Origin of the sequence: Halopseudomonas oceani (genome assembly GCF_963677335.1) — a bacterium.
GTDB lineage: Bacteria > Pseudomonadota > Gammaproteobacteria > Pseudomonadales > Pseudomonadaceae > Halopseudomonas > Halopseudomonas oceani.
This window is the reverse complement of record NZ_OY781932.1, coordinates 3,857,031-3,969,953: the sequence shown is the minus strand read 5'-3', so window position 1 is coordinate 3,969,953 and position 112,923 is coordinate 3,857,031. Positions and strand designations below refer to the sequence as shown.

General features: G+C 61.0%; 101 protein-coding genes, 3 tRNA genes and 1 riboswitch (2 of these 105 running past the window's edge). Of the genes, 48 read left to right on the top strand and 56 right to left on the bottom strand.

Going from position 1 to position 112,923, the window contains the following annotated elements; translation table 11 throughout:
• Nucleotides 1–991, bottom strand: partial view of a marine proteobacterial sortase target protein gene (locus ACKPCU_RS18365; protein ID WP_321348916.1) — the 5' portion only. It extends 986 nt beyond the left edge of the window; only the first 991 of its 1,977 coding nucleotides appear in the window; its start codon is at nt 989–991; its stop codon lies off the left edge, out of view.
• A 136-nt stretch (nt 992–1,127) separates the two neighbouring features.
• Here ACKPCU_RS18365 and mgtE point away from each other — a divergent pair, with 136 nt between their 5' ends.
• Complete coding sequence (mgtE, locus tag ACKPCU_RS18360; protein ID WP_104738798.1) at nt 1,128–2,750, top strand: magnesium transporter; 1,623 nt, start codon at nt 1,128–1,130, stop codon at nt 2,748–2,750.
• Between the two features lie 14 nt (nt 2,751–2,764).
• Here the strand turns inward: mgtE and ACKPCU_RS18355 are convergent, their stop codons facing one another.
• A complete protein-coding gene (locus ACKPCU_RS18355) occupies nt 2,765–3,175 on the bottom strand; it encodes a PH domain-containing protein (RefSeq protein WP_104738799.1) in 411 nt (136 codons plus the stop codon).
• Nucleotides 3,176–3,352: 177 nt separating this feature from the next.
• On the opposite strand from ACKPCU_RS18355, the gene ACKPCU_RS18350 reads away from it, so the two are divergent.
• From ACKPCU_RS18350 to trkA, 5 genes are all read left to right on the top strand, one after another.
• Nucleotides 3,353–3,841: a MarR family winged helix-turn-helix transcriptional regulator gene (locus tag ACKPCU_RS18350; protein WP_104738800.1), complete on the top strand. Its 489-nt coding sequence runs from the start codon at nt 3,353–3,355 to the stop codon at nt 3,839–3,841.
• The gene (locus tag ACKPCU_RS18345) at nt 3,838–4,902 is read left to right on the top strand and encodes an HlyD family secretion protein (RefSeq protein WP_104738801.1); all 1,065 of its coding nucleotides are present in this window, start codon (nt 3,838–3,840) and stop codon (nt 4,900–4,902) included. Before ACKPCU_RS18350 ends, ACKPCU_RS18345 begins: the two co-directional genes overlap by 4 nt.
• 7 nt (nt 4,903–4,909) lie before the next feature.
• Nucleotides 4,910–5,965 carry a DUF2955 domain-containing protein gene (locus tag ACKPCU_RS18340; protein ID WP_321348912.1) on the top strand — a complete coding sequence of 352 codons (1,056 nt, stop codon included), beginning with the start codon at nt 4,910–4,912 and terminating at the stop codon, nt 5,963–5,965.
• A 63-nt stretch (nt 5,966–6,028) separates the two neighbouring features.
• Nucleotides 6,029–7,477, top strand: a complete 1,449-nt coding sequence (locus tag ACKPCU_RS18335) for a TrkH family potassium uptake protein (protein ID WP_104738803.1) — start codon at nt 6,029–6,031, stop codon at nt 7,475–7,477.
• A gap of 27 nt (nt 7,478–7,504) precedes the next feature.
• Nucleotides 7,505–8,893, top strand: coding sequence for a Trk system potassium transporter TrkA (trkA, locus tag ACKPCU_RS18330; RefSeq protein WP_104738846.1), 1,389 nt, complete (start codon nt 7,505–7,507; stop codon nt 8,891–8,893).
• A gap of 65 nt (nt 8,894–8,958) precedes the next feature.
• Here the strand turns inward: trkA and ACKPCU_RS18325 are convergent, their stop codons facing one another.
• Both ACKPCU_RS18325 and ACKPCU_RS18320 read right to left on the bottom strand, forming a co-directional pair.
• On the bottom strand, nt 8,959–9,474 hold the full coding sequence (locus tag ACKPCU_RS18325; RefSeq protein WP_321348909.1) for a glycine cleavage system transcriptional repressor: 516 nt from the start codon (nt 9,472–9,474) through the stop codon (nt 8,959–8,961).
• A gap of 27 nt (nt 9,475–9,501) precedes the next feature.
• Entirely contained in the window at nt 9,502–10,383 is an 882-nt protein-coding gene (locus tag ACKPCU_RS18320) for an HDOD domain-containing protein (protein WP_104738805.1), read from the bottom strand.
• A gap of 117 nt (nt 10,384–10,500) precedes the next feature.
• Between ACKPCU_RS18320 and ACKPCU_RS18315 the strand changes: the two genes are divergently transcribed.
• Nucleotides 10,501–11,694, top strand: a complete 1,194-nt coding sequence (locus tag ACKPCU_RS18315; protein WP_321348905.1) for a class I SAM-dependent rRNA methyltransferase — start codon at nt 10,501–10,503, stop codon at nt 11,692–11,694.
• A 179-nt stretch (nt 11,695–11,873) separates the two neighbouring features.
• On the opposite strand, the gene ACKPCU_RS18310 is transcribed toward ACKPCU_RS18315, so the two are convergent.
• Nucleotides 11,874–12,527, bottom strand: a complete 654-nt coding sequence (locus tag ACKPCU_RS18310) for a histidinol-phosphatase (RefSeq protein WP_321348903.1) — start codon at nt 12,525–12,527, stop codon at nt 11,874–11,876.
• A gap of 156 nt (nt 12,528–12,683) precedes the next feature.
• Between ACKPCU_RS18310 and rppH the strand changes: the two genes are divergently transcribed.
• Nucleotides 12,684–13,172: an RNA pyrophosphohydrolase gene (gene rppH / locus ACKPCU_RS18305; RefSeq protein ID WP_104738847.1), complete on the top strand. Its 489-nt coding sequence runs from the start codon at nt 12,684–12,686 to the stop codon at nt 13,170–13,172.
• A 2-nt stretch (nt 13,173–13,174) separates the two neighbouring features.
• Nucleotides 13,175–15,442 (top strand): phosphoenolpyruvate--protein phosphotransferase, encoded by a 2,268-nt coding sequence (gene ptsP, locus ACKPCU_RS18300; protein ID WP_321348901.1) that lies wholly within the window; start codon nt 13,175–13,177, stop codon nt 15,440–15,442.
• Nucleotides 15,443–15,446: 4 nt separating this feature from the next.
• Here the strand turns inward: ptsP and ACKPCU_RS18295 are convergent, their stop codons facing one another.
• Entirely contained in the window at nt 15,447–16,202 is a 756-nt protein-coding gene (locus tag ACKPCU_RS18295) for an NRDE family protein (protein ID WP_321348898.1), read from the bottom strand.
• A gap of 104 nt (nt 16,203–16,306) precedes the next feature.
• On the opposite strand from ACKPCU_RS18295, the gene ACKPCU_RS18290 reads away from it, so the two are divergent.
• From ACKPCU_RS18290 to ACKPCU_RS18275, 4 genes are read left to right on the top strand one after another with little or no spacing between them, the layout of a single operon-like run.
• A complete protein-coding gene (locus ACKPCU_RS18290) occupies nt 16,307–17,089 on the top strand; it encodes a sulfite exporter TauE/SafE family protein (protein ID WP_104738810.1) in 783 nt (260 codons plus the stop codon).
• A 9-nt stretch (nt 17,090–17,098) separates the two neighbouring features.
• Nucleotides 17,099–17,893 carry a prolipoprotein diacylglyceryl transferase gene (gene lgt, locus ACKPCU_RS18285; RefSeq protein ID WP_104738811.1) on the top strand — a complete coding sequence of 265 codons (795 nt, stop codon included), beginning with the start codon at nt 17,099–17,101 and terminating at the stop codon, nt 17,891–17,893.
• Nucleotides 17,890–18,684 carry a thymidylate synthase gene (locus ACKPCU_RS18280; RefSeq protein WP_321348895.1) on the top strand — a complete coding sequence of 265 codons (795 nt, stop codon included), beginning with the start codon at nt 17,890–17,892 and terminating at the stop codon, nt 18,682–18,684. The genes lgt and ACKPCU_RS18280 overlap by 4 nt, the downstream gene beginning before the upstream one ends.
• The gene (locus ACKPCU_RS18275; protein ID WP_321348893.1) at nt 18,681–19,193 is read left to right on the top strand and encodes a dihydrofolate reductase; all 513 of its coding nucleotides are present in this window, start codon (nt 18,681–18,683) and stop codon (nt 19,191–19,193) included. Before ACKPCU_RS18280 ends, ACKPCU_RS18275 begins: the two co-directional genes overlap by 4 nt.
• 3 nt (nt 19,194–19,196) lie before the next feature.
• Here the strand turns inward: ACKPCU_RS18275 and ACKPCU_RS18270 are convergent, their stop codons facing one another.
• From ACKPCU_RS18270 to ACKPCU_RS18245, 6 genes are all read right to left on the bottom strand, one after another.
• Nucleotides 19,197–20,873, bottom strand: a complete 1,677-nt coding sequence (locus tag ACKPCU_RS18270) for a putative bifunctional diguanylate cyclase/phosphodiesterase (protein ID WP_321348891.1) — start codon at nt 20,871–20,873, stop codon at nt 19,197–19,199.
• 231 nt (nt 20,874–21,104) lie between these two features.
• The gene (gene ilvD, locus ACKPCU_RS18265) at nt 21,105–22,943 is read right to left on the bottom strand and encodes a dihydroxy-acid dehydratase (protein ID WP_321348889.1); all 1,839 of its coding nucleotides are present in this window, start codon (nt 22,941–22,943) and stop codon (nt 21,105–21,107) included.
• A gap of 448 nt (nt 22,944–23,391) precedes the next feature.
• Nucleotides 23,392–24,675: an amino-acid N-acetyltransferase gene (argA, locus tag ACKPCU_RS18260; protein WP_321348887.1), complete on the bottom strand. Its 1,284-nt coding sequence runs from the start codon at nt 24,673–24,675 to the stop codon at nt 23,392–23,394.
• Nucleotides 24,676–24,738: 63 nt separating this feature from the next.
• Nucleotides 24,739–25,887, bottom strand: coding sequence for an acetylornithine deacetylase (gene argE / locus ACKPCU_RS18255; RefSeq protein ID WP_104738818.1), 1,149 nt, complete (start codon nt 25,885–25,887; stop codon nt 24,739–24,741).
• An 86-nt stretch (nt 25,888–25,973) separates the two neighbouring features.
• Complete coding sequence (locus tag ACKPCU_RS18250; RefSeq protein ID WP_321348884.1) at nt 25,974–27,233, bottom strand: inorganic phosphate transporter; 1,260 nt, start codon at nt 27,231–27,233, stop codon at nt 25,974–25,976.
• A 91-nt stretch (nt 27,234–27,324) separates the two neighbouring features.
• A complete protein-coding gene (locus ACKPCU_RS18245) occupies nt 27,325–28,002 on the bottom strand; it encodes a TIGR00153 family protein (RefSeq protein WP_321348882.1) in 678 nt (225 codons plus the stop codon).
• 127 nt (nt 28,003–28,129) lie between these two features.
• Here ACKPCU_RS18245 and ACKPCU_RS18240 point away from each other — a divergent pair, with 127 nt between their 5' ends.
• From ACKPCU_RS18240 to ACKPCU_RS18230, 3 genes are all read left to right on the top strand, one after another.
• A complete protein-coding gene (locus tag ACKPCU_RS18240; RefSeq protein WP_321348880.1) occupies nt 28,130–29,533 on the top strand; it encodes a CYTH domain-containing protein in 1,404 nt (467 codons plus the stop codon).
• Nucleotides 29,534–29,605: 72 nt separating this feature from the next.
• The gene (gene tfpB, locus ACKPCU_RS18235; protein ID WP_321348878.1) at nt 29,606–31,405 is read left to right on the top strand and encodes a type IV pilus assembly ATPase TfpB; all 1,800 of its coding nucleotides are present in this window, start codon (nt 29,606–29,608) and stop codon (nt 31,403–31,405) included.
• A 191-nt stretch (nt 31,406–31,596) separates the two neighbouring features.
• A complete protein-coding gene (locus ACKPCU_RS18230) occupies nt 31,597–32,439 on the top strand; it encodes a 23S rRNA (adenine(2030)-N(6))-methyltransferase RlmJ (RefSeq protein ID WP_321348876.1) in 843 nt (280 codons plus the stop codon).
• Nucleotides 32,440–32,508: 69 nt separating this feature from the next.
• Here ACKPCU_RS18230 and ACKPCU_RS18225 read toward each other — a convergent pair whose 3' ends face one another.
• Nucleotides 32,509–33,687 (bottom strand): saccharopine dehydrogenase family protein, encoded by a 1,179-nt coding sequence (locus tag ACKPCU_RS18225; protein ID WP_321348874.1) that lies wholly within the window; start codon nt 33,685–33,687, stop codon nt 32,509–32,511.
• 298 nt (nt 33,688–33,985) lie between these two features.
• On the opposite strand from ACKPCU_RS18225, the gene ACKPCU_RS18220 reads away from it, so the two are divergent.
• The 4 genes from ACKPCU_RS18220 to ACKPCU_RS18205 are packed head-to-tail and all read left to right on the top strand — an operon-like array spanning nt 33,986 to nt 36,156.
• Nucleotides 33,986–34,276: a hypothetical protein gene (locus ACKPCU_RS18220; protein WP_104738825.1), complete on the top strand. Its 291-nt coding sequence runs from the start codon at nt 33,986–33,988 to the stop codon at nt 34,274–34,276.
• Nucleotides 34,273–34,761 (top strand): hypothetical protein, encoded by a 489-nt coding sequence (locus ACKPCU_RS18215; protein ID WP_321348865.1) that lies wholly within the window; start codon nt 34,273–34,275, stop codon nt 34,759–34,761. Before ACKPCU_RS18220 ends, ACKPCU_RS18215 begins: the two co-directional genes overlap by 4 nt.
• A complete protein-coding gene (locus ACKPCU_RS18210; RefSeq protein ID WP_321348863.1) occupies nt 34,730–35,002 on the top strand; it encodes a hypothetical protein in 273 nt (90 codons plus the stop codon). Before ACKPCU_RS18215 ends, ACKPCU_RS18210 begins: the two co-directional genes overlap by 32 nt.
• A complete protein-coding gene (locus ACKPCU_RS18205) occupies nt 34,999–36,156 on the top strand; it encodes an AI-2E family transporter (protein ID WP_321348861.1) in 1,158 nt (385 codons plus the stop codon). Before ACKPCU_RS18210 ends, ACKPCU_RS18205 begins: the two co-directional genes overlap by 4 nt.
• A 3-nt stretch (nt 36,157–36,159) precedes the next feature.
• Here the strand turns inward: ACKPCU_RS18205 and ACKPCU_RS18200 are convergent, their stop codons facing one another.
• The gene (locus ACKPCU_RS18200) at nt 36,160–37,026 is read right to left on the bottom strand and encodes a DMT family transporter (protein ID WP_321348859.1); all 867 of its coding nucleotides are present in this window, start codon (nt 37,024–37,026) and stop codon (nt 36,160–36,162) included.
• A gap of 96 nt (nt 37,027–37,122) precedes the next feature.
• A complete protein-coding gene (locus ACKPCU_RS18195) occupies nt 37,123–37,869 on the bottom strand; it encodes a helix-turn-helix transcriptional regulator (RefSeq protein WP_321348858.1) in 747 nt (248 codons plus the stop codon).
• A 127-nt stretch (nt 37,870–37,996) separates the two neighbouring features.
• Here ACKPCU_RS18195 and ACKPCU_RS18190 point away from each other — a divergent pair, with 127 nt between their 5' ends.
• Complete coding sequence (locus tag ACKPCU_RS18190; protein WP_321348855.1) at nt 37,997–39,505, top strand: HDOD domain-containing protein; 1,509 nt, start codon at nt 37,997–37,999, stop codon at nt 39,503–39,505.
• Nucleotides 39,506–39,514: 9 nt separating this feature from the next.
• Here the strand turns inward: ACKPCU_RS18190 and msrA are convergent, their stop codons facing one another.
• Both msrA and nudE read right to left on the bottom strand, forming a co-directional pair.
• Entirely contained in the window at nt 39,515–40,162 is a 648-nt protein-coding gene (gene msrA / locus ACKPCU_RS18185) for a peptide-methionine (S)-S-oxide reductase MsrA (RefSeq protein WP_104738830.1), read from the bottom strand.
• A 10-nt stretch (nt 40,163–40,172) separates the two neighbouring features.
• Nucleotides 40,173–40,739 carry an ADP compounds hydrolase NudE gene (nudE, locus tag ACKPCU_RS18180; RefSeq protein WP_104738831.1) on the bottom strand — a complete coding sequence of 189 codons (567 nt, stop codon included), beginning with the start codon at nt 40,737–40,739 and terminating at the stop codon, nt 40,173–40,175.
• 242 nt (nt 40,740–40,981) lie between these two features.
• Here nudE and yrfG point away from each other — a divergent pair, with 242 nt between their 5' ends.
• Nucleotides 40,982–41,656 carry a GMP/IMP nucleotidase gene (yrfG, locus tag ACKPCU_RS18175; protein WP_321348852.1) on the top strand — a complete coding sequence of 225 codons (675 nt, stop codon included), beginning with the start codon at nt 40,982–40,984 and terminating at the stop codon, nt 41,654–41,656.
• Nucleotides 41,657–41,880: 224 nt separating this feature from the next.
• Here the strand turns inward: yrfG and rimK are convergent, their stop codons facing one another.
• Nucleotides 41,881–42,786, bottom strand: coding sequence for a 30S ribosomal protein S6--L-glutamate ligase (rimK, locus tag ACKPCU_RS18170; protein WP_104738833.1), 906 nt, complete (start codon nt 42,784–42,786; stop codon nt 41,881–41,883).
• A 54-nt stretch (nt 42,787–42,840) separates the two neighbouring features.
• Nucleotides 42,841–43,302 carry a retropepsin-like aspartic endopeptidase RimB gene (gene rimB / locus ACKPCU_RS18165; protein WP_321348850.1) on the bottom strand — a complete coding sequence of 154 codons (462 nt, stop codon included), beginning with the start codon at nt 43,300–43,302 and terminating at the stop codon, nt 42,841–42,843.
• Between the two features lie 102 nt (nt 43,303–43,404).
• Between rimB and ACKPCU_RS18160 the strand changes: the two genes are divergently transcribed.
• The 6 genes from ACKPCU_RS18160 to ACKPCU_RS18135 all read left to right on the top strand — a co-directional run bounded on the left by ACKPCU_RS18160 (nt 43,405) and on the right by ACKPCU_RS18135 (nt 47,032).
• Nucleotides 43,405–43,812 (top strand): RNA-binding S4 domain-containing protein, encoded by a 408-nt coding sequence (locus tag ACKPCU_RS18160; RefSeq protein WP_321348849.1) that lies wholly within the window; start codon nt 43,405–43,407, stop codon nt 43,810–43,812.
• A 32-nt stretch (nt 43,813–43,844) separates the two neighbouring features.
• On the top strand, nt 43,845–44,726 hold the full coding sequence (gene hslO / locus ACKPCU_RS18155) for an Hsp33 family molecular chaperone HslO (RefSeq protein ID WP_321348848.1): 882 nt from the start codon (nt 43,845–43,847) through the stop codon (nt 44,724–44,726).
• Between the two features lie 176 nt (nt 44,727–44,902).
• Complete coding sequence (locus ACKPCU_RS18150; protein ID WP_321348846.1) at nt 44,903–46,450, top strand: phosphoenolpyruvate carboxykinase; 1,548 nt, start codon at nt 44,903–44,905, stop codon at nt 46,448–46,450.
• A gap of 325 nt (nt 46,451–46,775) precedes the next feature.
• Nucleotides 46,776–46,851: transfer RNA gene (locus ACKPCU_RS18145), tRNA-Asn, on the top strand.
• 13 nt (nt 46,852–46,864) lie between these two features.
• Nucleotides 46,865–46,941, top strand: a tRNA-Pro gene (locus ACKPCU_RS18140).
• Between the two features lie 15 nt (nt 46,942–46,956).
• A tRNA-Lys gene (locus tag ACKPCU_RS18135) sits at nt 46,957–47,032 on the top strand.
• 513 nt (nt 47,033–47,545) lie between these two features.
• On the opposite strand, the gene ACKPCU_RS18130 is transcribed toward ACKPCU_RS18135, so the two are convergent.
• Together ACKPCU_RS18130 and ACKPCU_RS18125 are read right to left on the bottom strand one after the other, a co-directional pair.
• On the bottom strand, nt 47,546–48,871 hold the full coding sequence (locus tag ACKPCU_RS18130; protein WP_321348844.1) for an NAD(P)/FAD-dependent oxidoreductase: 1,326 nt from the start codon (nt 48,869–48,871) through the stop codon (nt 47,546–47,548).
• 104 nt (nt 48,872–48,975) lie between these two features.
• Nucleotides 48,976–49,152, bottom strand: coding sequence for a DUF3094 family protein (locus ACKPCU_RS18125; protein ID WP_104738939.1), 177 nt, complete (start codon nt 49,150–49,152; stop codon nt 48,976–48,978).
• Between the two features lie 147 nt (nt 49,153–49,299).
• On the opposite strand from ACKPCU_RS18125, the gene ACKPCU_RS18120 reads away from it, so the two are divergent.
• Both ACKPCU_RS18120 and ACKPCU_RS18115 read left to right on the top strand, forming a co-directional pair.
• Complete coding sequence (locus ACKPCU_RS18120) at nt 49,300–49,983, top strand: energy-coupling factor ABC transporter permease (protein ID WP_321348841.1); 684 nt, start codon at nt 49,300–49,302, stop codon at nt 49,981–49,983.
• 62 nt (nt 49,984–50,045) lie between these two features.
• Nucleotides 50,046–50,261, top strand: a complete 216-nt coding sequence (locus tag ACKPCU_RS18115; protein WP_104738937.1) for a hypothetical protein — start codon at nt 50,046–50,048, stop codon at nt 50,259–50,261.
• A gap of 74 nt (nt 50,262–50,335) precedes the next feature.
• Here ACKPCU_RS18115 and ACKPCU_RS18110 read toward each other — a convergent pair whose 3' ends face one another.
• Nucleotides 50,336–51,037, bottom strand: coding sequence for an SIMPL domain-containing protein (locus ACKPCU_RS18110; protein WP_104738936.1), 702 nt, complete (start codon nt 51,035–51,037; stop codon nt 50,336–50,338).
• 151 nt (nt 51,038–51,188) lie between these two features.
• Between ACKPCU_RS18110 and ACKPCU_RS18105 the strand changes: the two genes are divergently transcribed.
• Together ACKPCU_RS18105 and ACKPCU_RS18100 are read left to right on the top strand one after the other, a co-directional pair.
• A complete protein-coding gene (locus ACKPCU_RS18105) occupies nt 51,189–52,457 on the top strand; it encodes an ATP-binding protein (protein WP_104738935.1) in 1,269 nt (422 codons plus the stop codon).
• The gene (locus ACKPCU_RS18100; RefSeq protein WP_104738934.1) at nt 52,457–53,011 is read left to right on the top strand and encodes a response regulator transcription factor; all 555 of its coding nucleotides are present in this window, start codon (nt 52,457–52,459) and stop codon (nt 53,009–53,011) included. The genes ACKPCU_RS18105 and ACKPCU_RS18100 overlap by 1 nt, the downstream gene beginning before the upstream one ends.
• A 172-nt stretch (nt 53,012–53,183) precedes the next feature.
• Here ACKPCU_RS18100 and ACKPCU_RS18095 read toward each other — a convergent pair whose 3' ends face one another.
• On the bottom strand, nt 53,184–54,047 hold the full coding sequence (locus tag ACKPCU_RS18095) for a Tim44 domain-containing protein (RefSeq protein WP_321348835.1): 864 nt from the start codon (nt 54,045–54,047) through the stop codon (nt 53,184–53,186).
• Nucleotides 54,048–54,157: 110 nt separating this feature from the next.
• Between ACKPCU_RS18095 and ACKPCU_RS18090 the strand changes: the two genes are divergently transcribed.
• Nucleotides 54,158–55,189 (top strand): Leu/Phe/Val dehydrogenase, encoded by a 1,032-nt coding sequence (locus ACKPCU_RS18090; RefSeq protein ID WP_104738932.1) that lies wholly within the window; start codon nt 54,158–54,160, stop codon nt 55,187–55,189.
• Here ACKPCU_RS18090 and ACKPCU_RS18085 read toward each other — a convergent pair whose 3' ends face one another.
• From ACKPCU_RS18085 to ACKPCU_RS18070, 4 genes are all read right to left on the bottom strand, one after another.
• Entirely contained in the window at nt 55,190–56,008 is an 819-nt protein-coding gene (locus tag ACKPCU_RS18085; protein WP_321348832.1) for an SDR family oxidoreductase, read from the bottom strand.
• Between the two features lie 12 nt (nt 56,009–56,020).
• Nucleotides 56,021–56,491 carry a multidrug transporter gene (locus ACKPCU_RS18080; protein ID WP_321348830.1) on the bottom strand — a complete coding sequence of 157 codons (471 nt, stop codon included), beginning with the start codon at nt 56,489–56,491 and terminating at the stop codon, nt 56,021–56,023.
• 31 nt (nt 56,492–56,522) lie between these two features.
• A complete protein-coding gene (locus ACKPCU_RS18075; RefSeq protein WP_321348828.1) occupies nt 56,523–57,323 on the bottom strand; it encodes a TatD family hydrolase in 801 nt (266 codons plus the stop codon).
• 232 nt (nt 57,324–57,555) lie between these two features.
• Nucleotides 57,556–59,142, bottom strand: a complete 1,587-nt coding sequence (locus tag ACKPCU_RS18070; RefSeq protein WP_321348826.1) for a peptide chain release factor 3 — start codon at nt 59,140–59,142, stop codon at nt 57,556–57,558.
• Between the two features lie 186 nt (nt 59,143–59,328).
• Between ACKPCU_RS18070 and ACKPCU_RS18065 the strand changes: the two genes are divergently transcribed.
• Entirely contained in the window at nt 59,329–60,156 is an 828-nt protein-coding gene (locus ACKPCU_RS18065; protein ID WP_321348825.1) for a helix-turn-helix transcriptional regulator, read from the top strand.
• Here the strand turns inward: ACKPCU_RS18065 and ACKPCU_RS18060 are convergent.
• From ACKPCU_RS18060 to ACKPCU_RS18020, 9 genes are all read right to left on the bottom strand, one after another.
• Nucleotides 60,153–61,178, bottom strand: coding sequence for an asparaginase (locus tag ACKPCU_RS18060; protein WP_321348824.1), 1,026 nt, complete (start codon nt 61,176–61,178; stop codon nt 60,153–60,155). The two genes, ACKPCU_RS18065 and ACKPCU_RS18060, sit on opposite strands and share 4 nt — an antisense overlap.
• Nucleotides 61,175–62,578 carry an aspartate ammonia-lyase gene (locus tag ACKPCU_RS18055; protein ID WP_321348822.1) on the bottom strand — a complete coding sequence of 468 codons (1,404 nt, stop codon included), beginning with the start codon at nt 62,576–62,578 and terminating at the stop codon, nt 61,175–61,177. Before ACKPCU_RS18055 ends, ACKPCU_RS18060 begins: the two co-directional genes overlap by 4 nt.
• Before the next feature lie 54 nt (nt 62,579–62,632).
• A complete protein-coding gene (locus tag ACKPCU_RS18050; RefSeq protein WP_321348820.1) occupies nt 62,633–64,063 on the bottom strand; it encodes an alanine/glycine:cation symporter family protein in 1,431 nt (476 codons plus the stop codon).
• Nucleotides 64,064–64,214: 151 nt separating this feature from the next.
• Entirely contained in the window at nt 64,215–67,829 is a 3,615-nt protein-coding gene (uca, locus tag ACKPCU_RS18045; RefSeq protein WP_321348818.1) for an urea carboxylase, read from the bottom strand.
• An 89-nt stretch (nt 67,830–67,918) separates the two neighbouring features.
• On the bottom strand, nt 67,919–68,557 hold the full coding sequence (locus tag ACKPCU_RS18040; protein ID WP_321348817.1) for an urea amidolyase associated protein UAAP2: 639 nt from the start codon (nt 68,555–68,557) through the stop codon (nt 67,919–67,921).
• 11 nt (nt 68,558–68,568) lie between these two features.
• Nucleotides 68,569–69,285, bottom strand: coding sequence for an urea amidolyase associated protein UAAP1 (locus ACKPCU_RS18035; RefSeq protein ID WP_321348816.1), 717 nt, complete (start codon nt 69,283–69,285; stop codon nt 68,569–68,571).
• A gap of 26 nt (nt 69,286–69,311) precedes the next feature.
• The gene (locus tag ACKPCU_RS18030; protein WP_321348815.1) at nt 69,312–70,094 is read right to left on the bottom strand and encodes an ABC transporter ATP-binding protein; all 783 of its coding nucleotides are present in this window, start codon (nt 70,092–70,094) and stop codon (nt 69,312–69,314) included.
• Complete coding sequence (locus tag ACKPCU_RS18025; protein ID WP_321348813.1) at nt 70,094–70,912, bottom strand: ABC transporter permease; 819 nt, start codon at nt 70,910–70,912, stop codon at nt 70,094–70,096. Before ACKPCU_RS18025 ends, ACKPCU_RS18030 begins: the two co-directional genes overlap by 1 nt.
• Before the next feature lie 46 nt (nt 70,913–70,958).
• A complete protein-coding gene (locus ACKPCU_RS18020; RefSeq protein ID WP_321348811.1) occupies nt 70,959–72,002 on the bottom strand; it encodes a putative urea ABC transporter substrate-binding protein in 1,044 nt (347 codons plus the stop codon).
• 53 nt (nt 72,003–72,055) lie between these two features.
• Nucleotides 72,056–72,156: riboswitch (guanidine-I (ykkC/yxkD leader) on the bottom strand.
• Between the two features lie 517 nt (nt 72,157–72,673).
• Between ACKPCU_RS18020 and ACKPCU_RS18015 the strand changes: the two genes are divergently transcribed.
• From ACKPCU_RS18015 to ACKPCU_RS18000, 4 genes are read left to right on the top strand one after another with little or no spacing between them, the layout of a single operon-like run.
• Nucleotides 72,674–73,894 carry an alginate export family protein gene (locus tag ACKPCU_RS18015; protein WP_321348809.1) on the top strand — a complete coding sequence of 407 codons (1,221 nt, stop codon included), beginning with the start codon at nt 72,674–72,676 and terminating at the stop codon, nt 73,892–73,894.
• Nucleotides 73,895–73,936: 42 nt separating this feature from the next.
• Nucleotides 73,937–75,319: a CmpA/NrtA family ABC transporter substrate-binding protein gene (locus tag ACKPCU_RS18010; RefSeq protein WP_321348808.1), complete on the top strand. Its 1,383-nt coding sequence runs from the start codon at nt 73,937–73,939 to the stop codon at nt 75,317–75,319.
• 60 nt (nt 75,320–75,379) lie between these two features.
• A complete protein-coding gene (locus tag ACKPCU_RS18005) occupies nt 75,380–76,399 on the top strand; it encodes an ABC transporter permease (protein WP_321348806.1) in 1,020 nt (339 codons plus the stop codon).
• A gap of 33 nt (nt 76,400–76,432) precedes the next feature.
• Entirely contained in the window at nt 76,433–77,284 is an 852-nt protein-coding gene (locus ACKPCU_RS18000) for an ABC transporter ATP-binding protein (protein WP_321351892.1), read from the top strand.
• A gap of 51 nt (nt 77,285–77,335) precedes the next feature.
• On the opposite strand, the gene ACKPCU_RS17995 is transcribed toward ACKPCU_RS18000, so the two are convergent.
• The 7 genes from ACKPCU_RS17995 to ACKPCU_RS17965 form a co-directional block, all read right to left on the bottom strand.
• Entirely contained in the window at nt 77,336–78,451 is a 1,116-nt protein-coding gene (locus ACKPCU_RS17995) for an alpha-hydroxy acid oxidase (RefSeq protein WP_321348805.1), read from the bottom strand.
• A 13-nt stretch (nt 78,452–78,464) separates the two neighbouring features.
• Nucleotides 78,465–79,148: a Fe2+-dependent dioxygenase gene (locus ACKPCU_RS17990; protein WP_321348803.1), complete on the bottom strand. Its 684-nt coding sequence runs from the start codon at nt 79,146–79,148 to the stop codon at nt 78,465–78,467.
• 72 nt (nt 79,149–79,220) lie between these two features.
• Nucleotides 79,221–81,467, bottom strand: coding sequence for a TonB-dependent receptor (locus ACKPCU_RS17985; RefSeq protein WP_321348801.1), 2,247 nt, complete (start codon nt 81,465–81,467; stop codon nt 79,221–79,223).
• A 145-nt stretch (nt 81,468–81,612) separates the two neighbouring features.
• Entirely contained in the window at nt 81,613–82,362 is a 750-nt protein-coding gene (locus ACKPCU_RS17980; RefSeq protein WP_104738913.1) for an energy transducer TonB, read from the bottom strand.
• Nucleotides 82,359–82,787 carry an ExbD/TolR family protein gene (locus ACKPCU_RS17975; protein ID WP_321348799.1) on the bottom strand — a complete coding sequence of 143 codons (429 nt, stop codon included), beginning with the start codon at nt 82,785–82,787 and terminating at the stop codon, nt 82,359–82,361. The genes ACKPCU_RS17980 and ACKPCU_RS17975 overlap by 4 nt, the downstream gene beginning before the upstream one ends.
• A complete protein-coding gene (locus ACKPCU_RS17970; RefSeq protein ID WP_321348797.1) occupies nt 82,784–83,179 on the bottom strand; it encodes an ExbD/TolR family protein in 396 nt (131 codons plus the stop codon). The genes ACKPCU_RS17975 and ACKPCU_RS17970 overlap by 4 nt, the downstream gene beginning before the upstream one ends.
• Entirely contained in the window at nt 83,169–84,005 is an 837-nt protein-coding gene (locus ACKPCU_RS17965; protein ID WP_211287148.1) for a MotA/TolQ/ExbB proton channel family protein, read from the bottom strand. The genes ACKPCU_RS17970 and ACKPCU_RS17965 overlap by 11 nt, the downstream gene beginning before the upstream one ends.
• A gap of 489 nt (nt 84,006–84,494) precedes the next feature.
• On the opposite strand from ACKPCU_RS17965, the gene ACKPCU_RS17960 reads away from it, so the two are divergent.
• The 3 genes from ACKPCU_RS17960 (at nt 84,495) to ACKPCU_RS17950 (ending at nt 87,389) form a co-directional block, all read left to right on the top strand.
• On the top strand, nt 84,495–85,658 hold the full coding sequence (locus ACKPCU_RS17960; RefSeq protein ID WP_321348794.1) for a type III PLP-dependent enzyme: 1,164 nt from the start codon (nt 84,495–84,497) through the stop codon (nt 85,656–85,658).
• Between the two features lie 196 nt (nt 85,659–85,854).
• The gene (locus ACKPCU_RS17955; RefSeq protein WP_321348792.1) at nt 85,855–86,604 is read left to right on the top strand and encodes a hypothetical protein; all 750 of its coding nucleotides are present in this window, start codon (nt 85,855–85,857) and stop codon (nt 86,602–86,604) included.
• Nucleotides 86,605–86,813: 209 nt separating this feature from the next.
• Entirely contained in the window at nt 86,814–87,389 is a 576-nt protein-coding gene (locus tag ACKPCU_RS17950; RefSeq protein ID WP_321348790.1) for a GIY-YIG nuclease family protein, read from the top strand.
• A gap of 110 nt (nt 87,390–87,499) precedes the next feature.
• Here the strand turns inward: ACKPCU_RS17950 and ACKPCU_RS17945 are convergent, their stop codons facing one another.
• From ACKPCU_RS17945 to ACKPCU_RS17895, 11 genes are all read right to left on the bottom strand, one after another.
• Nucleotides 87,500–88,405 (bottom strand): SDR family oxidoreductase, encoded by a 906-nt coding sequence (locus ACKPCU_RS17945; protein ID WP_104738908.1) that lies wholly within the window; start codon nt 88,403–88,405, stop codon nt 87,500–87,502.
• Nucleotides 88,406–88,532: 127 nt separating this feature from the next.
• Nucleotides 88,533–89,885, bottom strand: coding sequence for a sigma-54-dependent transcriptional regulator (locus tag ACKPCU_RS17940; RefSeq protein ID WP_321348787.1), 1,353 nt, complete (start codon nt 89,883–89,885; stop codon nt 88,533–88,535).
• A gap of 23 nt (nt 89,886–89,908) precedes the next feature.
• On the bottom strand, nt 89,909–91,726 hold the full coding sequence (locus tag ACKPCU_RS17935; RefSeq protein WP_321348785.1) for a sensor histidine kinase: 1,818 nt from the start codon (nt 91,724–91,726) through the stop codon (nt 89,909–89,911).
• 59 nt (nt 91,727–91,785) lie between these two features.
• Complete coding sequence (locus ACKPCU_RS17930) at nt 91,786–93,972, bottom strand: TRAP transporter permease (RefSeq protein ID WP_321348783.1); 2,187 nt, start codon at nt 93,970–93,972, stop codon at nt 91,786–91,788.
• A gap of 66 nt (nt 93,973–94,038) precedes the next feature.
• A complete protein-coding gene (locus tag ACKPCU_RS17925) occupies nt 94,039–95,022 on the bottom strand; it encodes a TAXI family TRAP transporter solute-binding subunit (RefSeq protein ID WP_104738904.1) in 984 nt (327 codons plus the stop codon).
• 220 nt (nt 95,023–95,242) lie between these two features.
• On the bottom strand, nt 95,243–95,938 hold the full coding sequence (urtE, locus tag ACKPCU_RS17920) for an urea ABC transporter ATP-binding subunit UrtE (RefSeq protein WP_321348780.1): 696 nt from the start codon (nt 95,936–95,938) through the stop codon (nt 95,243–95,245).
• A 2-nt stretch (nt 95,939–95,940) separates the two neighbouring features.
• A complete protein-coding gene (gene urtD / locus ACKPCU_RS17915; protein WP_321348779.1) occupies nt 95,941–96,777 on the bottom strand; it encodes an urea ABC transporter ATP-binding protein UrtD in 837 nt (278 codons plus the stop codon).
• Nucleotides 96,774–97,886, bottom strand: a complete 1,113-nt coding sequence (gene urtC, locus ACKPCU_RS17910) for an urea ABC transporter permease subunit UrtC (protein ID WP_407651773.1) — start codon at nt 97,884–97,886, stop codon at nt 96,774–96,776. Before urtC ends, urtD begins: the two co-directional genes overlap by 4 nt.
• A 29-nt stretch (nt 97,887–97,915) precedes the next feature.
• The gene (urtB, locus tag ACKPCU_RS17905) at nt 97,916–99,568 is read right to left on the bottom strand and encodes an urea ABC transporter permease subunit UrtB (RefSeq protein ID WP_321348778.1); all 1,653 of its coding nucleotides are present in this window, start codon (nt 99,566–99,568) and stop codon (nt 97,916–97,918) included.
• A gap of 102 nt (nt 99,569–99,670) precedes the next feature.
• Nucleotides 99,671–100,969: an urea ABC transporter substrate-binding protein gene (urtA, locus tag ACKPCU_RS17900; RefSeq protein WP_104738901.1), complete on the bottom strand. Its 1,299-nt coding sequence runs from the start codon at nt 100,967–100,969 to the stop codon at nt 99,671–99,673.
• 365 nt (nt 100,970–101,334) lie between these two features.
• A complete protein-coding gene (locus ACKPCU_RS17895) occupies nt 101,335–102,516 on the bottom strand; it encodes an acetyl-CoA C-acyltransferase (protein WP_321348776.1) in 1,182 nt (393 codons plus the stop codon).
• Between the two features lie 222 nt (nt 102,517–102,738).
• Between ACKPCU_RS17895 and ACKPCU_RS17890 the strand changes: the two genes are divergently transcribed.
• Both ACKPCU_RS17890 and ACKPCU_RS17885 read left to right on the top strand, forming a co-directional pair.
• Nucleotides 102,739–104,424: a fatty acid--CoA ligase gene (locus tag ACKPCU_RS17890; RefSeq protein ID WP_321348774.1), complete on the top strand. Its 1,686-nt coding sequence runs from the start codon at nt 102,739–102,741 to the stop codon at nt 104,422–104,424.
• A 438-nt stretch (nt 104,425–104,862) separates the two neighbouring features.
• A complete protein-coding gene (locus tag ACKPCU_RS17885) occupies nt 104,863–106,224 on the top strand; it encodes a DUF1329 domain-containing protein (RefSeq protein ID WP_321348773.1) in 1,362 nt (453 codons plus the stop codon).
• Between the two features lie 67 nt (nt 106,225–106,291).
• Here ACKPCU_RS17885 and ACKPCU_RS17880 read toward each other — a convergent pair whose 3' ends face one another.
• Nucleotides 106,292–106,636: a ketosteroid isomerase-related protein gene (locus ACKPCU_RS17880; protein WP_407651864.1), complete on the bottom strand. Its 345-nt coding sequence runs from the start codon at nt 106,634–106,636 to the stop codon at nt 106,292–106,294.
• Nucleotides 106,637–106,790: 154 nt separating this feature from the next.
• Here ACKPCU_RS17880 and ACKPCU_RS17875 point away from each other — a divergent pair, with 154 nt between their 5' ends.
• Together ACKPCU_RS17875 and ACKPCU_RS17870 are read left to right on the top strand one after the other, a co-directional pair.
• A complete protein-coding gene (locus tag ACKPCU_RS17875) occupies nt 106,791–107,378 on the top strand; it encodes a GNAT family N-acetyltransferase (RefSeq protein WP_321348771.1) in 588 nt (195 codons plus the stop codon).
• Nucleotides 107,378–108,262, top strand: coding sequence for a carbon-nitrogen hydrolase family protein (locus tag ACKPCU_RS17870; RefSeq protein WP_321348769.1), 885 nt, complete (start codon nt 107,378–107,380; stop codon nt 108,260–108,262). Before ACKPCU_RS17875 ends, ACKPCU_RS17870 begins: the two co-directional genes overlap by 1 nt.
• Here the strand turns inward: ACKPCU_RS17870 and ACKPCU_RS17865 are convergent.
• Complete coding sequence (locus ACKPCU_RS17865; protein ID WP_321348767.1) at nt 108,259–109,605, bottom strand: aminotransferase-like domain-containing protein; 1,347 nt, start codon at nt 109,603–109,605, stop codon at nt 108,259–108,261. The two genes, ACKPCU_RS17870 and ACKPCU_RS17865, sit on opposite strands and share 4 nt — an antisense overlap.
• Before the next feature lie 89 nt (nt 109,606–109,694).
• Here ACKPCU_RS17865 and ACKPCU_RS17860 point away from each other — a divergent pair, with 89 nt between their 5' ends.
• The 3 genes from ACKPCU_RS17860 to ACKPCU_RS17850 form a co-directional block, all read left to right on the top strand.
• Nucleotides 109,695–110,291 (top strand): DJ-1/PfpI family protein, encoded by a 597-nt coding sequence (locus ACKPCU_RS17860; RefSeq protein ID WP_321348765.1) that lies wholly within the window; start codon nt 109,695–109,697, stop codon nt 110,289–110,291.
• 69 nt (nt 110,292–110,360) lie between these two features.
• Nucleotides 110,361–110,729, top strand: coding sequence for a GFA family protein (locus ACKPCU_RS17855; RefSeq protein ID WP_104738893.1), 369 nt, complete (start codon nt 110,361–110,363; stop codon nt 110,727–110,729).
• Nucleotides 110,730–111,143: 414 nt separating this feature from the next.
• A protein-coding gene (locus tag ACKPCU_RS17850; RefSeq protein ID WP_321348763.1) for a putative bifunctional diguanylate cyclase/phosphodiesterase crosses the window boundary here: on the top strand, nt 111,144–112,923 show its 5' portion. 497 nt of this gene lie beyond the right edge of the window; the window shows 1,780 of its 2,277 coding nt (coding positions 1–1,780); its start codon is at nt 111,144–111,146; the stop codon falls past the right edge of the window.

Genomic DNA, 112,923 nt, shown 5'->3' with positions numbered 1-112,923 from the left:
GGCTGTCACGTGCCTGGCGGATGCGTTCGCCCTGCATCGAGCCTGACGTGTCGAGAATCAGAAAGACCTCACGCGGCTGGCGCTGCTGACTGACCGGGGCAGCGGCGGGAGAGAGCATCATCAGTGCGTAGTGGTCCTCGCCTACCTGCTCGGTGAAGACCGCCACCTGATTGCCTGCTTCGCTCGGCAGTTGCCAGTTGAGAACAAAGTCGCGATCCATAACCACCGGATTTTCCAGCAGTTGAACGCGGTAGCGGCGGCCGTCAAAGTGGCTGCTGATGGCGTGGCTGGGGCTGCTCAGGCTGTGTAGTGCAAAGCCGCTATCGAGGGTGATCTGGATGTCGGCCTGATGGGATGGACCGTCGCGCCACAGGCTGCCAGCAATGGGGCCTTCCGGACTGGCAGAGCTGCCGCGTGGTGTGTGCTGTTGGCCATCGACCGGCTGCGGGCGGGCGTTGTAGCGCGGCGTCATGGTCAGCGGCAGACGCAGGCTGTAACGTCCGGCGTCCGGTTGCAGCAGTTCGGTGTAGCTGAGGATGACGCTGATGGTTTCGCCCGCGCCGATGTTGGCGACCGACGTACTGAACAGATTGGGGCGCTGCTGTTCGACCAGGCCGCTGCGTTGGCCGTTGTCACGCGCCTGCTGGTAGGTCTTGCGGGCTTGCTCGCGCTCCTGGATCTGGCCGTTGATCCGGCGCTCCCCGATTTCCAGCGTCATGGCGTGGATGGCGGCGCTTTCGCTGGTCGGCAGCACATAGCGGCCTTCGGCAAAGGCGCCACCGGGGTTGCTGAAGGATTGGCGAATCTGTACTTCGGCCACCGGGCCGCTGATCTGCACTTGCATGTCGGTGTTCAGCAGCAGCGCTGGCTGCCAGCTGCCGTCATCGGAGCGCAGCAGGAACATGCCTGTCTCAGGACTGTCTGTAGATGCTTGAACGGCGTTGCTTAACAGGCTGGCACACAGCAGCAGCCAGGCGATTGCGGTTTTCATGTCGGGTCTCCCTGATGGACTATGCCGGCAGTGTGGCGACCCTGTTTGTGCTGATTATGTGGTTTGTGTGTGGTTTGGGACGTCTCTCAACGGTACATTGTTCAACGAGTTCAACGTTGCTGGAGCATTCCTGCCTATGACTGACACTGACAGCCAGACCACCCGCACCGAGCTGGACGCCATTATCGAGGCGTTGCACCGGGACAAGCGCAAGCGGGTGCGCAAGCTGTTGCGTGGCATGCATGTGGGTAAGGTGGCCAGTCTCCTGGAGGCGCTTGATGGGCCGCAGCGTATGGCGCTCTGGCAACACATCGATGATGACCGTGAAGAGCAGGTGCTTAAGCATCTGACGCCGCTGTTGGGTGCTCAACTGCGCCGTGAGCCGGACACCTCCGACCTGACCGACGAGGAAGAGGAAGGCGAAGGCGCCACTACCCAGATTGCCCGGGTCCGTGATGCGCTGGAAGCGGGCAAGTTCAAACGCGTCGGCAAGGCCTTTCGGCAGATGCACCCGGCCAAGGCGGCGGGCCTGCTTGAGGCCCTGCCACCTGCCGAGCGGACTACGGTCTGGGAAATGCTCGATGCCGAGCGTGCAGGCAAGGTGCTGGTTCACCTGCATGACGAGGTCCGCGCCCGCCTGGCGCTGGAGATGGACGAGGACGAGCTGGTTGCTGCCGCCCGCAAGCTCGATCTTGATGACCTGGTTGACCTGATTCAGGCGCTGCCAAGTGACAGCGGTCGCCAGCTGCTGCAGGCGATGGACGTACGCAAGCGGCAGCAGTTGATGTCGATGCTGTCCTACCCGGAGGACTCTGCCGGCGGTCTGATGAACACCGACCAGATATCGGTGCGGGTCGATGTCCGGGTGGGCTCTGTGCTGCGCTACCTGCGGTTGCTCGAAGACCTGCCGGACCATACCGACAAGGTGATGGTGGTCGACCGTAAGAACCGCTATCAGGGGGTGCTGCGACTCAGTCGCCTGCTGACCAGCTCGCCAGAGGTGCTGGTCAGCGACGTGATGGATGGTGATTTCCAGCCGCTCGATGTGATGCTCCCCAGCCACGAAGTAGCGCGTCGCTTCGAGGATCTGGATATTCTGTCAGCCGCGGTGGTTGATGAAGACGGCCTGTTGCTTGGCCGCATCACCGTCGACGATGTGGTCGATCTGATTCGGGAAGACTCCGAACGCACCATGATGAGCATGGCCGGTCTTGACGACGAAGCCGACATGTTTGCGCCAGTGCTGACCAGCAGTCGGCGCCGGGCGGTGTGGCTGGGTATCAACCTGGTCACCGCTTTTCTGGCGGCCTGGGTTATCGGCCTGTTTCAGGGCACGCTGGAGCAACTGGTGGCGTTGGCGGTGCTCATGCCGATTGTCGCCAGCATGGGCGGTATTGCCGGTAGCCAGACCCTGACGCTGGTGGTGCGCGGCATGGCGCTCGGTCAGGTAGAGGGTGGTAACGCGCGGCTGCTGCTCAGCAAGGAGATCGGCATCGCCTGCCTCAATGGTGTGCTCTGGGCGCTGGTGGTGGCGGCGCTGGCGGTGGCCTGGTTCGGGAACTGGCAGCTCGGTGCGGTGATTGCGGCGGCGATCCTACTCAACCTGCTCTGTGCAGCGGTGTCGGGGCTGGCCATTCCGCTTTTGCTGCGTCGCTTTGGCGTCGATCCGGCGCTGGCCGGCAGCGTCATCCTGACCACGGTGACCGACGTGGTGGGCTTTCTGGCCTTCCTTGGTCTGGCGACGCTGTTTCTGCTCTGAGTCTGAGGTGGCGATCAGTCGATCGGGTTGCTGACGCTCTCGATCTCGCGTTTGACGTACATCGGATCGTCAATGTTGCGAAACTTCACATCGCTGATGCCACGGCCGGTCAGCTTGACCGTGCCGTAGCCGAACATCCGTCCCCAGACGCTTTGCTCAATTTCCACTGTCTCAATGGAGCTGAGCTTCATTTCCTCGGTGTGCCGGCTGATGATGCCGGTTTTCAAGATAACCCGCTTGTTAGTGACGCCCTGTTCAATGGAGCGCAGCCGGAAGTACTCATACAGCGCAATCAGCCAGGTCAGGCCCAGGCTGACTAAGCCCAGGACCAGCCAGCAGTACATGGGTACCTTGGCGAACCAGTGCAGCTGAAAGATCTTGTGAATGACCTCGCCGCTGGACAGCGACTCCTCAATGTATGACATGACCTCATTTCCTCTGAACGGTTGCAGCTGGGCACTCTAGCGAATTCGCTGCGGCTGGGACAGTGTTGCCCGATGCCCAGTTCCGGTTCGGTGTGCTGAATTGAATATGTAGCTTGCTAAATAAATCTATCGGAGTAGACTTTATGGTTAGCAGGCTAACTATATTCGAGGTTATCCATGAATCAGGATCAAGCGGCTTTGGCGTTGCACGAAACGTTGAAGCCTTCCATGGGCGCAGCGATGGGGCGAGTGCATCGGCTCTGGCGCGCCGCAATCAATCAGGCAGTCGGTGAGCTGGGTATTACCGAGGCGCGCTGGAGCGTGATGCTACACCTGGTCAAGGTGGGCGAGGGCTGCACCCAGCAGGTGCTGGCGGACGAACTGGCGATCGAGATGCCGTCGTTGACGCGGACGCTGAATCAGTTGCAGGAGCAGGGGCTGATAGAGCGGCGCCGCGACCCCAGTGACCGCCGCGTTCACGCTCTATGGTTTACCCCGGCTGGGCATCAGCGGGTCGCGGATATGCGAGTGCATGTGGAGCAAGTGCGCAAGAAAATCTACGCGGGCTTGAGCGACGCCCAGTTGGACGCCTTTGCTGAAGTGCTGCTGGGTATGGAAGCCAACGTCCGAGCCTTGCTCGCAGGCGAGCAGGAGGTGTCTGAATGACACCGGATCAGGTTTTTGCGCGTTGGGTGCGCGCGTCGCTATTGCTGTTTGCAGTGGTGTTTTGCTACTTCCTGGCGGCGGATCTGTGGATGCCGCTGACGCCCCAGTCGCGGGTCATTCATCCGGTTATCCGTGTGGCACCGCAGGTTTCAGGTCAGGTCGTCGATGTTGCCGTCGTGGACAACCAGCATGTCACTGCCGGTGATCTGCTCTTCAGGATTGATTCTCGCCCTTATGAACTCGCGCTTCAGCAAGCACAGCTGGCGCTGGAGGCTGCCGAGCGAGATAACGCCGGCATTGATGCTTCAATCGCCGCAGCGCGGGCGCAGGTACGTGCTGCCGAGGTACGCAGCGCCGAGTTGGGGCGTGAGCGCGACCGCATGCAGGCACTGCTCACCAGCCACAACGTCTCGCGGCAAAGTTACGATCAGATTCTCGCCAGCCAGCAGGCGGCTCAGGCAGAGGTGACGAGCCTGCGGGCGCAGGTGCAGCAGCTGGAAGTGCAGCGTGGTGATGGTGATCAGGACAACCTTCGTTTGCGTCAGGCACGCAATGCGCTTGAGCAGGCAAGGCTGAACCTCAGCTACACCGAGGTGCGGGCCGAGAGCGATGGTGTGGTATCCAACCTGCAGGTTCGTCCCGGCACCTACGCCGTTGCCGGTAACTCGCTGGCGGCGCTGGTTGCGGATGATGCCGATGTAGTGGCAGATTTCCGCGAGAAGTCGCTGGTGCATATGGATATCGGCGAGCCAGCGGCGGTGGTCTTCGATGCCATGCCGGGGCGGGTATTCCGCGCTCACCTTGCCGGCATCGCCGCAGGTACCCAGCAGGGCCAGCTGTTACCTGATGGTTCGCTGGCAGCGCCGGAAACCTCTGACCGCTGGGTACGTGACGCCCAGCGCCAGCGAGTTCATCTGACGCTGGACGAAGAGCCCGGACTGCTGTCGACATTCCCCACTGGCGCACGCGCCACGGTGCAGTTGTTCCCGGTGGGCGGGCCTGCTCACTGGCTGGGTAGCCTGCAGATTCGCCTGATCAGCCTGATGCACTACATCTACTGAGGCCGTCATGAAACCCATTCTGCTGACCAGCAAGCGGCACCTCGACAGTAACGACGTGCGCCAGTGTCTGCGTATTGCCTTTGGCGGCATGCTCGGTTTCTTGCTGTGCAAGCTGATGGGCTGGAACTACGGTGCGTTCTTCGTGGTGCAGCCAATTTTGCTGCTGGGATTGGTGCCGGTCATCAATGCGCATCTGTTGCGGCAGTTCATTGCCAATATGCTGGTTGTAACCTTGGCGGTATTGGTGGTGCAGGGGATGTTCGGTGACAAGCCGGTGCCGATGACGCTGTTGGTGATGGGCATGTTTGCAGCGTTGTTTGCTCAGATGAGCCGTGGTCCCAACTTCTTGTTTGGTGCCATGTCGGTCGTCAACATGTCGATGCAACTGCATTTTGCCAGTTATCCGCAGTCCGATATTGGCGACATTGTGGCCAGTAATATCGTATCGGTGTTCAGCACCCTGTTCATTGCCTTGTTGATGCAGGTGGTGTTTCCCGATGTTGACCCGCGCAAGCCCCGTCCGGCGTTGAACAAGTCGGCCAGCACCCGGCGCCATGAGGTCATTTTGGCCACCATAGTGGCGACCCTGTCGTATATCGTGTTTCAGGTATTCAACCTGCAGAGTGGACTGTCGGCGCAGGTGGCGAGCATTCTGGTGCTGTTTCCCTTGAACTGGCGCGGCGCCGGGCCGGCTGGCTGGAACCGGGCGCTGGGGACGCTGGTAGGCTGCAACCTGGGACTGGTCGTTCAACTGGTGTTGCTGGATCACTTCGACGTGCTGCCATTTGTGGCTGCGGGGCTCTGGGTCTGCCTGATGTTGTTCGCCCGTGTCCATATGCTGGAGGGCGGTTCCGGTGCGGGCTTTGCTGCACTGACCACTATGGCAATCCTGTTTGGTCAATACCTGACACCGCGGCAAGACTTGTTCTACAGTGATTTGTACCGGTTCTGGTCGCTGTCACTGTCAGTGCTGCTGTCATTATCGGCGATCTATCTGTTGCACCTGTTGCTCGACCGTTTTGCAGCTACCCGCTGGGCTCCGCCGACGCCGGTTTCGGTTTGACCGTAGTGTCTGGGCTGGTCGGCGGGTATCATGTGCCGACCTTCCTGGCTGGGGAATTCCTGCATGTTGCGGTTTTTGCGTCCGGTGCTGTTCGTTTGCGGCATCCTGGTACTGATCATGGCCGGTCTGATGCTCAGCGTCGCGGTTTTCGCCTGGTGGCGTCAGGACCCGGAAATGCAGGTTTTCCTGACGTCATTTGCCATTACGCTGGCCTGCGGTCTGTTGCTGGTGCTGGGGTGCCGTGATCGGGGGTTTCATCTGGTTTCGCGCCAGCTGTATCTGCTCACCAGTCTCAGTTGGGTGCTGCTTTCACTGTTCGGCGCACTGCCACTGTTCTTCAGCCACTTTCAGCTCAGTGCCGAAGACGCCGTGTTCGAAGCGGTGTCTGGCATTACCACCACCGGGTCTACCATCCTCAGCGGTATCGAGAACCTGGCACCGAGCTTGCTACTCTGGCGCTCGCTGCTGCAATGGATCGGCGGTTTGGGCGTGATCGGCATGGCGGTATCCATCCTGCCGTTTCTGCGTGTTGGTGGTATGCGCCTGTTCCATACCGAGTCTTCCGACTGGTCGGACAAGTCGATCCCGCGGGTGCAGTCGCTGGCCCGCATGCTGGTCGCGACCTACCTGGGGCTGACGATCAGTTGTGTGTTTAGCTATTGGCTGGCCGGCATGAATCTGTTCGACGCGGTCAACCATGCCATGGCGACCGTTTCCACTGGCGGCTTTGCTACCGATGACCGCTCCATGGGGCGGTTCCCGCTGGAGGTGCTGTGGGTGTCGATTCTGTTCATGACGCTCAGCGCGTTGCCGTTTACCTTGCTGATCGCCTTTTTTCGACGTCCCTCACTGCATGTGCTCAACAACCAGCAGGTGATCGGCTTTCTCTGCATCATCGGCGCGGTATCGCTGCTGCTGACTGCTGACCTGATTGATCTGCATGTCGCAGAGCCCTTCGTGGCCTTTACCCAGGCCACCTTCAACCTGGTGTCGGTGATTACCACCACCGGCTTTGCGTCGGCCGACTACACCCAGTGGGGGACCTTCAGTATTGCCCTGTTCTTTGTGGTGATGTTCATTGGCGGTTGCTCCGGTTCCACCAGTGGCGGCATGAAGGTGTTTCGTTTCCAGCTCAGCTACCTGTTCCTGCGGAGCCAGATCAACAAGCTGATCCACCCCAACGGGGTGTTTGTTACCCAGTACAACGGCAGACCGGTGCAGGATGACATTATCCTCTCGGCCGTGGCCTTCTCCTTTCTGTTTTTCATGACGCTGGCTGTGGTAACGCTGTTGCTGGCGCTGATGGGCCTGGACTTGCTGACCAGTCTGACTGCAGCAGCGACAGCGTTGACCAACGTAGGGCCGGGGCTGGGCGATATCATCGGGCCGGCCGGTAATTTTGCTACCCTGCCGGTGCCAGCGAAGTGGCTACTGTCGTTCGCGATGCTGATGGGGCGGCTGGAGCTGCTGACGTTGATGGTGCTCTTTACGCCGGTGTTCTGGCGTGGCTAACGTACGATTGAAAGGGGAAGGTGCATGATGCGCATCATCGTGCTGGGCGCCGGCCAGGTTGGTCGTAGTCTGGTGGAACAGTTGGTCGGCGAGAAAAACCACATTACGGTGGTGGACCGCGACCCTGAACGTTTGCAGCTTCTGCAGGAAATGCACGGCGCCCATGGGATAAAGACGATCTGCGCCCACGGAGCTCATCCGGTCACTCTGTCCAAGGCCGGCGCCGAGGATGCCGACATGCTGGTGGCAGTGACCAATAGTGATGAGGTCAACATGATCGCCTGTCAGGTCGCCCAGTCACTGTTCAATGTGCCGAACAAGATTGCCCGGGTCCGAGAGCAGGGATATCTAACTCAGAACCGGGCCTTGTTTGCCAAGAGTGCGGTGCCGGTCGACGTGCTGATCAACCCTGAGGCGCTGGTAACTCAGCACCTGAAAAAACTGATCCGCTACCCGGGGGCCCTGCAAGTAATCAATTTCGCCGACGGTCTGGCGCAGCTGGTAGCCGTGCGTGCCTCCAATGGTGGTGCGCTGGTGGGGCAGCGTATTTCCAAGCTGCGCGAGCGTTTGCCAGCGGTGGAAATCAGGGTGGCGGCGATCTTTCGCAAGAACCATGCGGTCATCCCCGATGGGGATACTCTGATTCAGGATGGGGATGAGGTTTTCTTCGTCGCCGCCAGGCCAGATATCCGGTTGGTCCTCAACGAGCTGCGGCGGCGGGAAAAACCCTACAAGCGGATCGTTATTGCCGGTGGTGGCAATATCGGTGCGCGGCTGGCCAGCGTGCTGGAAGATGACTATCGGGTGAAGATCATCGAGCAGGATATGGGGCGTTGCCAGTACCTGTCGCAAAACCTGCGCCGTGCAACTGTCCTCAATGGCAGCGCGTCAGATCGTGAGCTGTTGCTGGAGGAGAGCATTGAGTCGGCGGATGTCTATCTGGCGCTGACGAATGACGATGAAGCCAACATCATGTCGTCAATGCTGGCCAAGCGGATGGGCGCCCGCACGGTGATTACCCTGATCAGCAATCCGGCCTACGCCGACCTGGTGCAGGGTGGCAGTATCGATATCGCCATCTCGCCACAACAGGCCACCATCGGTGCTTTGCTGACCCATGTGCGGCGCGGTGACGTGGTTGCGGTACACTCGCTGCGTCGCGGTACGGCTGAGGCGATGGAAGCGATTGCCCATGGTGATCCACAGAGTTCGCAGGTAGTGGGCAAGCGGATAGACGAGTTGCCGTTGCCGCCAGGGGCTATGGTCGGGGCGCTGGTGCGCGGTGAGGATGTCATGATCGCCCACGATAGTACTCAGATTGAAGAAGGTGACCACGTTATTGTCATCGTGCCCGACAAGCACGATATGCAGGCGATTGAGCGGTTGTTTCAGGTCGGCCTTACTTTCCTGCTTTAGCCGATGTTGCACCTCAGCGGTCATCGCCCGCCAAACGGCAGGCGATGGGAGGCTAGCCTTGGCGCCTAGTCTGCGTCCCGCAGCTCGAGCATCAGGTCGTCGGTGAGGTTTTCCAGCGCATCGCGCAGCGCATCCAGATCGGTCTGCGGATAGACGCCGAGGCGGGCTTCGGCCTTGAACAGCAGATCGGCGCTCATCGGCGCAGGCGCGCACTCGGTTTCCAGTGACTCTACGTTGACGCCGTGAATGGCCAGTACGCGAGAGACTTCGTGCACAATCCCGGCACGGTCGTTGGCAACCAGACTCAGCTGCAGGGTGCGCTGTTGAGGCTCTTCTGCCTGCCCGCTGATGGCGACCTGGACATTGATGCCCTGAGCGCTGAGGCCTTCCAGGTCAATGCGCAGCGCTTCCAGCTGATCATTTGCCACGTCGACGCGCAAGATCCCGGCGAACTGTCCTGCCATGCGCGCCATCCGACTTTCCAGCCAGTTGCCGCCATGCCGATTGATGGTCTGCGCCAAGCTTTCTACCAGGCCGGGTTTGTCGGCGGAGATGACGGTGATTACGAGCGGGGTGGTCATGCGATGTCTCCTCAGGTCAGGCGGTGATCAGCCTTGATAATAGTTACCGCCGGTGGCGGTCATTTCCTGGCAGTTCGCTTCCAGGTTTTCGAAGTCGTATTCGGACAGGCCAACGTATTCGAGAATGGCTGAGCCGACGGTGTTCCACTCGTGGTCAACCGGATGATTGCCCAGCACACGGTAGGCCTGGCAGATATGCTCTGCCATTTTCAGGATGGCCAGCAGGTTCTTCTGTACCGGATCGTTGCCCAGCGGGGAAAGGAACACCTGCTCGGTGTTGTGGTGGCTGGCGATGGCGTCGCACAGGTGGCGCGGCAGCAGCCAGGATTTGGCGGTGTAGTAGCCGATCACCGCGTGGTTGGTGTTCATTCGATCGTTTTCCACATCGACCAGGCGTACCTGATCCTGTGCGTAGGATTCTTCCATCACTTCGATGTAGTAGGGGAAGCGACTGAGCATTAGCGGGATGCCGCAGTTGTGAAACAGGCCGAGGGCATAGGCCTCGTCCGGCTCGACACAGCCGATACGCTTGGCCAGCGTCATGCAGGTCATGGCTACGTCCTGCGCGCTGTCCCAGAAGCGGTTCAGGTTGACGATATTCTCATCGGTCAGCTCGCCACGAATGGACTGGGCGTTGACGATATTGACCACGCGGCTCACGCCGAGCAGGCTGACCGCTTGTTGAATCGAGCTGATACGGTTGGCCAGGCCAAAGAACGGGGAGTTGACTACTTTCAGCAAACTGCCCGAAAGCCCCGGATCCTGGCTGATCAATCTGGCGATGACCTTCGGATCCGGGTCTGGCATCAGTTGCTCCATCTGCAGGTCGACCATGATCTGCGGCTGCGGTGGTACGCTGATGCCTTGCAGGGCGTTACTGATCTGCTGGTCGGTGAGCTCCGATGTCATGGCCTGGGTCCACTGATGAGTTGAACTACCGAGTTTAGCCGGAGACTGGGGCGCTTGGCACCCTGTATAATGGCCCGCTGCCTACATTCTTTCCTTGCCTGCTTCAGGAGCCCCCTCATGTCTTTGCCCAGCCTGCGACTCAACGCCAATGCCGACCGGCGTATTCGGGGAGGCCACCTTTGGGTCTTCAGTAATGAGGTGGATACCGCGCTGACGCCGCTGACGGCCTTTGAGCCGGGGCAGCAGGCACAGCTGGAAGCTGCGGGTGGCAAACCCCTCGGGCTGGTCTGTGTCAGCCCCAACAACCTGATCTGTGCGCGCCTGTTCAGTCGCGACACCCGTCACCCGCTGGACAAGTCTCTGCTGGTGCATCGCTTCAAGGTGGCCCTGAGCCTGCGTGAGCGGCTGTTCGACAAGCCGTTCTATCGTCTGGTTTACGGCGAGTCGGATTTTCTGCCGGGGCTGGTGATCGACCGTTTTGGCGACTACTTCGTAGTGCAGATCGCCAACCCCGGTATGGAGCAGGTGCGCGGCGACATCGTTGATGCGCTGGTGCAGGTGTTCAAACCGCAGGCTGTGCTGTTCAAGAACGACAGTGGCGCGCGCAAGCTGGAAGGGCTGGAGTCCTACGTTGAGGATGCGTTCGGCGAGATGCCCGAACTGGTCGCCCTGGAAGAGAACGGCGTGCGTTTTGAAGCCCCGGTGCGCGAGGGGCAGAAAACCGGCTGGTTCTACGATCACCGCGCCAACCGCGCGCGTCTTGCGCCTTATGTCGCGGGCAAGCGGGTGCTGGATTTGTACAGCTATGTCGGCGGCTGGGGCGTTCAGGCAGCCGCCTTCGGAGCCAGTGAAGTCATGTGCGTTGACAGCTCTGCTCCGGCGCTGGACCGGGTGGAAGCTAACGCAGAGCTCAATGGCGTGGCGGAAAAGATGCTGGTGGTAGAGGGCGATGTGATGGCCGCGCTGAAGGAACTGAAGAGCGCCGGCGAGCGCTTCGACGTGGTGATTGCCGATCCGCCGGCCTTTATCAAGAAACGCAAGGATATTCGCAACGGCGAAGCCGCGTATCGTCGTCTCAACGAGCAGGCCATGCGGCTGCTGAACAAGGACGGGATTCTGGTTTCGGCATCCTGCTCCATGCACCTGGAAGAGGATCGTCTGCGTGATGCCCTGCTGGGTGCCAGCCGCCACCTGGACCGCAACCTGATCATCACCGAACGAGGCTTCCAGGGCGTGGACCATCCTCTGCACCCGGCGATTCCGGAGACCGGTTATATCAAGGCTTTGTTTTGTCGGGTGACGCCGGCCTGACGCCGGCTTCATACCGGCGAGCGGCAAGCCGCAAGCTTCAAGCTGCAAGCTGCAAGAAAAAACCGCGCGGAGTTGAATCGCGCGGTTTTTTTATGCTGACTTTAGCCGCAGCTCCTTATTTAAACCCTTGTGAATCTCGCTGCAGGTGCGAATCTGGTTTTGCTTCCAGCTGCTGCGCGTCAGCGCAGACTGATGACCGGCCAGCCCTGGGCTTCGGCGTGGGCGCGCAGGGTGTCATCCGGGTCTACCGCGACGGGATGGTCGACCATGCTCAGCAGCGGCAGGTCATTGTGCGAGTCGCTGTAGAAGTGACTGCCTTCCAGGGTGCGATTATTTTCCAGCAGCCAGCGCTCCAGTCGGGTGACCTTGCCGTCGCGGAAGCAGGGAATGTCGGCGGTGCGTCCTGTGTAGCGCCCGTCAGTCTTCTCGCACTCGGTCGCCAGCAGAATGTCGACGCCCAGGTGGCGGGCTATCGGGCCGGTGATGAAGCGGTTGGTGGCGGTGATGATCATCAAGGTGTCGCCGGCCTGACGGTGGCGCTCGATCAGTGTCTGCGCCTTGGGTAGCACGATGGGCAGGATCTTCTCTTGCATGAACTGCCGGTGCCACGCATCGAGCTGCTCTGTCGGGTGCTCGCCGAGTAGTTGCAGGCAGAAGTTCAGGTAAATCTGAATGTCCAGCCGTCCGGCCAGATAGTCGTTGAAGAACTGATCGTTGCGTGCCTTGTACTCGTCCGGATCGACGATCCGATGGGCAACGATGAACTCGCCCCAGGCGTGGTCGCTGTCCCCGCCAAGCAGGGTATTGTCGAGGTCAAAAATGGCGAGTGACACGGGTGTTCTCCTGAGTCGGTTGGCGGCCCGCTAGAATAATCGAGTCCGTCGGTAAATGCCCGTAATCACTGACATCAATCGGTGGCATATCCGTAATTGCTGCTACGCCGTGCTTTGTGGAACAATGCGGTGATAATTGAATAAGGGATAGTGGCTGTGATTGACCCCGATGGTTTCAGACCCAACGTCGGCATCATCCTGACCAATGAGTTGGGGCAGGTGCTTTGGGCAAGGCGCATCGGCCAGGATTCGTGGCAATTCCCGCAGGGCGGCATTCAGCGTCATGAAAGCCCCGAGCAGGCGCTTTACCGCGAGTTGCATGAAGAGGTTGGTCTGCTGCCTGATGATGTCGAAATTCTTGCCTGCACCCGTGGCTGGCTCCGCTATCGTTTGCCGCAACGCCTGATCCGCAGCCATTCGCAGCCGGTCTGTGTCGGGCAAAAACAGAAGTGGTTTTTGCTCAGACTAAAGGCCGAGGATCAGCGGGTTTGCATGACCTGTAGCGCAAAACCGGAATTCGACGGCTGGCGCTGGGTCAGTTACTGGTATCCTCTGGGTCAGGTTGTCCCATTCAAACGCGATGTCTATCGGCGTGCCATGAAGGAACTTGCGCCGAGACTGCTCTCTAGCCTGCCGGGTAGTTGAATATGCTCAATACGCTGCGCCGCATCGTTCAGGAGGTCAACTCTGCCAGAGATCTGGCAGCGGCTCTGGACATCATAGTGCAGCGTGTGCGCGAGGCTATGGGCACCGAGGTCTGCTCGGTATACCTGCTCAACCCCGATATCGGTCGCTACGTGCTGATGGCGACCGAGGGTCTCAACAAGGATGCCGTCGGCGCGGTCACGCTGGGCACCAGCGAGGGTTTGATCGGCTACGTTGGTACCCGAGAGGAACCGGTCAACCTCGAAGACGCGGCGTCTCACCCCCGTTTCCGTTACTTTGCCGAAACCGGTGAAGAGCGCTATGCCTCCTTCCTGGGTGTGCCGATCATCCACCATCGCCGGGTGATGGGGGTGCTGGTGGTGCAACAGAAGGAGCGTCGCCAGTTTGATGAGGGCGAAGAGGCCTTCCTGGTCACCATGAGTGCGCAACTGGCGGGCGTTATTGCCCACGCCGAGGCGACAGGCGCGATTGGCGGCCTCGGGTGGGGTGGTGAGGTGGTACAGGATACCCGGTTCGACGGGGTCGCTGGTGCGCCGGGTGTGGCCATCGGACATGCAGTGGTGATTTTGCCACCGGCAGACCTGAAATCGGTTCCCGACAAGCAAATCCAGGACGTTGAGGCGGAAATCGCCTTGTTCCGCCGCGCGAAACACAGCGTGCGGGTCGACATGCAGCAACTGTCGAGCAAGCTCTCGACCCAGCTGCGGCCGGAAGAGCTGGCGCTGTTTGATGTTTATCTGATGATGCTGAACGACACTGCGCTGGGCAACGAGGTGATCAACATCATCCGGACTGGGCAGTGGGCGCAGGGGGCTCTGCGCGAAGTCGTCAGTTCGCATGTCACCCGTTTCGAGTTGATGGATGACCCCTATCTGCGTGAGCGTGCAGCGGACGTCAAAGACATCGGTCGGCGCATTTTGGCCTATCTGCAGGAGGTTGGCCGACAGGAACTGGTGTTCCCGGATGACACCATTCTGGTCAGCGAAGAGCTGTCGCCGGTAATGCTTGGCCAGGTGCCGAAAGAGAAGCTGGTCGGGCTGGTGTCGGTGCTTGGCTCGGGTAGCTCGCACGTGGCCATCCTGGCTCGGGCGATGGGTATTCCGACCGTGATGGGTGCGCTTGACCTGCCCTATACCCGCATCGATGGCATGGAATTGATCATCGACGGTAACCGCGGTGAGGTCTATTCCAACCCGTCGCCGGAGCTGCATCGCCAGTACCTGGATCTGGTGCGCGAAGAGCGCGAGCTGGTGCAGGGGCTGGAGAAGCTGCGCGACGTGCCCTGCGTGACGCTCGACGGTCATCGGATGCCGCTGCTGGTGAATACCGGTCTGCAGGCAGATGTGGCCCGTTCGCTGGATCGCGGCGCCGAGGGGGTTGGGCTGTATCGTACTGAAGTGCCGTTCATGATCCAGGATCGCTTCCCCAGCGAGAAGGAGCAGCAGGCGATCTATCGCGAGCAGTTGGAGGCTTTCCATCCCCTGCCGGTCACCATGCGCTCGCTCGATATTGGTGGCGACAAGGCGCTGACCTATTTCCCGATCAAGGAAGACAACCCGTTCCTCGGCTGGCGCGGCATCCGCGTGACCCTTGACCACCCGGAGATTTTCCTGGTGCAGACGCGGGCCATGCTGAAAGCCAGTCAGGGCCTGAATAATTTGCGCATCATGCTGCCGATGGTGAGCAGCGTATTTGAGGTTGAAGAAGCTCAGCATCTGATCCATCGGGCCTACAGCGAGGTCCGGGATGAGGGGGTCGATGTGCCCATGCCGCCGGTCGGGGTGATGATCGAGGTGCCTGCGGCGGTTTACCAGGCGCGTGAACTGATTCAACTGGTCGACTTTTTGTCGGTCGGTACCAACGACCTGACCCAGTATCTGCTGGCGGTCGATCGCAACAACCCGCGTGTTGCGGACCTTTACCACTCGCTGCATCCAGCGGTGCTGCAGGCCTTGATCAAGGTCGCCACGGCCTGTCGCGAGGCCGGCAAGCCAATGAGTGTCTGTGGTGAAATGGCTGGCGACCCGGCCGCCGCGGTGCTGCTAATGGCGATGGGCTGTGACGCACTGTCAATGAACTCGACCAACTTGCCCAAGGTCAAGTGGCTGTTGCGTCAGATCAAACTGTCCGACGCCAAGGCTTTGCTGGATGAGGTGATCGAGCTGGACAACCCGCATCTGGTGCTCAGCACCCTGCATCTGGCGCTGCGCGGCATGGGCCTGGGCAAGGTGCTGTCGCAGCCACGCTGAGTTGTCAGCGCCATTCCCTGCTGGTTTCTCCCTGTGCTTCCCCGAGTGGTCCAAAACGGCGCTCCGTCAGCCGGATAACGCCGTCTGCCTGCAGCCGCAGTACGCTGCTGGCGCGAGTACCGTACTCCGGGATGCCGACGATGAAGGCCGCCGACAGCATTCGCTCCCACTCAAGGCTGATACCGGTGCTGGGCAGTTGCTCATCGGCGTAGAGCTGGTCATTGGCCAGCAGTGAAAATAGGGTTTGGTCATCTGCCTTCAGGTTCTGGGCCAGATCGTTGCGCAGGCATTGCGTTTTCGGCCATGGGCTGTCCAGGTCAGCATTGGAAAGGCCGTAGATACCGGGCTCGAGTTGGCGCGGCTGACCCTGCTGGCTATTGAGGAACCACAGTTGTTCGCGGTCACCAACCAGGAGGTTGAAGCCCGAGTACTGGTCCAGCGTGCTGTGCAGCTCGTGTAAAAACGCGGCTGGTGAGAGGTTGCCCAGCAGGTAATCCAATGGTAGCTGGCCGCGTGACCTTGGCGCTTTGGCGGCGCCCGGTGAGCGGATGTTGGTGACGGCCGCGAAGCGACCGTCGCGGGTAACCCCGAGCCAGGTGCCGCCGGCTTCCAGATCCTTGCCTGCCAGCAGGTCGGGATGCCCCTCTGCGTGCCAGTCTGTCAGCGCCCGAGTGGGGCGGTGATGGAATTCGTCGCGGTTACCGATCAGCAGCAGGGGTTGCTGCGGGGATTGCTGCCAGGCAAAGGCGATCAGACACATCAAGCTGCTCCTCGGGAAGATGGCAGCAGTGTAACCTGTGTGTCGGAGTGGCGCGATCCGCGATAGACTAACCGATTTGCGGCGATCCGCTTTCGGGGGGTGTTGTGGAGTTCGTGATCTATCTGGTGCTGGGCGGTTTTGCCGGTACGCTGGCTGGCCTGTTCGGCGTTGGCGGCGGCATGATCATCGTGCCGGTGCTGGTCTACAGCTTCGCCCTGCAGGGCTTTGCGCCCGATGTGCTGACCCATATGGCAGTCGGCACCTCACTGGCGACTATCGTCTTTACCTCGATCAATGCGATTCGCGCACATCACGCCAAGGGAGCCGTGCGCTGGCATCTGTTTGTCTGGCTGACGGTCGGCATTGTGCTCGGGACCGTGCTGGGCGCGCTGACTGCAGCGCAGATCAGCGGCCCCATGCTGCAGAAGATCATTGGTGTCTTTGCCATTCTGGTTGCGATTCAGATGGCCTTCAAGCTGCAGCCCAAAGCATCGTTGGCGGAGCCGGGCAAACCGGCGCTGGGTGTTGCTGGTGGTGTCATTGGCTGGGCATCCGCGATCTTTGGTATCGGTGGTGGGTCGCTGACGGTGCCGTTTTTGGTCTGGCGCAGTGTGCCGATGCAGCAGGCGGTGGCGACCTCGTCAGCCTGTGGTCTGCCAATTGCGCTGGCAGGCGCTGCGTCGTTCATTTTTACCGGCTGGGATGAAACCGGACTGCCTTCCTGGAGTCTGGGATATGTGTATTTGCCGGCGCTGATCGGTATTGCCGCGACCAGCATGCTGTTTGCGGGCTTCGGTGCGCGACTGGCGCACCGGTTGTCGCAGGACCTGCTCAAACGCCTGTTTGCCCTGCTGCTGCTTTGTGTTGGAATCAACTTTCTAGTCTAGGGATCTCGCATGTTGACCTACCCGCAGATTGACCCGGTAGCGCTGGCTATCGGTCCGCTGAAGATTCACTGGTACGGTTTGATGTACCTGATTGGTATCGGCGGCGCCTGGTGGCTCGCACGTCGACGCCTGGCTGCTTTTGATCCGACCTGGAGCAAGGAAACCCTGTCGGATCTGGTGTTTTGGGTCGCGCTCGGGGTGATCGCCGGTGGCCGGCTGGGTTATGTGCTGTTCTACGATCTGGCCGCTTACATTCGCGACCCGCTGCTGATACTGGAGATCTGGAAGGGTGGCATGTCCTTCCACGGTGGACTGCTCGGCGTGCTGATTGCCCTGCTGTGGTTTTCCCGCAAGCACAACAAGCGCTTCTTCGAATTGGTTGATTTTGTCGCGCCGCTGGTGCCGATTGGACTGGGGGCGGGCCGTATTGGCAACTTCATCAATGCCGAGCTGTGGGGCAAACCGACCGATCTGCCCTGGGCCATGATCTTTCCGACCGATCCGGACCAACTGGCGCGTCATCCGTCGCAGCTGTATCAGTTTGCGCTCGAAGGTGTCGCGCTTTTTACCATTCTCTGGTTCTATTCGCGCAAGCCGCGGCCGACCATGGCGGTCAGCGGCCTGTTTGCCATCTGTTATGGCTGCTTCCGCTTCGCCGTTGAATTTGTCCGCGTGCCGGACCAGCAGCTGGGCTACCTGGCTTTCGGTTGGCTGACCATGGGTCAGCTACTCTGTATTCCCATGATTCTACTGGGCGCCCTGCTGATGGGGCTGGCCTACCGGCGTGAGGGGCGCACCGCATGAAACAGTATCTTGACCTGATGCGCCATGTGCGCGAGAACGGCACCTTCAAGAGTGATCGTACCGGCACAGGCACCTACAGCGTGTTCGGCCACCAGATGCGTTTTGATCTGACCGAAGGGTTTCCGCTGGTCACGACCAAGAAGTGCCATCTCAAATCGATCGTCCACGAATTGCTGTGGTTCCTGCAGGGCGATACCAATATTCGCTACCTCAAGGAAAACGGCGTCTCGATTTGGGACGAGTGGGCGGACGAGAACGGCGACCTGGGGCCGGTTTACGGCTACCAGTGGCGCAGCTGGCCGGCACCGAATGGCGAGTCCATCGATCAGATCAGCAAGCTGATTGCTATGATCAAGAGCAATCCGGATTCGCGTCGGCTGATTGTCTCGGCATGGAATCCGGCGCTGGTGGATCAGATGGCGCTGCCGCCCTGTCATGCGCTGTTCCAGTTTTACGTTGCCGACGGCAAGCTGAGCTGTCAGCTCTATCAGCGTTCGGCCGATATCTTCCTCGGTGTGCCATTTAACATTGCCAGTTATGCGCTGCTGACGTTGATGGTGGCGCAGGTCTGTGACCTGCAGCCGGGCGAGTTCATCTGGACTGGCGGCGACTGCCACTTGTATGCCAACCATATCGAACAGACCGACCTGCAGCTGAGCCGTGAGCCTCTGCCGTTGCCGACCATGAAGCTCAACCCCGAGGTGACTGATCTGTTCGCCTTCCGCTTCGAAGACTTCGAGCTGGTGGGCTATCAGGCTCATCCGCACATCAAGGCGCCGGTGGCCGTATGAGTGACATCAAGGTCGCGCTGATCGCGGCAATGGCGCGCAACCGGGTGATCGGTCTTGATAACGGCATGCCCTGGCATTTGCCTGAGGACCTGCGCTATTTCAAGGCGACCACGCTGGGCAAACCGATCATCATGGGGCGCAAGACCTTTGAGTCGCTCGGTCGACCGTTACCGGGGCGCACCAATATTGTTGTCAGTCGTCAGGCGGGTCTGCAGCTGACTGGGGCCGAAGTGTTTGGTTCTATTGAAGCTGCGCTGGGTTTTGCCCGTCAGCAGGCGACTACTGTTGGTGTGGACGAGGTGATGGTGATTGGCGGCGAGACCCTGTATCGCCAGTGTATGCAGGGGGCAGATCGTCTGTATCTGACGCGCATCGATGCCACGCCCGAGGGCGATGCCTGGTTTCCGGAGTTTGATGATGCCGACTGGGTTCTGGTCAGCGAGCGCCAGGTTGCTGCGGGCGAAGGATATCCGGCGCACGTCTATCAGGTGCTTGAACGTCGCCCTTAAGGGTCAGTTCAGGGAGGTGTTCTCCAACTGCCCGATCAGCTCTTCCAGTGGTCGGGGCATGCCGATCCAGTAGCCTTGCAGCAGGTTACCGCCCCAGCCAGTGAGTCGCTCCGCCGTGCGGGCGTCCTCGACGTAATTGACGGCCACCTGCTTGTCCATGCCGCGGGACAGGGTAATCAGATTTTGCAGGTAGGCATCCTGTTCCGGGACCCCGGTTTCATTCAGCGACCGGCAGTCCACTTTCACGCCTTTGATCGGCAGGCGGCTCAGGTAGCCGAGCGCGCCGTATTCCGAGCCAAAATGGTCCAGCCAGATTTCCACGCCCAGCTCATGCAGTGCATTGCACAGTGCTGTCGCCTGGCTGGCATGTTTGAGCAACGCGTCTTCGCGTAGCTCAAGCTGGATCATATGCGGCGGAACCTTGCTGCGCAGCAGCAACTGGCGCAACTGATCGACGAAGCGTGGTTGCTTGAGCTCACGGTCGCTCAGGTTGATCGACAGGCGACACTGAATGCCGGCATCAAGCCACTGTTTTACTGCCCGCAGGGCTTGATCAATGACCCAATGACCCATAGGCAGGATCAGACCGCTGTGTTCTGCCAGCTTGAGGAACGCGTCCGGCGTCAGCAGGCCGAGCTGCGGATGCTGCCAGCGCAGCAGCGCTTCCCAGGCAACGGTGTCGCCGTGATTGGTGTCGACGATGGGTTGATAGTGCAGTCGAAATTGCCCTTCCAGCAGGCCATGCCGCAGGCCCTGCTCGATATCGAGGTTGTGTCGTGTTTCGGCGTCGTGCTGGGGATTAAAGAAGGCATAGCCGTTACGCCCGTTCGCTTTGGCGCGATAGAGCGCTTGGTCGGCGTGCTGAAGTAGCTCTGCGGCCGAGGCGCCGTGCTCTGGAAAGGTCGCAATGCCAACGCTGGCGGAGACCAGCAGGTGGTGGCCGCTGAGGGTGATGGGCTCACTCAGGGCATGAATGATTTTGCTGGCAATCAGGGCGGCATCGTTTGGATCGTGCAGGTCATTGAGCAGGGCAACGAATTCGTCACCACCGATCCGGGTAATCAGGTCGTCCTGGCGCATGGTGCGGCGCAGGCGGTTGGCAATCACCGCCAGTAACAGGTCTCCCAGGCCGTGGCCGAAGCTGTCATTGATCTGCTTGAAGTAGTCCAGGTCGATATAGAGCAGGGCGAAGCCGGTAGGGCTCCGTTGGCCGCGCAGGATCATACGGTCCAGCTCTGCCTCGAGCAGGGCGCGGTTGCCCAGCCCGGTCAGCGGGTCCTGCCGTGCCATCTGCTGCAGTTTTTCTCCGCTGCTACGCCGGCGCTCTGCGTTGATCAGAGCGCGCTTGAGAATGTCCGGATTAAGTGTGTCGCGTGGCAGGATATCGTCTGCGCCGTTGTCGATGGCGGTACCATCGCGCTCGGCACTGTCGTCGTCACTGATCAGCAGCAGCAACGTGTTGGCGCTGGCGCGGCGGGCGTCCTGCAACAGGTCTGGCTCATTAGGTAGCAGGCAGGCGTCATAGCTTTTTGAACCAAGACGGGTAGCGGTATCACGAAGACTGGTGCAGATATCGACATCGAGTGGGCCGGCCAAAGGCGCACGACAGAGTTCGAGCAGTTGCTCGCGCTTTGCCGCGTTGGTTTCAACCAACAATATTTTGCGTGCTGCGCGTTCCATGAGTGCGGGCCCAGTCAGCTGGCGTTATTCGTCCGTGCACGGTTTTATATAACCCGTATGTTAACGCCGTCACGCTTTGGGAGCCCATCCAAGAGTGGCAAACAGCGCAAAATCTCCGACGGGCGGTATGGCTAAATGCCTTCTATGCCGGGATGTCGTCTTTAATTGTTAGTCTTTGTTTGGTATGGCGGGAAGTTGGCGCGGGTTTTGGCCCGCGCGCTTCGGGAGATGTCAACCGTCGAGCAGCGCTTTGTTGCGTACACCGCCCTTGTCGGCGCTGGTCGCTAGCAGTGCGTAGGCCTTCAGCGCCGTGCTGACTTTACGGGGGCGAGGTGCGGCAGGCTTCCAGCCTTTGGCGTCCTGCGCGGCGCGGCGGCTTGCCAGCTCTTCGTCCGAGACCAGCAGGTTGATGCTGCGGTTGGGGATGTCGATCAGTACCTTGTCGCCATCCTGCACAAGGCCGATAGCACCGCCGGCGGCCGCTTCCGGTGAGGCGTGGCCGATGGACAGACCACTAGTGCCGCCAGAGAAGCGACCGTCGGTCAATAGCGCACAGTCCTTACCCAAGCCCTTGGACTTCAGGTAGCTGGTCGGGTAGAGCATTTCCTGCATGCCCGGGCCACCTTTCGGACCTTCGTAACGAATGATCACGATGTCACCAGCCTTGACCTCGTCGTTCAGAATGCCTTTGACGGCAGTGTCCTGACTTTCAAAGATCTTGGCGTTGCCCTCGAATACATGGATGGATTCGTCGACCCCGGCGGTCTTCACCACGCAGCCATCAAGTGCGATGTTGCCGTACAGCACGGCGAGGCCGCCTTCCTGCGAGTAGGCGTGCTCAACGCTGCGGATACAGCCTTCAGCGCGGTCATAATCCAGCGTGTCCCAGCGCGTGCTCTGGCTGAACGCGGTCTGGGTCGGGATGCCCGCCGGGCCAGCCCGGAAGAAGGTGCGGACTGCTTCATCGCTGGTCTGGGTGATGTCCCACTGAGCGATAGCATCAGCCATGCTGCGGCTGTGGACGGTGCTGACATCGGTATGCAGCAGGCCGCCGCGAGCCAGTTCGCCAAGAATGGAGAAGATGCCACCGGCGCGGTGCACGTCTTCCATATGGTATTTCTGGATATTCGGCGCGACTTTGCACAGCTGCGGCACCTTGCGGGAGAGGCGGTCAATGTCGCGCAAATCGAAGTCGATCTCCGCTTCCTGGGCCGCAGCCAACAGGTGCAGGATGGTGTTGGTCGAGCCGCCCATGGCGATGTCCAGCGTCATGGCGTTTTCGAACGCCTTGAAGTTGGCGACATTGCGCGGCAGAACAGATTCGTCGCCTTCGGCGTAGTAGCGCTGGCACAGCTCGACAGCCAGACGGCCAGCACGCAGGAACAGCTGCTCGCGGTCGCTGTGGGTTGCCAGCGTCGAGCCGTTGCCCGGCAGCGACAGGCCCAGCGCCTCAGTCAGGCAGTTCATCGAGTTGGCGGTGAACATGCCGGAGCAGCTGCCGCAGGTTGGGCAGGCGCTGCGCTCGTATTCCTCAACCTTCTCGTCTGAGCAGCTGTCGTCGGCGGCAACCACCATGGCATCGACCAGATCGAGGCCGTGGCTGGCCAGTTTGGTCTTGCCGGCTTCCATCGGGCCGCCGGAAACAAACACTACCGGGATATTCAGGCGCAGGGCCGCCATCAGCATGCCGGGGGTGATCTTGTCGCAGTTGGAGATACAGACGATGGCGTCGGCGCAGTGGGCGTTGACCATGTATTCAACCGAGTCGGCAATGATTTCGCGACTGGGCAGTGAATAGAGCATGCCGTCGTGGCCCATGGCGATGCCGTCGTCCACCGCGATGGTATTGAATTCCTTGGCTACGCCGCCGGCCTTCTCGATTTCGCGGGCGACCAGTTGGCCCAGGTCCTTCAGGTGAACGTGGCCCGGCACGAACTGGGTGAAGGAGTTGGCGATGGCGATGATCGGCTTCTTGAAGTCTTCGTCCTTCATGCCGGTAGCGCGCCACAGGGCGCGTGCGCCGGCCATGTTGCGGCCGAAGGTGGACGTTTTCGAGCGGTAATCAGGCATGACGGAAGTCTCGTGGTGTAGTGCAGTTGCGCAAGCATACCAATTCATTGGGCGGCATGCAGCCGTGTCACCGCCGCAGACCGGTAGTCTGGGTTAGTTACAGAGGATTTGAGCGCGATGTTGTATTGATATTGGTGCGCGTCGTTGCCGCCTGTTGCAGGTCATGACGCGGTAATAGACGAAGATTTACTCACAAGGTGATCGGCTTCAATAATGCTTACGCGGCTTTGATGACGGCGGTGGGTACCGATGGCGGCTTTGCCTGTAATGCCAGTGTGCAGGCGGCCTAGTGTTGTTAGGGATGCCAGCGGTGCGGCCGCTGTCTCGTTCGGTGTTCCGCGACCTGCATCGTTGTGATTACTGGACGCCAGAAGTCTAGCGTTACCTGCCGGCACCCGGACGGGTGTCGGCAGGCACGAACCTTCTCGAACTCCGGTCGCCAAGTGGGTCAGAGCTTTTTCTCAAACACCTTCGAGTTGCGCTGGAAGTTGTACAGCTCTGCCCGCTTGGCCGGCAACCGTTCGACACTGCTGGGTTCGAAACCGCGTTCGCGGAACCAGTGGGCAGTGCGAGTGGTGAGGACGAACAGGGTGTCGATTTTCAGACTGCGAGCCTGGGACTCAATGTGCTGCAACAGCTGGTCGCCGCGGCCACCCTGGCGATAGGCCGGGTCGATAGCGACGCAGGCCAGCTCCGCTGCGCTGGAGCCTTCCAGCGGGTAGAGCGCGGCGCAGCCGATGATGCGGCCGTCGCGCTCGATCAGCGTGAACTGGCTGATTTCGGTTTCCAGCACCTCCCGTGAGCGGCGTACCAGAATGCCGGCCTCTTCCAGCGGACGCAGCAGTTCCAGCAGTCCGCCGACGTCGTCGATGCCGGCGCCCCGAATTTGCTCGAATGCTTCCTGGCTGACCAGCGTGCCACCGCCGTCACGGGTAAACAGCTCGGTCAGCAGTGCGCCGTCTTCGGCAAAACTGACAATATGGCTGCGCCGCAGGCCTGCGTTGCAGGCCTTGCAGGCCGCCTGCAGCAGGGTGCCTGGCTGGCTGTTGCCGAGCTTTGCCAGCAGCGGTGCGGCGCGGGTAGGTTTGAGCTCGCGCAACAGCTCTCCGTGTTCGTCGCGGATGCCAGTGTCTTCGCCAAACAGGATCAGTTTGTCTGCACCCAGAGCGACGGCCACGCTGGTGGCAACATCCTCGCAGGCAAGATTGAAGGCTTCGCCGGTCGGTGAGTAGCCGAGGCTGGAGAGCAGCACGATGTCTTGCTCATCCAGGTGGCGGGTGATGGCCTTACGATCAACCCTGCGTACCTCGCCGGTGTGGTGAAAGTCGACGCCGTCTACGACGCCAATGGGTTTGGCGGTAACCAGGTTGCCACTGACAACCCGTAACCGGGTCCCCGATTGTTGGGCACACAGACGGGCTTCAATCGCAATGCGCAGACTGCCAACGGCGTCGATCACGCAGCCGAGGGTGTCGATATCGGTTACCCGTAGGTCGTTGTGGTACTGCGAATGTATGCCTCGACTGGCAAGCCGTTCCTCGATCTGCGGGCGTGAGCCGTGGACCAGCACCAGACGTACCCCCAGGCTGCTGAGCAGCATGATGTCATGGATGATGTTATTGAAGTTGGCGTTGACCATGGCCTCGCCAGGCAGCATCAGTACGAAGGTGCAATCCCGGTGCTGGTTGATGTATGGCGTCGAGTGGCGGAACCAGTTGACGTAGTCGAGCATGCGCGGTGTTCCAGAAAAAAGAGTTATTAAAGGGGGTTGCGGTCGGGGCTTCAAGCCGCCGTATTACTGCAGACAGAAACGTCGAATCAGCCCCTGCAGGACGTCGATGGTTGGTTGCAGTCGGTCCAGAGCGAGAAATTCGTCTGGCTGGTGCGCCTGATCGATATCGCCAGGCCCCAGAATCAGTGTCTGCATCCCGAGCTGGTTGAGGTATGGCCCCTCGGTGGCAAAGGCAACGGCCGCAGCGCTTTGCCCTGTCAGCTCTTCGCAGGCGCGCACAATCGGTGAGTCGGCTGGGGTCTCGAACGCGGGGACGCCCGGGAACAGTGGCTGGTAATCGATCTGCACCTGGTGTTCGGCGGCGATGGGCCGCAATCGTTCACGGATGGCGGCGCGCAGTTCGTCGCTGTTCATGCCGGGCAGTGGGCGGATGTCGAACTCCAGCGCACACTTGGCGCAGATCCGGTTCGGATTGTCGCCGCCGTGGATGCAGCCGAGATTCAGTGTCGGTGTCGGTACGCCGAACAGCGGATTGCTCCAGCGTTTTTGCCAGTCTCCGCGAAGCTGCAGCAGGTCGCCGATTACCGCGTGCATCGCCTCCATGGCATTGTGACCCAGGCTTGGATCGGACGAGTGTCCGGCCTGACCGATGATATCAATGCGCTCCATCATGATGCCCTTGTGCAGCCTGATCGGTCGCATGCCGGTGGGTTCGCCGATGATGGCATGACGGGCCTGGGTCAAGTCGGCCGCGACCAGTGCCCGCGCGCCGCTCATGGAGCTTTCTTCGTCAGCAGTAGCCAGAACGATCAGAGGCTGTTTGAACGGCTGGTCAAGATAGTTGCGCACGGCCTCGATGACTAGCGGGAAGAAGCCCTTCATGTCACAGCTGCCGAGACCATACCAGCGGTTGTCCGCTTCAGTCAGCGCGAAGGGATCGTGCTGCCAGCGCTCCGGGTTGCAGGGCACTGTATCGGTATGGCCTGCCATGACCAGGCCACCGGGGCCGCTGCCGAAACTGGCGATCAGGTTGGCCTTGCCGGGCTGGTCGGCAATCGGGAGGATTCGGCAATCAAAGCCGAGGTCGCTCAGCCAACTGGCCAGTAGCTCCACCACAGGTAGGTTGCTCTGGTCCAGGTTTGGCTGGGTGCAGCTGATAGAAGGGAGCCTCAGCAGGGCGTCGAACTGATCCTTCAGTGGCGGCAGGGGCATTGGCAACTCCGATTGAGGCGGGCGCTCTGCCTGTCAGAACCCCCGACGCACGTGTTTTTTCAGCTTACGCCGCCAGTGGCCGATAGTCAGCTGAAAATCCCGGAGAGAATAAAGAAATAGATGATCGAAAGGATGGCGCCTGCCGGCAGGGTGACGACCCAGGAGCTGAAGATGGTACCGATGACGCGCAGGTTCAGGGCTCCGATGCCACGTGCCAGACCAACCCCGAGTACCGCGCCGACCAGAGTGTGGGTGGTGGAGATTGGCAGGCCGATGCTGGAGGCGCCGACCACTGTGGTCGCAGTGGCCAGTTCGGCGGCAAAGCCGCGGCTCGGCGTTAGCTCGGTGATGTGTTTGCCGATAGTGGCAATCACGCGATAACCATAGGTGGCCAGGCCGACCACGATACCAATGGCACCCAGCAGCAGCACCCAGCCTGGGACCAGCGATTTGCTCGCCACTTCGCCGCCCGAGTGCAGCACACCGACGATGGCAGCCAGCGGGCCGATCGCGTTGGCGACGTCGTTAGAGCCGTGGGCAAAGGCCATGGCGCAGGCGGTGAAGATCATTAGCACCGCAAACACCTTCTCAACGCTGGCGAAGTGAAAGGTCTTGTCGGCTTTCGGGTCAGCCTTGATGCGGCTCAGCAGGGTAACGCCGAGGCTGGCCACCAGAATGCCTGCGATCAGCGACAGACCGAGGCTTTCCCAGCCGTTGAGGTTCAACCCGATATGCTTTAGCCCCTTGGTCAGGGTCAGAATGGTTACCACGAAGCCGACCGCGAACATGTAGAACGGGACGTAGCGTTTGGCGTTGGCAAACGGGTCTTCAGTGTCGAGGATCAGGCGATGAACGCTGATGAAAATCATGAAGGCAACGATGCCGGACAGCAGTGGTGAGATGATCCAGCTGGCGACGATCGGGGTGACGCCTTCCCAATGCACGGCTTCCATCGAGACGCCAACGGCGCCGAAACCAATGACGGCACCAATGATCGAGTGGGTGGTTGAGACCGGCCAGCCCTTGATCGAGGCAACCAGCAGCCAGGTGCCGGCGGCGAGCAGCGACGCCAGCATGCCAAACACCATCTGGTCAGGGCTGATTGCGTCGGCGTCGATGATGCCGCTACGAATGGTCTGGGTGACTGAGCCGCCGGCCAGATAGGCACCAAGAAACTCGAAAACGATGGCGATGATGATCGCTTGCTTGATGGTCAGGGCGCGGGAGCCGACCGAGGTGCCCATGGCATTGGCAACATCGTTGGCGCCGACACCCCAGGCCATGAAAAAGCCGAATAGGCAGGCAAGAATCAGCAGGATGGTGCCGTACTCTGCAATCAGGGTCATATCTCTAATACTCTAAAACGTGTGCATGGGCTGGCGGCTTTCTGCGTCGGCGGAAAGTCCGTCATGGTGCTGTTGGCCGTTCGGTCGCTTCCTAGCGAGCCATCAGCAGTTCCAGGCGGTTGCCGACGCGCTGTGCACGGTCGGCGACATCACCAATCCATTCAATGATCTGGTACAGGAACATCACATCGACCGGCGGCCAGTCCTTCTCCAGCTTGAACAGCTCGGAGCGCAGGCCAATCTGCATGTTGTCGGTATCGTGTTCGATGCGGTCCAGCTCTTCGATCAGGCGTTCGACCAGCGTGACCTCGCGGCCAGCGAAGCCGGTTTCAAGCAGCTCATCTAGCTCGTTCATAGCCTTCAGTGCTTGCGCCGCGGCGTCGATTGAACGCTGCACAAATTCGCGGAAGGCGGGGAACAGGGTGGGTGGGATAACCATGCGGCGGCCAAGCATCAGGCCCGCGATATCCTTGGCGCGGTTGGCAACTTTGTCCTGTACACTGAGCAGCTCCAGCAGGTCAGAGCGCGGCACCGGCAGGAATAGGCTTTTGGGCAAGTGAACGCGGACGTCTTTCTTCAGCTTGTCAGCTTCGCGTTCAAGCTGAGCAACCTGCTGCTGCAGGCGCTCTGCTTCGGTCCAGTCCTCGGCCTGCAGTGCGTCGATAAAAGGCAGCAACTGACTGGTGCATTCGTGCGCCTTGGCAATGTGCTGCTGCATGGGGCCGATCGGTGATCTACCGAACAGTGTGAGGAACGGATTGTTTGGCATGACGCCTCCCGCTGGAATTGAGGCCGCAAAGTATAGGTGCTGAGCCTGCGGTCGTCACCAAATTGAAAACAATTGAACACTTTTCACCGGTGGCTGCGGTTGCCGCCGGTGCTGTCGAGAATGTCACATGGTCAAAGAAACTGAAATCAAGCTGCGCGCCAGTGCCGAGGTGCTGAAAGTGCTGCGCGCCCATCCGTTGCTTAACGAGCGTCGGCAGGGTGAATGGCAGAGCGGTCCCCTTTATAACCAGTACTACGACACTGCCGATCGGGATCTGGCTGGCGCCCGGGTGGCGTTGCGACTGCGTCGTGATGGCGATACCTATATCCAGACGTTGAAAAGCCGCGGGCAGAGTGTTGCTGGCCTGTCGGAGCGCAACGAATGGGATTGGTATCTGAAGAGCGACGCACTGGATCTGTCGCTGCTGGATGACAATTGCTGGCCTGCGGAGCTGGCCGAACTCGACAAGCAGACCCTGCAGCCGGTCTTTACCACCGACTTTCAGCGCACCCGCGCATTGCTGCGCTGGGAGCGTGAGGGGGAAATTGTAGAAGTCGAGGCCGCGCTGGATGAGGGTGAGGTGCGTACCGACAGTGGTAGCGAGCCGATCAGCGAGCTCGAACTGGAAGTCCGCCAGGGGCCGGCAGTTGCGCTGTTGGAGTTGGCGCATACGCTGACACAGGAACTGCCGTTGATGCCGTGTGACATCAGCAAGGCCGAGCGTGGCTATCGATTGTTTGATGCGCGCAGCTTTAATCTGCGCCTGGATCAGCCACAGTGGCAAGCCGATACGCCGGTCGACGAGGTCATTGCCGAGCTGGTCAGTCAGTTGCTGGGCCGCGTACAGCGTTTGGCTGAACAGTATCGCTATGCCCATCAGTGGAAGCTGTTTCGCGAGCTGACCGGTGCGCTGGCGCAGCTGCGCTCCGCCTTCGCAGTGTTTGATCTGGCCTTGCCGCGCTCTGCTGCCAGCCCCTTCGTTGGGCCGTTGGACACCTTGCTGGCGGCTTTCCAGCCACTGGTGCTGGCGGGCTGGGCCGATGACGTCGAAGGTGAAGCCGCACGCCGCGCAGCGGAAGCTGAGTTTGATCGTCAGCTTGAGCAGCCGGGCTGGGGCGCATTGTTCGTCGAACTGGCGCTCTGGCTGCAGCAGCGGCGCTGGACGCAAAATCGTCCACCGCGCGGCGATCGGGTGGCCAACCTGACCCTGGAGCGCTGGTTGCTGGCCGCCACCGGCAAGGAAATTCAGGAATTGCGCGTGCCGCATAATAACGACTCCGAGCATATGGTCAGTGAGTGGCTGGATCAACTGCCCCGCCTGGGGCGGCTGCACATGCTGCTGGCCCAGTTTCGTCAGTGGCTTGAGGTGTCCGAACCGGATCGGTTGTTTGGTGAGTTGAACAAGCTGCAGGCGTTGCTGGAACAGTACCCGCAGATTGATGCTGAACAGCGCGAGCCGCTGTTGGCTGCGCTGCGCAAGCAGGGTGTGCGGGTGCGCCGGTTGAACGCCTGGCGTGAACTGAACAGCTGAGCAGATCGCAACGAGGCGGCTGCCGGATCGCAGCCGTGACACAAAAGAACGGATGGGGCAGGGGAGCAGGATATGAAAAGGTTGGCGGATCTGGCGATTCCGGGGAGTGATCGGCCGCTGGACCTGGGCGATTTTCTTACCACGCTGGTGGCACAGGGGCGTATCAGTCAGGACAGCGCCGACCACCTGGTTACGCTGCGGCGAGCGGCCGTAGGTGATACCGCCAAGTTGCATCCGCTGGAATTTATCGCCGGTCAGAACGTTGATGACCTGGGGCGACCCGGGAAAAAACTGGATCTGGACAGTCTCAGCCGCTGGCTGGCCAGCGAGAGCGACCAGCCCTGGTACCGGATCGACCCGTTGAAGATCAACGTCTCTGCGGTGACGCCACTGATGTCTTTTGCCTTTGCCCAGCGCCATCGAATTCTGGCTGTGGAGGTGAATGATCGCGAGGTGACGATCGCCAGCGCTCAACCCTTTGTTCAGGGCTGGGAAGATAACCTACGGCACGTGCTCAAGCGCGAGATCCGTCGGGTCATCGCCAATCCGGAGGATCTGCAGCGTTATTCGGTGGAGTTCTATCGGCTGGCACGCTCGGTATCCGGCGCCAACGCAACAGATCAAAAGGCCAGCGGCGTCGGCAACTTCGAGCAGCTACTTAACCTTGGTAGCATGAGTCAGGAGCCGGATGCCAATGATGCCCATGTGGTCAACATCGTCGACTGGCTGTTCCAGTACGCCTTCGAGCAGCGTGCCAGCGATATTCATATCGAGCCGCGGCGCGAGTCCGGCTGCGTGCGTCTGCGCATCGACGGCGTGCTGCACACCGTTTATCAATTTCCGATTCAGGTCACCATGGCGGTGGTTAGCCGGTTGAAAACCCTTGGCCGGATGAATGTGGCCGAGAAGCGCAAGCCGCAGGACGGCCGGATCAAGACCCGGGCGCCGAAGGGCAATGAAGTCGAGCTGCGGCTCTCGACCCTGCCGACCGCCTTTGGCGAAAAAATGGTGATGCGGATCTTTGACCCGGATGTGCTGCTGCGCAGCTTCGATCAGTTGGGGTTTTCCACTGAGGACCAGCGTCGTTGGCAGCAGATGGTCAGTCAACCCAACGGCATTGTGCTGGTCACCGGGCCAACCGGCTCCGGCAAGACCACTACGCTGTATACCACCCTCAAACAGCTGGCCACCCCGCAGGTGAATGTCTGCACTATCGAAGACCCAATCGAGATGGTTGAAGACAGCTTCAACCAGATGCAGGTGCAGCACAACATCGACCTCAACTTTGCCAGCGGTGTGCGCGCGCTGATGCGTCAGGACCCGGACATCATCATGGTTGGCGAGATTCGTGACCTGGAAACCGCCGAGATGGCGATTCAGGCCGCCCTCACCGGGCACCTGGTGTTGTCGACCCTGCATACCAACGATGCACCCAGCGCAGTCAGTCGGCTGATTGAGTTGGGCGTTGCGCCCTATCTGATCAAGGCTACGGTCCTGGGGGTGATGGCCCAGCGTCTGGTGCGGACTCTCTGTCCGCACTGCAAGGCACCGACGCAGGTGGACGAGGAGGCCTGGGTTGATCTGACTCGGCCGTGGAATGCGCCGTTGCCAACCCAGGCGCAGCATGCTGCGGGCTGCCTGGAATGCCGGGAAACCGGCTACCGCGGTCGTGCGGGTGTGTACGAGCTGATGATGCTGAGCGATGGCATCAAGGCGCTGATTCACAAGGATACCGACGTCGCGCAGCTGCGCCGTCAAGCCTACAAGGAAGGGATGCACAGCTTGCGCTTGTCGGGCGCGCAGAAGGTTGGCGCCGGGCTGACCACGATCGAAGAAGTTTTGCGAGTGACGCCGAACAGCCAGCAAGGGTGAGAGTGTCGCCCACTTTCAGGCTTGATCAGTCGACCGCCTCCTTGACCTCTGCAGGTCGCGTTGACGCTGACCCTCCGCTTGAATGGATCCTGTGCGCGACTGGTTGCTGCCGGGGAGCCCTTGCCGGCACCCCGCCGAGCGATGCCTGCTAGAATGCGCGCTTTCGCTCACGTATCTCCGCGGGACCGCCCATGAACTACCGCCACAGTTATCACGCCGGCAACCACGCCGATGTCCTCAAACATGCGCTGCTGCGTCGTCTGCTGGTGTTGATGCAGCGCAAGGACACGCCGCTGTGCTGCCTTGACAGTCACGCCGGCACTGCACTGTATGACCTACAGGGAGAGGCGGCGGGCAAGACCGGCGAGTATGTTGACGGCATTGGCCGGCTCTGGCAGCGGGACGATCTGCCGCTGTGGCTGGCCGACTACCGTGACGCGGTCGCCCGTCACAACCCGGACGGTGCGCTGCGCTGGTATCCGGGGTCGCCGCAGATCATGGCCGAATTGCTGCGCGAGCAGGACCGGATGATTGTCAGCGAGCTGCACCCGGAGGACGCTGAAACCCTGCGTGAACACTTTGCTGGTCAGCCGGATGTGGCGGTGCATCAGCGCAACGGGTACGAGCTGTCGAAGGCATTCTTGCCTGTGCCGGAGAAGCGTGCGCTCTGGTTGCTGGACCCGCCGTTTGAGAAAACCGACGACCTGGAGCGTTGCGTAGCCGGTGTCGCGCAGGCGATCAGCCGCATGCGCCAGACCGTGATTGCGATCTGGTATCCGATCAAGGATCAGCGTCTGCTCAAGGACTTTTATCAGGGCATCGCTGACAGCGGCGCGCCCAAGGCGTTGCGAGTTGAGCTGAATGTGCGTCCGGTCGACAACCAGTTGGGTCTGAACGGTTCCGGCATGATGCTGATCAATCCGCCGTGGCCGATCTGGGAGGAGCTGGAGCAGGTGCTGCCCTGGTTGAGTCAGGAGTTGGCCCAGTCGGGTAGCGGGAGCTGGCGGATGGATTGGCTCGCCGGGGCGCCCTGAGAGCAGCACGCACTGGGCCGATTTGGTGTAAGGGCGCGGCATACCGCGCCCGCCTGGAGTACCGCGTGATCAAGGCTCCAGCTTGAAGGTCAGGCCAGCGTGTTCCTGCAGGCGTTTGATCAGTTTGTCGCCCATCGCCGGCGCGGTGGTCCAGATACCGCCCTGGGTGTCGGTGGCGTCGCGCACCAGACAGATCGCGCTTTCGGCGATCATGCGCGAGGTTGAGCCGTAGCCCGGGTCACGCTTGCCGGCAACGCTGGCTTTCAGGCTCCGGCCGTCGGTAGCTTCGCCGATAAACAGCACATCGTAGAAGCCGGTTTCGCGCTCTTCCTTGCTCGGGCCTTCGCCCGGCTTTGGCGCATCATCGCTGGCCAGTGACTTGTCGCCGGCAACCGTGTTGGCGATGGCTTCGCCCTGTTCGCCGGGGCCGGTCAGCAGCATTTCGTCGTAGACGAAGTCTTCGCCGTAGGCGTGCCCCAGCAGCGCATTGGAGCGATGGACGTTACGGGTGTTGATAGCAGCCATGATGAACGGGGCTGCCCAGCTGCCCAGTGATTCGTCGTACTCGGGCTTCATAGCCGGGGGCTGCGCCGGGCCAGTGAAGCCGGGTGTCAGGGCAAACGGGTTGGCCAGCAGTTTGAATATCTCTGGGTTGGCCTTGGCCGCTGCCATGGTCGCCTTCAGGCTGGCTGCGGTGCCGCCGGAGAAGGTGCCCTTCATCTTGCGTACCCGACCCTTGACGCGCGGCAGCGCACAGCCGAGTTGCTCCTTCGCGGCCTGTTGCAGGAAGTAGACCCCCAGATCGAAGGGGATGGAGTCGAACCCGCAGGAGAAGACGATGCGTGCGCCGCTCTGTTTCGCGGTCTCACCGTGGGCGTCGATCATCTGCCGCATCCAGGCCGGCTCGCCGCACAGGTCCACGTAGTCGGTGCCGGTTTCGGCGCAGATGCGCACCAGTTCCGGGCCGTAGAGCTGGTAGGGGCCGACGGTGGTGAGAACGACTTTGGTACGCTCAACCATGGCCTGCAGGCTGGCGAGGTCGCTGGTATCGGCCACCACCAACGGAGTGCTGGCCGGGGCGCCGATTTCATCGCGTACGGCTTCCAGCTTGCTTTGGCTGCGGCCGGCCATGGCCCAGCGCAGCTGGCTGTCGTTGCCGTATTCCTGGCACAGGTATTCGGCTACCAGGCGACCGGTATAACCGGTAGCACCGTAAACGATGATGTCGAACTCGCGGGTGCTGCTCATAGGGTACTCCTCTTTGTTTGAAAGGCTGGGAGGCAGTCAGTCTGAACTTGCCCGCTCAGCGCAAGTCCCACTTCTGAGAGCGGGCGATGTCGATGGTGGCAGTCAGTCTGGCACAGATCGGTCGCTCGTCTAGCGCCGTTGGTGTTAAGCCTCGCCTGCGCGGCAAGTGGAGTAAATGCCCAGACGCGGGTTTCGGCGCAGCGAATGACGGCGAATAAATCTTGCCGATGACGCGCATGTCGTCGCCGCCTATAGTAGGTGGGTTAATTGGCATACCAGATAGATCAAGGAGATCAAGATGGCAGCAGAAAAGACCACAGGTAAAGAGGCGGAACTGGCCGCCAGCAAGGCAGCTGTCGGCGAAGCTTACGAGAAGCTGCTGGAGGCGCGGAACCATTTCACGGCGGCCGCGCAGGCGGCAGGTATGGATGTTAAGCACGACGCGCTGGAGCAACTGCTCAAGGGGCGCGAGAAGGCCGAGGCGTTGGGCGATCAGGCTTCAAGCTATATGCGTGAAAAGCCGTTGGCCACGTTGGGTGTTGCCTTCGCTGCAGGCTTTGTTCTGGCGCAGCTGTTTTCGCGCAAATGAGTGAGCAGGCAGAGCCCCTATCGTCAAAGTCCGAGGGGCGGTCGGCGGAGCCCGGAGCGGATACGCCCGAGGTCTCCGCCGACGCGATTAAAGCGGTCGAGGAGCTGATCGATCATACTGCGGCCTGGCTAAGGCAGATTCTGGCGGCTGGTGGTGAAGTGGCGACCATGTTGCGACTTGAGCTGCAGCTGACCTTGGGCGACGCACGCCGAATACTGCTGTTGGGGCTGTTGCTGGTGCCACTGATGCTGTTCGCTTGGGTGGTGTTCAGCCTGCTGGCTGGCTGGTTGATCTGGCAGGCTGCCGGCTCGGTCGCGGCAGCGCTGGGCGGGGTGCTGGTGTTGCATGGTGCCTGCATCGCTGTGCTGGTGCGGCAGCTGCGGGTCTATCAGCAGTCGCTGGGCTTTCGTCGCACCAAGGCGCACGTCAAACGTCTTATGCAGGGAGCAAATGATGAGTCGTCGTCAACTGATGGCAGAGATTGATCAGCTGGATCACCAGTTGAATCTACGAATCGAAATTGTGCAGCTGGGCGGCGCCCTGGTGCGGCATCAGCTCGCTCAATTGCCCCCCGTTGTTCTGGTTGGCAGCGGTGCACTCGCCGGTGCATTGACCCAGCGGCTTGGTGCGAGCCGGACCTGGGGAATGGGGCTGACCGGGGTGCGGCTGCTGCCACTGGTGCAAAATGTCTTTCAAGTGGCGCGCGGTCTGTGGAGTCCGCTGTGACTGAGGCGCCGGAGCAGACTGAGCAGGAGCGCATGCCCGCGGTGCGCCGCTCACCCACCCAGCAGGCGCTGGTCTGGCTGTTGGCATTAGCCTGTTTGTATACCCTCTATTTTGCCCAGACGCTGGTGTTGCCTGTTGTTGTCGCGGCATTGTTCGCGCTGTTGCTGAGCCCGCTGGTCGCGGTGTTCAAGCGCTTTCATGTACCTCGCACACTGTCGGCGTTGCTGTTGCTGACTGCTATCGGCGTGCCATTTACGCTGCTGGGCTCGCAGCTCGCCGAACCGGCGGAGAAGTGGGTGAAGCGCCTGCCTGAACTGTCTGCCCAGTTATCTAATGAGCTGGATGCCTTCGGCCGCAAGCTGAGCCCGGCAGATGCGTCGTCGAGTGTGGAGGCTGAGCCAGAGAAGGGCTTCAAGTTGTTTGGCTGGTTTCGTGAGGAAGCACCTGCACCGGCAATGGCGTCATCGGCGAGCAGTGATACGGGATTGTCGGACCGGGTGATGCAGGGCGGCATGGAAGTGATGGTCAAGGCGCTTGGGGCAACCCCGGCGGTGCTGGCGCAGTTTTTCACCTTTCTGGTGCTGGTGCTATTCATGCTGATCTTCGGCCCTTCGCTCTACAGCACCTTTATTCAGGTGTTTCCGCAGGTACGTGACAAGCAGGCAGCAACTGACCTGCTGGAGCAGGTGCAACGGGAGTTGTCGCGCTACATTCTGACTGTCAGCCTGATCAATACGCTGCTGGGCACCGTGACCGGTCTGGTTTTGCACCTGATGGGCGTGGAGGATGCGCTTCTTTGGGGGGTCATGGTCGGCTTGCTGAACTTCGCTCCCTACGTTGGTCCCATCATCGGCATGCTGGTGCTGTGTCTGGCGGGTATGGTGCAATACGGCCCCGTCATCGATGCGCTGCTGCCGGCGCTGGTGTTCTTTGGCATCAACCTGGTCGAGGCGCAGTTCGTTACTCCAACGGTACTGGGCCAGCGCATGCGGCTGCATCCGCTGGTACTGATGTTGTGGCTGATCCTGTGGGGCTGGTTATGGGGTGTGGTCGGTGTGCTGATAGCCGTGCCGTTGCTGGTTTGCCTGAAGCTGGCGGCTGATCGCATGCATTTGCTGCAGCATTGGGTGAAGCTGATCGAAAGTCCTATTTGACCCTCAGGCAGGTGTTGGTGCGCGGCGTACCATCAAGACTGCACTGATGATCAACAGCCCGCCGATCAGCATGCGCAGGGTCGGCTGTTCGGCGAACAGCCACCACGCAATCAGAATGCCGTAGACCGGCTCCAGTGCGAAGAATAGCGACGCAGTGCGAGCGTTCAGTACACGCAGGCTGGAGACGAACAGCACCTGCGCCAACCCGGTACAGAACACACCCAGCAAGCCAATCCACAGCCAGTCCAGAGCTGGCATCTGCACCAGTGCCAGTGTGCCGGTGGGGATCACCAGTAGCGATACCACCAGGTTCTGCCAGCAGGCAATCTGCACTGGATGCAGGTGGCCGCTGGTCAGGCGGTTGCCGACGGAAACGGCGGCAAAGCAGAAGCCGGACAGGACTGCCCACAGCAACCCTTCCGTGTTTTCGGCTTCGAGGCTGAATTGGGCGGGTATCAACAGCAGTCCTGCACATACCAGGCCGACTTTGATCAGGTCATGACGGCTCGGATGTTCGCGCCAGAACAGCGCTTCCAGCATCACCACAAAGGCGGGGAAGCTGGCGAATCCCAGCGTAGCAATGCCGACGCCGGAAATCTTGATGGCATGAAAGAACGTCAGCCAGTGTATCGCCAGAAAGGCGCCGCACATCAGCAGGCTGGCGAGGTGCCGGGGCGTGAGCTGGCGCAGTAGCGGATGGCTGCCGAGTCGGGCAAATACGACCAGCGCAACGACCGCAAACAGCGCTCGCCCCAGCACGATGGCATCGGGCGTGGTGCTGGCCAGCTTGCCGAAAATACCGGTCAGGCCGAACAGCAGGGCAGCAACATGCATGTAGAGCAGGGCGCGGTTGTGGGTCGGATTGGTCATACTGGTCTCGGAGGATAATGGCTGAGCAGGATGGTACTGCGCGGGCAGAACCTTTGCTGTTGTGCCACTGCTGAATATTGTCGCGATACTGCTGGGTTAGTCGCCGCCCTTGCGCAGAGCACTGGGCGACAGTTGCCAGCGTCGGCTGAAGGCTTGGGTAAACGCGCTTTGGCTGCTGTAGCCACAACGGACAGCGATCTCGCTGATTGGCAGGCAGCCATGCGCAAGCAGTTGCCGAGCTCTTTGCAGACGCCGCTGGCGCAGGTAGGCCAGCGGCGAACAGCCGAGTTCCCGCTGGCACCAGTAGTTGAAGCGCGACGCAGAGAGGCCGCAGACCCGAGCGAGGTCTTCAACCCCCAACGGACGTGCCATCTGGGTTTCGATAAATGTGTTGAGGCGGGCGAGCGGCAGCCGGCGCTCAGCAGTCGGCTGGCCAAGTAGGGAGTTGAGCAGCAGCGCGGCGCTGTTGTCGGCCAGCCAGGGTTGACTGCTGATCAGGCCGGCAAGGCTGCTGATCAGTTGCGTCTGGGCCGGATTAAGCGGCTGTAGCGAAGTATGGTCCAGCAGTCTCAGCTGGCTGTCGCGCTGCCCCTCAAGGCCCGGAAGCGGTGCATCGGGGGCGATATCCAGCACCAGACAATTGCCCTGGTCCCGGCTGAAAAAGGCATGCCGGTCGTTCGGGGCGATGATGGCAACACGTCCGGCCTGTACCTGGCCTCCGTCATCCTTGAATTCGAGCTCCAGAGTGCCGTGCAGTCCAAATACCAGCTGCGCCTGATGCGCATGTGCATGGGCGTTGGCTGCGTCCGAGTAGTGGTGAATATCAAGGCGGGTAGTCGGCATCGGGCTATTCTATGGAAGTCGCGCCGGGTTGCACAAACCGGGCTGACGAGGGGGCAGGGATGCTGCCAGGATTGATACTATATTGGTATCATTCGGCTCTGTTCCATCCACTGACCGGAATACTGATTTGAAGCACGAAACACATGGTCTGCGCTCCTGGTTGGAACGCCTGAATCGCGCCGAGCTGCCCGCCATGGCCGTGGTTGTGCACGACCTGTTGCGGTTGTCACAGTCGGAAACCGCGTCGGTTGCCCAACTGACAGAGGTGTTGATGCGTGATGCCGCGCTGGCCTCCAAGGTGCTGCGGGTCAGCAACAGCGTTTATTGCAACCCTGGTCGTGAGGTGATCAAGACCCTGTCGCGTGCGGTAGTGGTGGTGGGCTTTGATCAGGTACGGATGATCGGTCTGTCGGTCAGCCTGCTGGATGGCCTGTTGAAAAACTCCCCGCGCGAGCAGCTGCAAGCGCTGTTGGCGCGTTCCTTCCATGGCGCGGTGCAGGCACGCAACATGGCGCAGTATTTGAATCAACGCCAGCAGGAAGAGGTTTTCATCGCGACCTTGCTTAGCCATATCGGCGAGTTGGCGTTCTGGAGTCATGCCGGCTCGATGACTGATCGCCTGGTGACCGCTCTGAGCGAGCCGGGTGTCGATCCGGACAAGCTGCTGCGCCGAGAGCTTGGCGTCACCTTTGACCAGTTGACCGTGGGTTTGCTCAAGTCCTGGAACATGGGAGAGATCGGCCAGTTGATCCAGGCCAGTCGCAGTAGTGATGGCCCGGCCGCACGAGCGGTGGCCTTGGGCAGCGAGCTGGCCGAGCGGGTGGCGACCGACGGCTGGACACATGAGTCGGTGCAGGCGCTGATCGAACCGGTTGCGGAGCTGATTGGCACAGACGCCGAGCACGCTTGGCAGCAACTGGTTGGCAGTGGCCAGGAAGCAGTCCGCATCGCCGGTACCTGCTCCAATGCTGATTTGCAGCAGTGGATTCCGCGGGCGGATGATCTGCCGCTGGACCTCTCTGCGCTATTGCAGATGGAGGTGGTGCCGCAGGTGCCCTCTGCCGACGAACCATCCACAGAGAGCAAGTTAGAGGGTGAGGCCGAACCACTGCTGCAGCCGAACCGGGAAATGCTCAAGCTGTCGATTGATCACCTCAAGTTGATGGTACGTGCGCCGATGGATGTCGATACCATTCTTCACACAGTCATGCAGGGGCTGCATCGGGGGGCGGGTATCGAGCGGGTCGCGCTGATGGTGCTCGCTGAAAAGCAGACACAGTTCCGGGTACGCGCGGCAATCGGCAAGGGTACTCAGCGCTGGCGTGAGACCTTTTCACTGCCCTCCGCTGACAGCGCACCGCAGGTGTTCACTCATGCGCTTGAGCAGCGTGATTGTCTGTGGCTCGATAGCTCGAACAGTGGCGGCCTGCAGCAGTTGGTAACGCCAGCAGTCGTTGAATTGGTCGGCAGCGGCCCGTTTGCGGTCGCGCCAGTGGTCGCCGGCAGCCGGCGGGTGGGGGTGCTGTATGGTGACATGCGCTTGTCTGGTCGTGAGCTGAGCGCCAGTCAGCTGGCCACCTTTAAGCGCTTTGCCGAGTTGACCGGGCTCTGTCTGCAGCGGCTCAGTCAGCGCTGAGCCTGCAGCTCAGCCGGGCAGGCAGACGCCGGTGCCGCCCAGACCGCAGTAACCGCCGGGATTCTTGGCCAGGTATTGCTGGTGATAGTCCTCGGCGTAGTAAAAGGTCGGCGCAGGCAGGATTTCAGTGGTGATTTCTTCCAGACCTGCCTGCTGCAACGCGTCAGCGTAGTTGGCCTTGCTGGCCTCGGCGAGGGCACGCTGGGCCATGTCGCTGACATAGATGCCGGAGCGGTACTGGGTGCCCTGGTCGTTCCCCTGGCGCATGCCCTGGGTAGGATTGTGCGACTCCCAGAACACCTTCAGCAGTTGCTGCAGTGACACCGCGTCTGGATCGAACACCACCAGCACGACCTCGTTGTGGCCGGTCATACCTGAACAGACTTCCTCGTAGGTCGGGTTGGGCGTCAGGCCGCCGGCGTAGCCGACTGCGGTGCTGTAGACGCCCGGTACCTGCCAGAAGCGTCGCTCGGCGCCCCAGAAACAGCCAAGACCAACAATCAGCGTCTGCATCTGCTCGGGGAAGGGCCCATGCAGCGGCGTGCCGAGCACGCTATGGGTGGTTTGGCTGGCAGGGATCGGCGTGTCGCGGCCGGGCAGCGCCTCGTCGGCGGTTGGCAGGCGTAGCTTATGCTCAGGCATGCGTTGGAAGAACATGTTGCCTCCGTCAGCGTTGCAGTTCGCCGCGCTGCTCCAGTAAGTCGCGCACCAGATATAGAGCAGCCAGCGCGCGGCCTTCGGTGAAATTACTGCGGGCGGTCAGCTCGCTGAGTTCGTACAGGTCGATCTGGTCGACCCTGATTGGCTCCGGCTCATCGCCCGGCAGACGTTTTTCGTACAGGTTGCGGGCCAGCACCACCGCGATCTTCTGGCTCATGTAGCCCGGTGAGAGTGACAGGTGCGTGAGGAACTCCAGTTGTTCGGCACCAAAGCCGGCTTCTTCCATCAATTCGCGGTTGGCGGCTTCCAGCACATCCTCACCCGGCTCGACCAGACCCTTTGGCAACGACAGCTGGTAATCATCGGTGCCGCCGCAGTATTCCTCAATCAGCAGCGCCGTGCGCGCATCCTGCATAGCCACAACCATGACGGCGCCATAACCTTGACCCTTGTTGACCAGTCGCTCGTAGGTGCGTTCTACGCCGTTGCTGAAGCGCAGCTGAACCTGCTCAACAGTGAACAGACGACTCTTGGCGACAATTTTTGCTTCCAGCGTTTGCGGCTTCTGCGGCATGAGGGCTCCGTGTTGATCAACCTGTTGCGTGGCGAGCGCCGATTAAGAGCCAAATGCTATCTGGCGCTCAGGGCAGGCACTCAAGCATGCATCTGCCGCTTTGCGCCTCCTGCCAATAGCGCCCTATCAGCTGTGAACCGCGCCTTGTAGCTGCATGCCTGAGTACTCGCAGTGAGTCTGTGGAGTTAATCAGCGCTTCCCTTGGTATCATAGCCTCACCTCTAGCCCAAGCCCAACCGCCGATGCTCAACTGGAACACAATTGATACCGTGCTGCTCGATATGGACGGCACCCTGCTTGATCTGCACTTCGACAACCACTTCTGGCTGGAACATATGCCTGTCTGCTATGCCCGCCATCATGGTCAGTCGGTTGACTGGGCCAAAACGGAACTGTACGCCATGATGAATGCCATTCAGGGCCAGCTGGATTGGTACTGCTTGGACTACTGGACCCGCGAGCTGGGGCTGCCGATTGTCGAACTCAAGCGCGAAATCGCACACCTGATCAGTTTGCGTCCTGATGCCGATACCTTTCTGCAGGCACTGCAACGCAGCGGCCGGCAAGTAGTGCTGATCACCAATGCCCACCGCGATTCATTGTCGCTGAAGATGGAGCGGGTTGAGCTGCGCACTTGGTTCCAACGGCTGATCAGTTCCCACGATTACGGCTATCCCAAGGAGACGCAGGCGTTCTGGCATGCCCTGCAGGCTGATATGTCGTTCGACCCCGAGCGTACGCTGTTTATCGACGACAGCCTCAGTGTGCTGCGGTCGGCCCGTGAGTATGGTATCGCCCATCTGCTGGCGGTGCGGGAGCCCGACAGTCGTGGCGCGCGACGCGATACGGAGGAGTTTGAGGCGGTGGAGGATTACGCGGAGTTGGCTGCCGCCATCACCCGCGCGAACGCGGGCTGAGTCGGCAGCTCCAAGCCGCAAGCCGCAAGCCGCAAGCCGCAAGCCGCAAGCTGCAAGCTGCAAGCTGCAAGAAAACCCCGTGAGGTGTCCTGTCGCGCGGGTTTTCTTTTGGCTGCGCATCGCAGCAAATAGCGTTTGGAAACACGTGATAGCCTCGGCGCCGAATCCACCCTGATTACGCGTGCAGGGGGGGCGGCCATCCGCCTTGCAGCTTCTAGCGGCCGCTAGCCCTTCCCCTTGGTGCGGGTCTGGTTGGGTCGGGCGTTTTTCTCGATGTAGTCAATAATTAGGCCGGCGACGTCTTTGCCGGTGGTGCTTTCGATGCCTTCCAGACCTGGGGAAGAGTTCACTTCCATTACGACAGGGCCGTGGTTGGAGCGCAGGATGTCGACCCCGGCCACGCTCAGGCCCATGACTTTGGCGGCGCGCACTGCGGTCATGCGTTCCTCTGGCGTGATTTTGATCAGACTGGCGCTGCCGCCGCGGTGCAGGTTGGAGCGAAATTCGCCTGGCTTGGCCTGGCGTTTCATCGCCGCGATGACCTTGTCGCCAACCACCAGGCAGCGAATATCGGCACCCCCGGCCTCGCGGATGTACTCCTGCACCATGATGTTGGCCTTCAGGCCCATAAAGGCTTCGAGCACTGACTCTGCGGCCTTTTCGGTTTCACACAGCACCACACCGATACCCTGAGTACCTTCCAGCAGTTTGATCACCAGCGGAGCGCCGCCAACCATGCTGATCAGGTCCGGAATGTCGTCTGGGGAGTGGGCGAAGCCGGTGACCGGCAGGCCCACGCCCTTGCGGGCCAGCAATTGCAGCGAGCGTAGCTTGTCGCGCGAGCGGCTGATGGCAACTGACTCGTTGAGTGGGAACACGCCCATCATCTCGAACTGGCGAAGTACTGCAGTGCCGTAGAAGGTGATAGAGGCGCCGATACGCGGAATCACCGCGTCGAAGCCTTCCAGCTCCTCGCCCTTGTAGTGAATCGACGGCTTGTGGCTGGCGATGTTCATGTAGGCGCGCAGGGTGTCGATGACGCGCACCTCATGGCCACGTTCTGTCGCCGCCTCGATTAACCGGCGGGTGGAGTACAAATTGGCGTTACGCGACAGAATCGCAATTTTCATTCTGGGTCCCTTGACGCTGAAAGGCGCATTGATGGGGGGGTAAGGGTAGTGTGCTTAGCAGGGTGTTTCGAACAGGGGCTTTTCCTGAACGAAGCGCAGGCCCGGGTTGATCACCAGTTGTGCGTCCTGCATCGCCGTGCAGCCGATCAGCATGCGATAGCGCATGGCTTTGCGGCAGGTCAGGGTGAACTCCACATCCCAGCACTTGTCGCCCAGCAGCAGTGGCGTGCGGATGACGTGCCGTTCCTGCATCTGACCATTGGAACTCTTGATTCGTTTCAGGTCGATCAGTAGGGCTTCACAGGTCCGGGTGTGCTGACGGGTGCGGCTGCCGATATGCGCATCAAAGCGTACCCAGGTCTGGTTGTTGCGTGTGAAGGTGCTGATGTTGCTGGCATGCAGTGCCGAGGTCTTGGCCCCGCTGTCGATCTTGGCGATCATCTGGCTGATGCCGAGTTCGGGCAGCGCGACCCACTCTCGCAGGCCGATCACGCTCAGATGATCAAAGGTTTTCACAGCGGTATCTCCAGCCCCGGGGGCATTCGGCGCGCATCATGCTGCAAGTCTCGGGTTTCGACAAGCCTGTTATAGTGCGCCTGCGAGAGGAGTACAAACCTGATGCAGCAAGAAGGCAAAATTCGCCTGGATAAATGGCTCTGGGCGGCCCGTTTTTTCAAGACCCGTTCGTTGGCCAAGACCGCTATCGAAGGGGGTAAGGTGCAATGCGCCGGTGAGCGTTGCAAGGCCAGCAAGGAAATCCGTGTTGGCGATATATTGAGTATTCGCCAGGGGCTGGACCAGAAAGTGGTCGAGGTGCTGGTGTTGTCCGAGCAACGCCGTGGTGCTCCTGAAGCGCAGTTGCTCTATCGCGAAAGCGAACAGAGCATTGCTGCACGCGAGGCCGCCGCAGCGCAGCGCAAGGCGCTGGGTGCCGGCGGGCAGATCAGTGACGGTCGGCCGAGTAAGAAGCAGCGCCGTCAGATCTTTCGTTTTCGCGATGAACGTAATACACCGGCCGGGGACTGATTGCTATAATCGCGGCTTTTTGAAGGTGCATCATGGCCGCTCAGGACATTACCCAACGCTTTCTGTTTGAAAACGCCGACGTGCGCGGCGAGCTGGTGTCCGCCGATCAGAGCTACCGCGAAATCCTCGCCAAGCACCCCTATCCGCAGCCGGTACAGGCACTGCTGGGTGAAATGCTGGCAGCCGCGGTGCTGCTGTCGACCACCATCAAGTTTGATGGCCTGCTGATTCTCCAGGCCCGCTCCAGTGGCCCGCTCTCCACCTTGATGGTTGAGTGTTCCAGCAAGCAGGGCGTGCGCGGCATTGCCCGTTACGCCGACGATCTGAGCGGTGAAACACTGGCGGAGCTGATGCCTGACGGCGTGCTGGCAATCACCATCGACCCGGATAACGGTCAGCGCTATCAGGGCATTGTGTCGCTGGAAGGGGGCTCGTTGGCAGAGTCACTGGGCAGCTATTTTGCCAATTCCGAGCAGTTGCCGACCCAATTCCGCCTGCATGCAGATGGTCGTGTTGCCCGCGGTTTTCTGTTGCAGGCGCTGCCGGCCGACCGGCAAAAGGACGAGCAGGAGCGCGCCGATACCTGGTCTCATCTGAATGTGCTGGCTGACACCATTACCGCAGAAGAACTGATCGGTCTGGACAACGAAACCCTGCTGCATCGCCTCTATCACCAGGAAGAGGTGCGACTGTTTGACGCGCAGCCGGTGCACTTTGAATGCAGTTGTTCGGTCGAGCGTTCCGGCAACGCGTTGGTCAGCCTTGGGCAAGAGGATGTCCTTGCGCTGCTTGAGGAGCAGGGCGGTGAGATCACCGTGGACTGCCAGTTTTGCAATAGCCGTTATCGTTTTGACGAGCCTGCCGTGCATGCGCTTTTTGCTGCTGCGGCTGAGCATGCGAAGGGTTTGCACTAAACGAGAACGGTTCAGGCTTAGCGACTTTGTCTTTTTTTTGGCATAATGGCGCGCCTGCGCGCTGAGTCCGCGCTGAGTCACTGGACGAATACCAACCTGAACCCCCACGGACTTAGGCCGAATCGGTCGGTCTTTAGATAGATATATTCGGTCAAAGTCGAAGAGGACCCTGTTTAATGACGCAAGCTACCAATACCGTGTACACCGATCTGAGCGTGGCACACCTGATCGAGCTGGCCATTCAGCGCAATGAAGGTCAACTGGCAGATACTGGCGCTCTGGTAGTCAAGACCGGTGCACGTACCGGCCGCTCGCCGATGGACCGTTTTATCGTTGACGAGCCGTCCACCAGCTCTGCGATTGCCTGGGGTGCGGTAAACCGCCCGTTCCCGGCTGACAAGTTTGATGCCCTGTGGGCCCGTGTCGCCGACTACCTGGGAGCCAAGGAAAGTTTCGTCTCTCACGTTCACGTTGGTGCCGATCCGGCCCACTACCTGCCGGTAGTGATGGAAACCGAGACGGCATGGCACAACGTGTTCGGTCGCACCCTGTTTATCAATCCCGAAGTCTACAACCCGGCTTCGCGTGATACCTGGCAGATCATGAACGCCCCGTACTTCGTCTGTGAGCCTGAGCGTGATGGCACCAACAGCGAAGGCTGCGTGATCATCAACTTCGCCCAGCGCAAGGTCCTGCTGGCAGGCATGCATTACGCCGGTGAAATGAAGAAAGCCATGTTTTCCGTGCAGAACTTCCTGCTGCCGGCTAAGGACGTGCTGCCCATGCACTGTGCCGCCAACGTCGGCGACAATGGTGATACCACGCTGTTCTTCGGTCTGTCCGGTACCGGCAAGACCACCCTGTCTGCTGATGAGTCTCGTAACCTGATCGGTGACGATGAGCACGGCTGGGCAGAAGGTTCGGTGTTCAACATCGAAGGTGGTTGCTACGCCAAGTGCATCGACCTGTCGCAGAAGAACGAGCCGGTCATCTGGAATGCCATCAAGTTCGGCTCCATCGTCGAGAACGTGGTCATCGATCCGACCTCTCGCCACGCCGACTACGCTGATGTCAGCCTGACCCAGAACACCCGTGCCGCCTACCCGTTGGAGCACGTCGAGAAGCGCGTTGAGGCCAATTTGGCCGGTGAGCCGAATGCGATCATCTTCCTGACCTGCGACCTGACTGGTGTACTGCCGCCGGTGTCTATCCTGAACAACGAGCAGGCTGCCTATCACTTCCTGTCCGGCTACACCGCACTGGTCGGTTCCACCGAAATGGGGTCGGGTGGCGGCATCAAGTCGACTTTCTCCACCTGCTTCGGCGCGCCGTTCTTCCCGCGTCCGGCTGGCGAGTACGCTGAGCTGCTGATCAAGCGCATCAACGCCTTCGGCAGCAAGGTCTATCTGGTCAACACCGGCTGGACCGGTGGTGCCTACGGTACCGGTAGCCGTTTCAGCATCCCGACCACTCGCGCGATCATCGCTGCGATTCAGTCTGGCGCGCTGGTGGGTGTGGAGACCGAGCATCTGCCGGTTATCAATCTGGACGTCCCGGTTGCCGTTCCTGGCGTTGAAACCAAGCTGCTGAACCCGCGCAACACCTGGGCGAGCGGTGCGGATTACGACAAGGCGGCGCAGGACTTGGCCAAGCTGTTCGTCGATAACTTCACCAAGTTCGACGTCTCCGACGCCATCGTCGCAGCTGGTCCGCAACTGGGCTAAGTCGCAGGCATTGCGCGTTGACGGAACCCGCCTGATGGCGGGTTTCGTGTTTCCAGGGTTGACGTTTGGCGATGTGCGATGCTGGTTCGCTGGTGTCGCGTCTGCGTCCGGGCAGGTACCTTTGCGGCGCGAAAACATGGCAGATGTACACCCCTCCCGGTGCTGACCGTACGGAAGGGGGATCGATTGCTGCGGCTTTCGATAGAACATTGAAATAAAAGAGATAAAAAGGGTTGACACTCCAGCGCTGGTCGGTAAAATGGCGCGCCTCAGCAGGGGATATGTGTTACCAACCACTGCCCAGGTTGAGATGTTTGAACGTGATTCCGCGATAGCTCAGTTGGTAGAGCAAATGACTGTTAATCATTGGGTCCCAGGTTCGAGTCCTGGTCGCGGAGCCAATTCAAGCAAGTTCGGGGTATAGCGCAGCCTGGTAGCGCGCCTGCTTTGGGAGCAGGATGTCGAGAGTTCGAATCCCTCTACCCCGACCAGTTTTTTTTGAGCATGGGTCGTTAGCTCAGTTGGTAGAGCAGTTGGCTTTTAACCAATTGGTCGTAGGTTCGAATCCTACACGACCCACCACTCAAAACTTTCCTCGCAGTACCTTTCCTTATTTATCTGAATTAGTTCTTCTGGCCTGCCTTGTGCGGGTTTTTTGCGTTTGTGGCCGGTGTCTGGATATGCCATGGCTGCGTCTGTAGCCTCGTTTGTTAACAAGCGTGTGCCCCGGCAGCCACCTCGAGCGCGCCGTTTAAGCATGGAAAGACAAGTAGCGCGGTTAGTTCCTGCATTGCGCTTCCCTGAGTCCCCCCGGGCACCCGGCTGCGCGGCCCTTCGGGTTCGCTGCGTTGCTCGGGCCGACGGGGAGTCGCAGAACTCGGGGCTGCGCCCCTCAAACATGCTGCGACTCTTTTTCCCGCCAGCCCTGCGCTACTCACCCGCGTAAACGGGACGAACCCCGGTGCCGACTCCATCATTCGGCTATTTGGTTAACGGCTTTGGTCTCTTGCCTGTCGCGCCACCCAGTCGATAGTTCGCGACGCACCAAAACAAAACCCCGCACGCGGCGGGGTTTGTTAGCGGCCTGAGACGCGCTCAGTGCAGCTTCAAGCGCGGTTCGGTCGGTCGGCCGAACTGGTCGCTCAACATCAGCATCAACGTGCGTGGAACGCCGTACAGCGCCATCTGATGCATGCGATAGAGCGATACGTAGAACATCCTTGCCAGGCGCCCCTCCAGCATCACGTTGCCGGTCAGGTTGCCCATCAGGTTGCCGACCGCACTGAAGCTCGACAGCGAGATCAGCGAGCCGTAGTCGCGGTAGGTGTATTCGCTTTGCGGCTTGCCATCCAGCAGGCGACACAGATTCTTCGCGAGCAGGCTGGCTTGCTGGTGGGCGGCCTGCGCGCGAGGTGGCACAAACTTGCCCGGCTCGTCGGTCGGGCAGGCGGCGCAGTCGCCGAAGGCATAGATGCGTTCCTCACCGTTGACCTTCAGGGTCCGATCCACTTCCAACTGATTGATGCGATTGGTCGGCATGCCCAGCGTCGCTAGGAACGCCGGTGCACGGATGCCCGCGGCCCAGACCTTGAGGCTTGCGGGAATCTCCTCACCATTGCCCAAGATCAGTCTGTCGGCCTGGACTTCCTTGACCGGCGAGCCAGTGTGCAGGTGGACGCCAAGATCGCGGAGAATCTCGGTCACCGGGCCGCTAATGCGTTCAGGCAGTGCCGGTAGCAGGCGCGGGCTGGCTTCGATGATGTTGATGTTGAGGTCTTCCGGGTTGATCCGGTTGAAGCCATAGGCCCGCAGCATCTGGGCTGCGTGGTGTAGCTCTGCCGATAGTTCAACGCCAGTGGCGCCGGCACCGATGATTGCCACGTTGATGGGCTCTCGTGCCGCGCCGGCTTCGCCGGCTTGCGCCTTCATGTACTGATTCAGCAGCCGGCGATGGAAGCGCTCTGCCTGTGCGCGGGTATCGAGGAACAGGCAATGTTCAGCGGCGCCAGGGGTGTTGAAGTCATTAGTGGTGCTGCCGACCGCAATCACCAGGTAGTCGTAGTCGAGCTCGCGCGGCGCGATCAGCTCGTCACCGTTTTCGTCGTGGATGGAGGCCAGCTGGATAGTCTTGCGCTCGCGATCCAGGCTGGTCATGGCCCCCAGCTGAAAGCTGAAGTGGTTCCACTTGCCCTGGGCAACGTAGTTGAGTTCATCTTCGGTCGAGTTGAGCGAGCCGGCGGCGACTTCATGCAGCAGCGGTTTCCAGATATGCGTCATGTTGGCATCGACCAGGGTGATCCTGGCCTTGCCCTTGCGGCCGAGCTTGCGGCCCAGACGGGTGGCGAGCTCAAGGCCGCCAGCGCCACCGCCGACAACGACGATGCGGGGAGGTGTTGCAGAAGACGTGTTGGAGTCTGACATCTTGGTTTCTCACGGATAATGGAAACGGGCGTCAGTCAACGGCCTGGTTCAGGCACGACGGGTGTCAGGGCTGGAGTGGCAGGCAGTGATCGGTTGCCGGGTGATCAGGCAACCGCGAACTGGGCCAGCAGGCGTGACAGCAGGCCCAGACCGACAACCGACCCGACGACGATGGCGATCAGGATCCAGACGCGAAACGGTCGTCGCTCGACCCGGTGAACCGGGGAGGACAGATACTCTTCAACGCGTTTCTGGTCTTCGGGATACAGTCGACTGGGCATCTGGGCGGCCTTCTTGTGGTCGGTGCAGTACGTTGCTGCGGGCAGGCTTGACTGACTTTGCGGTCATTCTAGACCCTTGCCCAGCCGATTGCATTACTCCTTTGGGTCTGCCTGCTATCATCGCTGCCATCGGATCAGGAGGTCGCCATGTTGTCCGCCACACTACTGACACCACTGCAGTCGTTGCTTTGCCTGCTGGTTTATGGTGCCGCCACGTTTTGGGCGCTGACCCGGGTCAGCTGGGTTGAGCTGGTTGCCGATAGTCGTCGCCAGCACCTGTTCTACGGCAGCGCCTTTGCCCTGGGTGTGCTCTGGCTGGTGCGGCGGGAGTTCGACAGTGGGCTGACCATCCACTTCATTGGTGTCACCGCAGTTACGCTGATTCTCGATTGGCCACTGGCGCTGGCTGCCGGTGCGTTGGCCCAGCTTGCGCTGGTGGTGCTGGGGCAGGATGACGCAGCTGCGCTTGGCGCTAACGGCATTCTGCGATTGCTGGTGCCGGTGCTGATCACCATTGGTATGTCGCGCGCGCTGGAGGCGCGTCAGCCGCGTAACCTGTTCCTCTATATCTTTATTAGCGGCTTTTTTGCTGCCGGGTTCAGCGCTGTTGGCACTGTGCTGACGGGGATGGGCTTGCTGCACTGGTCAGGTCAGTTGCAGCCACCGGATAGTCTGGTGGAGCTGTTGGGCTATCTGTTGCTGGTCATGTTTCCCGAAGGGTTTGTAAATGGTACGGCAATCGCCGCGCTAATTGTCTTTCACCCGGACTGGGTTGAGACGTTCAATACAGATCGCTACCTGCAAGCGCCACTGGACGACGATAAATCCTGAGACAGATCAATGTCGTGTGGCGCTCCCGGTGTTCAAATGAACGTCCATAGAGGAGAGATCACATGTCTGCTTACAAGATTGCACAACAGGTGATGGCTGAAGCCATCGAGAAGGCTGCTGCCGCGGGTTATGACGAGCAGGCGCTGGCACGGGCGCTGATGAGTGAAGTAATTGCTGTCTACAAGAAGGGGCGCACCCAGCAGGATATTGCCAGTGAGCTTAACTTCCTCGCCAACAACCTGGATGACGATGAGGAATACGCCTTCATGCGCCCCTGAGCGGAGCGCACGAATGCGTGCGGGCAGACAGTGGAAGGCGGGGTGCGGTATGCGGTTCGCTTTCCCTTCGACTGCTAGTCGCGGACCTCAATGACGCCGTCCGCACTGACCGTAACATCGGACTGACCACCCTCGACCTGCGGGGCTCCACCGGCCATGTCGGCGGCCATCATGACCTTTTCGGCGCGGTAGCGCATTGGCTGCATGTACTGGGTGTTGAGGTTGAGGTTGACGATCTTGTAGTCGCTGCCGCCTAGGCTGCGAGTCGCGATATCGGCACGGGACTTGAACGCTTCGATTGCCTTGGCGATCAGTTGGTCTTCGGTCTGGCGGCGGCTGTCGGCGGACAGGCTGAACTGCATGCCGCTGAGGCTGAGCTCTCCGAGCATCTCGCCGGTCAGCGCTGAGATGGCGGCAAAGTCGCTACCTTCGATGCTGATTTCGCCGCGTTCACGCCAGGCAACGATGTTTTCACCTTTCTCGTCGTAGACCGGGTGGCTGCTGCGATTGCCACTGCTGACGCGGATACCGCTGGCCTTGCGGGCGGTCTCCAGGCCAGCGTTAAGGCGGCGGGTGACGGTTTCGGCCAGTTTGGCCGGGTCGCGGTCCTGGGCTTCGGTAAAGAAGGTGACCTGCATGGTGTCGTGGTTAACCGCCTGCTCGACCTGCGCACGCAACGAGATCTGGTTGTAGCGGATGTCATCAGCCTGGGCTGCGCTGGCGAGCAGCGAACCGGCTAGCAAAAGGCCTGTCATTGGCAGAAACAGTTTACGCATGATGTTCTCCTTGGTCATCGCACGTTCAGACCTGAATAACCGCGGCAGGTTCCCGATTCTCCCGCGCACGGGTTTGTGCGACCCTGTGTCACCTCGGTCCCGCTGGGCGGGCTGTCTATACTGGAGTTTTTGCGTGCCGCACCGATCCCTCATGAGCCCCAATACTCTGGCCCTATCCCCCTCCAGTCAGAACCTCTGGCGTCTGGTTCTGATCCGCCTGCTGGTACTGCTGGCCCAAAGTGTTTCGGTGATGGCGGCCTACCTGAGCGGCTGGTTCCCGCTGCCCTGGACGCCACTGCTGATTACGCTGAGTGTGTCGGCAGGGGTGAGTATCCTCACGTTGCTGCGATTGCGCAGCAATTGGCCGGTAACCAGTATCGAATATGCGCTGCAGCTGCTGTTCGACATGGCTGTTCACAGCGTACTGCTGTATTACTCGGGCGGCCCGACCAACCCCTTCGTGTCCTACTATCTGGTGCCGCTGACCATCGCTGCGGCCACCTTGCCCTGGTTTTTTACTGCGGTGCTGGCGATTGTTGCCGTCACCGCCTACAGCGCATTGCTGATCTGGTATATGCCGCTGAATGCGTTTGAAATACCCGCAGGTGGGGGCTTGGTGAATTTGCACGTGATTGGCATGTGGCTCAACTTTGCCATGAGTGCCGGGCTGATCAGTCTGTTCGTCGTGCGTATGGCCGATGCCTTGCGGCTGCACGCAGACCGGCTGGCCGAGCGCCGTGAGCAGAGCGTGCGTGATGCCCAGTTGCTGGGGATTGCCAGCGTGGCGGCGGGCGCTGCCCATGAGTTGTCGACCCCGCTGTCGACCATGAGTGTGTTGCTCAAGGAGATCAGTAAGGACTATTCAGATCCGCTGCTGCAGGAAGATCTCGCGGTGCTGCAGGAGCAGGTCAAACTATGTAAGGAGAGCCTGCAACACATGGTGCGCAGCGCCGAGGACAGCCGCCGTCAGCCGGAGAAAATGCAGCCCGGCGATGACTGGCTGCGGGCGCTCCTGGCGCGTTGGCAACTGATGCGGCCGGAGGCCTCGTGGCAGTTGCAACCACTGCCTGAGGGTGAGGCGCCGCTGCTGCGCGCGACGCCCGAGCTGGGACAGGGCATTCTGAATTTGCTCAACAATGCCGCCGATGCCTGCCCGGACAATATTCAGATCAGTCTGCACTGGGACAGTAGTCAGTTGACCCTGCGTATCCGTGATCATGGCCCGGGTGTGCCTTTGCACATCGCTGAACAGCTGGGCACCGCTTTTGTTACCACCAAGGGCAAGAAGGGTTTCGGGCTGGGTTTGTTCCTCAGCCAGGCGGCGGTGTCGCGGCTGGGCGGGAGTGTAAAGCTGTTTAATCAGGATGGCGGTGGTACCCTGACCGAAGTACGGTTGCCGGTGGTGACAGGAGAGCTTTGATGACTGAAGAAATGAACCAGGAAGACCTGCCGTTGTTGTTGATGGTTGATGACGACCCGACCTTCACCCGAGTAATGGCGCGGGCGTTGAGCCGCCGTGGTCTGCAGGTTGAAACCGCAGGTGGGGCTGAGGAAGCCATGCGCATTGCCCGTGAGCGCCGCCCCGATTACGCGGTGCTGGACCTGAAGATGGAAGGTGACTCTGGTCTGGTGTTGATGCCGAAACTGCTGGAGCTGTATCCGGATCTGCGTATCGTGATCCTGACTGGCTACTCAAGCATTGCCACCGCTGTGGAAGCGATCAAGCGCGGTGCCTGCAACTACCTGTGCAAGCCGGCTGACGCCGACGACGTGCTGACCGCGCTGTTGTCGGAGCAGGCCGATCCCGAGTCTCTGGTGCCCGAACACCCGATGTCGGTTGACCGGTTGCAGTGGGAACATATCCAGCGCGTACTGGCCGAGCATGACGGCAATATCTCCGCGACCGCCCGGGCGCTAGGTATGCACCGTCGTACCCTGCAGCGCAAACTGCAGAAGCGGCCGGTGCGACGCTAGCGCGTCGCGCCAGCTGCAAGCCGCTCATAATGTGTTCGCCTGCTAGGCCGTCAAATGTTTCCTAAAAGACTTTGACGCCATTACCCGCCTCAAGAAAAACCGCGCGATTAGCATCAGCGCGGTTTTTTCTTGTAGCTTGTAGCTTGCGGCTAAGCGCGCGCCAGGGGCGCGCTCAGCCGTTCTGCCGAATACCCGTGATAATCCACGGTTGATTGTCGCCATCGGCGCGCTCCAGCGCCCAGCTCTCATCAAACCATTGGCCGGCGTCGTCGGCGCTATCACGATCCAGACCGTTGAAGCTGACGGTCACCAGGGTGCGTCCGTTGCTCTGGCTGACACCGTCCAGACGGGCGGTCAGTTCGTCCACGAAGCCGTTGGCAGTCGGTGGCTGCTCTTCGCGGGCGGCCAGCAGCTGTTGCAACAGCTCGGGGCTCAGGTATTCCGCCATGCCGGCGCTGTCACCGTCACGCCAGTGACGTTGCAGGGTGTAGAAGTGCTCTTTGGCCCCGCGCAGGAATACCTCGGCGTCGAACCAGGATGGTGCGTCAATCGTCGCAGGTGCTGGCGCGGCAGGTTGCGCGACATGTGCGGGTTCCCAGTTCTGTACCGGCTCGCGTGGCATGGCGGCACCACCGGCCGGTTGCCATTGCGGTTGGCGCTGCTGGGCAGCCTGCGGGCGACGGCTGAACAGCTTGAACAGGACAAAGGCGATCAGGCCGAACAGCAGGATGTCGAACAGCTGCAGGCCCTCGAAGCCATCACCGAACAGCATGGACGCGAGCAGACCGCCCGCAGCGATACCGGCCAAGGGGCCAAGCCAGCGGCTGGCACCGGAAGTGGCGGCGCCAGCAGTCTGTTGCTGGCGGCCGGGCGCGGCCTGCTGATCGCGTGGAGTGGCCTGGCGTTGCGCCGGTTGACTCTGATGGGTTGGCGAGCTGCCGAAGCTCTTGCCACCACCCAGACGACGGGCTTCGGCATCAGGTGTGCTGACGACAACCATCAGCATCACAGTGAAAAAGGGGAGCAACCAGCGCATGTAAAACCTCCGAATACAGGGGACGCCAAGTTTGCCAAAGAGGCGCAGGCAAGGAATGGCTTTAGTGTGTATGGTTGTTTCAGACAACCGAAATAAGCGGGAGAGTGACCATGTTTACAGCGATGCGTGCCGAGCGAATGGAGGGCTTGCACTTCTTTTCCGACGAGACGACCGGGCTGGAAGCCATTGTTGCGATCCATAACACCCAGCTTGGTCCGGCGCTCGGTGGCTGCCGTTACCTGGCGTACAACAGCGTCGAGGATGCCATTGCCGACGCCATGCGGCTGGCCCGTGGCATGAGTTACAAGGCCGCTCTGGCTGGACTGGCGCAGGGTGGGGGCAAAGCGGTGATTCTGCGGCAGCCCCACGTGGCCAATCGAGCGGCACTGTTCGAGGCCTTTGGTCGCTGTATCGAGTCGTTGCGCGGTGGCTATATCACCGCGATGGACAGCGGTACCAGCAGCGCCGACATGGACTGCATTGCCCAGCACACTGCCCACGTGACCAGTACGTCCCATGCTGGTGACCCCTCACCGCATACCGCGCTGGGTGTGCTAGCGGGTATTCGCTCGGCGGTGCGGGCCCGGCTTGGGCAGGATTCGCTGAGCGGAGTGCGGGTTACCCTGCAGGGACTCGGTAATGTGGGGTATGCGCTGGCGCAACTGCTGCAGGCCGAGGGGGCTGAACTGCTGGTGGCTGATCTGGATCAGGGCAAGGTACGGCTGGCAGAAGAGGAGCTGGGTGCCCAACCGTTGGCCCTGGACGCGGTTTTTGAGGCGCCCTGTGACGTGTTCGCCCCTTGTGGTTTGGGTGGCTCAATCAATCAGCGCAGTGTTGCTCAGCTGCGTTGTGCCGTGGTCGCAGGCGCGGCGAACAATCAACTGGTTGATGCCGAGATGGCGGACCAACTGATGATGCGTGACATTCTTTATGCGCCGGACTACGTGATCAATGCTGGCGGCCTGCTGCATGTAGCGCTGACGCACCAGGGTGTTGGTGCCGGTGAAATCGCGGGCCGGGTCAAAAACATCGGCAGTCGGCTTGACTCGATCTTTGAGCAGAGCCGTGCCGACGGTCAGTCACCTGCCGTGGTGGCTGACCGGCAGGCGGAGCAGCTGCTTTACAGCGAGGGTAGGTTCTGATCACTCCAGCTTGAAGCGCTGACGCATCCGCTTGTCGAGGATCGAGGTGGGCAGCCAGCGCTTGAGGCGCACCATGCTGCGTGCGCCGGAGCCGATTAGTACGTTCTCAGGACGCACCGGGTTACGGATGTAGCCGAGCAGCTCGCGGGCAAAGTCCTTCGCACTGGTCGAACGGGCGTTCTGCGAGGCTTTGGCACGTGCCTGTACGGCCTTTTCCCAAGGTTTGAACCAGGAACTGTCGGCCATGGTAATCGCCGCGGTGGCGTTGTTGCCGAAGTCCGAGGCGATGGCGCCGGGCATGACTGTCATGACCTGAATGCCGAATGGGTGCAATTCCATGCGCAGTGCATCGGAAATCGCATGCAGCGCTGCTTTGGACGCGCAGTAGACCCCGGAGAACGGCGTGGTGGTAACGCCGGAAACACTGCCGATATTGACGATCAGACCCTTGGCGGCGCGCAGTAGCTCGGCGCTGTCGCGCACCAGCTGCAGCGGGGCAAAGACGTTGGTGTCGAACTGGCGCAGCAGGGTGTCGCGATCAGCATCCATGATCGGGCCCATGGCACCGTACCCGGCATTGTTGACCAGCAGGTTCAGACGCCCGGCCTGCTCGCGAATCTGCTCGACACACTGCTGACGCTGAGCTGCGTCATTCACATCGAGTTCGATGGCGATGGCGCCCTTGTCGGTGAGCGGGGTCAGGGTGTCGATGCGTCGCGCGGCGGCAAACACCTGATAGCCCGCGTCCAGGCAGGCCAAAGCGAGAGCCTGGCCAATGCCGGACGAACAGCCGGTGATCAGGGCGACGGGTTGGGTCATGGGTAGGGCTCCTTATTGTTCTTCGATAAAGTCGGCACGCACCGCGTCGGCGCGGTACTGCAGCTCTGATTCACGATATCCGCGACGGAGCCGCGGAAGACTGTAACAGACCAGGGTGTCGGCACCAGGCAGCAGATCGGGGCCCAGGGTGAAGCGCTGATCGCTGCTGGCAACGTCGACCAGATTGGAGTTGTAACCGGGCTGGTTGACCCATAGCTGCCAGCTTATATTGCGCGCGGTCAGTTCACCGCCGTTGTGGATGCGGACGGCCAATGGCTGACCGAACGGACAGTCAGCGGGCTGGTAGCTCAGATCGAAGGCGAGATGGTCGATGCGCTGGCTTTGCTGCCACTGCAGCACACCCATGATTGCACCGAGCAACAGGCCGAGGCCGGCGACTACCGCACTTACCGGCAGCATGACCCGCGGAAAACGCAGCAGCAGTACCAGCCAGATCAGAAACAGGGCTATGCCATAAGGCATGATTCGGTCCTCCTTGGAGCAAGCTACAACTCTAGCAAGCTGCAGGGGGCGGCGGCGACCACTGAAACAGCTCGCAACTGTTCTGCCAGCAGCGCACGCTGAATTGTTCAAGCGGTTCAGCGCGTAGCGTCGCCAGTTCGGCGGCGATCTGTGGGAGCAGGGCGGGGCTGTTGCGTTGCTGGGCCTGGAAAGCGGGAGCCATGTCGGGCGAGTCGGTTTCCAGCACCAGTTGATCGGCCGGCAGCTGTGCAATGGTCTGGCGCAGCCGGGTTGCCTGCGGCCAGGTGGCAGCGCCTCCAAGGCCGACTTTGAAGCCCAGCTTGTGGTACTCGCGGGCCTCCTCCGGGCTGCCGCTGAAAGCATGGATGATGCCGCCGCGCACGGGACGGTAGCGCTTGAGTATGGCGATCACATCGGCGTGGGCGCGGCGCACATGCAGCAGGCTGGGCAGACGGCAGTCGACCGCCAGTTGCAACTGGGCCTCGAACAGGTGCTTTTGGGCGGTACGGTCTGCATCCTTGTCCCAGTAATCCAGCCCGTATTCGCCAACGGCGCAGCAGCGCGGATCGTCCAGGCGGTCGGCCAGAGCCTGCTGCAGTGCTGTGATGTGCTCGGCACGGTGCTCGCTCATAAACATCGGGTGCAAGCCAAAGGCGGCGAACAGGTTGTCGTGCTGCCGACAGAGTTGCCAGACCCCGTCCCAGTTGGCACGGGTGACGCCCAGCACCACCAACCGCTCGACGCCAAGACGCGCGCAGTCGTTCAGCACCTGATCGCGATCGGAGTCGAAGGCAGCGAAGTCGAGATGGGTGTGGGTGTCGATGTAGCGCATGGGGGAACGCTACGCTCACGCGTAGCGAGCTGCAAGCCGCTTTGCGGCGCAGCTGCAAGCTACAAGCTACAAGCGAAAAGCGAGGATAGGCTGTGGGCCCTGTGGGATTGCGGTGGGGGTTATCGCGGTAGTTTGCAGTTGCAGTGCCCTCAAACCACCCGGGCAGCTGGTGACCGCACGGGTGTTACTTGCAGCTTGAGGCTTGTAGCTTGCAGCTGAGCCGCGTAGCGGCTCAGTGATGCTCTCGCGTAGCGCGGAAGTTGATTTCCGGCCAGCGCTCTTCGGTCAGGCTGAGGTTGACGCGGGTCGGCGCCAGGTAGGTCAGGTGACCGCCGCCATCGACCGCGAGGTTCTCGGTCGCCTTCTTGCTGAACTCGTCGAGCTTCTTGCTATCGCTAGACTCGACCCAGCGGGCGGACCAGACGTTGACCGGCTCGTACATGCACTCGACCTTGTACTCCTGCTTCAGGCGCTCGGCTACGACGTCGAACTGCAGCACACCCACCGCGCCGAGGATGATGTCGTTGTTGCGCTCGGGGAAGAACACCTGGGTGGCCCCTTCCTCGGCCAGCTCCTGCAGACCTTGACGCAGTTGCTTGGATTTCAGCGGGTCTTTCAGGCGCACGCGGCGGAACAGTTCCGGGGCGAAGTGCGGAATGCCGGTAAAACCGATCTTCTCGCCTTCGGTGAAGGTGTCGCCGATCTGGATGGTGCCGTGGTTGTGCAGACCGATGATATCGCCAGCCCAGGCTTCTTCCAGATGCTCACGCTCGGCAGCGAAGAAGGTCAGCGCGTCGGCGATGCGTACTTCCTTGCCGGTGCGCACGTGGTGCAGCTTCATGCCCTTTTCGTAGCGGCCGGAGCAGATACGGACGAAGGCGATGCGGTCGCGGTGCTTGGGATCCATGTTCGCCTGAATCTTGAACACGAAACCGGTGAACGGCGCTTCGGTCGGCTGTACTTCGCGCTCGTGGCTGGCACGCGGCTGTGGCCGCGGCGCCCAGTCAACAATGGCGTCCAGCACCTGATCCACACCGAAGTTGCCCAGGGCGGTACCGAAGAAGACCGGGGTCAGTTCGCCCTTGATAAAGGCGTCCTGATCGAACTCGTGGCAGGCACCCTGAACCAGCTCCAGCTCTTCAACAAAGTTGTCGTACAGATCGCCCAGATGGGCACGAGCTTCGTCCGAGTCCAGGCCATCGATCACTTGCTGCTCGGTGCGCTCGTGGCCGTGGCCCGGGACGTAGACGATGATCTTGTCTTCGGCCAGGTGGTAGACGCCCTTGAAGTCGCGGTAGCAGCCAATCGGCCAGGTGATCGGTGCGGCCTTGATGTTCAATACCGCCTCGATCTCGTCGAGCAGTTCGATCGGGTCGCGGATGTCGCGGTCGAGTTTGTTGACGAAGCTGACGATGGGCGTGTCGCGCAGGCGGCAGACGTCCATCAGCGCGATGGTACGTGGCTCTACACCCTTACCGCCGTCGAGCACCATCAGCGCTGAGTCGACCGCGGTCAGGGTACGGTAGGTGTCTTCCGAGAAGTCTTCGTGGCCGGGGGTGTCGAGCAAGTTGACCATCGCGTCGCGATAGGGGAACTGCATCACCGAGGTGGTCACCGAAATGCCCCGCTCCTTTTCCATTGCCATCCAGTCGGAGGTGGCATGGCGGTCGGATTTACGCGACTTGACCGTTCCGGCCACGCTGATCGCCTGGCCCATTAGCAACAGACGTTCGGTGATGGTGGTCTTACCCGCATCCGGGTGGGAGATGATGGCGAAGGTGCGCCGTTTGGCGACTTCTTTTTCGATGGCGTTGGACATGTCGGCTACTGAGTAGTGGCGGGACGCGGTCGCTGCGCTGTGCAGCCCGGGTCCGGACGAGGCTTGAAAAATAGCTGCGTATTGTCGCTGATCGGGCGGGGGATGACAAAGGCTAAAACGTGTACAGCGCCCGGTGTCGCCCGCCAGCAGTTTGAACTACCATTGCGGTCACGAGTGAGGGCGACCATGCACGACGATTTTGGCGACAACCTGCGGCTGCTGTGCAGCTACTACAAGTCCACCGCCGAGGTGTGTCGACGGCTGGGTATCAACCGCCCTCAGTTCAATCGCTATTTGAACGGCATCAATCGACCGTCCGACAGCACCATGCGGCGGCTGTGCGACTTTTTCGGCGTTGAAGTACACGAGATTTTGCTGCCGCACGGGCAGTTTCAGCGGTTGATCCAGGTCCGTCCGCAGCAGGGCGAGCGAGCGGCGTTGGTGCCGTTACCGCCCGACTCGCTGGAGCAGCAGTACCTGCAGCGGCTGAATAGTGTCGGCCAAAGCGGGTTAGACAAGTATCTGGGCTACTACTTCGAGTACTACCTGTCGATGGCCTATCCCGGCAGCATCCTGCGCACGCTGGTGTGTCTGGAAGAGCACGACGGCAAGACCTATTACCAGCGCACCGAGCGCATTCGCGAGCGGCCGGGCAGCAAGCCGTTTCATGGCGTGTATCGCGGCATGGTGCAGTTTCTGTCGGACCGTATCTTTCTCGCCGACTATGAAACCCTCACCAACTTCGAGATGACCCAGACCGTGCTCTATCCTTCGTTCCGCAACCGGGTGGATCGGCTGACGGGCCTGCGTATCGGTGTGTCCGGTAGCGGCGAGCGGGTGCCGTGCTGTACTCGGGTGCTGTACGAGTATCTCGGCCGGGAGGTGGATCGCCAGCGGGTACTGGCGCTGTGCGGGCTGTACGCCTGTGATGACCCGGCGCTGGATGCAGATATCCGGGCGGCGATCCGCAATGACATCGGCCCGGGAGAGTGGCACTTCCGGGCGCGGTTTTAGATCGACCGTTCGTCGCTCAGGTTGAGTGACCAGTCGCGGATCACGGCTGCCGCGTCGCGGCCACCCGCGAGCAGCCAGTGCAGTTTGCAGAACGCCGCTTCCGGCGTCATGTCACCGCCACTCAGCACACCCTGATCCACCAGACCTGCGCTCGCGGCATAGGCGCCGGGGCTGATGCCGCCCTGCAGGCATTGCGTCACGTTGACCACCACCTTGTTGCGGGCGCTGGCGCGTTTGATGAAGGCGGCGAACGCCGGATCGCGACTGGGTACGTTGCCGGCACCAAAGCTCTGCAGCACCACCGCTTTGCAGGCGTTGTCGGCCAGAATCGCGTCGTACAGGACTGCCGGCATCGAGGGATGCAGGCAGAGCATGGCAACTGCGCCCGGCTGGAAGTCGAGGGCGGCGGCTTCGCGCGGATGACGGCTGGCGATCTCTTCGCCAAGCAGTCGCTCGGCATGGAGCTGCGGGCGGATATTGAGTTCGGCCAGCGGCGCCGCATTGGGGGTGTCGAAGGCCTGAAACTGCTGGCTGCTGACCTTGCGCAGGCGGCTGCCGTTGAGCAGTCGGTTGTTGAACACCAGGCCGACATTGCGCAGCCGTGGCCCTGCCGCCAGTTGCAGCGCCGCTTGGAGGTGGGCCACCGCGTCGCTACGCGGCAGGCCAAGCGGCACTTGGGAGCCGGTAAACAGCACGTTGCGTTCGCTGGCGCCGAGCATGAACGACAGCGCCGCGGCGCTATAGGCCATGGTGTCTGTGCCGTGCAGAATGATGAAGCCGCGGTAACGATCCCAATGCTCGGCCAGCAGACCGGCCAGTTGTTGCCAGTGACCGGGCGTGAGGTCGGCGCTGTCGATCAGCGGGTCAATTTCCAGCAGGTCAAAGGCGGGCAGCTGTTGCAGGCTGCTGCCCAGTTGCTGTTCGATCCGCTGGCGCAAACCGGGGGCCGGTGCCAGCCCGTGTGGGCCGGGCACCATGCCGATAGTACCGCCGGTGTGCAGGATCAGCACCTCGCTGGTCATGAGACCGCCTTTTGCGGGGCCAGCATCGACTGCGGGCTCAGTAGAAAATTGAGTTCCGATTCGCTCATCAGGTTCTCGTCAATGATCAGGGCCTTGACCGTGCTGCCGGTCATCAGCGCGGTGTGGGCGATGCGCGAGGCGTTGCTGTAGCCGATGTGCGGTACCAGCGCGGTGATGATACCGATGCTGTTTTCGACGTGGGCGGCGCAGGCCTGCTCGTTGGCGATAATGCCACGAATGCAGCGATGTTCGAGCATCTGGCAGGCTTCCTTGAGCATCTTCAACGAGTTGAGCAGGTTGTAGATGATCATCGGTTCCATCGCGTTGAGCTGCAGCTGACCAGCCTCGGCGGCCAGTGTCACCGCCAGATCGGCGGCGATGACCTGATACGCGGTCTGGTTCATCGCCTCGGGAATTACCGGGTTGACCTTGCCCGGCATGATCGAGGAGCCCGGCTGCATCGGTGGCAGCTGAATCTCGCCCAGGCCGGTACGCGGGCCGCTGGAGAGCAGGCGTAGGTCGTTGCTCATCTTGCTCAGCTTGATCGCCAGACGCTTGAGGATGCCAGAGAAGAAAACGAAGGCGCCCATGTCGGAGGTCGCTTCGACCAGGTTGCAGGCCGGGACCAGCGGCTTGCCCGACACCTCGGCCAGCCGTGCGACCACTTTGGCCGAGTAGCCGTCCGGGGTGTTGATGCCGGTGCCAATGGCGGTGCCGCCGAGGTTGACCTCACACAGCAGCGCGCAGGCTTCGCGGATGCGGTCGATGTCTTCACCGAGGTTGACGGCAAAGGCGTCGAACTCCTGCCCCAGCGTCATCGGAACGGCGTCCTGCAGCTGGGTGCGCCCCATTTTCAGGATGTGCGCGAACTCGCGGCCCTTGTCTTCCAGTGCAGCCTTCAGCGAGGCCAGCGCGGGCACAAAGTTGTCGGCGGCAAACTGGATGCCGAGGCAGGCCGCGGTCGGGTAGGCGTCGTTGGTCGATTGCGAGCGGTTGACGTCGTCGTTCGGGTGCAGGTAGCGGTACTCGCCACGACCGTGCCCCAGCTTGGCCAGCGCGACGTTGGCGATCACCTCGTTGGCGTTCATGTTGGTCGAGGTGCCGGCACCGCCCTGTATGACGTCGACGATAAACTGATCGTGATACAGACCGCTGGCGATGTCTTCGCAGGCGGAGACGATGGCGTCGGTCTTCTCCTGACTGAGCAGGCCGAAGTCGCGGTTGGTCAGCGCCGAGGCCTGTTTCACCTGCGCCAGGGCCTGGATCAGCTCCGGGAAGTGGGAAATCGGCACCCCGGTGATGGCAAAGTTGGTTGCCGCACGCAGGGTCTGGATGCCGTACCAGGCATCTTCGGGTACATCGAGATCACCAAGTAGATCGTGTTCTGAACGGGTATTCATGGATGTGCTTCCAGAGGAAACGGAGCGCCGGGGGCCCGGCGCTCGGGGCAGGGGTCAGTGGTTGTCTTTGCGCTGGCTGGCCGGCCAGGACTCGTGGTCCAGATCCAGGTCGGCGTACTCTTCTGCGTGGAAGGTAGGCGTCTTGTTGCCGCTCTTGAGCTGGCGGTCGTAGTCCGCGAGCACGCGTTTGCCGGTCTTGAACAGCAGGGTCAGGGCAATCAGGTTGACCAGTGCCAGCAGGCCCATGGTCAGGTCGGCGAAGCCGAATACGGTGCCCAGATCCATGATCGCGCCCAGACAGCACAGGCAGATCACTACTACCCGGAAGCCGTTCATGACGAACTCGTTGCTGCGGCCGGAGGTCAGGTAGCTGACGCTGTTCTCGCCCAGATAGTAGTTGTAGAGCACGGTGCTGAAGCCGAACAGCAGCATGGCGATACTGACGAACACGCGGCCCCATTCGCCGATATGGGTTGCCAGCGAGGCCTGGGTCAAGGCCACGCCCTGACTGGCGTCGGCCAGCGCCGGGTCATACGCGGTGCCCATCAGAATGATCAGTGCGGTGCAGGTGCACAGCACGATGGTGTCGATGAACACCGAGAACGACTGCACCACGCCCTGATTGGCCGGGTGCGGGACGAAGGCTACCGCCGCCACGTTGGGCGCGCTGCCGAGGCCCGCTTCGTTGGAGAACAGGCCGCGCTTGACGCCCATCAGGATCGCCGCGCCGATGCCGCCGCCAACCACCGGGCCAATGCCGAAGGCGCTTTCCACGATCAGCTTGAGGGTCGCGGGAATCTCGCTGAAGTTCAGACCGAGTACCACCACGGCGATCAGCAGGTAGCCGCCAGCCATGATCGGCACCAGCACTTCCGCGACCTGGGCGATACGTTTAACGCCGCCGAAGATGATCAGGCCGACCACCAGCGCCAGACCGATGCCGCTGTAGTACAGCGGAATGCTGAAGGCATCCTGCAGCGAGGTGGCGACCGCGTAGGATTGCAGGGCGATAAAGCCGATACCGAAGGTCACCAGCAGCAGCACCGAGTACACCACCGCCAGCCACTTCCAGTTGTGACCCAGGCCGCGTTCGATGTAGTGGGCCGGGCCGCCACGGTAGGCGCCGTCCGGCTCGGCGGTTTTGTACAGCTGGGCGAGGGTACATTCGATAAAGCTGGTCGCCATGCCCATCAGGCCGACAACCCACATCCAGAAGATCGCGCCGGGGCCGCCGAGGGTGATGGCCACCGCTACGCCGGCGATATTGCCGCCGCCAACCCGGCCGGCAACCGACAGGATCAGCGCTTGAAAGGAACTGAGGTGGCGTCCATCCGCCTCGTGGTGCTTAGCCGTGAGGATGCCGAACATCTTGCCGAAGTAACGAAACTGAACGAAGCGGGTGGCGATGGTGAACCAGACTCCGATGCCGACCAGCATGGCAATCAGAATCTTGCTCCACAGCAGGTCGCTGAGGGCGGATAGCATGATCTACTCCTTTCGGTGAGCCGAATTTTATTGTCGGTTGGGGAGGCTCATTGAAACGCGCGAGTACGCGCTTGGGGAGTTTGTAAGCTGATACGAAAAGACGCTATCTGATGCTCATAAAGCATCAGATAGCGTCTGTTTTTTTACTGTGTCAGGCGATCTGTTCCAATGCCTCGTCGCGCAGCACCACTAGCGGCTGACCGGCCTGTACCCGCCCACCGGGCTGCTGCAGCACGTGGGTTACCACGCCATCGCACGGCGCCTGCAGCGGGATCTCCATCTTCATTGATTCCAGAATCAGCAGGGTTTGCCCGGCCTTGACGGTATCACCGACCTTGACCTCGGCCTGCCACAGACTGCCGGACACCGGGCTGTCGACGCCGACGCTGTCTTCCGGCCAGCTGACATCCTCGTCGCTGCTTTCCAGCTCTTCGCTCTCGAAGTTGAACTGGCCGTTGGCGTGCCACTGGCGCAGTTCTTCGGCGAACGCGGCGTTGCGCTGCTGCTTGAAGGCGTCGATGTCATCGGCGTTGTCGGCAATAAAGGCTTCGTGTTCGGCCAGGCTGAACTGGCTTTCCTCGATGCGCAGCGGATAGCGGCCCTGCGGGAAGTCGCGGCGAATCTGCTGCAGCTCCTCGTGGCTGACTTCATAAAAGCGGATCTGGTCAAAGAAGCGCAGCAGCCAGGGCTTGCTGAACTCGCGGGTCTGGCGGTAGCGGTTCCACATCTGCAGGGTACGACCGACGAACTGATAACCGCCGGGGCCTTCCATACCGTAGACGCAGAGGTAGGAGCCGCCGATGCCGACCGAGTTCTCGGCGGTCCAGGTGCGCGCCGGGTTGTACTTGGTGGTCACCAGACGGTGGCGCGGATCGGTCGGCGTGGCTACCGGCGCGCCGAGGTAAACATCGCCCAGGCCCATAACCAGGTAGGACGCCTCGAACAGCACCTTCTTGACGTCGTCGATGCTGTCCAGCCCGTTGATGCGGCGGATGAACTCCAGGTTGCTCGGGCACCAGGGCGCGTTCTTGCGCACCGACTGGGTGTATTTCTCGATCGCCAGCTGGCAGGCCTCGTCATCCCACGACAGCGGGATATGCACGATGCGCGAGGGCACCACCAGCTCGTTGAGGCGTTCCGACAGTGCCTGCTCGGCCTTGAGCAGGTGATCCAGTAGGGCGTCATGGCTCAATTGCTGGCTGTCGAAATGCACCTGCAGCGAGCGGATGCCCGGGGTCAGTTCACGCAGCCCCGTCACCGGGTTCTGCTGCAGCCACTGCATCAGTGCGTGGGCGCGGAAACGCAGGCGGATATCCAGCATCTGCTCGCCGTACTCGACCAGCAGGAAGTGGTCGCCGGCGGCGCGGTAGACGATCTCGTCGCCGAACTGCTCGGCGGGCAGGCGCTTGAGTATCGGTGTGTCTACCGCCACCGGTTGCCAGTCAACCGGCTTGGCGGCGAGTGCGTCGATCTCGCTGATCTGCGCCGCTTCCAGTGCGACCGCCCGTTCGATGCTGACCGGCACGAAGCGGACCTTGTCGCCAGCGCGCAGCTGGCCGAGCTTCCACAGGTCGGCGGTAATCACGGTCGCGGGGCAGACGAAGCCACCCAGTGACGGGCCGTCCGGGCCGAGGATCACCGGCATGTCGCCGGTAAAATCAACGGTGCCGAAGGCGTAGGCGTTATCGTGAATGTTGGACGGGTGCAGGCCGGCTTCGCCGCCGTCCTTGCGCGCCCACTCCGGTTTCGGGCCGATGAGACGGACCCCGGTGCGGCTGGAGTTGTAGTGGATTTCCCAGTCGGTGGCGAAGAAGCTATCGATGTCCTTGCCGGTAAAGAAGTCCGGCGCGCCATGCGGGCCGTAGATCACCCGCAGCTCCCACTGGTTGCTGATGGTCGGGCGCAGCTCGCTAGGTACTTCAGCAGGAGCAACCGCGCTGACACCTGCGCTCAGGTGCAGCACGTCACCGGTGCGCAGCGCGCGGCCGTTGTGGCCACCGAACTGGCCGAGGGTGAAGGTGGATTTGGAGCCGAGGTAGTCCGGGCATTGCAGGCCACCGAGCACCGCCAGATAGGCGCGGGCACCGGCGTCCTTGATGCGACCGAGGGTCAGGGTTTGACCCGCAGCGACGTCGACCACCTGCCAGGCGGGAATCGACTGGTCATCCAGTTTGGCGTCAATCGCCGCACCGCTCAGCACGATCTGGCTGGCGCTGGCAAAGCGCAGGGTCGGGCCCTGCAGGGTGATTTCCAGCCCGGCCGCGTCGGCCGGGTTGTTCAGCAGGCGGTTGCCGAGGCGGAAGGCGTAGCTGTCGAACGGACCGGACGGCGGCACGCCGACATCCCAGCTGCCGGTGCGGCCCGGAAAGTCCTGAATGGTGGTCTGGGTGCCGGCAGCCAGCACGTCGATACGCGCCGGCTGAAAGCGGAAGCTGTTGAGGTAACGGGTGGTGACCTCGCCAGCCAGCAGCGCCGGATCGCGGGTCAGCGCGCGCAGGTAGTCGAGGTTGGTTTCGCTGCCGTACAGGCGAGTCGCGTCCAGCGTGTTCTGCAGTTTGGTCAGCGCCGCAGCGCGGTCCTCAGCGTGGACAATAACCTTGGCCAGCATGGGGTCGAAGTAGGGCGGTACTTCTAGCCCGGATTCGATCCAATGATCGATGCGGATGCCGTTACCGGACGGGAAGGCCACTTCGCTGAGCAGGCCGGCGCAGGGCTGGAAGTCGCGAAACGGGTCTTCGGCGTACAGGCGTACCTGAATGGAATGGCCCTTGGGCGCGAGGCTGGCGCGGCGAGCGTTCAGGTCGAGTTCTTCGCCGGCGGCCAGGCGCACCATCCATTCAACCAGGTCGACGCCGTACACCTCTTCGGTGACGCCGTGCTCAACCTGCAGGCGGGTGTTCACCTCAAGAAAGTAGAACTGGTGGCTGTCGGCGTCGTAGATAAATTCGACAGTGCCGGCGTTGCGGTAGCTCACGCTGGACAGCAGTTTCTCGGCGGTAGCGTGCAGCTCGCTGCGCACCGCGTCGCTCAGATTCGGTGCAGGGCATTCCTCAACTACTTTCTGATTGCGGCGCTGGCTGGAGCAGTCGCGCTCTCCCAGCGCCAGTGCGCCGCCCTTGCCGTCGGCAAACACCTGCACCTCGATATGCCGGGCGCGGGCGATGAATTTTTCCAGGAACACGCCATCGTCGGCAAAGTTGCTGGCGCCAAGGCGCTTGACGCTGTCGAAGGCACCGGCCAGTTCGTCTTCGCTGTGGCACAGCTGCATGCCGATACCGCCGCCACCGGCGGTGCTCTTGAGCATGACCGGATAGCCGATACGCGCGGCTTCTGCTTTGGCGGAAGCCAGATCGGTCAGCAGGTCGGTGCCCGGCAGCAGTGGCACATTAGCCTGCTCGGCCAGCTCGCGAGCGCGGTGCTTGAGACCAAAGGCCAGCATCTGTTCGGGCGTCGGGCCGATGAAGGCGACACCTGCGGCCTCGCAGCGGCGCACGAAGTTGGCGTTCTCGCTGAGGAAGCCGTAACCGGGGTGGATGGCCTGGGCGCCGGTCTCGGCGGCGATGGCCAGCAGTTTGTCGACCTGCAGATAGGTGTCGGCGGCGGCGCCTTCGCCGAGGCTGTAGGCCTCGTCGGCCAGCCGCACGTGCAAGCTGTCGGCGTCGCATTCGGCGTAGACGGCAACGGAGCCGACGCCGAGCTTGCGCAGGGTGCGGATGATACGGGTGGCGATGGCGCCACGGTTGGCGATCAGAACCTTGTTGAACATGTCGCTAGCCTTTGCCGGGCCGTCCCAGGCTGCTTCTTACGACAGTGGTCGTCCACTGAAGATGTTGTGTCTCGTTGCGTCGCCGCTGCTTAGTTCCAGACGAGGAGTTCTACCGGCGTCGGGTTATACCCATTGCACGGGTTGTTCAGCTGCGGGCAGTTGGAAATCAGGATCACCACGTCCATCAGCGCGGTCAGCTCGACGTATTTGCCGGCGCCGGAGATGCCGTCTTCAAAGGTCAGGCCGCCTTCGGCGGTCACCGGGACGTTCATAAAGAAGTTGATGTTGTGGGTGATGTCCTGCTTGCGGATGCCGTATTCCGGGTGTTCGGCGACCGCCAGCATCCAGCTGTCACGGCAGGAATGCATGCAGCGCTTTTCCAGGTCGTAGCGCACGGTATTGCTTTCGCTGGAGCAGGCACCGCCGAGGGTGTCGTGGCGGCCGCAGGTATCGGCGACGATTTCCAGCATCGGGTTGTTTTCGTTCGAGCGAATCACCGAACCGGCGGTCAGGTAGACGTTGCCCTGTTCGCGGATGGTGTCGGTGGCGCTGTAGCGCTCGACCGGGTTGGCGGCGCTGAAGAACAGAGTGTCGGCGGCCTGATTGCCTTCCAGGTCCAGCAGGCGCAGGGTCTGACCGGCCTTGACGATGCCGATGTAGTAATCGCCAGCGCCGATGGTGGTGCGCGAGGCGGCGTTTTCGGGGAGCAGGGAGCTGTGCTTGATCATGGTGTCCTCGCTTACTTGCCCAGGTGGTACAGGGCGTTGTTCTGGAAGCCGCGCTGGTTTTCCGGGCGGAAGTTGCGGCAGAAGTCGTCATCGCTGACCGGTGCGGCCTGGCTCAGCTCGATGCGCACCGGCGTGTAGGGGTAGCTTTCAGCGCTGCTGAGCGGGTGCGGGCAGGTATGCAGCAGCACCAGCGTGTCCATCTCGAAACGCAGGGCCACCTGACTGCCCGCCTTGCTGTGGCCGCTGACCAGTTGCATGCGGCCTTCGTCGTCGGTGGCGACCTTGCTGAACAGGTTCAGGTTGGCGGCCATGTCGGCGCGGCCCAGGCCGTACTTGGCCAGCTCGACGAGGAAGGCGTCGTAGCCGTTCTGGTGCCATTCGTTACGGGCGTTCTGGTAGTCACGCGCGCCCCAGCGTTCGGCCACCTGAGCGGCGTTGCTGTTGCCGCAAACGCTTTCGTGCCAGCCCAGATCGTCTTCGACGATGGAGGCGAAGATGCGCCCCATGTCGGAGTACAGGCAGTTGCCGCGGGTCAGTTTGAAGGTGTGCTGGCCCTTCAGGGTGTCTGGCGCGTTGTAGCGCTCCAGCAGGTTTTCCGGGTTGTAGAACAGCATGCCGACGTTGGCGTTGCCGGCCAGGTCAGTCAGGCGCATCAGGGTGCCCTTGCGCACGCGCAGGGACCAGTGGCTGGCGCCGGGGATGTCGGTGGTGTAGGTATTTAGCGTCATCTGCCTTGTCTCCGTGGTTCGGTGGCTCAGCTGGCGGCTTCGGCCAGCAGCGGGGCAATGGTTTGTTCGGTGGTTTGCGGCGCCGGCTGCCGAGCGCTATGGTCGATCGGCAGGTCGTAGGTGATGGTGGCGCCAAAGGCTTGCGGTGCGTGCGGGTCGTGCCGCACCTTGTCGAACACCCACAGGCGGGTGCCAAGGTGAAAGCCTTCCTTGATGTCGTGGGTGACCATAAAGATGGTCAGCTTGTGTTCCTGCCACAGGCGCAGCACCAGTTCGTGCATGTCGGCGCGGATGCCGGGATCGAGTGCGCCGAAGGGTTCGTCCAGCAGCAGAATGCGCGGCTTGCCGAGCAGCGCCTGGGCAATCGCCAAACGCTGTTTCATGCCGCCGGACAGTTCGTGCGGGTACTTCTTCAGCGCGTGGCCAAGGCCTACCTCGGTGAGAATCGCTTCGGCGTCCTGCCGGGCCTGCTTGCGCTTGCTGCCGAACAGGTAGCCGGTGAGGCCGCGTTGGGCAAAACCGACCGCCGCCATGACGTTCTCCAGCACGGTCATGTGCGGGAACACCGAGTACTGCTGAAAGACGATGCCGCGATCTGGGCCGGGTTCGGAGGCAATCGGCTTGCCGTCGAGCAGCAACTCGCCGCTGGTCGGTGATTCGGTGCCCAGCAGCATTTTCAGAAAGGTGCTCTTGCCGCAGCCGGAGGCGCCGACCAGGGTGACGAACTCGCCTTCGGCGACGTTGACGTTGAGACGCTCCAGCACCGGGTTGCCGTCGTAGCTCTTGCCGACGTTCTTCACTTCAATCATCAGTGGGCTCCTTGGGCATTCCACGGGAACAGGCGGCGCGACAGGGTCGCCAGCAACCAGTCGAAGAGGAAGGCCAGCAGGGTGATCCAGGCGACATACGGCAGGATCACGTCCATCGACATGTAGCGGCGGACCAGGAAGATGCGGTAGCCCAGACCGTCGGTGGCGGCGATGGCCTCGGCGGCGATCAGGAACAGCCAGCCCGCGCCCAGCGACAGACGCACGGCGTCGATCAGCTTGGGCATCAGTTGCGGCAGCAGCACGCGGACCATGATCTGGCTGGTGTTGGCACCGAGGGTCTGCGCCTTGACCAGTTGCTCGCTGGGGATTTCCTGGGTGCGGCGCTGCAGGTCGCGGGCGATGAACGGGGTGATGCCGATGGCGATCAGGATCACCTTGGAGGCTTCACCCAGGCCGAACAGAATGAACAGCACCGGCAGAATCGCCAGCGGCGGTATCAGTGACACCACCGTCAGCAGCGGGCTGACCCCGGCGTGTACCAGCGGCAGGGCGCCGGTAAACAGGCCCAGCGCCAGACCAATGGCGGCGGCGATCAGCACGCCCAGCGCGAGGCGCTTGAGGCTGCTGGCGGTGTCCTGCCAGAACAGGTATTCGCCGGTGCGCTTGCTCGGCTCCAGTGCCATGCGGTCAATGGCGGCGCCCATCTGGCTGAAGGCGGGCAGCAGCTTGTCGTTGGCGTTCTCGGCTAGCCGCGCGTCCGAGGCCACTACGTAGAGCAGGAGCAGCAGGGCGAACGGCAGCAGGCCGAGGAACAGTTTGCTGGCTGGTGGCGGAGTGAGGTTGATCAGTCGCTTCATATGCATCCCGCTAGGGCGCGCAGCCGCGCCCGGTGTGTTTCAGGGCTCAGAGCGCGCCGTCGGCAGCCATCTGTATGTAGGTCGGGTCAAAGCGCAGCTTCAGGTTGCCACTGTTGCCGTAGTCGCCGGCAGGCATCTGCACGCCGATGAAGCCGGCGTCCGGTGCGCCGTCACCCAGCAGGCCGTGGTCGAAGGAGAACTCGGCAACGTACTGCATGGTTTGTTTGAGCTGCGCACTGTTGGTCAGCTCCAGTGCGGCGGCCGGGGTATAGAACATCTTGGTGGCGGCGAGCTGGGCTTCGTAACCGGCCAGATCGGTGCCGGAGGCTTCAGCCATGTAGCTGCGGGCGGCGACACCCTGCTCGCTGTCGCTGCTCATGGTCGCCATGATTTCGTACCAGGCGCCGGTCAGTGCCTTGCCCAGTTCAGGGTGTGCGCTGAGGGTATCGGTGTTGATGACCAGCAGGTCGATGATTTCGCCCGGAATCTGCGCCGAGTTGAACACCACGGTGCTGTTCGGTTGCTGGCTGATTTCGCTCAGCAGCGGGTTCCAGGTCGCGACCGAGGTGACATCGTCGGTGCCGTAGATAGCGACCATGTCGGCGTCCGAGGTGTTGACCACCTGCACATCGGCTTCACTTAGACCTACCGAGTCTAGTGCGCGGGCCAGCAGGTAGTGGGACACGCTCAGCTCGACCAGATTGACGTTCTGGCCCTTGATGGCGGCCAGCTCGCTTTCGCCCTTGAGGATGATGCCGTCGTTGCCGTTGGAGAAGTCGCCGACGATCAGTGCAGTGCTGTCGACGCCGCCGGCGGCCGGAATGGTCAGCGCATCCATGTTGGTCATGGTGCAGGCATCGAACTCGCCAGCGCTGTACTGGTTGATGGACTCGATGTAATCGTTGATCTGCACCACATCAATGTTGATGTCGTACTTGTCGGCCCATTTCTTGACGATGCCGCTTTCGGCGCCGTAGGCCCAGGGCATCCAGCCGGCATAGATCGACCAGCAGACCTTGAAGCTGTCCTGTGCCTGGGCGGCGGTCGACAGCAGCAGGGAGCTGAGTAGCAGGGCGGAGAATCTTTTCATCGGGAACCTCTCAGTCAATGTCACGTGGAGCACTCCTGGCAGTGGTGCCAATCGTCTCCCGGGCTTTTATCCCGCCGTGTAACCTTTGTCTGAAAGGTCGAGTGCTCTCGGACCAGGCACCGCTACAGCGGCCGGAACCCTAGCGCTCTATTTGCAAATTGTGAGTTGCGCAGTAGTACGGAGTGCGAACGCTGAGTACAAAGCAATATGCAGACCAGAATGGGCAATGCCCCGTAACACGCGGGATAGAGGCAGTGGCACCAGTGCGGTGCAATGAGGTTGTGCACGGTTGTGGTGCTGCGCTCGCTTTTGGTGCGTCATGCCGGTGCGGCTGGCGGGCGGGCTTATAGGCGGGCAAACCCGGCCGTATGGTCGAAGCGGGCAAAAGAGAGAGAGGTACGCACAGCCCCAGTGCGCTCTTTCTGATCGCTGCACCGTGCAAACGCATGCTCGATACAGGTTTAACCCGCTCGGTATTGGCTTTATTCCATTTAATCAGTGACTTGAGAATTCTGGCACAGGCCTTGCTGCCAACCCCCTGTGTCGGCCATCCCAATGGTGGGAGCGCTGACCACACAGAATTTTCGGGCAAAGGCGTCCACCAACATACCTGCATCAGCAGCTGTGTTTGTGGACGCCTTTTTTTGTGCGCGTTTTTTGGGGGCGTAACCATGGGGATGACACTGCGGGCAGGGGTAACCGGGGCATGGGTGATGGGAGCGATGCTGGCGATGGGCAGCAGCGTGGTGCTGGCTGAGGCAAATTCGATCAGCGAAGCGGTTACCGGCGGCAAGGCGGGGCTGGACCTGCGTTATCGCTACGAGTATGTGGATCAGGATGGCATCGACAAGAGTGCCGGTGCATCAACGCTGCGCACCCGCATCAACTTTGCTACTGCGCCCTATCGTGGCTTCGGCGCGTTTGTTGAGGCTGATGACGTCACCGTGATCGGCAGCGAGCGTTACAACAACGCTACCGGCCTGCCGAGTGCCAAGACCCAGTATCCGGTGGTCGCCGACCCTGACGGCACTGAAATCAATCAGGCCTGGCTGAGCTATGCCGGTCTGGACGCCACCACCCTGAAGTTTGGCCGTCAGCGCATCATCTATGACAACGCACGGTTTATCGGCAACGTCGGCTGGCGTCAGAACGAACAGACCTACGATGGCTTCAGCCTGAGCAACAGCAGCCTGGCCGACACCACCCTCAACTATGCCTACGTCTACAACGTGAATCGCATCTTCGGTGAGGACTCGCCGAAAGGTGATCTGGATACCAAGGCCCATTTCGTCAATCTGGCCTATGGCGGTTTTGATCTGGTCAAGGTCACCGGTTACGGCTACTTCCTCGATCTGGAAGACACGCCAGCCGCGTCCAACAAGACCCTTGGCCTGCGTCTGACCGGCGCCCCCAAACTGACCGAGCGCACCAGCCTGAGCTACGCGCTGGAGTACGCCCGCCAGAGCGACTACCAAGACGGCAGCAACATCGGCGCCGATTACTGGCTGGCGGAGTTGGGTGTGAACGTCGGTGGTCTGCAGCTGCTCGGTGGCTACGAGCTGCTGGGCGCGGACGACTCCGCTTTCAGCACCCCGCTGGCGACCGGTCATGCGTTCAATGGCTGGGCTGACAAGTTTCTCAATACTCCGGCCAACGGGCTGGAAGATCTCTACCTGCAACTCGGCGGCAGTCTCGCCGGGTTCAAGCTGCAGGCGGTCTACCACGACTTTTCCGCCGACAAGGGCGGCGCCGACTACGGCAGCGAACTGGATCTGCTGGCAGCGCGCAAGTTTGGCGACGTCACCCTAGTCGCCAAGTACGCCAGCTACAACGCCGATGAATTTGCCACCGACACCGACAAGCTCTGGCTGATGGCGCAGGTTGCCTTCTGAGCCGCGGGCCTTTCACTGATCACTGTTTAACGGAGCACAACCATGAACACGTTCAAGCGCAAGTCACTCGCTGCCACCCTGTCGCTCGCGGTTTCGCTGGGCCTCGGCAGTCTGCTCTCGACCTCGGTGCAGGCGGTCGAGGATCTGGAGAAGGAAGATCTCAAGTTCGGCTTCATCAAACTGACCGACATGGCACCGCTGGCGATTGCCTACGAGAAGGGCTTTTTCGAGGATGAGGGGCTGTATGTCACCCTTGAGGCTCAGGCCAACTGGAAGGTGCTGCTCGACCGGGTGATCGACGGCGAGCTGGACGGCGCGCACATGCTGGCGGGTCAGCCGCTCGGTGCGACTATCGGTTTTGGCACCCAGGCTGACGTCATTACTGCCTTCTCGATGGACCTCAACGGCAACGGCATCACCGTCTCCAACGACGTCTGGGATGAGATGAAAAAGCACATCCCGCTGGATGCCGACGGCCGGCCCCAGCACCCGATCAGCGCCGCCGCGCTCAAGCCGGTGATCGAGCAATACCGGGCGGCCGGCAAGCCATTCAACATGGGCATGGTGTTTCCGGTGTCCACCCATAACTACGAGCTGCGCTACTGGCTGGCGGCCGGCGGCATCAACCCCGGCTACTACGCGCCGGCGCGTGGCGATACCTCGGGTCAGATCAACGCCGACGCGCTGCTCTCGGTGACGCCGCCGCCGCAGATGCCGGCGACCATGGAAGCCGGCACCATCAATGGCTATTGCGTGGGTGAGCCGTGGAACCAGCAGGCGGTGTTCAAGGGCATTGGCGTGCCGGTGATCACTGACTATGAGATCTGGAGGAACAACCCGGAGAAGGTGTTTGGCGTCAGCCAGACCTGGGCCGACGAGAACCCCAACACCCACATCGCGGTGGTTAAGGCGCTGATCCGTGCTGCGGCCTGGCTGGATGCGGATAACAACGCCAACCGTGCTGAGGCTGTGCAGATTCTGTCCCAGCCGGCCTATGTGGGTGCCGACGCCGAAGTAATCGCCAACTCGATGACCGGCACCTTCGAATACGAGAAGGGCGACAAGCGGGAGGTCCCGGACTTCAACGTGTTCTTCCGCTACAACGCGACCTATCCGTTCTACTCCGACGCCATCTGGTATCTGACCCAGATGCGCCGCTGGGGCCAGATTGGCACCGCCCAGCCGGACAGCTGGTACATGGACGTGGCGAAGAAGGTCTACCGCCCGGACATCTACGCCCAGGCCGCGCAGGAGCTGATTGCCGAAGGCAAGTTGCCGGCTGATGCCTTCCCTAACTTTGCGACCGAAACCGGTTTCAAGGCACCGACCAGCGAGTTCATCGACGGCGTGACCTACGACGGCACCCAGCCCAATGCTTATCTGCAGCAGTTTGCAATTGGGCTCAAGGGCGACGAACAGCTGTAATCCGAGTGGCTCCGGCCAGCCGCCGGAGTCCCTTTACCCTGATGGCAGAGGTATGAGGCTATGAGTAACAAGCTGATCAACTATCTGGAAACCGCCGGGCTTAACTGGATGGTGCCCGTGGTTCGGCTGTGCCGCGGTGAAGATGCACGCGAGCAGGCAACCGAGCTGTTCAACAAGGCGGGGTTGCCGCTGATTGCGCTACTGGTGTTTCTGCTGGTGTGGTCGGTCGGCGCCTCACAGGTCAAGACCAGTCTCGGTGTACTGCCGGGACCGGCAGCCGTCTGGCAGCAGGCGGTCAATCTGGTCGACGAACATCAGATCGAGCGCGCCAAGGCTGATGCCTTTTATCAGCGCCAGGAGGTGCGTAACGCCGCCAAGCTGGAACGGGACCCGACTGCCGAAGTACGCATTCGTGACTATACCGGCAAGCCAACCTTTATTGATCAGATCGGTACCAGCCTGCTGACGGTATTTACCGGCTTTGTGCTGGCCAGCCTGATTGCCATTCCGGTCGGGGTGGCCTGTGGGTTGAGCCCGACCCTGTATGGCGCAATCAGCCCGCTGGTGCAAATATTCAAACCGGTGTCGCCGCTGGCCTGGCTGCCGATTGTCACCATGGTGGTGAGCGCGGTGTACATCTCCGACGACCCGCTGTTTCAGAAGTCGTTTATTACCTCTGCGGTGACGGTAACCCTGTGTTCGCTGTGGCCAACGCTGATCAATACGGCTGTGGCGGTTGCCTCGATTGACAAGGATTGGATCAACGTCGGTCGGGTGATTCGTCTGAGCTGGGTAACTCAGGTGTTTCGCATCGCCATCCCGGCGGCGCTGCCGATGATTTTCACCGGCCTGCGGCTGTCGCTCGGGGTGGGCTGGATGGTGCTGATTGCCGCCGAGATGCTGGCGCAGAACCCGGGGCTCGGCAAGTTCGTTTGGGATGAGTTCCAGAACGGCAGCTCCGATTCGCTTGGCCGCATCATGGTGGCAGTGATCACCATCGGCATCATCGGCTTTTTGCTCGACTGGCTGATGCAGACCCTGCAGGGCCTGCTGTCCCATCAAAAGCCCGCTGGCCACTGATCAAAAGGAGAATTCACCATGTCCGTTATTGCCATGCGTAAAGAGCAGATCGACAGCCAGGAGGAAATTGTCACTCCGGAGGTATCACGTGAACGAAGTTTCCTGGATCTGTCCGGCGTGTCGATTGACTTCCCGACCCGCAAGGGGCCGTTTCGCGCGCTGAACAACGTCAATCTGAGGATTGCCAAAGGCGAGTTTGTCTCGATCATCGGTCACTCCGGCTGCGGCAAGTCGACGGTGCTGAACATCGTCGCCGGCCTTTGCCGCGCCACCGAGGGCGGTGCGATCCTCAATGGTAAGGAGGTGACCGAGCCGGGGCCCGAGCGAGCAGTCGTGTTTCAGAACCACGCCTTGCTGCCCTGGCTGACCTGTTACCAGAACGTGGAGTTGGCGGTCAAAGCCGTGTTCAAGGGCCGCAAGAGCAAGCAGCAAATGCGCGAGTGGATCGAGCACAACCTCAAGCTGGTGCACATGGACCACGCGATTCACAAATACCCGGCGGAAATCTCCGGCGGCATGAAGCAACGGGTTGGAATAGCAAGGGCGTTGGCAATGGAGCCCTCAGTGCTGCTCATGGACGAGCCCTTCGGGGCACTGGACGCGCTGACTCGTGCCCACCTGCAGGATTCGGTCATGGAGATTCAGGCCGAGTTGAACAACACGGTGATCATGGTTACCCACGATGTGGACGAAGCGGTGCTGCTGTCGGACAAGATCGTGATGATGACCAACGGCCCGTCGGCGACGGTCGGCGAGGTGCTGACCGTCGATCTGCCGCGGCCCCGTGAGCGGCTGGCGCTGGCCAGTGACGAGCGCTACAACCAGTTCCGCTCGCAGGTGCTGAGCTTCCTGTACGAGCGGCAGCGGCGACCGGAAGGGGTTTGATCTCTGTTGTGGGGCACATGAGGGCACAGCACGCTGTGCCCGGGCGGCGCATTACATCAGCGCATCCGCGGTGATATCGGCAATGGTCGGCGTACCGGCTAGCGCCATGGTCACCTCCAGCTCCTCACGCAGCACTCGCAGCATGTGCGCCACCCCCAGCGGTCCGGCGACGGCCAGTGCGTAGAGTTGCGGGCGGCCGAGCAGCACGGCATTGGCACCGAGAGCGATGGCCTTAAAAACGTCAGTGCCGCGTTCAATGGCGCCGTCCAGCAGCAGGCAGAAGTCTGGGCCGACCGCCTGGCGGATACGCGGTAGCATTTCGATGGCGCTCGGCACGCAATCCAGCGTGCGGCCGCCGTGGTTGGAGATCACCGCTCCAGCCAGCCCCATGTCCTGTGCGCGTTTTACGTCCGCCGGGTGCAGTAAGCCCTTGAGGGTGATCGGCAGACGCGTCTGCTGCTGCAGCCAGGCAATGTCGTCCCAGCTCGGTACTTCACTCATCATGCCTTGAAAAACGATGCTCTGGCTGGGATCGAAGCTGGCGCTCGGCAGCGGTGGCCGGCCTGTCAGGTTGACGGCTTCGATACCGACGGGCAACTCATATCCGGCGCGCTGGGCGCGGTTACGAATACCGTGCAGCGGCGCGTCTACAGTAATCATCAATTGGCTGTAGCCGGCTACTTCGGCGCGACGCACCAGACTCAGGGTGAAGTCGCGGTTCTGCTGCATATAAAGCTGGAACCAGCGTGGGCTGTCCAGCCGGGCTGCGATGTCTTCCAGCGGCTGACAGGCCAGTGTGCTGACCACCATGCTGGTTTCCAGCACGCTGGCCGCGGTAGCGGTCGCCAGCTCGCCGTCCGGGTGCACCAGCCGCTGGAAGGCGACCGGCGCCAACAGTAACGGGTGGCGCAATGTCTCGCCCAGCACGCGGGTGTGGGTGCTGCCTGCGGTGCAGTCAACCAGCGGCCGCGGCAGAATCATTAACGCATCCAGCTGCTGACGGTTGCGCTTGAGCGTGATCTCGTCCGCGCCGCCGCCGGCGATGTACTCCAGTACCGGTGGGGCGATGAATTCGGGGGCATAGCGCGCGTAGTCGGCAACGCTGACCAGATCGCGTGGAATCTCGCTGAGTGGTGCACGCAGCGGGGAATGGTCTGGCATGCTCATCGGGGCTTCTCGCTCAGGTGTCCGCCCATTGGCGAATCAGGTTGTGATAGACGCCGGACAGGCGTACGACTTCGCTGTGGCTGGCGCCCAGCTCGGCGGTCAGCGCCTGAACGCTCTGGTCCAGCTCGAACAGGGTTTCGCGCTGCTGGTTGCTGCGTACCATGCTCTGCAGCCAGAACACCGCACAGGTCCGTGCGCCGCTACTGACTGGGGTCACGGTATGCAGACTGGTGGAGGGGTAGAGCGCCAGATCGCCAGCCTCCAGCTTGACACGCTGGCTGCCGAAGTTGTCTTCGATGACCAGTTCACCGCCTTCATACTCCTGCGGGCTGCAGAGGAACAGAGTGGCTGACAGGTCGGTACGGATCGGGGTCGGGCTGCCGGGCGCGTAGCGAATCGCGTTGTCCACGTGCAGGCCGTAGGTTTCGCCGGTGCGGTAACGATTGAACATCGGCGGGAAAATCTTCAGCGGCAATGCCGCAGATATAAACGTTGGGTGTTTGCCGAGTGTGGACAGGATGATCTCGCCCAACTGACGGGGCAGTTGGCTGTCGAGCGGCAGTTGCTGGTTCTGCTTGACCTGACGCGCCTGGGCTCCGGCGGTGGCGTTGCCATCCTGCCAGTCGGCGGCGTCCAGATGGCCGCGAATGCGTTCGACCTCGGTGGGGCTGAACGCCCCGGGAATGACGATGATCATGTCGGTATTCCTCGGAAACGGAACAGCGGCGAGGTTGCCCCCGCCGCTGTTGTCGTGCTCACTGTTGCCGCGTCAGAACTTGTAGCGGGCAGTCAGCTGAGCGTTGCGTGCGTCACCCTTGTACACGATGCTGCCGCCGCGGTACACCGCGGTGTAGTAGTCCTCGTTGAACAGGTTTTGCAGGTTGGCGCGCAGGTCCAGCTGTTCGTTGACCTTGTAGCTGGCGAACAGGTCGTAGACGGTGTAGCCGTCCAGCACGATGTTGCCGTTGGCGCCGGTGTCCGGCTGGCCACCAAAGATTTCGCTGGAGTAGGTCATGGTGCCGCCGAAGGCGAAGGCCTGCGTCAGTTGATAGCGCAGCTGGGCGTTGGCACTTTTCTCGGCGAAGTTGGCTTTGGGGCGACCTTCGTTGATTGGGTGAAATGACTCCAGGGTCTCGGAGTTCATCACGGCTGCACCGATCTGGCCGCTCAGGCGGTCGGTGATGTTGCCGGCCAGACCCAGCTCGATACCGTGCACGCGGTTTTTGCCGGTGTTCAGGCTACCGCCGCTCTGATAGGAGTTGTTGTCGCCTTCGATGACGTCTTCCTTGGTGGTCTGGAATACCGCTGCAGTCAGCAACAGACGGTGATCCAGCAGGTTCCACTTGGTGCCCAGCTCCCAGTTGGTGGACTGCTCCGGCTCGGCACTGGCGTAGTTGCCGGCGTCGTCGGTGCAGATGCCGCCGTAACCGCAGTTGGTGCCGGCATCCGCCTCACCGCCGTTGATGTTGGAGGAGGTGCTCCAGCTCACATAGACGTTACCGTGCTCCCATGGCGAGTAGACCACGCCCAGATGGCCGTTCCAGAAGCCATCGTTATACTTGTAGGTTGCTGCCGGGATGATCACGCCGCCACGTCCGGTCCGCTCGGCGGTGTCGAGATAGTAGTCAAAGCGGTCATAGCGCAGACCGGCAAACACTTCCCAGTCTTCGTTGAGGGTAACGGTATCCATCACATAGGCCGAGATGGTTTCCAGCTCCAGCTTGGTGACCGCATCACCGCGACTGGTGGTGCCGCTCCAGGCACTGTTGTCGGGGTTATAGGGGTTAACCGGCACGTTGCTAGGAGTGATGCTGTAGCCGCCGGCATCGGTCTGCTCGTTGGCAAACTCCATACCCGTAACCAGGGTGTGGCGAACCTCACCCCACATCTTGTCGATGGTCAGGTTGGTCTGGTTGCCCAGATAGTCGTTTTCCTGCCAGCCGGTGAAGCTACGCAGACCGCCGTTGCGCGGGATGGAGATGATGTAGCTGTTTTCGGTAGAGCCAACACGGCTCTTGTTTTCCAGCTTCAGGCCGTCGCCCAGTTCCCACTCAAAACCGAGGGTGAAAATGTCAGCGCCGGTGCGCTGGAAGTCCAGACCGCTTTGGCCGACGTACTCGATGTCGTCGTTGACCTTGCCGGTAGCGCGATCAATTGCGACACCCGGATCGGTACGGTCATCGCTGCGAGCGTAGTAGTAGTCGGCGAGGATTTTGAACTCGTCGAGCGGCTGGTAGATACCGGAGATCAGGGCGCCAGTGCGACGCTTCTCGGCCGGGCCGCGATCTGGCACTTCGGCTTCGGTGTACAGGCCGTTGAAGCGGATGGCCAGATCCTCGGTCAGGACGCGGTTGGCATCCAGGGTGTAACGCTCGTAGTCGTCGGTGCCGAGGCCACCTTCGATGGTGGTGAAGTCATCCCACAGGTTGGCCTTCTTGGTCACGCTGTTGACCGCGCCGCCAGTGGAGCCGCGGCCGGCAAAGGTGGAGCTCGGGCCCTTGGCGATTTCGATCTGCTCCAGCGCGAAGGTCTCTCGAGTAATCAGGCCCGGGTCGCGCAGACCGTCGGTGTAGATGTCGCTGCGGGCTTCGTAGCCGCGGATGATGTAGCGGTCGCCGAACGAGTTGCCGCCTTCGCCGGTACCCAGGGTGATGCCGGGCTGGGCGCTGAGGATGTCCTTGAGTTCGGTTTTGCCTGAGTCTTCGATGGCGCTGCGCGTGATGACAGTCATGGTCTGCGGCGTGTCTGCGATGTCGCGGGTGCGACGGCTGTCAGACAGGGTGCGGGCCTTGTACGGTGCAGCTTCTTCAGCGTAGGGGTTGGCGTCGGCCTGGATGCCGGTGTCTTCGACGTGCAGGGTGTCGAGGCTGACTTCCTCAGCATACAGTGGGTTGGCGATACCACCAGAGATTGCCAGTGCCAGTGAGGTGGCTACCAGACTGTGCGGGCCTGCAATCTTGCGCATGCTGAGTTCGCTACCCTGTGGGGGAGTAGCGTTGACGGTTTTGTTGCTCATGCTCTCTTTTTCCTGGATCTAATGGTTTCCATGTTGGCGACGGCGCGCTCTTCTCTGGAACGCGTCCGTGCGTCGGGAACGCCGTCGTTGATACCGCGTTACGGTTTTTCCTGTTAGGCACTGCTGTTGCGGGCGGGGCGTTTGCTCAGCGGCTGTTGACCACCTTGAAGTCGACCGGAATGCGCAGCGGCATCTGGTCTTCACTCATGTCGTCGCTGAATGGCGGAAACGGCGAAGCGTCTTCCAGCATCTTCATTACCGCCCGATCCAGGCGTGGGTAACCCGAGCTTTCGCGGATCTGCGCATCGGTGACTGAGCCATCGCGGTGAATCACAAAGCTGAGAATGGCGACCCCTTCCTCGCGCCGGCGGCGGGAGGCATGCGGGTAGCGTTTGTGCCGTGCCAGGCTCGCTGCGACCTTGGCCTTGTAGTCAGTGGACGCGCCGCCCATACCGCCAGAAGTGGCCGCGTTGCCGACACCGGTAGATTGCTTGAGCTGGGCCTGGCTGGCTTCGCTCTGACCTTGCTCGACCGGCGTTGCGGTGGGCGCAGGTTCGGGTGTCGGCTGGGGGGCTTCGACCTGTTCGCGTGGCGGCTCCGGACGTGGCTTGGGCTTGGTCTGGACCCGCGCCTGTGCCTGTTGACGCGGCGGCTCGGGTGTCGGCTCCGGTGGTGGCGGTGGCGGTGTTGGCTTGGGGGGTGCCACTTCCTTGGGTTGTTCGGTTTCCTGCGCTTCACCCAGGTCGCCCAGCATGCCCAGATCGATCTCAACGCCAAGCTGGCCTTGGGCCGCTGCCGTGCCCTGGGGCGGATTGAACACCAGCAGAATAAAGACGGCGATATGGGCTAAAGCGGCCAGCAGCAGGGCACCAATCCAATGATGTGCACGGATCATGGCAGGGCCTCACCAGGTTGGGTCAGCAAGGTGACGCGGCGGAACCCAGCTGCTTTGATGCGTTGGAGCAGGGCTTGCAGGTTCTCGACCGGAACATCGCCGTCTGCTTTGACGGCCAGCGTGAAGCCCTCCGGGTCTTCCACCTGCTCGAAGGCGGCGACCAGTGGAGCCTCAAGCTCGTCGAGGGTGATCTGTTGATCCTTGAGCCAGATGTTCAGCTCGGCGTCGATCAATATCTGCATTGCCTCATCGTCAATCGGTGCCTCGGCAATCGATTCAGGTGGCGATACAAAGGTGGCATCGGACTGGCTGATCTGGCCGGCGACCATGAAAAAGATCAGCATCAGGAACACGATGTTGATCAGCGGAATCAACTGGTCGTCGCCGTTGTCCTTGCGGGTGCTGTTTTCGGCAACCAGCTTCATGGCAGCACTCCGGTCATGGAGACTTTTTTCGCGCCGGCGCGGTGTAGCTGATCCAGCAGCGATACCAGCGTTTGGGTCTTGACGTCGGGCGCGGCTTCAACGGCAAAAACCGCCTCGGGATTGGCCGCCACCAAAGCACTCAGCGCGGTCAGATCCTGCAGCTGATAGCTTTTGCCTGCATGGGTGACACGGCCGGCGTCTGACTCCACACGCACCACTTCAATTTTGTCCGGCGTTTGCTCGGACTGCTCCGCTGAGGACAGGGTGATCTGCCGCCAGTGCATGAAGTTGGAGGAGAGCATGAAGAACAGCAGCAGGATGAACACCACATCAATCAGCGGTGTCAGGCTGATGCCGCGACGCTTCTTGCCCGGGAAGGCTTCAAGCTGCATTGGCGACTTTTCCGCTGCTGACCGACGACTTGGGCTGGTGGGTAAACACCTGAGTGACGGCATCGTTCAGGCTGGCGGCGATGCGCTCAACCCGGCGCTCCATCCAGCTGTGCACGGCAACCACTGGGATCGCGACCGCCAGGCCGACCGCGGTAGTCAACAACGCCTGCCAGATGCCTCCGGACAGCACAGACGGGTCAACCCGGCTACCTGCGGCTTCCATATTCTGGAAGGCCACAATCATGCCCAGAACGGTGCCGAGCAAGCCAAGTAGTGGCGCCAGGTTGGCAATAACTTCGAGTGGGCGCAGCAGCAGCTTGAGCTGGTTGAGACGGAAGCTGGCAACCCGCTCCAGCTCTTCGCGCAGCAGCTCTTGATTGGTGCCACTGCGCTTGCCGCGCATGGCCAGTAGTAGAACCGCGGGAACGGTCTGACGGGTATTGAGCTGGGCGATGGCTTCGTCGGCCTGGCCCTGGTGCCAAAGTGCCAGACTGCGGCGTACGGCGCGGGTTCCTTCCGGGGCGGGCATGTAGAACTGCCACAGTTTGATCAGCAGGATGCTGAGGGCAACAACCGACATGCCAAGCAGAATCCAGACCACCGGGCCGCCGACGATCAGCCACTCACGCAGCGTATCCAGCAGGGTGGTGGCTGTCTCAACATTGTCAACAGCAGCGTTCAGACTGGCGTCCAGGGAGGCGGCAGGCAACGTGGGATCGGCAGCGACGGTAGCCGCCGCTGCGTCGATGGCAGCATCAGGAACGGCGCTGCCGAGCGCGGTGGCTGCGGGTTCGATTGCGGTGGGCGTGGTGGCTTCTACTGTCACGGTCGGTCTCCGGAGAGAAAATTGAGGCGCAAATGATAGGTGTTCTCATTACTTCTTGCAACAACAAGGAATACAGAGATGCCGGCTTCGGGAGCGTCTCGGTAATGCCGTTGTCCCAGATAAATGGTTCCCCACTATTGACCGCCGGGTCGCTTGGTTTTAAGGTTCGCTCCGAACGTTGAGGCTGGCACGATCCATACGGCTCAAGTACTGACGACGAGACAGCAAGACTGCTGAATAGAGCGGGCTTATTGCTTTCGGCGCACGCCTTGGGAAGTAGGCGAACCAAAGTGGGGATACTGATCAGACGTTCGCACCCCCGGGTTGTGTGTTGGCTGAAAGCGTTCAGAGTCGCTTCCGTCGGAAGGCGTACCTCAGGCTCCTGCTCATTGAGCGGGGCGTGCGTGTGCACCTCTGCCCTGCATATCTGATCCTCTTTTCGTCCCCACGCGGTCCGTCACCCGAACTTAATGCTTTGGAGCCGACGCCATGTCCATCAAACTTGACGACTACTTCGATCGTGACACCTTCAGCCGTCTGAAGGCCGCCGCTGACCAGCGCGAAACCCCGTTCCTGGTCGTTGACCTGAAAACCATTGATCGTGCCTATGACGAGCTGGTCGACGGCTTTCCGTTTGCCAAGGTCTACTACGCCGTAAAAGCCAACCCCGCCAACGAAGTACTCTCGCTGCTGCGCGACAAGGGCTCCAACTTCGATATCGCCTCCATCTATGAGCTGGAGAAGGTGCTGGCGCTGGGCGTCAAGCCGGAGCAGATCAGCTTTGGCAACACCATCAAGAAAGCACGTCACATTCGCGCCTTCTATGAGAAGGGGGTGCGCCTGTATGCCACTGACTCCGAAGCGGACCTGCGTAACATTGCCAAGGCTGCGCCAGGCTCCAAGGTGTATGTGCGGATTCTGACCGAAGGCTCGACCACTGCCGACTGGCCGCTGTCACGCAAGTTCGGCTGCCAGACCGATATGGCCATGGACCTGCTGGTGCTGGCGCGAGAGTTGGGCCTGGAGCCCTACGGCATCTCCTTCCACGTTGGTTCGCAGCAACGCGACATCGGCGCGTGGGATGCCGCCATTGCCAAGGTCAAGGTGATCTTCGAGCGCCTGAAAGAAGAAGACGGCATCAACCTGAAGATGATCAACATGGGTGGCGGCTTTCCGGCCAACTACATTACCAAGACCAACACCCTGCAGACCTACGCGGAAGAAATCACCCGCTTCCTGCAGGAAGACTTCGGTGATGAACTGCCGGAGATCATTCTGGAGCCGGGTCGTTCGCTGATCGCCAACGCTGGTATTCTGGTCAGTGAAGTCGTACTGGTCTCGCGTAAGTCGCACACCGCGCTGGAGCGTTGGATTTACACCGACGTGGGCAAGTTCTCCGGCCTGATCGAAACCATGGACGAATCCATCAAGTTCCCGCTGTGGACCGAGAAGCAGGGCGAACTGGAAGAAGCCGTCATCGCCGGCCCGACCTGCGACAGCGCCGACATCATGTACGAGCACTACAAATACGGTCTGCCGCTGAACCTGGCCATCGGCGACCGTCTATATTGGTTGTCTACCGGTGCCTACACCACCAGTTACAGCGCTATCGAGTTCAACGGCTTCCCGCCGCTGGAAGCGATCTACGTCTGACGCTGAAAGCAGCGGCGCGCTCTAAGCCGCATGTTGCAAGAGAAAACCCCGCGTCGCTAACGGCGCGGGGTTTTTGTTTATGGGCATGGATCGCAGTTTCGATATGCCGCGGGCAAGAAGAGCCTGTAGCAGCTAACTGACGCAGCTGTTGGGTGGTACATTCCGCGCAGGGAAATAACTGCGTATAGGGATTAGTATGCTTGAGATTGCATTTTGTGGGCTGGTTGGGCTGCTGTTGATCGGACCGCTGTTCATGAATGCCATTGGCCCTTTCATCGTCTGGCGTACCCAGAAGATTCCTACCATTGTCCAGTTTGAGCCGCTCAGCGACGATGCTTTCTATGAGCATTGTTCAGCGTTGGTGCAGTTGTATGACCAGCAGCTCCGTGACGCGGGGTTCTTGGTCGTCGGCAACTCATCGATGCACGACAGTCAGACTGATAGCTACTTCCGGGTTTACTGGCACGATGCGTTGAAGCTAGCCGCTACGGCAGTGGACATTATTGGAGCCAACCAATCCACGCTGAGCTATTGCGAGTTATCGCAAAAATACACCGACGGATGCTGGCTGAATGTTTCCAATAGCAACCGCTCTGAGGCCTACCCGGAATTACCTATCAAACAGAGTTTTCAGTTTCCTGATACGCATGATGTTGACGTTCTGCTGGAACGGCATAAGCAACTGCGAAGCAAGTTGAAGGGCGATACGCCGTCGATCGACTACCGGGCGGAGCACGGTTTTGCCGAAATGGCTGCTTTCCTGCGCGAAGAGTCCGATACGTTGTTGGCCAAAGGCTTGGTGAAGCCGGAAATTGATGCAGACGGCAAGCGGCCGCTGACGCTTTATGGCGCTTTTGTCATGACTTGGCGTTCGGTGTGGCCGGGCAGGGTGGTTGCGGTAGCAGCCAAGCGACGTTTGGCTAGACGTTGGTTGCCGAGCGATTAAGCTGCTTGGTAGGTTCTATATAAGGATTTAGGGGCCTGAATCTTTAGCGCTGGGCTCCCTTACCTGGATGCAGTGTAGGCCTGATTTGAAACCCCCGCACTGGGTACAGTGCGGGGTTTTTGTTTTTGGGGCCGGTTTGCGTTGGCTGTAAGGCTGGGTTATCTCTACGGGTAAGCTACGTAAGTCAATTGCAAGAAACAGGGAGTTGTATGGCGCAAAGTCCATTCTATGTATATGCACTTAAAGATCCGAGGACGAAACCCGCCAGACCGTTTTACATCGGAAAGGGAACAGGTAATCGCGCTTGGGAGCATCAGGCAAAAGTTGATGACTCAGACAAGGGAAAGGTCATCGCCGAGATTCATAGCGCAGGGATGAATGTTTTGCACACGGTGATCTCAGATGGGCTGACGGAAGAGCAGGCGCTGAAAATTGAGGCCGAGTTGATATCGGCGTTTGGCATTCGTTCTCAGGGTGGTTTGCTGACGAATCGGGTTCGTCCTAATCCGGACAATATTTCGCGCAAGGTGAAGGTCAATATCCCGGATGGCTGCTACGAGAAGGCGCAAATGGGCTTAGAGCTATTGAAGGCCGCGGTGTTGGAGTTGGCCAAAGCGAACCCGGATGGCATTAAAAACTCGGATGCGGCGAAGTACTTGGGGTTGCAGTCAGATTATGGCGGTGGTTCGAAAGACTATCTGAGTTACAGTCTTTTGGGCTTGCTAATGAAAGAGGGGCGGGTGGGACGCAGTTCATCTGGAAAGCACGTTGCGCTCGTCGAGTAACGACACATGCACCGTTAATGTGAAAAGCCCGCCACCTGTTGCACAGGGGCGGGCTTTCTAACACTAGCTTCTAGCTTGAGGCTTAAAGCTTGCCGCTCCAGAAGTGGCCGTTAGGCAAACTTCTGGATATTGGCCATCAGCTCGCGCAGGGCTTCGATGTTGTCTTTCGGGTGGACGGCGCCTTCGAAGCTGCACAGCTGTTCGAAGTTGGCGGCGACGTCTTCCGGGGTGAAGCCTTCGTCGGGGTTGAAGCCGATACCCAGGGAGCGCTCCCAGCGTACCTTGCCCATCCAGCCACCACCGACTTCGAACAGGCTGCCGGTTTCCTTGCATTCTTCGGAGCACAGGTAGGCAACCAGCGGGCTGACCAGTTCAGGCTTCAGCTTGTCGAATGCGCCTTCCGGGAACAGACCTTCGGTCATGCGGGTGCCGCCAGTGGGGGCAATGGCGTTGACGAAGATGTTGTTCTTGCGGCCTTCGATCGCCAGGGTACGGGTGAAGCCGTACAGGCCCAGCTTGGCCATGCCGTAGTTGGCCTGACCGAAGTTGCCGTAGATGCCGGAGGTGGACGAGGTGAAGATAATGCGACCGAAGTTGTTGTTCTTCATGTGGTCCCAGGCGGCCTTGGTAGTCTTGTAGGCGCCTTCGACGTGGACTTTGTAGATCAGATCCCAGTCGGCATCGGTCATCTTGGCGAAGCTCTTGTCGCGCAGGATGCCGGCGTTGTTAACGACGACGTCGATGCGACCGAAGTTGTCCATCGCGCACTCAACGATGCGATCACCGTTGATGACGTTGTCCGGGTTGGCGATGGCGGTGCCGCCAGCGGCCTTGATCTCTTCGACAACCTTGAGCGCGGCTTCGCTGTTGGCGCCTTCGCCGTTGGTGCTGCCACCGAGGTCGTTGACGACGACTTTGGCGCCGTGTTTTGCGAACAGCAGGGCGTGGGCGCGGCCAATGCCGCCGCCGGCACCGGTTACGATGACGACTTTGTCGTCAAAACGGATATCGCTCATGGGTTGTCCCCTTGGTTTGTGCGGGTTGAAAAAGGCAGCCAGTGTCGAACACTTGTTTGAACAAGGCAATAGGCAGGCAAAGCTCTGAATATTGGCCTATAAACGAGGGTCGACCCGTTGGCCCGACTTAATCCTTGAAGTCGGCCTTGTCCAGACCATGGCGTTTCATCTTGTCGTACAGGGTTTTGCGCGCGAGCCCCAGTTGCATCATGACTTCCTTGATGCTGCCGTTGCAGGCCTTGAGCGCGCTGACCAGCAGGCTCTGCTCATAGGCATCGAGCATTTCGCTCAGGGTTTGCTGACCGCCGGCCGGCGGCAACTGACCGGTTTCCGGTCCGTTCAAGGCGCTGGTTCCCATCAGAACGTAGCGCTCGGCAAGGTTACGCAGCTCGCGCACATTGCCGGGCCAATCGTGCTGCATCAGCGCGGCGGCCTGGTTGGCGTCGAGTGGAATGATTTCCCGGTCGTAGCGGGACGCGGCGATCAGTGCGAAATGGTGAAACAGGAGCGGAACATCCTGCTTGCGCTCGCGCAGCGGCGGAATGTTGATCTGCACGACGTTGAGGCGGTAGTACAGGTCGGCGCGAAATTCGCCGGCGTCGCTCAAGGCCTTGAGGTCGGATTTTGTCGCGGCGACGATGCGCACATCAACGGTAATCGGCTGGTTGCTGCCCAGCCGCTCAACCTTGCGTTCTTCCAGAACCCGCAACAGCTTGACCTGCAGGTTCAGCGGCATGCTTTCCAGTTCATCGAGAAACAAGGTGCCCTGATTGGCGTGCTCGAATTTGCCGATGCGGCGTTTGTCGGCACCAGTGAAAGCGCCGGCTTCATGGCCGAATAGCTCACTTTCGATCAGGTTTTCCGGTACTGCGCCGCAGTTGATGGCGACGAAATTGTGATCGCTGCGGTTGCTGTTTTCGTGGATGTAACGCGCGATGGCGTCTTTGCCTGAGCCGGTTTCGCCATGCAGCAGGATATCGGCGCTGGTGTTGAGCAGCGGTTCGAGCAGGCTGATCACGGTCTGCATACTCTGGGAGTCACCCAGCAGTCGTGGGCCAGGGCGGGTGAGGCCGCGCACTTGGGCTTTGAGGTGGCGGTTCTCCAGCGCCAGACGGCGTTTGTCCAGCGCCCGTTTGATGATTTCGATCAGGCCGTCATGGTGGAAGGGTTTCTCGATGAAGTCGTAGGCGCCCTTGCGCATGGCAGCGACCGCGGTACTGATATCGCCCTGGCCGGTGAGGATGATCACCGGGATGCTGTCATCCAGCTGCTGTATCGCATCGAGTACCGCCAGCCCATCCATACCTGGCATGTGGTAGTCGCATAGCACGATGCCGGTGAAATCACGGCTCAGCCTGGCCAAAGCCTGGGAGCCTTCGGCGTAGCTCTGCACGCTCAGGTCTTCCAGCGCCAGGGTTTGGGTAATTGCCTGGCGAATATCTGCGTCGTCATCGATGAAGATGATGGCTGGCTCGGTCATACCGTCCTCTTGCTGGGTGCGCGTCAGGCGCGGGTCTGAAAACTGAGGACAAATTCGGCGCCGTGCTGATCTGCGCGATTATGGCCGACCAGGCTGCCTCCGAGTGCGTCCATGATTTGCCGGGAGATGGACAGCCCCAGTCCCAGGCCCTGCTTCATAGATTTGGTGGTGAAAAAAGGCTCGAAGATCTGCTCGGTATTGGCGGGCAAGCCCGGGCCGTTGTCCTGCACGCGGCATAGCAACTGCTGGCCCCGCGCTTCGATCTGTACGCTGATACGCGGTTCGGCTACCGCTTCGACCGCCTGAACTGCATTGCTCAGCAGGTTGACCATGACCTGCTCGATGCGGATCAGGTCACCATGCACCATGGCAGGTTCCGGCGGGCGCTGCCAGTCGATGGCGATGCGTTCCATGCCGTCTTGTGCATTGATGATCTTGATTGCCGCGTCGACCGGTTGGCGCAGATCGACCTGCGACGGCAGCCCTTCTGATTTACGGGCAAAGACTTTGAATTGGCGGGTCAGCTCGGCCATTTTGTCGCACAGGCTGATGATCTCGCCGAGGTTGCTGTCGACCGTCTGCTGGTCTCCGCGCTCAAGAAAGCGCCGGCTGTTGCGGGCGTAGGCCTGGATTGCTGTTAGCGGCTGATTCATTTCGTGGTTCAAGCCTGCTGACATTTGCCCGAGCACCGCCAGCTTGGCGGCTTGCACCAGCTCCTGCTGGATGGCTTTGAGTTCCTTCTCGGCGCGTTCGCGCTCGCGTACCTCGTCAATCAACTTTTGATTGGAGGCCTTCAGGTCGGCGGTGCGCTCATTGACGCGGCGTTCGAGTTGAATGCTGCGCTCGGCCAGCTCCGCTTCGCGGCGGTAGCGTTCGCGCAGATAAAGCCAGGCCAGTAGTGCGCCTGACAGCAGCAGAATACCGACCAGCAGAAAACGGACTTGTACCCAGAATACCGAGCGGGTGCCGATCAGCACGCGCAGAGACCATTGCTCGTTCGGCAGCGGGGTGGTGATGCCAAGAAACTCGCGATGTACACCTTGGTCGTTCAGCAGCAGGCGCTCGGTCGCGTTGCTGGTGCCAACCGGGGACGCTTTCACCGTGAAGTCGAGCGCGGTAATGCGCTGGTTGGCATAGCGTTGCTCCCTTGCCAGCTGATCGCGCTGGGCAATGTCGAGCGGGGCAATGGCGCGAAACAGCCAATCCGGGCGGCTGGCGAGAAAACTCACGCCTTGGGCATCAGTTACCAGCATTTCGGCGTCGTCGAGTGCGTCGGGTCGCTGCCACTGTTGCTCCAGTTCGGTGACCTGCACCTTCATGGCGATGACGCCGAGCGGCTGCGGATTGGCACCGGTGGTTTGAATGGCATGCGCGAAGTACAGTCCGCGTACTTCCGAGGTCGTGCCCAGAGCGAAATAGAACGCAGGGCTCCCCGGTTTTTCCAGCGCCCGCCGGAAGTAGGGGCGGTAGCTGAAGTTTTGACCGATGAAGCTGGCCGGTTGCTGATAATTGCTGGCCGCGATGGTGTGGCCGTGGCTGTCCATCAGATAGACATCGGAGCTGGCGACGATGGTGGCCATGGCGCGCATGATGTCGTTGGCGGCGGCAACCAGTTTCGGGTCCTGCGGGTGTTGCAGTGCCTGGTGGAGCACTGGGTGCTGGGCGGACAGGGTAACAATCGGGTTGTAGCGTTTGACTTCGTTGCTGATCAGCTGGCTGTAGCGAAAGGATTCGTCCCGGCCCTGGCGTTCCACCTGGCGATAACCCAGCACGGCGCCAGCCTGCCAGGCGGTGATGGCGACCAGGGTAAAGCTCAAGGCAATCCAGAGCGGGTGCTTCATGTTCAACAGCTCGCAAACAGAAGGCCTGAGCGTAGCTGGCTACGCCCAGGCAAACAACATCAGGACAAGCTGGGTGCTGCCTGCCGACCGAGCTTCTTCTGCAGGGCGACGGCGGCGACCGCAGTGGCGATGCCAACCAGATCGGTGAGCCCGCCCCCTTCGATCATCAGGAACGCGGCAACAGTCAGCAGGGCGCGGATGAACCAGGAGGCACGCAGGTTCATGAACCAGCCCTGAACGCCGGCCGACAGCAGATACACCCCGGCACTGGCGGTGATCAATGCCTGGATGATGGCAGGAATACTGTCGTTCATCAGCAGCGCGCCGTTATAGAAGAACATGAACGGCACAATGAAGGCGGCCAGACCGATCTTGAACGAGGCCATCGAGGTCTGCATCGGGTTGGCACCGGAGATGCCGGCAGCCGCGAAAGAGGCCAGGGCAACCGGTGGGGTGATCGCCGATACGACCGCGAAGTAGAACACGAAGAAGTGCGCGGTCAGCGGGTCGATGCCCAGCTGGATCAGGCCGGGTGCGACCACCGAGGCGGCGACGGCATAGGCGGCGGTGGTGGGCATGCCCATGCCCAGTACGATGGAGATCATCATTGCGAAGATCAGCGCGAGCAGTTGGCTGGCGTCGGCCAGACCCAGCAGCATCGAGGAGAAGCGCGCGCCGACACCGGTCAGCGCGATGACGCCAACGATCACGCCGGCGCAGGCGCACACCACAATGATTTGGATCGACATTATGCCCGCCAGCTCCAGCGCCTTGAGCATGCCGCGCAGGCCCATCTTGTTGGGTGACAGCCAGCTGACCACGGCGGCAGCGACAGTCGCCAGGGTGCCGGCACGGATCACCGAGTAACCGACAAACAGGGCGACCACCAGAATCAGGATGGGTACGAACAGGTAGACCTGGCGCAGCAGGGCCTTGAGCTGCGGCAGCTCTTCCTTGCGCATGCCACGCATGCCGGTCTTGGCCGCTTCCAGATCGACCATGAAGTACACCGAGGCGAAGTACAGAATCGCCGGGATGACCGCCGCAATGGCAATCTCGGTGTAGGGGATGCCGGTGATCTCGGCCATGATGAAGGCGCCTGCGCCCATAATCGGCGGCATGATTTGACCTCCGGTGGAGGCAGCCGCTTCCACCGCGCCAGCGGTTTTCTTGCTGTAGCCGACCTTCTTCATCAACGGAATGGTCAGCGAGCCGGTGGAGACCACGTTACCGGCGCTGGTACCGTTGATCATGCCCATCAGGCCGGAAGCGAAGATCGACACCTTGGCCGGGCCGCCGCGCGAACGGCCGGCGCAGGCAAAGGCGAAGTTGACGAAGTAGTCGCCGACCTTCGATGCCTGCAAGAAGGCGGCGAAGATGATGAACAGGATGATGTAGGTCGAGGACACGGCGGTGGTTGGGCCCAGTACGCCAATGTCGGTGTAGACCTGACTGAAGAAGCGCTGAATGCTCAGGCCGGGATAGCCGAGGAAGCTCGGCAGGTGCGGGCCGGCAAACACATAGGCGACGAACAGCAGGGCAATCACCACCAGCGCGAGACCGGCGACGCGGCGGGTCATCTCCATGATCAGCGCGGTGCCGGCAACGGCAGCGAAGCTCATGCCGATGGGCGCGAAGGGGGTGCCGGTGCTCATGCGCAGCGGTGAATTGAAAATCACCAGAAAATAGCCAGCCGTCGCCAGCGAACAGACGATCAGCACCAGGTCCGGCAGGTTGAAACCGTCGCGCTGCTGGCGCTGCAGCCAACTGAGCACAATGCCGAGCCCGGTAGCGGCCAGCAGTGGCCAGCCAAAATGCAGGGTTTCGATGTCGACCGGTACGCGCATGGCGCCGCCTTTGAGCAACTGGTACATCGAGACGGTTTGCCACAGGGCATTGGCTGCGGGCAGCAGCGCGGCAGTCGCCGCGACATTGAGCCAGCGGAGCATGGCGCTGGGGGCGTCGGCAAAGCCGCGACCGGAGAACAGCAGGTAACCCAGGATCAGCGCGCCGCAGACGTGAACGATGCGATAGCTCCAGGTCTCCATCGGCGACACGTTCAACACATAGAGATGGAAAGCCGAATAGGCGATGGCGAGCAACGCCATGCCATGCATGCGCCAGCCTTGATACAGGCGGCGGTTGCCCTCGACGGGTTCGTCATCCACGCCTTCTGCCATTACCGGGTCGGTGGGGGCGAGGGTGGCCTGCGGATCATCCGCATGGGAGTGAGTTAGCTGAGTCATGGTGCACCTGCAAGGGAGCGGGCCGCCCGGCGTGGGCCGGGCGGCGGTGGACAGGGAAAGAAGGGGTTACTTGACCAGTGCCGGGTCCAGCTCGTAGCCGTTCTCGGCAAACCAGCGCGCCGCGCCCGGGTGCCACGGAATGAAGGTGTTCTTGTCGCGATTTTCCGGAATGCTGGTCACCGCAGACTGGTGGATGGACACCATGCGCGGGTTGTTTTCCATGGTCAGGCGGGTGACTTCATAGACGAAGCTTTCCGGCAGGTCACAGTTGGCCACGGCGAAGTTCCACATGGCGACGGCGCGCACATCGTCCTTTACCGTGCTGTAGGTGCCAGCCGGGATGATGTACTCGGAAACCGGGTAGGCGGCGATCAGCTTGTCAGCTTCTTCCTGCGTGAAAGACAGCACGTTGACCGAGGTTTGTACCTCCAGCTGGCTGATGGTCGGGATCGGCACACCGGCGGCGAAGCCGACCATGTCGAGCAGGCCGTCCTGCATCTGACCACCCAGGTCGGCCCAGCTGCCGTTGCGTGGCTCGAACTGGACGCCGAGGGTGCGCAGCATGTTTGGGAAGTAGCTGTCAGAGGTTGAGCCGGATGGGCCGAAGCCGATGCGGGTGCCTGCCGGAATGCCGCTCACGCTGGTGATGCCGGAGCTGCCCAGAGCGGCCATGGAGAACGGCGTTTCGTACATTGGGAACATGGCGCAGGTGTTATCCAGCGGCATGCCCGGAGCCAGTGGGCTTTTGCCTTCGATCGCGTCGCGGGCCGGGCCCATGGTAGTGAAACCGAACGCCAGATCGCCGGTGTGAACCAGCGCCATGTTCTGTACCGGGCCGCCGGTCACTTCTGCGCCGCCGGAAACACCGGTCTGCTCGGCGATGAAGTTGGCCCAGCCCGAGCCGTAAGCGAAGTAGGTGCCGCCCTGGCTGGCGGTACCGACGGTGAAGCTGGAAGGCCAGCCGGCGCGATCCTGAGCAAAAGCAAACGAACTGGACAGCAGGGCAGTGGCAGACAGGCCGGCAACGGCCAGGGTGCGTAGGGTTTTCATGGCATAACTCCGGTTCTTGTGTTTGTTGTTGGCCCGAGGGGTGGGCTATCACACATAGACCAGAGCAAGCGTTGTGCCACAGGAAGGAAGTTGCTGTTTTTTAAGGGGTTTGTATTTTCTGGCAGGGTGTGTTGGGTGGATTCTCACCCCGATTTTCGATGGTGATGGGTGGGAAATGACCCATTGCCGCCGGGCGGCCCGGCGACAAAGGTAGAGGAGATCAGACGGTCAGATAGCGCTGGATCAGGTCGTCGTTCAGTTCATCCATCGGGCCGTTGGCGACCATGCGCCCGCGTTCCATGATGAAGAAGTTTTCCGCTGCCCGGCGGGCGAACGGCAGCTTTTGTTCGACCAGCAGCACGGTCAGCCCCAGCTCGGTGTTGAGCTTGCGGATGACATCGCTGATGTCGCGCACGATGTTGGGCTGAATGCCCTCGGTCGGCTCATCGAGAATCAGCAGCTTGGGGTCGAGCACCAGCGCCCGGCCAATCGCCAGTTGCTGCTGCTGACCGCCGGACAGATCGCCGCCGCGGCGGTGTTTCATTTCCTTGAGCACCGGGAACAGCTCATAGATGTGCGGCGGAATCTGCCGAGCGCGGTCGGGGCGCGCACCGAGCGAGATTTTCAGGTTCTCTTCCACCGTCAGCAGCGGAAAGATCTCCCGGCCCTGCGGCACGTAGCCGATCCCGGAGCGGGCGCGGTTTTCGGTCGAGAGCTTGGTGATGTCGCGGCCCATCAGGCTGATCTGTCCGCTTTTCACCGGCAGCAGGCCGGTGATGCATTTGAGCAGGGTGGTCTTGCCCACGCCGTTGCGGCCGAGCAGGCAGCTGCAGCTGCCTTCTTTCAGCTCGAGGTCGAGATCCCAGAGGATGTGGCTCTGGTTATAAAACTGGTTGATACCTTGAATGCTGAGCATGGTCATTCCCCCAAGTAGACTTCGACCACACGCGGGTCATTCTGCACCTGATCCATGGTGCCTTCGGCCAGCACCGAGCCCTGGTGCAGCACGGTGACCTTGCGGGCGATAGAGCGCACGAACGCCATGTCGTGCTCGACCACGATGACCGAGTGACGGCCGGCTAGCGAGGTCAGCAGCTCGGCGGTGTGTTCGACTTCTTCACCGGTCATGCCGGCGACCGGTTCGTCGACCAGCAGCACGCGCGGGTTCTGCATCAGCAACATACCGATCTCCAGCCATTGCTTCTGGCCGTGTGACAGGGCGCCGGCTTCCATGCGGAACTGTTCCTTCAGGCCGATCAGCTTGAGCACCTCGTCGATGCGGTCGAGCTGTTCGCCGGTCAGGTTCTTGTTCAGGGTGTACCAGACGTGCTTGTTGGAGGCGGTGGCCAGTTCCAGATTCTCGAACACCGAGAGCGCCTCGAAGATGGTCGGCTTCTGGAACTTGCGGCCGATGCCGCCGCGGGCGATCTCGTGCTCGGACAGCTTGAGCAGGTTCATGCGCTGGCCGAACCAGACGCTGCCGGTGTCCGGGCGGGTCTTGCCGGTGATGACGTCCATCATGGTGGTCTTGCCGGCACCGTTGGGGCCGATGATGCAGCGCAGCTCACCGTCATCGATGTACAGGTTCAGGTTGTTCAGCGCCTTGAAGCCGTCAAAGCTGACGCTGACGTCTTCCACGTAGAGGATCGGGCCGTGGGTGGTGTCGACCTTGGCGGAGAAGTCCGGCGCGGGCTGGACGAAGTCGAAGACCTGATCGCGGCGCCAGGTTTCGCGCAGTTGTTCAAGCGGGTTCATTGTTTGTCTCCCTTGCGGCTGAAGCGGTCGAACAGGCCCACGATGCCCTTGGGCAGCAGCAGGGTTACCAGTACGAACAGACCGCCGAGGATGAACAGCCAGGTTTCCGGTGAAAAGGTGGTGAAGAAGGTCTTGGCGTAGTTGACGCTGAACGCACCGACGATGGCGCCGAACAGGGTGCCACGGCCGCCGGTTGCGACCCAGACCACCATTTCGATGGAGTTGAGCGGAGAGAACTCGCCCGGGTTGATAATGCCGACCTGCGGCACATAGAGCGCGCCGGCTACTGCCGCCAGCATGGCGGAGAAGACGAACAGCCAGAGTTTGTAGCTTTCGACCTGATAGCCGCTGAAGCGGGTACGGCTTTCGGCATCGCGGATGGCGATGATCACCCGGCCCATGCGCGAGGTAACGATGTAGCGGCAGGCCATATAGCCGAGGATCAGGGCAATCGAGGACGCCACGAACAGCCCGACGCGGGTGCTCTTGGCCGCCAGATCAAAGCCGAGGATTTCCTTGAAATCGTTCAGGCCGTTGTTGCCGCCAAAGCCCATCTCGTTGCGGAAGAAGGCGAGCATCAGGGCGTAGGTCAGCGCCTGGGTGATGATGGCGAAGTAGACGCCGGTCACCCGCGAACGGAACGCCAGCCAGCCGAACACCATGGCCAGCAGGCCCGGCACCAGCAGCACCATCAGCATGGCGAACCAGAACATGTCGAAGCCCTGCCAGTACCAGGGCAGCTTGTCCCAGTTGAGCACCACCATAAAGTCCATCAGCTCGGGGTGGCCGTAGACGCCACGGTCGCCGATCTGGCGCATCAGGTACATGCCCATGGCGTAACCGCCCAGGCTGAAGAAGGCGCCGTGGCCGAGCGACAGGATGCCGGCGTAGCCCCAGATCAGATCGACCGACAGGGCCAGCAGGGCGAAGCAGAGAAACTTGCCGAGCAGCGCCACGGTGTAGTTGGAAATGTACAGCGGTGAGTCAGACGGCACCGCCAGGTTGAGAATCGGCACAATGATGGTGGTGAGCAGTACCAGGCCCAGCACCAGCATTCCGCCCCGATCACTGAGTAACAGTCGTTGGGTAAGCATACTTCCCTCGTTCAATTCGGTTGGAAAAGAAACAGCAGCGGCGATCAGTCAGCCGCGGCCCGTCCTTTCTGCGGGAAGAGTCCCTTGGGTTTCTTCTGGATAAACAGGATCAGCATGATCAGCACCAGCACCTTGGCGAGCATGGCGCCGGCCCAGGGCTCGAGGAAGTTGTTGATCAGACCCAGGCTCATGGCGCTGACCAGCGTGCCCCAGAGGTTACCCACGCCGCCGAATACCACCACCATGAACGAGTCGATGATGTAGGCCTGGCCGAGGTTGGGGCCGACGTTGGTGATCTGCGACAGCGCAACACCAGCCACCCCGGCGATACCGGAGCCCAGACCGAAGGTCAGGGCGTCGATCCAGTTGGAGCGCACACCCACAGCCCGGGCCATGGCGCGGTTCTGCGAGACGGCGCGGACCTTGAGGCCGAGGCTGGTGCGCTTCATGACCAGCATCAGGGCGAAGAACACCGCCAGCCCGAACAGCAGGATGTACAGACGGGTATAGGTGATCGACAGCACCGGGTTGATGCTCAGGGTGCCGCTGATCCATTCCGGCGAGGTGACCGAACGGTTGAGCGGGCTGAACAGGGTGCGCACGGCCTGCTGCAGGACCAGGCTGAGGCCGAAGGTGGCCAGCAGGGTTTCCAGCGGGCGGCCATAGAGGAAGCGGATGACCCCGCGTTCGATGGCGATGCCGACCAGTGCGGTGATCAGGAAGGCGGCCGGAATGGCAATCAGCAGACTCCACTCGATCAGATCCGGGAACAGCACCTGAATACCCCAGGTGGTGTAGGCGCCGATCATGATCAGTTCGCCGTGGGCCATGTTGATCACGCCCATGACGCCAAAGGTGATGGCCAGGCCGATAGCGGCCAGCAGCAGAATCGACCCCAGGCTGAGGCCAAAGAATACATTCTCGATAAAGCGGTAGAAGTCGATGCGGCCCTGAATGGATTCGATGGCCTTGGCTGCAGCAGCGCGCAGCTCTGCGTCGTCGTCATTCTCGGCGACGCTGCGCAGAGCGTTGCGGGCCTCCTGTTCAAGAGAACCGCTGAGGGTGTCAATGGCGGCCATGCGTTGATCGCGGTCACCGTTCTGCAAGTCAAACAGGGCCAGCGCTGCGTCGATTGCGTCGTTCACCCGGCCAGACTCTTCGGCCGGCTGGTGCTCGCGCAGCAGGGCGGCGGTCTCGGCATCCACGCCGTCACGGATAAAACGTTGCACAGCGTTGTAGCGCTTGTCGCTGTTGGGGTGAGTCAGGTTGAGCTGGGCAACCATCCCGCGCAACTGGGTACGCAGGCTGTTGTTCACCGGAATGCGGCGCAGACCAGCGGTGTCGGTCAGGTCGCTGCCATCCAGGGCGTCGGTCAACTGGTCGCCGCTGCGAATGGCGATGACCGGTGGTTTATCCTTGCTGGCCAGCAGGTCGCCGGCAACAAGGGCGTTGAAAATGTCGGCCAGACGGTCGTCCTGCTGGCTGGCGAGTTGGTCGACGGTGGCGGCGCGCTGGCGCAGGTTGCCGGTTGCCAGCTGGCGGACCAGTTCGTCAACGGTGGGTTGAGCAGAAGCGGGCGCCGCTCCTGTGTCCTGGGCGCTGGCGTGCAGAGGCAGACTGCACAGACACAGCAGCAGCAAACGGGTAAGCCATTGCTGCACGGCATGCCGGGGTGTCAGACGGCAAATGGGGTTCATGGCATCGTCCTGATTGAAGATCGAACTGAATGTGCAACCGGGGCGTGATGGTCGCCCCGGTTGCCGTGGCGGGCGCATGGCCCGCCGTCAGAGGGTGGCTGATTATTCGGCGGTGGCGCCGACGCAGCTCTTGGTCTGGGTGTTGTAGTTGCCGCAGCTGATCGGGGCAGTCCAGTCGGAGATCAGGTCCTTGCTGCCTTCCAGGTAGTCGGACCAGGCGTCGCCGGGCACCAGCTCTTCGGTGCTGGAAACGGTCAGGAACTGGCCGTCGTCCTGGATTTCACCGATCAGGACCGGCTTGGTGATGTGGTGGTTCGGCAGCATGGTGCTGACGCCGCCAGTCAGGTTCGGGACTTCCACGCCAACCATGGCATCGATGACCTTGTCGGTATCGGTGGTGCCGGCTGCTTCAACCGCTTTGACCCACATGTTGAAGCCGATGTAGTGGGCTTCCATCGGGTCATTGGTGACGCGCTTGGTGTCGCCGATGTAGTCGTGCCAGGCCTTGATGAAGGCTTCGTTTTCCGGCGTTTCTTCGCTCATGAAGTAGTTCCAGGCAGCCATGTGGCCGACCAGCGGAGCGGTGTCGATGCCGGACAGCTCTTCCTCACCAACGGAGAAGGCAACAACCGGGATGTCTTCTGCGGAAACACCCTGGTTACCCAGTTCGCGGTAGAAGGGCACGTTGGCGTCGCCGTTGATGGTGGAGACCACGGCAGTCTTCTTGCCGGCGCTGCCGAAGCGCTTGATTTCAGCAACGATGTTCTGCCAGTCAGCGTGGCCGAACGGGGTGTAGTTGATCATGATGTCTTCTTCAGCCACACCGTTGGCCTTCAGATAGGCTTCCAGGATGCGGTTGGTGGTGCGCGGGTAGACGTAGTCGGTACCGGCCAGAACCCAGCGTTCAACGCCGACTTCATCTTTCAGGTAGTCAACCGCCGGAATGGCTTGCTGGTTCGGCGCGGCGCCGGTGTAGAACACGTTGCGGGACGATTCTTCGCCTTCGTACTGAACCGGGTAGAACAGGATGCCGTTCAGCTCTTCAACCACCGGCAGAACGGATTTGCGGGAAACCGACGTCCAGCAGCCGAAAATGGCGTCCACGCCATGCTGCTCCAGCAGTTCACGGGTGCGTTCGGCGAACAGCGGCCAATTGGAGGCCGGGTCAACGACCACGGGTTCGAGCTGTTTGCCGAGCAGGCCACCTTTCTTGTTCTGCTCTTCGATCAGCATCAGCATGGTGTCTTTCAGGGTGGTTTCCGAGATAGCCATTGTGCCGGACAGCGAGTGCAGCACGCCGACCTTGATGGTTTCCTCGGCTTGGGCGCTGAGTGCGCCAATGGCCATGCTGCAGGCGACGCCCAGTGCGCCGACCTGTTTGACGATCTTCTTCAGAGTCATGTTCCTTTCCTTTCTCTGTTATTGGCAGGAGTCACGGCTGTTGCTCGATACTTGCTGGTCCGGTGTTGACGCCCCAGGACCGCGCAGACCGCCCCAGCAAGTCAGCCTGTGCCATGAACAGAGCAGAGACCGTGCCAGTTTTGACATTGGCTGACATTGTCAAAGTCGAAGCGCGCTGGCGTGGGGGTTGCAGCGGAGGCTGACTGAAATGTGAGCGGCTTGCGCGGTGTTTGGCGGCAGTGCTATGCGGTGGTGCGACGCACGAATATGGTGCGTTGCCGTGGTGCGTGGTCAGGATTTTGTGCGGAAAGGGGAAGGGACAAGTGAAAGCCCGGGCCGCGTTGCACGGCTCGGGCTCCGACGCATTACATCAGCTCGATGGCTACTGCGGTAGCTTCGCCGCCACCAATGCACAGCGAGGCCACGCCGCGCTTGCCGCCGGTCTGTTGCAAGGCATTGATCAGAGTGACGATCAGCCGCGAGCCGGTGGAGCCAACCGGGTGCCCCTGGGCACAGGCACCGCCGTAGATGTTGACCTTGGCGTGGTCCAGGCCGTGCTCACGCATGGCCAGCATGGTGACCATGGCGAAGGCTTCGTTGATCTCGAACAGGTCGACATCTGCGGCAGTCCAGCCGGTCTTGTTGAACAGGTTGGTCATGGCGCCGATCGGAGCGAGGGTGAACTCGCTCGGGTCCTGGCTCTGGGTGGCGTGGCCGACGATACGGGCCAGCGGCTTCAGACCACGGCGCTCGGCTTCGGCAGCGGTCATCAGCACCAGGGCGCTGGCGCCGTCGGAGATGGAGCTGGCGTTGGCGGCGGTGACGGTGCCGTCTTTCTTGAAGGCCGGTTTGAGGGTCGGGATCTTGTCCAGATTGGCGTTCAGCGGCTGTTCATCGTCCTTGACCACGACCTCGCCCTTGCGGGTCTTGACGGTGACCGGGACGACTTCGTTGGCCAGCACGCCGCTTTCAATGGCGGCCTGGGCGCGTTTGAGCGATTCGATGGCGTAGGCGTCCATGTCGTCGCGGGTCAAACCGTTCTGGTCTGCGGTGTCCTGGGCGAAGGAGCCCATCAGGCGACCAGTGTGTGCATCTTCCAGACCGTCGAGGAACATGTGGTCCTTGATTTCACCGTGGCCCATGCGCAGGCCGGTGCGGGCTTTCTCAATGATGTAGGGGGCGTTGGACATGCTTTCCATGCCGCCCGCTACCATGATGTTGTTGCTGCCGGCCTTGAGTGCGTCATGGGCCTGCATCACGGCTTTCATGCCGGAGCCGCACAGTTTGTTGATAGTCGTGCAGCCCGTCGCGGCTGGCAGACCGGCGTTCAGGCTGGCCTGGCGGGCCGGACCTTGCTTGAGGCCAGCGGGCAGTACGCAGCCCATGATGACCTCTTCTACCGCTTCGGCTGGGATGCCGGCTCGGCTGACGGCTTCGCGAATGCTGATGGCGCCCAGCTCAACTGCGCTAATGCTGGACAGGCTACCCTGAAAACCACCCATGGGGGTGCGAACGCCACTGACGATTACGATGCTTTGGTCCGACATACCGGCTCCTGACTTGATGTGTGGGTGCTTGTTGAGACTATGAAGCTAAGTTCAGTCACAAAACGACTTTGTTTACAATTATACGCATGATGGTCGCAAAGAAAATCCGTATGATAATTTCCGCTTGCGCTGGCTGGGCTACTCTGGAATCAATTGCATTTGCCCGGTTGCGTACGACGACCGTTCCATGTCCTGACAATCCCAAAAACAGTAGGCCATTCAATGCTCAATACTCGTATCCTCAAGCCGACCGACGAGGCGCGCTCCACTCCGTTGCTGATCAAGAACCTGTTACTGACAGGACAGCGCTACGAGCGCACGCAGGAGATCATCTATCGGGACCTTGTTCGTTACGACTATCGAACCTTCAATGAGCGCGTCTGCCGCCTGGCCAATGCGCTGACCAAGGCGGGCGTCAAGGCGGGTGACACCGTTGCCATGATGGACTGGGACAGTCACCGTTATCTTGAGTGTATGTTCGCTGTTCCCATGCTGGGCGCGGTGATGCACACCATCAACGTTCGTTTGTCGCATGACCAGATCCTGTACACCATGAACCACGCCGAAGACATCGTGGTGCTGATCAACAGTGAGTTTGTGCCGATCTACAAGGCCATCGAAGGCGAACTGACCACCGTTACAACGACCATTCTGCTTACCGACGAAGACGAGAAGACGGCTGACCTCCCGGGCCTAGTGGGTGAATACGAGCAACTGCTGGCGGCGGCAGAAGCGACTTACGAATTTGCTGACTTTGACGAGAACTCGGTTGCTACCACCTTCTATACCACCGGCACCACCGGTAATCCGAAAGGGGTGTACTTCACCCACCGTCAGTTGGTGCTGCACACGCTGGGGCAGGCTGCGTCACTGAGCGCGCTCGACAGCGTTCGTCAGCTCGGTAACCGCGACGTCTACATGCCGATTACCCCGATGTTCCACGTTCACGCCTGGGGCATCCCTTACACGGCGACCATGCTGGGTCTGAAGCAGGTTTATCCGGGCCGCTACGAACCCGAGCGTCTGGTGCAGATGATCAAGGACCACAAGGTCACCTTCTCCCACTGCGTACCGACCATCCTGCAGATGGTGCTGAACGCCGAGGGCGCCAAGGACTTCGATTTCAACGGCATGCGCGTGATCATTGGCGGTAGCGCCCTGAACCGGTCGCTGTATCTGGCGGCGAAGGCCAAAGGTATGCAGCTGGGGGCCGCCTACGGCATGTCCGAGACCTGCCCGATGATTTCTGCTGGCTACGTCAACCTGGAGCTGGAAGAGGCGTCTGAGGAAGTGCAGATCGCTCATCGGATCAAGGCCGGTGTGCCCGGTCCGCTGGTTGAAGCGCAGATCATGGCGCCGGATGGCTCGATGCTGCCGAATGACGGCGAAACCCAGGGCGAACTGGTGCTGCGCGCGCCCTGGCTGACCCAGGGTTATTTCCGTGAGCCGGAGAAGAGCCAGGAGCTGTGGGCTGGCGGCTGGATGCACACCGGTGACGTAGCAACTATCAGCCCGATGGGCTTTATCGAGATTCGCGACCGGATCAAGGACGTGATCAAGACTGGCGGTGAGTGGTTGTCTTCGCTGGAGCTGGAAGACCTGATTAGTCGTAGCCCGCTGGTGGCTGAAGTGGCTGTGGTCGGTGTGCCGGACCCGCGTTGGGATGAGCGTCCGTTTGCGCTGATCGTCCCGGCGGCCGGTCAGACGGTTACGGCTCAGTCTATCGCCGATCACCTGACGCCCTGTGTAGAGGAAGGCCACATCAACAAGTGGGCGATTCCACATCAGATTGCGGTGGTTGCCGAGATTCCGAAAACCAGCGTCGGCAAGCTCGACAAGAAGCGCATCCGCGCTGATATCGCCGGTTGGCTGGAAGCGGGCGCGGAGTGCATCTCCTCGCTGGCTTGATCGCCGGATGAAGTCCATGCCGCGCCGGTTTCCGGCGCGGCTTTTTTATGCCTGAGACAGTGGGCCATAACATGCTAGTTGTCTCATTGGCTTCTTTTGAATTGCTTTTATTTCTTGTTGTAGAGCTTGATTTAGAGCGGGTTTGTGTTTTTTTGTGCGATGGGTTCTGTGGTGTAAATGGGACGAATGGGCTTGATTAGCTCGCCTCCAGACAGTAGAGTCGTGGCCCTCTCAAGTCTTATAAAAATCCTAATAAATCCTCTTCGCTGCGTGACCCGGTGTCTATCATCAGGTAATGCGGGCGATGTTGTGCGTCTGAAGGTCTGACGGCAGGCACCGTGTGTGCTCCTTGAGGGAACAACACCGGTCATGGTCGTTGCAGCGAATGTGCTGGTGGCCGGTCACCCCAAACAACTCCAAGCAAAACAGGGCGAATGTATGAAACCCATCTCCATTGCTTCTTCGATTCTGGCAACCGCGCTGTTCGTGCCGTCTGTAATGGCTTCGGTCAGCGAGCAGGATGCGGCCAAACTGGGCTCCAGCCTCACACCGATTGGCGCCGAGGTTGCGGGCAACGCGGCCGGTACTATCCCTGAGTGGACCGGTGGCCTGGCGACTGACGCCGCTGCTGTTGATGCCAACGGATTCATGGCCGATCCCTACGCTGGTGAGCAGCCGGAGTTTGTCATTACCGCTGCCAACTATGAGCAATATGCAGACAATCTGGCGCCTGGTCAGATTGCCATGTTCAAGCGTTATCCCGACACCTTCAAGATGCGCGTGTTTGCCAGCCACCGTTCTGCCGCATTCCCCCAGGCTGTTTATGATGCCGCAGCGGCCAACGCGACCAAGACGACTCTGGTTCAGGGTGGCAACGGTCTGAACAACTACAGTCTGGCCTACGCTTTCCCGATCCCGGCAGATGGTCTGGAAGCGATCTGGAACCACATTACCCGCTACCGTGGCGAGGCATTCCAGCGTACCGTGGTGCAGGCCACGCCGCAGGTCAATGGCAACTACAACGTTGTGCGCTTCGTGGAAGAATATGCCGTACCGAGCGGGCTGGAAGATTACGACCCGAGCACAGCAGCGGACATGCTCTACTACTTCAAGCAGCAGGTGACCGACCCGGCACGCTTGGCCGGTAACGTGCTGCTGGTCCACGAGACTATCAACCAGGTCGCTTCCCCGCGCATGGCCTGGATCTACAACGCTGGCCAGCGTCGTGTTCGCCGTGCCCCGCAGGTGTCCTACGATGGTCCGGGTACCGCTGCTGACGGTATGCGCACCTCCGACAACTTGGACCTGTACAACGGTGCACCGGATCGTTACGACTGGGAGCTGGTTGGCAAGCGTGAGATGTTCATCTCGTACAACAACTTCGAGCTGGGTTCACCGCAGGTCAAGTATGACCAGATCTTCCAGGCTGGCCACATCAACCAGGACCTGACGCGCTACGAGCTGCACCGCGTCTGGGAAGTGGTTGCCAACGTCAAGCCGAGTGAGCGTCATATCTACGCCAAGCGTCACATCTTTATCGATGAGGACTCCTGGCAGGCTGCCCACATCGATCATTACGATGGTCGCGGTGAGCTGTGGCGTGTCGCTGAGGCCCATGCTGTCCAACGTTATGCCGACAAGGTTCTGGGCTACACCATGGAAACCCTGTATGACCTGGTCGCTGGCCGTTACCTGGTGATGGGTGCCAACAACGAAGAGCGCAGTAACTACAACTACGGTTACAAGACCTCCAGTGTCGAGTTCACGCCGACTGCCCTGCGTCAGTCTGGCGTGCGCTAAGCGCTCGTTGCAGTAACCAAAACGCCCGGCTTTGCCGGGCGTTTTGCGTTGCGGCGCAGATACCTTTTCAGCAGACCTGAGCTATCCAGTCGTTCAGGTTGTAGTAGTTGCTGATGCGCGCGACCTTGCCGTCTTTAACGTCGAAGAAGGCGCCCGCCGGCAGCACATACTTCTGGCCTTTGGCTGGTGGCAGGCCTTCGTCGTCGGCCAGATACTCACCATTGACGACAAATTCAGCGGCGGCTCGGCGGCCATCGGCGCTGACCATGATGACCAGATCGGTCAATTGCTCGCGGTAGCAGCGATTCATCTTGTCCATAAACTCGGCGAATACCGCCTTGCCGGTCTGGCGCTCGCCCTGATTGATGTCGTGCACGATGTCATCGCTGAGCAGGGCGAGAAAGGCGGGCATGTCTGCGGCGTTGAAGGCGTCGTAATAGGCTTGGATCAGATCGCGGGTGGTCACGTGGGGCGGGCTCCTGTTAGAGGTTGGGCTGCAGGCATGATAAGTTGCCCGCAGGTGCCGGTACAGAGCCCGGCGAGATCCATTTGCAGCGAGTTTCAGCATGGACATCCAACTGCTCCGCGGACAACAGATTGCGCCCTGGATTGATGTACTGGCGGATCTGCGCATTCGCGTGTTTCGCGAATTTCCCTATCTGTACGACGGCAGTCGAGAATACGAGGCCGAGTACCTGTCCACCTACCTGCGCAGTCCGGACAGCCTGTGCGTGCTGGTGCAGGACGAAGGTCAGGTGGTCGGTGCGTCTACCGCGCTGCCGCTGGCGGATGAGAGCGAGGCATTCAAGCGGCCATTTGTCCAGCAGGGCTGGAACTGCGAGCGGGTCTTCTACTGCGCCGAGTCCGTGGTGCTGCCTGCATGGCGGGGCAAGGGGTTGGGGGTGCGGTTCTTTGCCGAGCGCGAAGAGCATGCGCGCCGGCTTGGCCGGTTTGAATGGTCAGCGTTCTGCGCGGTGCAACGCCCCGTCGACCATCCGCGGCGCCCAGCGGATTATCAGCCGCTGGATGCCTTCTGGGCGCGCCGGGGCTATCAGCACCACCCGGAACTGGCGACGGTCTACCACTGGCGCGACCTGGATGAGGCTGAGGAATCAGCCAAACCCATGTCGTTCTGGCTGAAGGAGCTGGTCTGATGATTACCTTGGCTGCCTGCCAGTACCACATCGATCTGCTGGAGACCTGGGACGCCTATGCCCGGCACTTGACGACCCTTTGTGAGCAGGCGGTGGCGCAGGGGGCTCAGCTGCTGTTGTTGCCGGAGTACGCCGGGCTGGTGCTGAGCGGCCAGTTGCCCGCCGCCGAGCGCAGCGATCTGCATGCCTCCATCGCCGGCATCCAGCCGCTGGTGCTGCGCTGGCTGGAACTCTGCGAGCAGATTGCGCGGGACTGCGGCGTCTACCTGCAACCCGGCTCAATGCCGGTATTGGATGAGGATGGGCAATACCGTAACCGTGCCTGGCTGTTCGGCCCGCAGGGCTGCCTCGGCAGTCAGGACAAATTGATGATGACCCGCTTCGAGCTGGAGCAGTGGAATATCGCCGCCGGCAGTGAGTTGAACGTGTTCGACACCGACCTGGGCAAGCTCGGCATTCTGATCTGCTACGACAACGAGTTCCCTATGCTGGCGCGTGCGCTGGCCGAGCAGGGTGCTGATCTGATTCTGGCGCCGAGCTGCACCGACACGGCGGCCGGGTTTTACCGGGTGCGTATCGGCGCGCAGGCGCGGGCGCTGGAGAATCAGGTTGCTGTGCTGCAGTCGCCCACCGTTGGCATGGCTGCGTGGTCACCGGCGCTGGACGAAAATACCGGCCGCGCTGCGCTATATGTGCCCTCGGACTATGGTATGCCAGCCAACGGCATTGCTGCTGAAAGCCCGGAGCTGAGCCCGGCCCAGAGCCATTGGCTGATCTGCCAGCTGGATCTGGACGAGGTGCGCCGGGTGCGTGACAACGGCCAGGTATTTACCCGCCGGGACTGGCCAAAGCAGTTTGGCTGTGTCGGCTCCGCAAAGCATTAGCCGATAGCACCACATTCGGCCGCTTCGAGCACCGCTCTGACCTGGTAGAGCGCTGACTCAAGACGGGGGATATCCAATGAGCCCAGTGCCAGCCTGATCGCCTGCGGCGTGTGTTCACCCACCACGAAGGGTGCAGCGCTGGATACGGACACGTTGCGCTGCAGGAGTGCGGATACCACCTGCTCAGCGCGTACCGTCGCTGGCAGCCGCAACCAGAGAAAGTAGGCATTGGGATGGCCTTGCCAGGGGAGTCCGTGTAGCACTCGGCGAGCGAGCTGTTGCCGGGCTGCGGCATCGCTACGCTTTTGCTGTTCCAACTGCTGCACGGTGCCGTCGCTGATCCAGCTGCAGGTAATGCGGGTCAGCAGTGCCGGGGTATTCCAGGTTGTCGCTCTAATCGTGCGTTGCAGGCTGGCAACCCGGTTGATAGGGGCAACCAGATAGCCCACCCGTAGGCCGGTGGCGACGCTTTTGGAAAAGCCCGAGACGTAGAGGGTACGCTCCGGTGCGAAGTTGTAGAGAGGCGGCGGCGGGGCATCAGCAAGAAAGGCGTAAGCGGCGTCTTCGATCAGCAGCAGATCGTGCTGACGCGCCAGAGCTGCCAGTTTTTTTCGCTGCGCACGGGGCATGACCCAGCCGAGCGGGTTGTGCAGAGTGGGCATGCAGTACAGCGCACGTATCTTGCGGTGTTGGCATAGCGCGTCGAGCGCCATCAGGTCCGGCCCAGCCTTGCCCGCCGGGATTGCCAGCACCTCCAGGTGCAGTAATTGTGCGATGGCCTTGAATCCGGGGTAGGTCAGGGCATCCGCCGCAATCACATCACCAGCGCGCAGCGTACTCATCAGGGCTACCGCGAGACCATGCTGGGCGCCGCTGACCAGCATCAGTTGTTCTGCCGTTACCGCCAGCCCTCGCGCACTCAGGTGCTCGGCAACAATGGCCCGCTCGTGCGGCCGTCCGGCGTGCGGTTGATAGTGCAACAGCGCGTCCAGATCGCCTGACGCTGCAAGCTGGCGTAACGCGCTGCGCAGCAGCTCCGTTTGCTCCGGCAGTTCGGGATGGTTGAAATTGAGGTCGAGCATGTCCGGTGCTGTCGGGCTCTGATCGATACCCTGTCCTGGAGAAACACGGGTTTCGCGAACAAAGGTGCCGCGCCCGACCTCGGCGCTGATCAGTCCCATTGATTCCAGCTCTGCGTACACTCGTGACGAGGTAGCGAGTGCCAGATGCTCTTCTTTCGCCAGGGTGCGGTGGGTCGGCAAGCGTGTGCCCGGGGGCAGTGTGCCGGAGCGTATCTGTTCGGCGAAGCGGTCAACCAGTTGCTTGTAGCGCGGCGCTGGCATTGGTGTATCCATGACAATTTATTGATTGTCATGGTCTGCTATCTGATTCTGCCCGGCAACAGTGATTTGTTATCAGAGGGTTTAACGCCGTGCACATCAGTATTCTCACGTTCGAAGGGTTCAACGAACTCGACTCCTTTATTGCCTATGGCATTCTCAATCGTGTCCGTCTTGAGGGCTGGCGCGTGACTATTGCCAGCCCAAGCGAGCGCCCCTGTTCGATGAACGGGCTGGTTGTTGACCGCCAAGCCACTCTGGCCCAAGCGTGCAGTGCCGACGCGGTGCTGATTGGTAGTGGCCTGCAGACCCGCCAGATAGCCGAGAATGACGGGTTGATGGCGCAACTGGCGCTGGACCCGGCGCGCCAGTTGGTAGCGGCGCAGTGCTCCGGAGCACTGCTGTTGGCCAGGCTGGGTGTGCTGGAGGGTGCCCCTGCCTGCACTGATCTGACCACGCGCCCCTGGCTGGTCGATGCGGGCGTGGATGTGCTGGAGCAACCGTTCTATCAGCAGGGCAATATCGCAACGGCTGGCGGCTGCCTGGCGTCTGTGTATCTGGCGGCCTGGCTGGTCTGGCGGTTGGCCGGGCAGGCGGCAGTAGAGCAGGCAGTTCACTATGTAGCGCCGGTCGGAGAGAAGACGGATTTTGTTGAGCAGGTCCTTTGCCGGATTCAGTCTGTGGGTTGATACGCTTGCGCGGACTTCACCCTGGACGCAGGATGGCCAGCGAAGCCAGGCCGAAGCGGAGAAAGAACGATGACTACAGTGTTGGGAGGCTGCCTGTGTGGGGCGGTTCGTCTGCGGGCTGAAGGCCAGCCGTTGCGCGTTGGCATCTGCCATTGCCTGGATTGTCGCAAGCACCACGGTGCGTTGTTTCACGCTTCGGCGATCTTCGTGTTGGCGGCGGTCGAGATAGCGGGGCAGACCGCGGAATATGCCGGACGGCATTTCTGTCCGCTCTGTGGGTCGTCGGTCTATTCACGTAGCGGCGACGAGATGGAGGTGCATTTGGGTGCGCTGGATGAGCCGGATCAGTTTATCCCCAGCTACGAGCTGTGGAGCTGTCGCCGTGAGGCGTGGCTACCTCCCTTTGCCGTGCAGCAGCGTTTTCAGCGCGACGCCTGACGGAGCAAACCAACTGCATCTGGCCTTGCCCTGATAGCCATTTGGCGCCGGTGAATAAATCTTCCTGTATCCCATGCGGGCTTCTGTTGCTGCCGGTTTAACGACCGGTTGTTGTGTCGCGCTTGAAGCCCGCTGACAGGCCGCCTTCTGCTGCCGGGTGGGCGTTGCTGGTACTGGGAGTTTCCGGCAATTGACTGCCAAGCGGTAATGCCGCCTGGTCAATGTGGCGGTGGTCCAATGGCCGACAATCAGTGGCTTGCGGCGTTCAGCCCTGGTATGAGGGTGTGCACGGTGATGTCCGTTTTCGGTGAAGAATGCCGCGGCGAATGCTATATATCTTGAAACGTATCCCGGTGAGAACGCATTCTATCCAAAGGATGCGGTGTGCAGGCGCACAACTCAGGGAGCAGTTCAATGCAGTTATTCATGCTGTACTCAATGGCCGTCAATCTGTCAGTTGGCGCAGCGCTGCTTCTTGCCTGGCAGCGGGACAAGGGACAGCCTTTTACCCGCTGGATCGGCCTGTTCTTTATGACCGGTGCGCTCTGGGTACCCACTACTCTGCTCTATTACAGTGATACGCCGCTGCGCTGGTTGGGCGGCGTGGGCTGGTGTGCTCACATTGTGCTGAGCATGTTGTTTCTGATGTACGGTGCCTCGCTGATGCGGGGAGCAACCTATCCCCTGCGCTACTTTGTGCTGTCGGGCGTCATCATGTTTGTGGTGCTGATGCTGGCGCTGCTCTGGTCGCCGCGCATGGCGGTGTTCACCATCGCGTTAATGTTCTCGGTCACGGCGCTGTTTGTCGCCCAGCAGCTACGCAGTGGCCCCCCGGCAGAAAAGCTGGCCAGCGGGCTGCTGCTGCTCAATGCACTGTGCTGGTGGATTTCCCCGATCTGGGGCGTTGAGTCTCATCCGCTGCAGGCTCAGATCGTCGCCTTGATCCGTTTGCTGATGGGGCTGGCGTTGCTTTATGCCTGTGTTGATCGTTCGGCGCAGCAGGCCGAGCGTCTCAGTTCGCGCTTTATGCGCCTGACCGATAGTTCGCATCAGGGCGTTGTCGTCTTGCAGGGTGACCGCTTCGTCTACGCCAATCCCGCGGCCTTGCGTCTGTTCGGCTTGAAAACCTCCGCTGAGATTCCACCCAACTGGGAGCAGCTCGCGCTGAAGGACTTTGATCGTCAACTGTTCGCGGAGCGACTGGCCGAGCTGCGCAATGGCGACGCGGAAACGCTGTCCTGGGTGCAGACTGTCACCGGCCCCGCTGGCAGGATATTGCAACTGCGCATGACTGGCTGGCTGACCGAGTGGGACGGTCGCGTGGCGATTCAACTGGTGCTCTCTGACGAGACCGATATTCGCGAGGCCGAACAGCGCCTGATTCAACAGGCAACCCATGATCACCTGACCGGTACGCTTAACCGTTTTGGCATAGAGCAGCTCGCCAGTGTATCGCTGCGCGACGGACGCGGGCATGCCCTGATACTGATCAATATTGATCGCTTCTCCAGCATCAATGATGCCTTTGGCTACACCAAGGGAGATGAGTTGCTGAGCCAATTGGCTGCGCGCATGGCCGAGGTCAGCAACGGTAACCCCTCGCTGGCGCGTATCTCGCGCGACGAGTTTCTGCTTTTGCTGCCGCTGCAAGACGGGCCTGCCAGCGCCAGTGCGATTGCCTCTAGGTTGTTACAGCGCGCTGGCGAAGGCTATCAACTGGCAGGTATCGACCTGAATATCACGGTATCTATCGGCGTTGCGCTCTACCCGAGCAATGGTGACAGCTTTGAGCGCCTGCTCAAGCAGGCCAGTCTGGCAGTCAAGAGCGCCAAGGATGCGGGGCAGAACATGATTCGCTTCTTCGACAGCGACATGGATGGGCAGCTGCACGAGGAAATTCTGTTGACCAGTGAGCTGCATGGGGCGGTGCAACGCAACGAGTTTGTGTTGTATCTGCAGCCCATCCTGGACATGCAGAGCGGCAGGGTGGTGGGTGCTGAGGCGCTGATTCGCTGGTTGCATCCGGTACGTGGTTTTGTCTCGCCAGGTGTATTTATCCCGATTGCCGAGAAGGCGGGGCTGATTGTCGAGATTGGCGGCTGGGTGATTGATCAGGCTTGTGCGTTGCTTGCCGGCTGGGTTGGTCAACCAGTGCTTGGCGAGTTGACGCTGGCGATCAACGTTTCTGCCAAGC

Bases quoted from the DNA above. Each gene is read 5' to 3' on its own strand.
- ACKPCU_RS17955 (WP_321348792.1), top strand. From the start codon at position 85,855: ATGCTTGAGATTGCATTTTGTGGGCTGGTTGGGCTGCTGTTGATCGGA.
- ACKPCU_RS18275 (WP_321348893.1), top strand. From the start codon at position 18,681: ATGAGTGACATCAAGGTCGCGCTGATCGCGGCAATGGCGCGCAACCGG.
- argE (WP_104738818.1), bottom strand. From the start codon at position 25,887: ATGCCCCTGCCGCCACTGAAGGATCAGTTCGACGCCCTGCTGAGGCTC.
- ACKPCU_RS18120 (WP_321348841.1), top strand. From the start codon at position 49,300: ATGTTGTCCGCCACACTACTGACACCACTGCAGTCGTTGCTTTGCCTG.
- ACKPCU_RS18130 (WP_321348844.1), bottom strand. From the start codon at position 48,871: ATGTCAGACTCCAACACGTCTTCTGCAACACCTCCCCGCATCGTCGTT.
- msrA (WP_104738830.1), bottom strand. From the start codon at position 40,162: ATGTTCTTCCAACGCATGCCTGAGCATAAGCTACGCCTGCCAACCGCC.
- ACKPCU_RS18095 (WP_321348835.1), bottom strand. From the start codon at position 54,047: ATGCGCTGGTTGCTCCCCTTTTTCACTGTGATGCTGATGGTTGTCGTC.
- ACKPCU_RS18160 (WP_321348849.1), top strand. From the start codon at position 43,405: ATGCAGCAAGAAGGCAAAATTCGCCTGGATAAATGGCTCTGGGCGGCC.
- ACKPCU_RS18110 (WP_104738936.1), bottom strand. From the start codon at position 51,037: ATGCGTAAACTGTTTCTGCCAATGACAGGCCTTTTGCTAGCCGGTTCG.
- ACKPCU_RS18115 (WP_104738937.1), top strand. From the start codon at position 50,046: ATGTCTGCTTACAAGATTGCACAACAGGTGATGGCTGAAGCCATCGAG.
- ACKPCU_RS18075 (WP_321348828.1), bottom strand. From the start codon at position 57,323: ATGCGCTACATCGACACCCACACCCATCTCGACTTCGCTGCCTTCGAC.
- ACKPCU_RS18090 (WP_104738932.1), top strand. From the start codon at position 54,158: ATGTTTACAGCGATGCGTGCCGAGCGAATGGAGGGCTTGCACTTCTTT.
- ACKPCU_RS17925 (WP_104738904.1), bottom strand. From the start codon at position 95,022: ATGAAAACCCTACGCACCCTGGCCGTTGCCGGCCTGTCTGCCACTGCC.
- ACKPCU_RS18010 (WP_321348808.1), top strand. From the start codon at position 73,937: ATGAACACGTTCAAGCGCAAGTCACTCGCTGCCACCCTGTCGCTCGCG.
- ACKPCU_RS18220 (WP_104738825.1), top strand. From the start codon at position 33,986: ATGGCAGCAGAAAAGACCACAGGTAAAGAGGCGGAACTGGCCGCCAGC.
- ACKPCU_RS18000 (WP_321351892.1), top strand. From the start codon at position 76,433: ATGCGTAAAGAGCAGATCGACAGCCAGGAGGAAATTGTCACTCCGGAG.
- lgt (WP_104738811.1), top strand. From the start codon at position 17,099: ATGTTGACCTACCCGCAGATTGACCCGGTAGCGCTGGCTATCGGTCCG.
- ACKPCU_RS17855 (WP_104738893.1), top strand. From the start codon at position 110,361: ATGACTACAGTGTTGGGAGGCTGCCTGTGTGGGGCGGTTCGTCTGCGG.
- ACKPCU_RS18320 (WP_104738805.1), bottom strand. From the start codon at position 10,383: ATGACATCGGAGCTCACCGACCAGCAGATCAGTAACGCCCTGCAAGGC.
- ACKPCU_RS18125 (WP_104738939.1), bottom strand. From the start codon at position 49,152: ATGCCCAGTCGACTGTATCCCGAAGACCAGAAACGCGTTGAAGAGTAT.
- ACKPCU_RS17870 (WP_321348769.1), top strand. From the start codon at position 107,378: ATGATTACCTTGGCTGCCTGCCAGTACCACATCGATCTGCTGGAGACC.
- ACKPCU_RS17950 (WP_321348790.1), top strand. From the start codon at position 86,814: ATGGCGCAAAGTCCATTCTATGTATATGCACTTAAAGATCCGAGGACG.
- ACKPCU_RS18080 (WP_321348830.1), bottom strand. From the start codon at position 56,491: ATGCCTTATGGCATAGCCCTGTTTCTGATCTGGCTGGTACTGCTGCTG.
- ACKPCU_RS18025 (WP_321348813.1), bottom strand. From the start codon at position 70,912: ATGAAGCGACTGATCAACCTCACTCCGCCACCAGCCAGCAAACTGTTC.
- urtD (WP_321348779.1), bottom strand. From the start codon at position 96,777: ATGAACCCGCTTGAACAACTGCGCGAAACCTGGCGCCGCGATCAGGTC.
- ACKPCU_RS18070 (WP_321348826.1), bottom strand. From the start codon at position 59,142: ATGTCCAACGCCATCGAAAAAGAAGTCGCCAAACGGCGCACCTTCGCC.
- ACKPCU_RS17945 (WP_104738908.1), bottom strand. From the start codon at position 88,405: ATGAGCGATATCCGTTTTGACGACAAAGTCGTCATCGTAACCGGTGCC.
- ACKPCU_RS18065 (WP_321348825.1), top strand. From the start codon at position 59,329: ATGCACGACGATTTTGGCGACAACCTGCGGCTGCTGTGCAGCTACTAC.
- nudE (WP_104738831.1), bottom strand. From the start codon at position 40,739: ATGCCGCAGAAGCCGCAAACGCTGGAAGCAAAAATTGTCGCCAAGAGT.
- ACKPCU_RS18350 (WP_104738800.1), top strand. From the start codon at position 3,353: ATGAATCAGGATCAAGCGGCTTTGGCGTTGCACGAAACGTTGAAGCCT.
- ACKPCU_RS17940 (WP_321348787.1), bottom strand. From the start codon at position 89,885: ATGACCGAGCCAGCCATCATCTTCATCGATGACGACGCAGATATTCGC.
- ACKPCU_RS18325 (WP_321348909.1), bottom strand. From the start codon at position 9,474: ATGACCACCCCGCTCGTAATCACCGTCATCTCCGCCGACAAACCCGGC.
- ACKPCU_RS18335 (WP_104738803.1), top strand. From the start codon at position 6,029: ATGTTGCGGTTTTTGCGTCCGGTGCTGTTCGTTTGCGGCATCCTGGTA.
- ptsP (WP_321348901.1), top strand. From the start codon at position 13,175: ATGCTCAATACGCTGCGCCGCATCGTTCAGGAGGTCAACTCTGCCAGA.
- ACKPCU_RS17995 (WP_321348805.1), bottom strand. From the start codon at position 78,451: ATGAGCATGCCAGACCATTCCCCGCTGCGTGCACCACTCAGCGAGATT.
- ACKPCU_RS18055 (WP_321348822.1), bottom strand. From the start codon at position 62,578: ATGAATACCCGTTCAGAACACGATCTACTTGGTGATCTCGATGTACCC.
- ACKPCU_RS17975 (WP_321348799.1), bottom strand. From the start codon at position 82,787: ATGAAGCTGGTTGCCGAAAACAGCACCCGCAAGGACAACGGCGACGAC.
- ACKPCU_RS18020 (WP_321348811.1), bottom strand. From the start codon at position 72,002: ATGAAAAGATTCTCCGCCCTGCTACTCAGCTCCCTGCTGCTGTCGACC.
- ACKPCU_RS18215 (WP_321348865.1), top strand. From the start codon at position 34,273: ATGAGTGAGCAGGCAGAGCCCCTATCGTCAAAGTCCGAGGGGCGGTCG.
- ACKPCU_RS18240 (WP_321348880.1), top strand. From the start codon at position 28,130: ATGGTCAAAGAAACTGAAATCAAGCTGCGCGCCAGTGCCGAGGTGCTG.
- ACKPCU_RS18230 (WP_321348876.1), top strand. From the start codon at position 31,597: ATGAACTACCGCCACAGTTATCACGCCGGCAACCACGCCGATGTCCTC.
- ACKPCU_RS18060 (WP_321348824.1), bottom strand. From the start codon at position 61,178: ATGACCAGCGAGGTGCTGATCCTGCACACCGGCGGTACTATCGGCATG.
- ACKPCU_RS17970 (WP_321348797.1), bottom strand. From the start codon at position 83,179: ATGCAGCTTGAAGCCTTCCCGGGCAAGAAGCGTCGCGGCATCAGCCTG.
- ilvD (WP_321348889.1), bottom strand. From the start codon at position 22,943: ATGCCTGATTACCGCTCGAAAACGTCCACCTTCGGCCGCAACATGGCC.
- ACKPCU_RS18315 (WP_321348905.1), top strand. From the start codon at position 10,501: ATGTCTTTGCCCAGCCTGCGACTCAACGCCAATGCCGACCGGCGTATT.
- urtE (WP_321348780.1), bottom strand. From the start codon at position 95,938: ATGCTCAGCATTCAAGGTATCAACCAGTTTTATAACCAGAGCCACATC.
- ACKPCU_RS17960 (WP_321348794.1), top strand. From the start codon at position 84,495: ATGTCCATCAAACTTGACGACTACTTCGATCGTGACACCTTCAGCCGT.
- ACKPCU_RS17880 (WP_407651864.1), bottom strand. From the start codon at position 106,636: ATGCCCGCCTTTCTCGCCCTGCTCAGCGATGACATCGTGCACGACATC.
- rimK (WP_104738833.1), bottom strand. From the start codon at position 42,786: ATGAAAATTGCGATTCTGTCGCGTAACGCCAATTTGTACTCCACCCGC.
- ACKPCU_RS18035 (WP_321348816.1), bottom strand. From the start codon at position 69,285: ATGACGCTAAATACCTACACCACCGACATCCCCGGCGCCAGCCACTGG.
- urtB (WP_321348778.1), bottom strand. From the start codon at position 99,568: ATGAACCCCATTTGCCGTCTGACACCCCGGCATGCCGTGCAGCAATGG.
- uca (WP_321348818.1), bottom strand. From the start codon at position 67,829: ATGTTCAACAAGGTTCTGATCGCCAACCGTGGCGCCATCGCCACCCGT.
- ACKPCU_RS17935 (WP_321348785.1), bottom strand. From the start codon at position 91,726: ATGAAGCACCCGCTCTGGATTGCCTTGAGCTTTACCCTGGTCGCCATC.
- ACKPCU_RS18005 (WP_321348806.1), top strand. From the start codon at position 75,380: ATGAGTAACAAGCTGATCAACTATCTGGAAACCGCCGGGCTTAACTGG.
- ACKPCU_RS18030 (WP_321348815.1), bottom strand. From the start codon at position 70,094: ATGATTGAAGTGAAGAACGTCGGCAAGAGCTACGACGGCAACCCGGTG.
- ACKPCU_RS18050 (WP_321348820.1), bottom strand. From the start codon at position 64,063: ATGCTATCCGCCCTCAGCGACCTGCTGTGGAGCAAGATTCTGATTGCC.
- ACKPCU_RS18100 (WP_104738934.1), top strand. From the start codon at position 52,457: ATGACTGAAGAAATGAACCAGGAAGACCTGCCGTTGTTGTTGATGGTT.
- trkA (WP_104738846.1), top strand. From the start codon at position 7,505: ATGCGCATCATCGTGCTGGGCGCCGGCCAGGTTGGTCGTAGTCTGGTG.
- ACKPCU_RS18085 (WP_321348832.1), bottom strand. From the start codon at position 56,008: ATGACCCAACCCGTCGCCCTGATCACCGGCTGTTCGTCCGGCATTGGC.
- ACKPCU_RS17930 (WP_321348783.1), bottom strand. From the start codon at position 93,972: ATGACTCAGCTAACTCACTCCCATGCGGATGATCCGCAGGCCACCCTC.
- ACKPCU_RS17985 (WP_321348801.1), bottom strand. From the start codon at position 81,467: ATGAGCAACAAAACCGTCAACGCTACTCCCCCACAGGGTAGCGAACTC.
- tfpB (WP_321348878.1), top strand. From the start codon at position 29,606: ATGAAAAGGTTGGCGGATCTGGCGATTCCGGGGAGTGATCGGCCGCTG.
- ACKPCU_RS17990 (WP_321348803.1), bottom strand. From the start codon at position 79,148: ATGATCATCGTCATTCCCGGGGCGTTCAGCCCCACCGAGGTCGAACGC.
- ACKPCU_RS18105 (WP_104738935.1), top strand. From the start codon at position 51,189: ATGAGCCCCAATACTCTGGCCCTATCCCCCTCCAGTCAGAACCTCTGG.
- ACKPCU_RS18200 (WP_321348859.1), bottom strand. From the start codon at position 37,026: ATGACCAATCCGACCCACAACCGCGCCCTGCTCTACATGCATGTTGCT.
- ACKPCU_RS17980 (WP_104738913.1), bottom strand. From the start codon at position 82,362: ATGATCCGTGCACATCATTGGATTGGTGCCCTGCTGCTGGCCGCTTTA.
- ACKPCU_RS18150 (WP_321348846.1), top strand. From the start codon at position 44,903: ATGACGCAAGCTACCAATACCGTGTACACCGATCTGAGCGTGGCACAC.
- ACKPCU_RS18040 (WP_321348817.1), bottom strand. From the start codon at position 68,557: ATGATCAAGCACAGCTCCCTGCTCCCCGAAAACGCCGCCTCGCGCACC.
- ACKPCU_RS17895 (WP_321348776.1), bottom strand. From the start codon at position 102,516: ATGTCGGACCAAAGCATCGTAATCGTCAGTGGCGTTCGCACCCCCATG.
- ACKPCU_RS18270 (WP_321348891.1), bottom strand. From the start codon at position 20,873: ATGGAACGCGCAGCACGCAAAATATTGTTGGTTGAAACCAACGCGGCA.
- mgtE (WP_104738798.1), top strand. From the start codon at position 1,128: ATGACTGACACTGACAGCCAGACCACCCGCACCGAGCTGGACGCCATT.
- ACKPCU_RS18245 (WP_321348882.1), bottom strand. From the start codon at position 28,002: ATGCCAAACAATCCGTTCCTCACACTGTTCGGTAGATCACCGATCGGC.
- ACKPCU_RS18250 (WP_321348884.1), bottom strand. From the start codon at position 27,233: ATGACCCTGATTGCAGAGTACGGCACCATCCTGCTGATTCTTGCCTGC.
- ACKPCU_RS18280 (WP_321348895.1), top strand. From the start codon at position 17,890: ATGAAACAGTATCTTGACCTGATGCGCCATGTGCGCGAGAACGGCACC.
- ACKPCU_RS18295 (WP_321348898.1), bottom strand. From the start codon at position 16,202: ATGTGTCTGATCGCCTTTGCCTGGCAGCAATCCCCGCAGCAACCCCTG.
- ACKPCU_RS17885 (WP_321348773.1), top strand. From the start codon at position 104,863: ATGAAACCCATCTCCATTGCTTCTTCGATTCTGGCAACCGCGCTGTTC.
- ACKPCU_RS18340 (WP_321348912.1), top strand. From the start codon at position 4,910: ATGAAACCCATTCTGCTGACCAGCAAGCGGCACCTCGACAGTAACGAC.
- yrfG (WP_321348852.1), top strand. From the start codon at position 40,982: ATGCTCAACTGGAACACAATTGATACCGTGCTGCTCGATATGGACGGC.
- ACKPCU_RS17890 (WP_321348774.1), top strand. From the start codon at position 102,739: ATGCTCAATACTCGTATCCTCAAGCCGACCGACGAGGCGCGCTCCACT.
- ACKPCU_RS18355 (WP_104738799.1), bottom strand. From the start codon at position 3,175: ATGTCATACATTGAGGAGTCGCTGTCCAGCGGCGAGGTCATTCACAAG.
- ACKPCU_RS18015 (WP_321348809.1), top strand. From the start codon at position 72,674: ATGGGGATGACACTGCGGGCAGGGGTAACCGGGGCATGGGTGATGGGA.
- ACKPCU_RS18210 (WP_321348863.1), top strand. From the start codon at position 34,730: ATGAGTCGTCGTCAACTGATGGCAGAGATTGATCAGCTGGATCACCAG.
- ACKPCU_RS18195 (WP_321348858.1), bottom strand. From the start codon at position 37,869: ATGCCGACTACCCGCCTTGATATTCACCACTACTCGGACGCAGCCAAC.
- urtA (WP_104738901.1), bottom strand. From the start codon at position 100,969: ATGACTCTGAAGAAGATCGTCAAACAGGTCGGCGCACTGGGCGTCGCC.
- ACKPCU_RS18345 (WP_104738801.1), top strand. From the start codon at position 3,838: ATGACACCGGATCAGGTTTTTGCGCGTTGGGTGCGCGCGTCGCTATTG.
- ACKPCU_RS18225 (WP_321348874.1), bottom strand. From the start codon at position 33,687: ATGAGCAGCACCCGCGAGTTCGACATCATCGTTTACGGTGCTACCGGT.
- ACKPCU_RS17875 (WP_321348771.1), top strand. From the start codon at position 106,791: ATGGACATCCAACTGCTCCGCGGACAACAGATTGCGCCCTGGATTGAT.
- hslO (WP_321348848.1), top strand. From the start codon at position 43,845: ATGGCCGCTCAGGACATTACCCAACGCTTTCTGTTTGAAAACGCCGAC.
- argA (WP_321348887.1), bottom strand. From the start codon at position 24,675: ATGCTCGACTACGTCAACTGGTTCCGCCACTCGACGCCATACATCAAC.
- ACKPCU_RS17865 (WP_321348767.1), bottom strand. From the start codon at position 109,605: ATGCCAGCGCCGCGCTACAAGCAACTGGTTGACCGCTTCGCCGAACAG.